The 108,029-nt window shown below is 72.7% G+C and carries 84 protein-coding genes, 4 pseudogenes and 1 riboswitch; of the genes and pseudogenes, 38 read left to right on the forward strand and 50 right to left on the reverse strand.

Annotated elements, in window-relative coordinates; translation table 11 throughout:
* The first annotated feature begins 88 nt into the window (after positions 1-88).
* The 3 genes from ABZ340_RS19485 (at position 89) to ABZ340_RS19495 (ending at position 5,136) form a co-directional block, all read left to right on the forward strand.
* Positions 89-1,375: a ribonuclease D gene (locus ABZ340_RS19485; RefSeq protein WP_358783018.1), complete on the forward strand. Its 1,287-nt coding sequence runs from the start codon at positions 89-91 to the stop codon at positions 1,373-1,375.
* Between the two features lie 417 nt (positions 1,376-1,792).
* Complete coding sequence (locus tag ABZ340_RS19490; protein WP_358783019.1) at positions 1,793-3,010, forward strand: acetyl-CoA C-acyltransferase; 1,218 nt, start codon at positions 1,793-1,795, stop codon at positions 3,008-3,010.
* The gene (locus ABZ340_RS19495; protein ID WP_358783020.1) at positions 3,007-5,136 is read left to right on the forward strand and encodes a 3-hydroxyacyl-CoA dehydrogenase NAD-binding domain-containing protein; all 2,130 of its coding nucleotides are present in this window, start codon (positions 3,007-3,009) and stop codon (positions 5,134-5,136) included. The genes ABZ340_RS19490 and ABZ340_RS19495 overlap by 4 nt, the downstream gene beginning before the upstream one ends.
* A 71-nt stretch (positions 5,137-5,207) precedes the next feature.
* Here the strand turns inward: ABZ340_RS19495 and ABZ340_RS19500 are convergent, their stop codons facing one another.
* Genes ABZ340_RS19500 through ABZ340_RS19520 form a run of 5 tightly spaced genes read right to left on the reverse strand, consistent with a single transcriptional unit; the run spans position 5,208 to position 14,356 of the window.
* Complete coding sequence (locus tag ABZ340_RS19500; RefSeq protein WP_358783021.1) at positions 5,208-7,175, reverse strand: hypothetical protein; 1,968 nt, start codon at positions 7,173-7,175, stop codon at positions 5,208-5,210.
* A 55-nt stretch (positions 7,176-7,230) separates the two neighbouring features.
* Positions 7,231-9,327 carry a glycosyltransferase family 4 protein gene (locus ABZ340_RS19505; RefSeq protein WP_358783022.1) on the reverse strand — a complete coding sequence of 699 codons (2,097 nt, stop codon included), beginning with the start codon at positions 9,325-9,327 and terminating at the stop codon, positions 7,231-7,233.
* Positions 9,324-11,087 carry a stealth family protein gene (locus tag ABZ340_RS19510; protein WP_358783023.1) on the reverse strand — a complete coding sequence of 588 codons (1,764 nt, stop codon included), beginning with the start codon at positions 11,085-11,087 and terminating at the stop codon, positions 9,324-9,326. The genes ABZ340_RS19505 and ABZ340_RS19510 overlap by 4 nt, the downstream gene beginning before the upstream one ends.
* Entirely contained in the window at positions 11,084-12,703 is a 1,620-nt protein-coding gene (locus tag ABZ340_RS19515; protein ID WP_358783024.1) for a sugar phosphotransferase, read from the reverse strand. Before ABZ340_RS19515 ends, ABZ340_RS19510 begins: the two co-directional genes overlap by 4 nt.
* 24 nt (positions 12,704-12,727) lie before the next feature.
* Positions 12,728-14,356 carry a stealth family protein gene (locus tag ABZ340_RS19520; protein WP_358783025.1) on the reverse strand — a complete coding sequence of 543 codons (1,629 nt, stop codon included), beginning with the start codon at positions 14,354-14,356 and terminating at the stop codon, positions 12,728-12,730.
* Between the two features lie 471 nt (positions 14,357-14,827).
* On the opposite strand from ABZ340_RS19520, the gene ABZ340_RS19525 reads away from it, so the two are divergent.
* Entirely contained in the window at positions 14,828-15,925 is a 1,098-nt protein-coding gene (locus ABZ340_RS19525) for an LCP family protein (protein WP_358783026.1), read from the forward strand.
* A gap of 187 nt (positions 15,926-16,112) precedes the next feature.
* On the opposite strand, the gene ABZ340_RS19530 is transcribed toward ABZ340_RS19525, so the two are convergent.
* Both ABZ340_RS19530 and ABZ340_RS19535 read right to left on the reverse strand, forming a co-directional pair.
* On the reverse strand, positions 16,113-17,234 hold the full coding sequence (locus tag ABZ340_RS19530; RefSeq protein WP_358783027.1) for a hypothetical protein: 1,122 nt from the start codon (positions 17,232-17,234) through the stop codon (positions 16,113-16,115).
* Between the two features lie 163 nt (positions 17,235-17,397).
* A complete protein-coding gene (locus ABZ340_RS19535; RefSeq protein ID WP_358783028.1) occupies positions 17,398-18,414 on the reverse strand; it encodes a hypothetical protein in 1,017 nt (338 codons plus the stop codon).
* 79 nt (positions 18,415-18,493) lie between these two features.
* Here ABZ340_RS19535 and ABZ340_RS19540 point away from each other — a divergent pair, with 79 nt between their 5' ends.
* Positions 18,494-18,868 (forward strand): NTP pyrophosphohydrolase, encoded by a 375-nt coding sequence (locus ABZ340_RS19540; RefSeq protein ID WP_358783029.1) that lies wholly within the window; start codon positions 18,494-18,496, stop codon positions 18,866-18,868.
* 43 nt (positions 18,869-18,911) lie between these two features.
* Here the strand turns inward: ABZ340_RS19540 and ABZ340_RS19545 are convergent, their stop codons facing one another.
* From ABZ340_RS19545 to ngcE, 10 genes are all read right to left on the reverse strand, one after another.
* Entirely contained in the window at positions 18,912-20,477 is a 1,566-nt protein-coding gene (locus ABZ340_RS19545; protein ID WP_358783030.1) for a glycosyltransferase family 39 protein, read from the reverse strand.
* 81 nt (positions 20,478-20,558) lie between these two features.
* Entirely contained in the window at positions 20,559-22,082 is a 1,524-nt protein-coding gene (locus ABZ340_RS19550; RefSeq protein WP_358783031.1) for an amino acid permease, read from the reverse strand.
* 158 nt (positions 22,083-22,240) lie between these two features.
* Complete coding sequence (gene dxs, locus ABZ340_RS19555) at positions 22,241-24,160, reverse strand: 1-deoxy-D-xylulose-5-phosphate synthase (protein ID WP_358783032.1); 1,920 nt, start codon at positions 24,158-24,160, stop codon at positions 22,241-22,243.
* 203 nt (positions 24,161-24,363) lie between these two features.
* Positions 24,364-25,614 carry a sugar ABC transporter permease gene (locus ABZ340_RS19560; protein WP_358783096.1) on the reverse strand — a complete coding sequence of 417 codons (1,251 nt, stop codon included), beginning with the start codon at positions 25,612-25,614 and terminating at the stop codon, positions 24,364-24,366.
* A gap of 68 nt (positions 25,615-25,682) precedes the next feature.
* Entirely contained in the window at positions 25,683-26,474 is a 792-nt protein-coding gene (locus tag ABZ340_RS19565) for an ATP-binding cassette domain-containing protein (RefSeq protein ID WP_358783033.1), read from the reverse strand.
* Positions 26,475-26,684: 210 nt separating this feature from the next.
* A complete protein-coding gene (locus tag ABZ340_RS19570) occupies positions 26,685-27,794 on the reverse strand; it encodes a substrate-binding domain-containing protein (RefSeq protein WP_358783097.1) in 1,110 nt (369 codons plus the stop codon).
* A 133-nt stretch (positions 27,795-27,927) separates the two neighbouring features.
* Positions 27,928-29,139, reverse strand: coding sequence for an ROK family transcriptional regulator (locus tag ABZ340_RS19575; RefSeq protein ID WP_358783034.1), 1,212 nt, complete (start codon positions 29,137-29,139; stop codon positions 27,928-27,930).
* Positions 29,140-29,398: 259 nt separating this feature from the next.
* Positions 29,399-30,325 carry a carbohydrate ABC transporter permease gene (locus ABZ340_RS19580; RefSeq protein ID WP_358783035.1) on the reverse strand — a complete coding sequence of 309 codons (927 nt, stop codon included), beginning with the start codon at positions 30,323-30,325 and terminating at the stop codon, positions 29,399-29,401.
* 4 nt (positions 30,326-30,329) lie between these two features.
* Positions 30,330-31,256 carry a sugar ABC transporter permease gene (locus ABZ340_RS19585; RefSeq protein ID WP_358783036.1) on the reverse strand — a complete coding sequence of 309 codons (927 nt, stop codon included), beginning with the start codon at positions 31,254-31,256 and terminating at the stop codon, positions 30,330-30,332.
* Between the two features lie 85 nt (positions 31,257-31,341).
* The gene (ngcE, locus tag ABZ340_RS19590; protein WP_358783037.1) at positions 31,342-32,805 is read right to left on the reverse strand and encodes an N-acetylglucosamine/diacetylchitobiose ABC transporter substrate-binding protein; all 1,464 of its coding nucleotides are present in this window, start codon (positions 32,803-32,805) and stop codon (positions 31,342-31,344) included.
* 425 nt (positions 32,806-33,230) lie between these two features.
* On the opposite strand from ngcE, the gene ABZ340_RS19595 reads away from it, so the two are divergent.
* On the forward strand, positions 33,231-37,100 hold the full coding sequence (locus ABZ340_RS19595) for a GH92 family glycosyl hydrolase (RefSeq protein ID WP_358783038.1): 3,870 nt from the start codon (positions 33,231-33,233) through the stop codon (positions 37,098-37,100).
* 189 nt (positions 37,101-37,289) lie between these two features.
* Positions 37,290-37,778 carry a hypothetical protein gene (locus ABZ340_RS19600; RefSeq protein ID WP_358783039.1) on the forward strand — a complete coding sequence of 163 codons (489 nt, stop codon included), beginning with the start codon at positions 37,290-37,292 and terminating at the stop codon, positions 37,776-37,778.
* A gap of 138 nt (positions 37,779-37,916) precedes the next feature.
* Here ABZ340_RS19600 and ABZ340_RS19605 read toward each other — a convergent pair whose 3' ends face one another.
* Positions 37,917-40,712, reverse strand: a complete 2,796-nt coding sequence (locus ABZ340_RS19605; protein WP_358783040.1) for an aconitate hydratase — start codon at positions 40,710-40,712, stop codon at positions 37,917-37,919.
* Positions 40,713-40,898: 186 nt separating this feature from the next.
* Here ABZ340_RS19605 and ABZ340_RS19610 point away from each other — a divergent pair.
* From ABZ340_RS19610 to ABZ340_RS19620, 3 genes and pseudogenes are all read left to right on the forward strand, one after another.
* A pseudogene (locus tag ABZ340_RS19610) lies at positions 40,899-41,162 on the forward strand (transcriptional regulator); the annotation flags it as partial.
* A 181-nt stretch (positions 41,163-41,343) separates the two neighbouring features.
* A complete protein-coding gene (locus ABZ340_RS19615; RefSeq protein ID WP_358783098.1) occupies positions 41,344-41,541 on the forward strand; it encodes a DUF4236 domain-containing protein in 198 nt (65 codons plus the stop codon).
* A gap of 64 nt (positions 41,542-41,605) precedes the next feature.
* Positions 41,606-43,135, forward strand: a complete 1,530-nt coding sequence (locus tag ABZ340_RS19620; RefSeq protein ID WP_358783041.1) for a UDP-N-acetylglucosamine 1-carboxyvinyltransferase — start codon at positions 41,606-41,608, stop codon at positions 43,133-43,135.
* Positions 43,136-43,267: 132 nt separating this feature from the next.
* Here the strand turns inward: ABZ340_RS19620 and ABZ340_RS19625 are convergent, their stop codons facing one another.
* The 10 genes and pseudogenes from ABZ340_RS19625 to ABZ340_RS19670 all read right to left on the reverse strand — a co-directional run bounded on the left by ABZ340_RS19625 (position 43,268) and on the right by ABZ340_RS19670 (position 51,272).
* On the reverse strand, positions 43,268-43,573 hold the full coding sequence (locus ABZ340_RS19625; RefSeq protein WP_358783042.1) for a hypothetical protein: 306 nt from the start codon (positions 43,571-43,573) through the stop codon (positions 43,268-43,270).
* A gap of 194 nt (positions 43,574-43,767) precedes the next feature.
* Positions 43,768-44,736, reverse strand: a pseudogene (locus ABZ340_RS19630) (2-isopropylmalate synthase); the annotation flags it as partial.
* Between the two features lie 9 nt (positions 44,737-44,745).
* On the reverse strand, positions 44,746-45,570 hold the full coding sequence (locus tag ABZ340_RS19635) for a methyltransferase domain-containing protein (RefSeq protein ID WP_358783043.1): 825 nt from the start codon (positions 45,568-45,570) through the stop codon (positions 44,746-44,748).
* Between the two features lie 51 nt (positions 45,571-45,621).
* The gene (locus ABZ340_RS19640; protein ID WP_358783044.1) at positions 45,622-46,413 is read right to left on the reverse strand and encodes a maleylpyruvate isomerase family mycothiol-dependent enzyme; all 792 of its coding nucleotides are present in this window, start codon (positions 46,411-46,413) and stop codon (positions 45,622-45,624) included.
* Positions 46,414-46,473: 60 nt separating this feature from the next.
* Positions 46,474-47,238 (reverse strand): SDR family oxidoreductase, encoded by a 765-nt coding sequence (locus ABZ340_RS19645; protein ID WP_358783045.1) that lies wholly within the window; start codon positions 47,236-47,238, stop codon positions 46,474-46,476.
* Positions 47,235-47,609: a PEP-utilizing enzyme gene (locus tag ABZ340_RS19650; protein WP_358783099.1), complete on the reverse strand. Its 375-nt coding sequence runs from the start codon at positions 47,607-47,609 to the stop codon at positions 47,235-47,237. The genes ABZ340_RS19645 and ABZ340_RS19650 overlap by 4 nt, the downstream gene beginning before the upstream one ends.
* A gap of 222 nt (positions 47,610-47,831) precedes the next feature.
* A pseudogene (locus ABZ340_RS19655) lies at positions 47,832-48,002 on the reverse strand (hypothetical protein); the annotation flags it as partial.
* 68 nt (positions 48,003-48,070) lie between these two features.
* Positions 48,071-49,075: pseudogene (locus ABZ340_RS19660) on the reverse strand (cytochrome P450); the annotation flags it as partial.
* Between the two features lie 185 nt (positions 49,076-49,260).
* Positions 49,261-50,322: an ABC transporter permease gene (locus tag ABZ340_RS19665; RefSeq protein ID WP_358783046.1), complete on the reverse strand. Its 1,062-nt coding sequence runs from the start codon at positions 50,320-50,322 to the stop codon at positions 49,261-49,263.
* On the reverse strand, positions 50,319-51,272 hold the full coding sequence (locus ABZ340_RS19670) for an ABC transporter ATP-binding protein (RefSeq protein ID WP_358783047.1): 954 nt from the start codon (positions 51,270-51,272) through the stop codon (positions 50,319-50,321). The genes ABZ340_RS19665 and ABZ340_RS19670 overlap by 4 nt, the downstream gene beginning before the upstream one ends.
* Positions 51,273-51,818: 546 nt before the next feature.
* Here ABZ340_RS19670 and ABZ340_RS19675 point away from each other — a divergent pair.
* From ABZ340_RS19675 to ABZ340_RS19690, 4 genes are read left to right on the forward strand one after another with little or no spacing between them, the layout of a single operon-like run.
* Positions 51,819-52,946, forward strand: coding sequence for a PIG-L deacetylase family protein (locus tag ABZ340_RS19675; protein ID WP_358783048.1), 1,128 nt, complete (start codon positions 51,819-51,821; stop codon positions 52,944-52,946).
* Positions 52,943-53,968 (forward strand): ATP-grasp domain-containing protein, encoded by a 1,026-nt coding sequence (locus ABZ340_RS19680; RefSeq protein WP_358783049.1) that lies wholly within the window; start codon positions 52,943-52,945, stop codon positions 53,966-53,968. Before ABZ340_RS19675 ends, ABZ340_RS19680 begins: the two co-directional genes overlap by 4 nt.
* Positions 53,965-54,747: a PHP domain-containing protein gene (locus ABZ340_RS19685; protein WP_358783050.1), complete on the forward strand. Its 783-nt coding sequence runs from the start codon at positions 53,965-53,967 to the stop codon at positions 54,745-54,747. Before ABZ340_RS19680 ends, ABZ340_RS19685 begins: the two co-directional genes overlap by 4 nt.
* Complete coding sequence (locus ABZ340_RS19690) at positions 54,744-56,486, forward strand: glycosyltransferase (RefSeq protein WP_358783051.1); 1,743 nt, start codon at positions 54,744-54,746, stop codon at positions 56,484-56,486. The genes ABZ340_RS19685 and ABZ340_RS19690 overlap by 4 nt, the downstream gene beginning before the upstream one ends.
* 83 nt (positions 56,487-56,569) lie before the next feature.
* On the opposite strand, the gene ABZ340_RS19695 is transcribed toward ABZ340_RS19690, so the two are convergent.
* Positions 56,570-57,187: a TOPRIM nucleotidyl transferase/hydrolase domain-containing protein gene (locus ABZ340_RS19695; protein ID WP_358783052.1), complete on the reverse strand. Its 618-nt coding sequence runs from the start codon at positions 57,185-57,187 to the stop codon at positions 56,570-56,572.
* Positions 57,188-57,483: 296 nt separating this feature from the next.
* Positions 57,484-58,407, reverse strand: a complete 924-nt coding sequence (locus ABZ340_RS19700) for a LysR substrate-binding domain-containing protein (RefSeq protein WP_358783053.1) — start codon at positions 58,405-58,407, stop codon at positions 57,484-57,486.
* A 100-nt stretch (positions 58,408-58,507) separates the two neighbouring features.
* On the opposite strand from ABZ340_RS19700, the gene ABZ340_RS19705 reads away from it, so the two are divergent.
* On the forward strand, positions 58,508-58,873 hold the full coding sequence (locus tag ABZ340_RS19705) for a nuclear transport factor 2 family protein (RefSeq protein WP_358783054.1): 366 nt from the start codon (positions 58,508-58,510) through the stop codon (positions 58,871-58,873).
* 107 nt (positions 58,874-58,980) lie between these two features.
* On the opposite strand, the gene ABZ340_RS19710 is transcribed toward ABZ340_RS19705, so the two are convergent.
* The 3 genes from ABZ340_RS19710 to ABZ340_RS19720 form a co-directional block, all read right to left on the reverse strand.
* A complete protein-coding gene (locus ABZ340_RS19710; protein WP_358783055.1) occupies positions 58,981-59,478 on the reverse strand; it encodes a DUF6299 family protein in 498 nt (165 codons plus the stop codon).
* Between the two features lie 158 nt (positions 59,479-59,636).
* Positions 59,637-60,035: a RidA family protein gene (locus ABZ340_RS19715; protein ID WP_358783056.1), complete on the reverse strand. Its 399-nt coding sequence runs from the start codon at positions 60,033-60,035 to the stop codon at positions 59,637-59,639.
* Positions 60,032-61,273: an acyl-CoA dehydrogenase family protein gene (locus ABZ340_RS19720; RefSeq protein WP_358783057.1), complete on the reverse strand. Its 1,242-nt coding sequence runs from the start codon at positions 61,271-61,273 to the stop codon at positions 60,032-60,034. The genes ABZ340_RS19715 and ABZ340_RS19720 overlap by 4 nt, the downstream gene beginning before the upstream one ends.
* A gap of 155 nt (positions 61,274-61,428) precedes the next feature.
* On the opposite strand from ABZ340_RS19720, the gene ABZ340_RS19725 reads away from it, so the two are divergent.
* The 3 genes from ABZ340_RS19725 (at position 61,429) to ABZ340_RS19735 (ending at position 65,403) form a co-directional block, all read left to right on the forward strand.
* Positions 61,429-63,132: an AMP-binding protein gene (locus ABZ340_RS19725; RefSeq protein WP_358783100.1), complete on the forward strand. Its 1,704-nt coding sequence runs from the start codon at positions 61,429-61,431 to the stop codon at positions 63,130-63,132.
* 37 nt (positions 63,133-63,169) lie between these two features.
* Positions 63,170-64,012: a PaaX family transcriptional regulator C-terminal domain-containing protein gene (locus ABZ340_RS19730; protein ID WP_358783058.1), complete on the forward strand. Its 843-nt coding sequence runs from the start codon at positions 63,170-63,172 to the stop codon at positions 64,010-64,012.
* Positions 64,013-64,512: 500 nt separating this feature from the next.
* Positions 64,513-65,403, forward strand: coding sequence for a sulfotransferase (locus ABZ340_RS19735; RefSeq protein ID WP_358783059.1), 891 nt, complete (start codon positions 64,513-64,515; stop codon positions 65,401-65,403).
* A 76-nt stretch (positions 65,404-65,479) separates the two neighbouring features.
* Here the strand turns inward: ABZ340_RS19735 and ABZ340_RS19740 are convergent, their stop codons facing one another.
* Both ABZ340_RS19740 and ABZ340_RS19745 read right to left on the reverse strand, forming a co-directional pair.
* Positions 65,480-67,753 carry a bifunctional salicylyl-CoA 5-hydroxylase/oxidoreductase gene (locus ABZ340_RS19740; protein ID WP_358783060.1) on the reverse strand — a complete coding sequence of 758 codons (2,274 nt, stop codon included), beginning with the start codon at positions 67,751-67,753 and terminating at the stop codon, positions 65,480-65,482.
* A 2-nt stretch (positions 67,754-67,755) separates the two neighbouring features.
* Positions 67,756-68,583 (reverse strand): enoyl-CoA hydratase family protein, encoded by an 828-nt coding sequence (locus ABZ340_RS19745; RefSeq protein ID WP_358783061.1) that lies wholly within the window; start codon positions 68,581-68,583, stop codon positions 67,756-67,758.
* Positions 68,584-68,932: 349 nt separating this feature from the next.
* Here ABZ340_RS19745 and ABZ340_RS19750 point away from each other — a divergent pair, with 349 nt between their 5' ends.
* Complete coding sequence (locus ABZ340_RS19750) at positions 68,933-69,445, forward strand: ATP-binding protein (RefSeq protein WP_358783062.1); 513 nt, start codon at positions 68,933-68,935, stop codon at positions 69,443-69,445.
* On the opposite strand, the gene ABZ340_RS19755 is transcribed toward ABZ340_RS19750, so the two are convergent.
* The 6 genes from ABZ340_RS19755 to ABZ340_RS19780 form a co-directional block, all read right to left on the reverse strand.
* Positions 69,402-70,838, reverse strand: a complete 1,437-nt coding sequence (locus ABZ340_RS19755; RefSeq protein WP_358783063.1) for an amino acid permease — start codon at positions 70,836-70,838, stop codon at positions 69,402-69,404. The two genes, ABZ340_RS19750 and ABZ340_RS19755, sit on opposite strands and share 44 nt — an antisense overlap.
* 242 nt (positions 70,839-71,080) lie before the next feature.
* Positions 71,081-72,088, reverse strand: a complete 1,008-nt coding sequence (gene argF, locus ABZ340_RS19760; RefSeq protein ID WP_358783064.1) for an ornithine carbamoyltransferase — start codon at positions 72,086-72,088, stop codon at positions 71,081-71,083.
* A gap of 100 nt (positions 72,089-72,188) precedes the next feature.
* Positions 72,189-73,412, reverse strand: coding sequence for an arginine deiminase (locus ABZ340_RS19765; RefSeq protein ID WP_358783065.1), 1,224 nt, complete (start codon positions 73,410-73,412; stop codon positions 72,189-72,191).
* A gap of 733 nt (positions 73,413-74,145) precedes the next feature.
* Positions 74,146-76,695 (reverse strand): polynucleotide kinase-phosphatase, encoded by a 2,550-nt coding sequence (locus ABZ340_RS19770; RefSeq protein WP_358783066.1) that lies wholly within the window; start codon positions 76,693-76,695, stop codon positions 74,146-74,148.
* Complete coding sequence (locus ABZ340_RS19775; protein ID WP_358783067.1) at positions 76,692-78,323, reverse strand: 3' terminal RNA ribose 2'-O-methyltransferase Hen1; 1,632 nt, start codon at positions 78,321-78,323, stop codon at positions 76,692-76,694. Before ABZ340_RS19775 ends, ABZ340_RS19770 begins: the two co-directional genes overlap by 4 nt.
* Positions 78,324-78,561: 238 nt before the next feature.
* Positions 78,562-79,485 carry an LLM class F420-dependent oxidoreductase gene (locus ABZ340_RS19780; protein WP_358783068.1) on the reverse strand — a complete coding sequence of 308 codons (924 nt, stop codon included), beginning with the start codon at positions 79,483-79,485 and terminating at the stop codon, positions 78,562-78,564.
* A gap of 255 nt (positions 79,486-79,740) precedes the next feature.
* Between ABZ340_RS19780 and ABZ340_RS19785 the strand changes: the two genes are divergently transcribed.
* Together ABZ340_RS19785 and ABZ340_RS19790 are read left to right on the forward strand one after the other, a co-directional pair.
* Complete coding sequence (locus tag ABZ340_RS19785; RefSeq protein WP_358783069.1) at positions 79,741-79,932, forward strand: hypothetical protein; 192 nt, start codon at positions 79,741-79,743, stop codon at positions 79,930-79,932.
* A gap of 269 nt (positions 79,933-80,201) precedes the next feature.
* A complete protein-coding gene (locus tag ABZ340_RS19790; protein WP_358783070.1) occupies positions 80,202-80,573 on the forward strand; it encodes a hypothetical protein in 372 nt (123 codons plus the stop codon).
* A 10-nt stretch (positions 80,574-80,583) separates the two neighbouring features.
* Here the strand turns inward: ABZ340_RS19790 and ABZ340_RS19795 are convergent, their stop codons facing one another.
* The 4 genes from ABZ340_RS19795 to ABZ340_RS19810 all read right to left on the reverse strand — a co-directional run bounded on the left by ABZ340_RS19795 (position 80,584) and on the right by ABZ340_RS19810 (position 83,432).
* The gene (locus ABZ340_RS19795; RefSeq protein WP_358783071.1) at positions 80,584-81,054 is read right to left on the reverse strand and encodes a DUF6099 family protein; all 471 of its coding nucleotides are present in this window, start codon (positions 81,052-81,054) and stop codon (positions 80,584-80,586) included.
* 225 nt (positions 81,055-81,279) lie between these two features.
* Positions 81,280-81,612 (reverse strand): nucleotide pyrophosphohydrolase, encoded by a 333-nt coding sequence (locus ABZ340_RS19800; RefSeq protein ID WP_358783101.1) that lies wholly within the window; start codon positions 81,610-81,612, stop codon positions 81,280-81,282.
* 40 nt (positions 81,613-81,652) lie between these two features.
* Entirely contained in the window at positions 81,653-82,903 is a 1,251-nt protein-coding gene (locus tag ABZ340_RS19805; protein ID WP_358783072.1) for an ATP-binding protein, read from the reverse strand.
* Between the two features lie 139 nt (positions 82,904-83,042).
* The gene (locus ABZ340_RS19810) at positions 83,043-83,432 is read right to left on the reverse strand and encodes a cell division protein SepF (protein WP_358783073.1); all 390 of its coding nucleotides are present in this window, start codon (positions 83,430-83,432) and stop codon (positions 83,043-83,045) included.
* 180 nt (positions 83,433-83,612) lie between these two features.
* A riboswitch (cobalamin riboswitch) is annotated at positions 83,613-83,798 on the forward strand.
* Positions 83,799-83,827: 29 nt separating this feature from the next.
* Between ABZ340_RS19810 and ABZ340_RS19815 the strand changes: the two genes are divergently transcribed.
* The 4 genes from ABZ340_RS19815 to ABZ340_RS19830 are packed head-to-tail and all read left to right on the forward strand — an operon-like array spanning position 83,828 to position 86,522.
* Positions 83,828-84,529 carry an energy-coupling factor ABC transporter permease gene (locus tag ABZ340_RS19815; protein ID WP_358783074.1) on the forward strand — a complete coding sequence of 234 codons (702 nt, stop codon included), beginning with the start codon at positions 83,828-83,830 and terminating at the stop codon, positions 84,527-84,529.
* The gene (locus ABZ340_RS19820; protein WP_358783075.1) at positions 84,526-84,897 is read left to right on the forward strand and encodes an energy-coupling factor ABC transporter substrate-binding protein; all 372 of its coding nucleotides are present in this window, start codon (positions 84,526-84,528) and stop codon (positions 84,895-84,897) included. The genes ABZ340_RS19815 and ABZ340_RS19820 overlap by 4 nt, the downstream gene beginning before the upstream one ends.
* 9 nt (positions 84,898-84,906) lie before the next feature.
* On the forward strand, positions 84,907-85,656 hold the full coding sequence (gene cbiQ / locus ABZ340_RS19825; RefSeq protein ID WP_358783076.1) for a cobalt ECF transporter T component CbiQ: 750 nt from the start codon (positions 84,907-84,909) through the stop codon (positions 85,654-85,656).
* Positions 85,653-86,522: an ATP-binding cassette domain-containing protein gene (locus tag ABZ340_RS19830; protein ID WP_358783077.1), complete on the forward strand. Its 870-nt coding sequence runs from the start codon at positions 85,653-85,655 to the stop codon at positions 86,520-86,522. The genes cbiQ and ABZ340_RS19830 overlap by 4 nt, the downstream gene beginning before the upstream one ends.
* 345 nt (positions 86,523-86,867) lie before the next feature.
* On the opposite strand, the gene ABZ340_RS19835 is transcribed toward ABZ340_RS19830, so the two are convergent.
* On the reverse strand, positions 86,868-87,791 hold the full coding sequence (locus ABZ340_RS19835) for a LysR family transcriptional regulator (RefSeq protein WP_358783078.1): 924 nt from the start codon (positions 87,789-87,791) through the stop codon (positions 86,868-86,870).
* Positions 87,792-87,945: 154 nt separating this feature from the next.
* Here ABZ340_RS19835 and ABZ340_RS19840 point away from each other — a divergent pair, with 154 nt between their 5' ends.
* From ABZ340_RS19840 to ABZ340_RS19895, 12 genes are all read left to right on the forward strand, one after another.
* Complete coding sequence (locus tag ABZ340_RS19840) at positions 87,946-88,947, forward strand: fumarylacetoacetate hydrolase family protein (protein WP_358783079.1); 1,002 nt, start codon at positions 87,946-87,948, stop codon at positions 88,945-88,947.
* A complete protein-coding gene (locus ABZ340_RS19845) occupies positions 88,944-89,906 on the forward strand; it encodes a cyclase family protein (RefSeq protein ID WP_358783080.1) in 963 nt (320 codons plus the stop codon). Before ABZ340_RS19840 ends, ABZ340_RS19845 begins: the two co-directional genes overlap by 4 nt.
* A 41-nt stretch (positions 89,907-89,947) precedes the next feature.
* On the forward strand, positions 89,948-91,078 hold the full coding sequence (locus ABZ340_RS19850; protein ID WP_358783081.1) for an FAD-dependent oxidoreductase: 1,131 nt from the start codon (positions 89,948-89,950) through the stop codon (positions 91,076-91,078).
* Complete coding sequence (locus tag ABZ340_RS19855; protein WP_358783082.1) at positions 91,075-92,073, forward strand: amidohydrolase family protein; 999 nt, start codon at positions 91,075-91,077, stop codon at positions 92,071-92,073. Before ABZ340_RS19850 ends, ABZ340_RS19855 begins: the two co-directional genes overlap by 4 nt.
* 5 nt (positions 92,074-92,078) lie before the next feature.
* Positions 92,079-93,011: a VOC family protein gene (locus tag ABZ340_RS19860; RefSeq protein ID WP_358783083.1), complete on the forward strand. Its 933-nt coding sequence runs from the start codon at positions 92,079-92,081 to the stop codon at positions 93,009-93,011.
* 206 nt (positions 93,012-93,217) lie between these two features.
* Positions 93,218-93,907 carry an MBL fold metallo-hydrolase gene (locus ABZ340_RS19865; protein WP_358783084.1) on the forward strand — a complete coding sequence of 230 codons (690 nt, stop codon included), beginning with the start codon at positions 93,218-93,220 and terminating at the stop codon, positions 93,905-93,907.
* Between the two features lie 69 nt (positions 93,908-93,976).
* A complete protein-coding gene (locus tag ABZ340_RS19870; RefSeq protein ID WP_358783085.1) occupies positions 93,977-94,948 on the forward strand; it encodes a fumarylacetoacetate hydrolase family protein in 972 nt (323 codons plus the stop codon).
* Positions 94,945-95,697, forward strand: a complete 753-nt coding sequence (locus ABZ340_RS19875; RefSeq protein WP_358783086.1) for an SDR family oxidoreductase — start codon at positions 94,945-94,947, stop codon at positions 95,695-95,697. The genes ABZ340_RS19870 and ABZ340_RS19875 overlap by 4 nt, the downstream gene beginning before the upstream one ends.
* A complete protein-coding gene (locus ABZ340_RS19880; RefSeq protein ID WP_358783087.1) occupies positions 95,694-96,473 on the forward strand; it encodes an SDR family NAD(P)-dependent oxidoreductase in 780 nt (259 codons plus the stop codon). The genes ABZ340_RS19875 and ABZ340_RS19880 overlap by 4 nt, the downstream gene beginning before the upstream one ends.
* A gap of 21 nt (positions 96,474-96,494) precedes the next feature.
* Positions 96,495-97,250, forward strand: coding sequence for a CoA transferase subunit A (locus ABZ340_RS19885; protein WP_358783088.1), 756 nt, complete (start codon positions 96,495-96,497; stop codon positions 97,248-97,250).
* On the forward strand, positions 97,250-97,900 hold the full coding sequence (locus tag ABZ340_RS19890; protein WP_358783089.1) for a CoA transferase subunit B: 651 nt from the start codon (positions 97,250-97,252) through the stop codon (positions 97,898-97,900). The genes ABZ340_RS19885 and ABZ340_RS19890 overlap by 1 nt, the downstream gene beginning before the upstream one ends.
* 269 nt (positions 97,901-98,169) lie before the next feature.
* Entirely contained in the window at positions 98,170-99,294 is a 1,125-nt protein-coding gene (locus ABZ340_RS19895; RefSeq protein WP_358783090.1) for an amidinotransferase, read from the forward strand.
* Positions 99,295-99,345: 51 nt separating this feature from the next.
* Here ABZ340_RS19895 and ABZ340_RS19900 read toward each other — a convergent pair whose 3' ends face one another.
* From ABZ340_RS19900 to ABZ340_RS19910, 3 genes are all read right to left on the reverse strand, one after another.
* A complete protein-coding gene (locus ABZ340_RS19900; protein ID WP_358783091.1) occupies positions 99,346-100,416 on the reverse strand; it encodes a hypothetical protein in 1,071 nt (356 codons plus the stop codon).
* A gap of 250 nt (positions 100,417-100,666) precedes the next feature.
* A complete protein-coding gene (locus ABZ340_RS19905; RefSeq protein WP_358783092.1) occupies positions 100,667-102,046 on the reverse strand; it encodes a hypothetical protein in 1,380 nt (459 codons plus the stop codon).
* Positions 102,043-106,488 carry an NACHT domain-containing protein gene (locus ABZ340_RS19910; RefSeq protein ID WP_358783093.1) on the reverse strand — a complete coding sequence of 1,482 codons (4,446 nt, stop codon included), beginning with the start codon at positions 106,486-106,488 and terminating at the stop codon, positions 102,043-102,045. The genes ABZ340_RS19905 and ABZ340_RS19910 overlap by 4 nt, the downstream gene beginning before the upstream one ends.
* Positions 106,489-106,618: 130 nt before the next feature.
* On the opposite strand from ABZ340_RS19910, the gene ABZ340_RS19915 reads away from it, so the two are divergent.
* Positions 106,619-107,641, forward strand: a complete 1,023-nt coding sequence (locus ABZ340_RS19915) for a translation initiation factor 2 (RefSeq protein ID WP_358783094.1) — start codon at positions 106,619-106,621, stop codon at positions 107,639-107,641.
* Positions 107,642-107,769: 128 nt separating this feature from the next.
* Here ABZ340_RS19915 and ABZ340_RS19920 read toward each other — a convergent pair.
* Positions 107,770-108,029: transposase (locus ABZ340_RS19920; protein ID WP_358783095.1), on the reverse strand; the 260-nt coding region annotated here is incomplete at its 5' end.

Below are 108,029 nucleotides of genomic sequence, written 5' to 3' on the forward strand. Positions count from 1 at the left end.
CCCTCCTCTCGTGTATTAGGACCCCCGGCCCCCCCCGGACGGAACGTTCCGTCGGCGGGCGCCCTCGCCGCACGGATACTCTTGACATGTGACCGACGCCCACGAGACCGCAGCAGACCGTTCACTGCGAACCACCGGAGGCGCCCCTCCGGACGACGGCGGACCGTCTGACACTCAGGCGCCGATCCCTTTGCTGGAACCGCGTGAGGGCATTCCGCCGGTGATCGCGGACGAGACCTCCCTCGCCCGCGTGACCGCCGCCTTCGCCGCCGGGTCCGGCCCTGTCGCCGTCGACGCCGAGCGCGCCTCCGGATACCGCTACGGGCAGCGCGCCTACCTGGTGCAGCTGCGCCGCCAGGGCGCCGGGACGGCGCTCATCGACCCCGTCGCCTGCCCCGACCTGTCCGGCCTGGGCGAGGCGCTGTCCGGCGCGGAGTGGGTGCTGCACGCCGCCACCCAGGACCTGCCCTGCCTGCGCGACATAGGCATGGTGCCCACCCGGCTGTTCGACACCGAGCTGGCCGGGCGGCTCGCCGGCTTCCCGCGGGTCGGCCTCGGCGCGATGGTCGAGAGCGTCCTGGGCTTCGTCCTGGAGAAGGGGCACTCCGCCGTCGACTGGTCGACGCGCCCGCTGCCCGAGCCCTGGCTGCGGTACGCCGCCCTGGACGTCGAGCTCCTCGTCGACCTGCGCGACGCGCTGGAGAAGGAGCTGGACCGGCAGGGCAAGCTGGAGTGGGCGCGGCAGGAGTTCGACGCCATCGCCGCCGCGCCGCCGCCCGAGCCCCGCAAGGACCCCTGGCGCCGGACGTCCGGCATGCACAAGGTGCGCCGCCGGCGGCAGCTGGCCGCCGTCCGGGAGCTGTGGCAGGCCCGGGACCGGATCGCGCAGCGCCGGGACGTCTCGCCGGGCAAGGTGCTCTCCGACGCGGCCATCGTCGAGGCCGCGACCGCCCTGCCGCCCAACGTGCACGCGCTCGCCGCGCTGAACGGGTTCGGGCACCGCATGGGCCGGCGGCAGCTGGAGCAGTGGCAGGCCGCGATCGACCGGGCCCGGGCGCTGCCGGAGTCCGCGCTGCCGCAGCCGGGGCAGGCCGTGACCGGACCGCCGCCGCCGCGCTCTTGGGCCGACAAGGACCCGGCCGCCGCCGCCCGCCTGTCGGCGGCCCGCGCCGCGGTGTCGGCGCTGGCCGAAGGGCTGAACATGCCGCAGGAGAACCTGATCACGCCGGACACGGTCCGCAGGGTGTGCTGGGAGCCGCCGAAGACGCTCGACGCCGAGTCGGTCGCGGCCGCGCTCGCCGGGTACGGGGCCCGGCCGTGGCAGGTGGAGCAGGTGACGCCGGTACTGGTCACCGCTCTCGCGGCACATCCCTGACGGATCGCGGGGCCCGGCCGCCGCCCTCGCGGCGCGTCCTCGACGGCCTGCACGGCTCGTACGGCTCGTACGGCCTGCACGGCTCCCGGTCGCCGCCGCTCTCTCGCCCCGCCCCGGCGGCCGGGTCGCCCGGCCCGTCCGGCCGCCCCGGCCGCCCGCGCCCGACGCTTCACCGGATCACGCCCGGCACCCCGCCGGCCCGGCCGCCCCCGGATCCGCGCCATCGAGATCACGCCAGGATCTCCGCGGCGCCGGGGGCGTTCGCGTACCCGCGCATCCCCCGAAAGGTGTGACCTTCACCGCTCCGGGCGGGGGGACTGGGCAGCTACATTACCCACAAGTAGCATGAGGGCTGAGCGCGCGCTCAGTGCATGCGTGCCGCAGCAGTGCCACCCCGCACCCTGGAGGAGAGCCATCGTGCCTCGTACCGTCAGGGACGTCGTCTTCGTCGACGGCGTCCGCACCCCGTTCGGCAAGGCGGGCCCGAAGGGCATCTACCACGAGACCCGCGCCGACGACCTCGTCGTGAAGGCGATCCGGGAGCTGCTGCGCCGCAACCCCGGCCTCGACCCGAAGACGATCGACGAGGTCGCCATCGCCGCGACCACGCAGATCGGCGACCAGGGCCTGACCATCGGCCGCACGGCCGGCATCCTCGCCGGTCTCCCCCAGTCGGTCCCGGGCTACTCGATCGACCGCATGTGCGCGGGCGCCCTGACCGCCGTGACCACCGTCTCCGGCTCCATCGCCTTCGGCGCGTACGACGTCGCTATCGCGGGCGGTGTCGAGCACATGGGCCGCCACCCGATGGGCGAGGGCGTCGACCCGAACCCGCGGTTCGTCAGCGAGAAGCTGGTCGACGAGTCGGCCCTGTTCATGGGCATGACGGCGGAGAACCTGCACGACCGCTACCCGCAGATCACCAAGCTGCGCGCCGACCAGTACGCGGTGCGTTCGCAGGAGAAGGCCGCCAAGGCGTACGCCAACGGCAAGATCCAGGCCGACCTGGTGCCGGTCTCGGTGCGCCGCACCAACCCCGAGGGCGGCGAGACCGGCTGGGGCCTGGTCACCGCCGACGAGCCGATGCGCCCGGGTACGACGCTGGAGAACCTGGCGAACCTGAAGACGCCGTTCCGCGTCCACGGCCGGGTCACCGCGGGCAACGCGGCCGGCCTGAACGACGGCGCCACCGCCTCGGTCATCGCCTCCGAGGAGTTCGCCCGCGAGCACGGCCTGCCGGTGAAGATGCGCCTGGTCTCCTACGCCTTCGCGGGCGTGGAGCCGGAGGTCATGGGCTACGGCCCGATCCCGGCGACGGAGAAGGCCCTGGCCAAGGCGGGTCTGTCCATCTCCGACATCGGCCTGTTCGAGATCAACGAGGCCTTCGCCGTGCAGGTGCTGGCCTTCCTCGACCACTACGGCATCGCCGACGACGACGAGCGCGTCAACCAGTACGGCGGCGCCATCGCCTTCGGCCACCCGCTGGCCTCCTCCGGCGTGCGTCTGATGACGCAGCTGGCCCGCCAGTTCGAGGAGCAGCCGCACGTCCGCTACGGCCTGACCACCATGTGCGTCGGCTTCGGCATGGGCGCGACGGTCATCTGGGAGAACCCGTACTTCGAGGGGGACAAGTGAGCACCACCGCAGAGCTGCTGAAGGGTGCGGCCGAGCTGTTCCCCGGCGAGGTCGTCACGCAGGCGCACGTACGCCACTTCGACCTGCCCCTCCAGGCGGGCCGTTTCGCGCTGATCACCCTGGACAACGGGCACGACCACACCAAGCCGACCACCTTCGGCCCCCAGTCGCTGGCGAACCTGAACGCCGCCGTCGACCAGGTCGAGAAGGAGGCCGCGGACGGCGAGATCGTCGGCGTCGGCATCACCGGCAAGCCGTTCGTCTTCGCCGTCGGCGCCGACCTCAAGGGCGTCGAGCTGCTGAAGGAGTGGGACCACGCCCACGCCATCGGCAAGGGCGGCCACGACGTCTTCAAGCGCCTGTCGGGCCTCGCCGTGCCGACGTTCGCCTACTACAACGGCGCCGCGATGGGCGGCGGCGTCGAGGTCGGCCTGCACTGCACCTACCGCACGGTGTCCGCGGCCGTCCCGGCGTTCTCGCTGCCCGAGGTGTTCCTCGGCCTGGTCCCCGGCTGGGGCGGCTGCACGCTGCTGCCGAACCTGATCGGCGCCGACAAGGCCGTGACGGTGATCATCGAGAACAGCCTCAACCAGAACCGGCAGCTCAAGGGCAAGCAGGTCTACGAACTCGGCATCGCGGACGCGATCTTCGAAGGCGCCGACTTCCTGGAGCAGTCGCTGGTCTGGACCGCGTCCGTCCTCAAGGGCGAGATCGCCGTCGAGCGTCCGGCGATCGACCGCGGCGAGGCCTGGGACCAGGCGGTCGCGCGCGGCCGGTTCATCGCCGACTCCAAGGTGCACGGCGCCGCCCCGGCCGCCTACCGCGCCCTGGACATCATCGCCGCCGCCAAGAGCGGCGACCTCCAGCAGGGCTACGACGCCGAGGACCAGGCGCTCGCCGACCTGATCATGAGCGGTGAGCTGCGCGCCGGCATCTACGCCTTCAACCTGGTGCAGAAGCGCGGCAAGCGCCCGGCCGGCGCGCCCGACAAGTCGCTCGCGCGCCCGGTCACCAAGGTCGGCGTCGTGGGCGCGGGCCTGATGGCCAGCCAGCTCGCGCTGCTGTTCCTGCGCCGCCTGGAGGTGCCGGTCGTGCTGACCGACATCGACCAGGAGCGGATCGACAAGGGTGTGGGCTACGTCCACGCCGAGATCGACAAGCTGCTCGGCAAGGGCCGTATCAACCAGGACAAGGCCAACCGGCTCAAGGCGCTGGTGACCGGCGTCCTGGACAAGGCCGAGGGCTTCGCGGACGCGGACTTCGTCATCGAGGCCGTGTTCGAGGAGATGGGCGTCAAGCAGCAGGTGTTCGCGGAGGTCGAGGCGGTCGCCCCGGCGCACGCGATCCTCGCCACCAACACCTCCTCGCTGTCGGTCTCCGAGATGGCGTCGCAGCTGAAGCACCCCGAGCGGGTCGTCGGCTTCCACTTCTTCAACCCGGTCGCCGTGCTGCCGCTGCTGGAGATCGTGCGCGGCGAGAAGACGGACGACGCCTCCCTGGCGACCGCATTCGCCGTCGCCAAGAAGCTGAAGAAGACCGCGGTGCTGGTCAAGGACGCCCCGGCGTTCGTCGTCAACCGCATCCTGACCCGCTTCATGGGCGAGATCCAGAACGTCATCGACGAGGGCACCCCGGTGGACGTGGCGGAGAGGGCGGTCGAGCCGCTCGGCCTGCCGATGTCGCCGCTGGTGCTGCTGGAGCTGGTCGGCCCGGCGATCGGCCTGCACGTCTCCGAGACGCTCAATCGGGCGTTCCCGGACCGCTTCACGGTCTCCCCGAACCTGAAGGCGGTCGTCGAGGCCGGCAAGCGCGGCTTCTACGTCTACGACAGCGGCAGGCCCGAGCTGGACCCGGAGGTCGCCGCGCTGCTGAAGCAGGGCGACACCGTCCTCACCGAGGAGCAGGTCCGCGCCCGTGTGCTCGACGCGGTGGCGCAGGAGATCGGGCTCATGCTCGACGAGGGTGTCGTCGCCGAGCCGCAGGACATCGACCTGTGCCTGATCACCGGCGCCGGCTGGCCCTTCCACCTGGGCGGCATCACGCCGTACCTGGACCGCGAGGGCGTCTCCGAGCGGGTGAACGGCAAGCGGTTCCTCCAGCCGGGGGTGGCGTCGGTTCCGGCGTGACGGTTCACGTGTGAAGGGGGCCTCCGCGGTGTGCGGAGGCCCCCTTTTCCGTACGCCCGTGCCGTCCGGTCTCAGCCGCGCCAGGGCCCGAGCGGGCTGCCCACCCTCGGGGACAGCTGACGGCGGACGTGCAGCCGCCCGTCCGTGCCGATGACCGCGACCACCAGCGCGCCGCTCGCGTCGTACGCCAGGGACGGGGCGTGGGCGACCATCTCGCCGGACTCGTGCCAGTGGGTGCCGGAGACGTTCTTGTCCCGGTCGGGCAGGGAGACGACGAGCCGGCCGCGGCTGCCGCGGTGGGCCAGGAACGCCTCGCGGGCGCCGCGCTCGGGTGCCCACAGCGCGGCGACCGCGCCGGTGCCGCCGTGGCCGCCCAGCCCGGCCCCGGAACCCGGCCAGCGGCCGTCGGCGTGCTGCCGGTAGGCCATGACCTGCTGGGTGCCGGCCTCGCGGAAGTACAGGCAGGTGCGGCCCTCGCCGGAGTCGACCGCGGTGATCCCGCCGGTGGCGGGCCGTCCGGTCTTGAGGGTGTCGTCGACGAGGAACGGGCCGCCCGGCTCGGTCTGGTGCCAGCGCCACACCGAGTTCTTGCCCGGGACGTACAGTTCCACGGTGCCGCGTTCGGTCGCCAGCGCGCAGCCGGCGTCCTGGACGAAGCTGCCGCCGAGGTCCTCCCACGGGCCCCAGGCGCCGGTGGTGTCCCGGCGGCGCAGGCTGACGCCCTGGTCGAAGTTGCGGACGAACACGTGCAGCCGTCCTGCGGTGTCGACGGCCGCCGACGGCACGCCCGCCTCCCGCTGGCGGCGCCCGTCGCCGTGCGCCCAGTCGGGGTTCTCCAGCGAGTGCCAGCCGGTGAAGCCCTTGCCCCCGGGGTCCTGCGCGGTGTGCACGACGTCGACGGTCACTCCGCCGCCGACGACGTACTGGCGGCGCAGGCCGACCAGTTCGGCGGGGCCGCCGGGCGGGCCGGTGACGGCGAGGGTGGGGGCGATCCAGCCGTCGCCGAGGACGTAGGGGCCCTTCCACTCGCCGCCGGCCGGGCTGGTCTCCGTCCAGAAGGCGAGCCGTCCACCCAGCACACCGAACGCGTTGAGCCGTCCGCCGGGCCCCAGGCGCAGCCAGTTCGTGGCCGGCGAGTAGCGGTAGGCGGCGCTCATCATGTGCGTGCTGCGGTAGGGGTCGCGGCCCAGCTGCCGGTCGCCGCAGGTGTGACAGGTGCCGTGCGGGCAGACGGTGGGCGCGTCGAGGCCCGCGTAGGTCGCCAGGTACTCGGCCTTCTCCGCGGCGGCGGCCGAGTCGAGGTTGTAGCCCCAGAAGCGGTTGGCGTAGGCGCGGTAGTGCTCGACGACCGGGTTGTGGCCGGCGTCGCGGTGCCGGGTGAGGGCGGCGAGGGCGAACTGGGTGGTGACCGTGTGGTCGGCGTGGTCGGAGCCGACGTACCCCTCCCGGCCTCCGTCGTGCTCGGGGTCGGGGTCCATGGTGCGTACGGTGGTGGGGCGCTCGTGGGCGAGCAGCGCGGTCAGGGCGTCGACGACCTGTTCACGGGTGACGTGCTGGACCGCGCCGATGGTGCAGCCGTGCACCGGCAGCGTGGCCTGGGTGCGGACGGCGCCCTCCCACAGATCGGTCAGCCGGGTGCGCACGCCCCGGTCGGTGGGGGCGCCCATGTGCAGCTGGAGGAAGTACAGGCGCACGTCGTCGTGTCCGTCGAGCGTGAACCGCTCCGCGGCGAAGCCGGGGACCAGGTCCACCGGCTCGCGGCGCCAGGGGTGGTCGCGGTTGCCGGTGGCCATCCGGGCGTACGCCGAGCGCAGTCCGCAGCCGCGCTCGGTGCTGTACCGGGCGAAGTCCGGCGGCACGGCGGCGCGTTGCGGCTCGTCGGTGTCGACGTTGATGCCGTCGCCCTCCCCGGCGGTGACGACGACCGTGGTGATCCGGTCGCCGTCCTGGAGGGAGCGGACCAGGTCGGGGTTCATGAAGTACAGGTCGTCGTCCTGGTGGGCGATGATGTGCAGGACGGAACGGCGCGTCGCGGTCATCGGGGCTCCGGGGTCGTGATCGGTCGTCGTCTGCTCGTCGGGTGCCCGTCGGGGGTCACCGGTCCACCACGTTCATGGCCATGGCGCCCGAGGCCGAGCAGTAGGGCCGCACCCATACCGGCCGGGCCGGGTGGACCACGACGTAGTCGGACGCCTCGTCCCCGACGAGCGGCAGGGACGGGTAGGCGTAGGCGCTCTTGACGTCGGGGAAGTCCTCGAACAGGTGGCAGACGCGCACCTTGCGCCGGTGGAACGGGTCGGGCTGGAGCCACCAGTCCCAGTCCTCCCAGCGCTCCAGCCGGTGGTCGACGACCCGGCGCACGGGCACCTCGGCCCGGAACGCCTGGCGTCCGAGGATCTGGACGGGGGCGGTGAAGTTCTTCCCGTGGCGTCCGCGGCGGCTGACGACGAGCAGCGCGCCGGGCTCGATCCGGCGCCCGCCGCACAGCACGCCTCTCAGCGTGATGGCGCCGTCGCCGACCTCGACCGCGGTGCACTCGGCGTGTTCCTCGCGCAGCACCGTGCGCAGCATCAGCCGGCCGTTGGGCTGGGCGTAGGGCAGGATCCAGCCGACCGGGCCGGCCGGCGGGCGGCGGACGAGGCGGGCGCGGGCGTCGATGAGGGCCCGGGTGTCGCGCAGGCCGGCCTTCAGGTGGACCGACGCCTCCTTGGCCGACTCCAGCCGCACCTGCCAGCGCCCGTCGCCGAGGTGGTCGAGCGCGGCGGGGCCGAGCGCGGCGGTGTAGCGGGTGCCGCCGTTGTCCAGGGCTGAGCGTGCGGTGGGCAGGGGCAGGTCGGGGCGGCGCTTGCCGTCGGAGGGCTTGTGGCGCAGGACGAACTGCCGGCGGTGGCGGCCCTCCCCGGGCCCGTCGGCGCCGAAGCGCAGCCCGCCGGCGTCGTCGGCGACGACGTCCACGGTGGTGGCGCCGAGGGTCGCCGGGGGCACGGTGGGCTGCGCGGCGGAGGACCGGCGGGGCCCGGCCGGGGCGCGGTAGCCGCGGACGGCGGCGGCGCGGCGGCGGGCGGCGTCCTCGAACAGCTCCAGGTAGCGGCCGGCGACGGCGGCCGGGTCGTAGCGGGCGGCGTTGCGCAGGGCGGCCTCGCCCATGGCGCGGCGCAGCGGTTCGTCGGCCATGAGGCGGCGCAGGCCCCAGGCGATGCCCTCCACGTCGCCGTTGGGCACGAGGAAGCCGTCCTCGCCGTCGCGGAGGATCTCGCGGGGGCCGACGGGGCAGTCGGTGGAGACCACGGGCAGCCCGCAGCGCATGGCCTCGACCAGGGTCATGCCGAAGGACTCCGCGCTGGAGGTGACGGCGGCGATGGAGCCCTTGGCCCACTCGGACTCGATCGGTGAGAAGCCGCCCATGAGCAGCGCCCGCCCGGTCAGGCCGAGTTCGGTGACCAGCGCGCGCAGCGTGCCGGCCTCGCCGCCGTCGCCGTAGATGCGCAGCTGCCAGTCGGGGAACTCCTCGGCGAGCCGGGCGAAGGCGCGGATGAGCAGGTCGTAGCGCTTGATGTGGTGCATGCGGCCGGCGCTGACCACGATCTTGCGGGTGCAGTCGGAGGGGGCCACCACGGGCTGCGGCACGCTGTTGGGGATGCCGACCACGGGGATGCCGGGGATCGGCGTGTTCTCCGTGAAGGAGCGGGCGTCGGCCTCGGTGACCGTCGTGATGGCGTCCAGCCGGGGGTAGACGCGGGCCATCTCCGCGCGGACCGCGGGCGGGATGGCCAGGTGGGTCATGTGCTCCTGGGCGACGCGCAGGGCGCCGTCGCGGGTGTGGGCGGCGACGAAGAGGTTGAGGCTGGGCCGGGTGCCGACCACCACGTCGGCGTCGGTCCTGGTCAGTTCGCGGATGATGCGCCCGTCGGTGAACCGGCTGTACTGCGCGGAGAACTCCTCCTGGCGCGGGACGACCTCGCTCGGCTCGTCGCTGCCGGCGGCGCCGCGGTCACCGGAGCCGGGGCGCAGGTCGACCAGGGCCCGGACGGTCACCCGCGGGGAGATCTCGAACTTGGTGGTGTCCGCCCGCCGGAACACCGAGACGATCTCCACCTCGTGGCGGACGGCGAGCGCCTCGGCGAGGTTGATGACGGTGCGGTTGGTGCCCCCGATGCCGTAGATGTTGTTGATCAGGAAGGAGATCTTCACCGGACCTCACGCTCCTTCCGCTCGAAGGGACTGGGCACGGGGTAGTACGCGGCGAGGAACCTGCCGAGCATCGCCGTCTGGCGGGCGGTGTCCCGGCCGTCGGAGAGGGTGTCGTTGATGCAGAACGCCTGCCGGTCGCGGCGGGCCAGCAGGATGCCCAGGCGCCGCTGGATCTCGGGCCGGGCGAGGTCGAGGTAGGCGAAGCGGATGTCGGAGGGCACGGCCCGGCCGGTGAAGTACGCGTAGTAGTGGTACAGCGAGGACGGGATCGAGATGTCGGTGGGGCTGCGGAACCGGCTGTAGGAGGTCTGCCGGTGCGCCTCGGGGTACTCGCGCTCGATCTCGTGCAGGACGCTGCGGCGCAGCGCGTAGGGGGCGTGCCGGAGTTTCTGCACGATGACCGTGCCGAAGTGCTCCAGCAGCAGCCGCCGGTTGTTCTTCCCGGCCGCGTCGACGGGGCGGTCGACGGGGGTGAGGTCCCAGCGGGGCACCTGGGAGGGGGAGAAGAAGGTCCGGGTCATGCCGTTGGACAGGAAGAAGTCCTGGGGGGTGACGGGACGGCCCAGGAACATGTCGTCGTTGAGGTAGAGGAAGTGCTCGGACAGGCCCTCGATGTGGTGCAGCCGGCTTTCGATGGCGTGCGAGTTGAAGGTGGGCAGCGCGGCCGGGTCGTCGAAGATCTCCGAGTGGTCGACGACGGTGATGCGGGGGTGGGAGTCGTTGAGCCAGGCCGGGCGCTGACGGTCCGTCACCAGGTAGACGTGGCGCACCCAGGGGGCGTTCTGTTCCAGGGCGCGCAGGGAGTAGCGCAGTTCGTCGCGGCTGATGTAGCGGGCCGCGTTGGCGGACTCGGTGTGGTAGCCGCCCTCGCCGTAGGCCCGGCGCCGCTGCTGCCAGGCGGGGTCGTTGCCGTCGACCCAGGTGTAGACGACGTCGATGGGGAAGCGGACGTCCTCGGGCAGCGGGTCGGCGCACGCCCCGACGGTGCGCACCGAGCGGGTGCGCCGGGTGTGCAGGGCGGCGAAGCCGGTGAGGCGGCTGACGGGGACGGTGACGCGCGGCTCGTCGAGGGCGACGTCCTCGGTGACGCGGTTGGGCCGGGGCGCGGCCAGGCGTCCGCCCTGGTGCTGCCAGAACTCGATGTCGCAGCTGTGCTCCAGGCCGAGGACCAGGGAGCCGGCGGGGTCGCTCCACACCATGCCGATCTGCAGCACGGCCGCCTCCCGGGCGCGCTGCCGGCCGGGCCGCGAGCCGGCCGGCACGGCCCGGCCCTGGGGTGTCTCGCCGTGGCAGGACCGCAGGTAGACGGGGCCGTGGCGGGTGCAGCGCGCCAGCGCGCGGACGACCCGGTCGCGGTCGGACTCGGCGACGGCGAGGCAGGAGCGGAAGTCGGAGGCGCCGCGGATCGCGAAGTAGTCGACGCCCTCCTCCTCCAGCGCGGTCACGACCAGTTCGAGGTTGGCCTCGCGCAGGCCGAGCGGGGAGACGGTGGGCCGCACGAGCGCGATCCGGTCGCCGGGCCCGGCGAGCGCGGCGAGCCGTTCCCCGTCGCCGAACAGGTGCGGCCAGCGGCGGCGGGCCCGCAGGCCGCGGACGAACCGCGCGAGGAGGGTGACGGCGTGCAGGCGGCGCAGCAGATGCTTGAGCGCCATGCGCAGCCGCAGGGGGACGCGGCGCGCGATACGGCGTCTGAGGCCCGTGGGAACCAGGGTGCGGTAGATCCCGACCGCGGCGGATGCCTCGGGGTTGCCCGTGCTCACGAAGGGGTGTCCGGCTCTGTAGGGGTCTGCGGGCGGTTCTGCTCGAAGACGCTGGGGACGGGGAAGTAGCGGCGCAGGAAACGCACGACGGCGTCGGTGCCGCCGCGCACGTGCGCGTCGCGGGTGCCCAGGCCGAAGAAGTGGATCTGCTGCACGTCCCGGCGGACCAGCAGCCGGTCCAGGTGGGTGTCGATGCCGGGGAGCGCCGCGTGCAGCGCCACCGATGCCTCGCCGGAGGGTTCGGCGAGGCCGGTGACGTACCCGAAGTGGTGGGCCAGGCCGTCCACGGGATGGGTGCCGGGGACGGCGGGCAGCGCCTGGTCGTCGGCGAGCGGCAGGGGCTGCACGCCCGTCTCGGCCAGCCGGGCGAGGGTCTCGGCCCGGTAGGGCTGCGGGCCGGCCGCGTAGCCGTGGCCGGTGGCCCGGCCGGTGGCGGAGTAGGCGGCCCGGGTCCAGGGGGCGAAGGACTCCCGGGCGTTCCAGGGGCCGCGCCGCGGGCGGGTGGCGCCACCGGGCGTGAAGTAGTCGAAGGGGCGCACGGGCCGGCCCAGCAGGGCTCCCGGGCGCAGCAGCAGGAAGTGGTCGGCGACGTCGGGCAGGTGGTGCAGCTGCCAGTCGGCGCCGGGCGGGGCGTGGACGATGCCGAGCCGTTCGTCCGCCCGCAGCCAGGCGGGCGGCTCGGCCTGCGCGACGACGTGGACGACGTCGATCCAGGGCGCGTACTGGTGCAGCGAGCGCAGGGCGGCGCGCAGCAGCTGCTCGCCCCAGGGGGTGGGGTGCTGCCACGTCAGGACGGCGTCCACCGGGAAGGTGATCTCCTCCAGCCGCGGGATGTCGAAGTGTTCCAGCGTGATCGTCGGTTCCAGGTCGCCGTCGATGTCGCAGTAGCCGGACAGCCGGTCCAGGCCGATCTCGATGCCGGGGGCGTCGGCGGGCACGGCCCGCTGGACGCGGTTGGGGCGGGGGCCGACGAGCCGCTCCACGGGCAGGTCGGTGTTGGCGGTCCAGAACTCGATCTCGATGCCCTGGTCGTCGCCGGCCCACAGCTGGTGCGTCGGGTCGGTGCGCAGCCAGGTCAGGCGGATCACCCGCGCCTTGCCGAAGTGCTTCCACGCCTTGACGTGGCTGCCGGGGACGTCGCGGGTGTCGTTCGCCGCCGGGGACACCGAGACGACGTAGCCGGTGTGTTCCTCCAGCAGGGCGCGCAGCACCCGGCGGACGGCCCCCTTGTGCCGCTGCTCGACGGCGAGGCAGAGCCGGCGGTCGTCCAGCGCGGGCACGGCGAACCAGGGGATGTCGGCGGCGTCCAGGGCGTGGGTGACCAGGTCGAGGTCGAGCCGGCGGGCCAGGTCGACGGTGAGTCCGGTGTGGACGTGGCCGATCCGGCCGTCGGCCGCCTTGGTACGGCGCTCGGACTGCCCGAGCCCCACCCGGCGCACCCGGCGCAGGGCACGGCGGTGCAGCCGTGCCTCGCGCCGGCTCAGGGTGCGGGCGAGCCCGCGCTTGACCTTGCGCCGTACGCCCGCGGGCAGGGTGGTGGCGGCCGAGCGCACCGGCTGGGGGACGAGTCGCTGGTAGACGTGAACCGCGGAGTTCATCGACGTCGGGTCCGGCACGTCATGAACTCCGTTTCGTGTTTCTCATCGTTCGCAAGGGCTGGGGGTGGGGAAGTAGGAGGTGAAGAAGCCGTCCAGGAGTTCCTGCTGGGCCTCGATGTCCTCGGGGGTGGAGAAGGCGTCGTTGAGGCAGAAGGAGTCCTGGTCCCGGCCGTCGAGCAGCCGTTGCAGCCGGTCCGCCAGGTCCGGCACGGCCAGCTGGAGGTAGGTGAAGGGCATGGAGCCCGGCTGGGCCCGGCCGGTCAGCGCCGCGTAGTACAGCGCGAACGACGAGGTCGGCGACAGGTCGGACATGGCCCGGAACCTGCTGGCCGACGTGCGCGCCCAGGCCTCGGGGAAGTCGCGTTCGGCCTCTTCCATCGCCGAGCGGCGCAGGGCGTAGGGGATGTGCTCCATGGGCTGGGTGATCACCCGGCCGAAACGTTCTTTCAACAGGGCGCGGTTGTTCTTGCAGGCCGCGTCGACCGGAGTGTCCGTCTCCGCGACCGGACCCTGGGGGATGCGGTTGCGGGAGGGGAAGTAGCGGGCCGTGCCGTGGGGGGTGAAGAAGGCGTGCGGGGCCACCGGGCGGCCGATGAACATGTCGTCGTTGAAGTACAGGAAGTGCTCGGCGAGCCCTTCGATGTGGTGCAGCTGGCTCTCGATCGCGTGGGAGTTGAACGTCGGCAGGTCCGCCGGGTCGCGGAAGATCTCCCGGTGGGTGGCGATCCGGATGCCGGGCACGTCCTCGCGCAGCCAGGCCGGGACCTGGTCGTCGGTGACGATGTAGATGTTCCGGATCCACGGCGCGAACAGGTACAGGGAGCGCACCGAGTAGCGCAGCTCGTCCCGGCTGATGAAGCGGGCGTCGCTCGCCGACTCCGCGTGGTACACCTCGCCCTTGGCCCGGGCCTTGCGCCGCTGCCAGGCGGGGTCGTTGCCGTCGACCCAGGTGTAGACGGCGTCGACGGGGAAGGCGATGTCGTCGGCGCAGTTCACCAGGAACTCCGGCCGGGTGGACAGGGCGGGGGCGAGGGCCTGCGGGGTCCAGTCGGAGACGAAGCGGCTGAACAGCCGGGCGGCACCGAAGACGTTGGCCCCGTCGGCGGCCACGGCCCAGGTGGCGCGGTTGGCTCGGGGGGCGACCAGGTGGGTGCCGTGGCGCTGCCAGAACTCCACCGCGCAGCCGTACTCGTGCCCGAGCAGCAGGTGCCGGCCCGGGTCGGTGCGGTACCAGCTCACCTGGAGGATCCGCGCGCCGGCCACCTCGCGCCATGCCTTGGGGTCGCGCGAGGAGACGGGCTTGGCGGGCCGGGGCGCGTCCGGGTCGACGACGGAGAGATGGCCGGGGTACCGGCTCAGCCCGCGGAACACCGCCTCCAGCACGCGCTCGCGGTCCTCCTCGGCGACGGCGACGACGGTGCCGTGGTCGACGGTGCCGCGGACGGCGAAGTGGGCGACGCCCGCCGCGTCCAGCAGGGCGACGAGCGCGGAGCGGTTGGCCTCACGGGCCGCCAGGGGGGTCAGTCCGGGCTCGACGTAGACGTCGCCGTGCTCGGCCGTGACCGTGGTCGGCGCCGCCGCGGCGGGACGCCCCCGTCCGCCGCCGCCCTGCGGAATACGGCCGGCCGCGCCCGCCGTCCCCTCGACGCGGACGTCAGATACGGCCGTCATGCCGCTGCCCCCCACGGGCCGGCGCACGCAGCAGCACAGCAAACCCCTCCCTCTCCTCACCCGGGCCAGGCCCGGGTGAGCACTCGTGGCCGCGCGCCCTCGTGCCCCCCGGCTCGAAACTGCGGCCACGTCACGCGCCGGCCCCCGGCCGACGCGGTTCTTCTCGGATCTTCTCGGAATCTTCTCGGAAGATTTAACCTTCACAGGACCGGCACATCATCATCAAGTGCCTACATACCTGTCAACAGCAATCAGTCATGACGGAAAACACACGCCATGATGACATTGCGTTGAACATTCGGGATCGGTCCGGTGTCCGGGCGCCGGCCGTCCCGCCGTGGTGATCGGTCTATAGTTCGGACACGCTGCGGCGTCCCTCGCCGCGGCAGGGGCCCGGCCTCTCCCCCACTCGTGCCCTGAGCCATGTCCGGACCACGGCAGCGAGCCGGCCGACGAGAGAGGACCGAGGTCATGACGCACGCCCCGACGGAGACGCGGCAGCGCCGGTCCAGACGTGCCCCGTCCGGCCGCCGGGCGGCACCGGCGCGTCCGCGCCGACGCGTCGGACGCTGGGTCGCCCTGGGCCTGCTGGCCGCCGTCCTGGCCGCCGGCGGCACCGGCTACTGGCTCTACAGCGACCTGAGCGGCAACATCGAGGGCGTCGACCTGGACGAGGCGATCGGCGGTGACCGCCCGGAGAAGCTGCCCACCTCGGGGCAGAACCTCCTGGTCCTGGGCTCCGACTCGCGTTCCGGCGCCAACGCCTCGCTCGGCACGGGCCGGGCGGCCGGCGCGCGCTCCGACACCGCGCTGGTGATCCACATACCCGAGGGGCGCGCGAAAGCCGTCGCCGTGAGCATCCCCCGCGACACCCTGGTGACCCGGCCCGCCTGCACCGCGCGGGACGGCTCGCGCCTCTCGGCGGCGCACCGCGTGATGTTCAACTCCGTGTACGCCCAAGCCGGTCCGGCGTGCGTGGTCAAGACGGTCGAGCAGATGTCCGGCGTGCGCATGGACCACTTCGTGGAGATCGATTTCGCGGGCTTCAAGGGGCTCGTCGACGCGATCGGCGGGGTCACCGTCACCGTGGAGCAGGACATCCACGACCCCTCCAGCGGCCTGGACCTGCCCGCGGGGACCCACCGGCTGGACGGCACCCAGGCGCTGCAGTTCGTCCGCACCCGGCACGGCGTCGGCGACGGCAGCGACCTCGGCCGCATCGGGCTCCAGCAGCAGTTCCTGATCGCCCTGCTCGGCGAGATCAAGCGGCAGGACCTGCTGGGCAGCCCCACCAAGGCGTTCAAGATCGCCGACAAGCTGACGGAGTCGCTCACCACCGACTCCGGTCTCGCCTCCCTCACCAAGCTGGCCGAGTTCGGCCGCAGCATGAACGGCGTCGACCCGGCCACAATGGAGACGATCATGCTGCCGGTGCGGTACGACACCCAGGACCCCGACCGGGTGGTGGCGGCCCAGCCGCAGGCCGGCCTGCTGTGGGAGGCGCTGCGCGAGGACCGGGACGTCCCGGAGGCGGCCCGGAAGTCCCCTGCCCAGGGCGGCGGCTCCTAGGGCGGGAGCGGGCGTGCCCGGATGGGACACAGGTCCCCCGGTGCGGCCCCGGCCGCCTTCGGCATTCCTTCGGCATTCCTTCGGCACCGACGAGACGAGGAGGACCCCGGCGACCACGCCGCCGGGGCCGGACACCGGCCGCCGGGGCCGGACACCGACCGCCGGAGTCAGACACCGGCCGCCGGAGTCAGACGCCGACCGCCGGGTCGAGCGCGAGACCCGTGCCCGCGCTCTGGCGGGCGACGCGCAGCGCGCCGTCCGGGCCGACCAGTGCCAGCACGATCCGGCCGTGGCCGTCCAGCGCCAGGGCCGGGGCGCCCAGGCACCGCTCCCCCGTCGGCGACCACCACAGGCCCGCCTGCTCGTTCTCGGTGCCGCACGCGGCGAGCATGACGTGGCCGTCCGCGTCGCGATGGGCCAGGACCGTGCAGTCGTACCCGTCGATCACCGCCCGCAGCACCGCCACCGGGTCCCCGGACGGCGTGCCGCCGAGAGGGATCACCCACTCCCCCGGCCGGTGGGCGACGAGTTGGCCGCCGTCCCGGTCGGTCCAGTAGTACGTCCCCCTGTCGGGTGCGGTCTCCAGCACCGCGGCCGTGCCGGGCGCCACCCGCACCGGGATGCCCGGCTCCTGGCGGAAGTCGCCGTCGGCCTCCTCCTGCCGCCACCACAGGGCGCTCTCGTCGCAGCCCGCGAGCACCTCGATGCGCCCGGAGGCGTGGGCCACCGCGGCCGGCCCGTCCTCCACCCCGCTGCCCTTGAGGTCCGCCCAGGGCTCCCACTTCCCGGAGGGTGCCTCACGGCGCAGCATCAGTCCGCGGCCCGCGTTGCGCACGAACACGTGCACCCGGCCCGTCGCGCCCACCACGCCCACCGGCGCCCCGAAGCGGGCAGCCTTCTCCCGGTCCTTGTGCGGATTGCCGAGCGAGCGCCATTCGGTGACGGGGCGTCCGGTCTGGTACTGGATGGCGTGCACGATGTCGACGGCGGGCGGGCCGTCGCCCGTGCGGACCTCGCGCCGGCCGAGGAAATGGACGTACGTGTCCGCGCCCTGCGCGACCGACACATGGGTCAGGTCCGGGACCGGGAAGAAGTCGGGCCCCGTCCAGCGCGGGCCGCCCGGCCGGGTCTCCGTCCAGCGCAGCAGGCCGGCACGGGTGCGGGCGTAGGCGGTCAGCCTGCCGTCCTTGCCGAGGACGAGCCACCGGCCGGCGATCGTCGCCTCGGCCGCCCGTCTTTCGGGTTCCGCCTGGCCGGTCCGGCCGGCCGCTCTCCCTCGGGCGGCGCCGCGCCCGGATCCGGTCCGCATGACGTGACCTGCCCCTCCCTGCCGCCCAGAGCAACTGACCTGCGCCTCCCGGGCATCGGTACTGCGGGAGGCTGAGCGCGGCCCATCATAGATCGAACGTTCGACGAACAGGATGTGACGATCGTGTGGACGGCCCGGTCCCCCGGCCGCGGACGTCCACCCCTCAGATCTCCCGCCACTCCTGGAACGCCAGCCCCGGCTCGTCCTTGCGCCGGGTCAGCAGGAGCCGGCCCGTCGACGGGGCGAGAGCGGCGACGACCACCCAGCCGTCCTCGTCCAGCGTCAGGGACACCTCGGTGTCCTCGGGGAGCCGGGGACCGGTCTCCGTCCACCAGGCGCCGGCCGGCTCCTGCTCGGTGGGGTAGGCGGCCAGGGCGAGGCGTCCGCTCGCCGCCCGCTGGGCGAGCAGCGTGCAGTCGTGGCCGTCGATGACGCAGCGGACGGCGGAGACCGGGCCGGGACCGGCGGCGGCGAGCAGGGACACGGGCTTGCCGCCGGGGCGCCAGGCGCGCAGGTCGCCGGCGTCGTCGGTGAAGAAGACGGTGGTGTGCCCGGCGGAGGTGGCGAGCGCCCGGAGCGTGCCCGGCCGGACCGCCGCCTCGGTCCTCTCCCCCAGGACCGGCTGCGCGCCCGCCTTCTCCTGCGCCCAGTGCAGGATGCCGCCGGGGACCGCCGCGTAAAGCTCGACCCTGCCGGACTCGCCGGTCACCGCGGCGGGCTCCTCCTGGACACCTTTGCCCTTGAGGTCCCGCCAGGGGTCCCAGCCGCCCTTCTCCTTCTGGGCCCGCATGCTGATCCCACCGCCGCCGTTGCGGACGAAGACGTGGGCGCGGCCCTGCGCGTCGACCGCGACGGCGGGCGTGCCGGTGCGGTCGCCCGTCTTGTTGGGGTGGCCGATCGGCTGCCAGTCCAGAGGCGCGAGCCGCGGCCGGAAGTGCGTGCTGTGCACGAGCCCGGACTCGCCGGGGACCGTGGGACGCCAGGCGACCAGGTGGGTGTAGCCGTCGGCGCCCTGGCCGACCGAGAGTCCCGGGTGGAGCTTCTGGTCGCCGCCGGCCCTGCGCGGTGCCTCCCAGGGCCCGCCGGGCCCGAGCTCGGCGCGGCACAGCACGGTGTCGCGCGACGGCAGATAGACGCAGAGGCGGCCGTCCCGGCCGCGAAGGAGCCACTCGCCGTTCACCCGTTCACTCTATGCGGGGCGGTGGTGCCGGTGCCGGGCGGGTCCGCCCGGCCGGGGACCGGCGTGCGACCCTGGCCGCATGGACGACAACGCCCCTCTGCTCGTGATCGTCGACGCGGCCAACGTCGTCGGGTCGGTGCCCGACGGCTGGTGGCGGGACCGGCGCGGAGCCGCGGAACGGCTGCGGGACCGGCTGGCGGCGGACGGCGTGCCGGGGCACGAGGGGCCGGTGGAGATCGTCCTCGTCGTCGAGGGCGCCGCCCGGGGCGTGGCGGCCGCGCCCGGCGTCCGGGTGGAGGCCGCGCCCGGCAGCGGTGACGACCACATGGTCGACCTGGTCGCGCGGGCGGGCGACCGGCCCGTCCTGGTGGTGACGGCCGACCGCGAGCTGCGCCGCCGGGTGACCGGGCTGGGGGCGCAGGTGACAGGACCCCGGACGGTCCGGCCGGCGTGACGCGCGGGGCGCCGTCCGCCGCCCCGGTGCCGGCCGCGCCGCCTCACCGGCCGCCGCCGCGTACGTACAGCACCGCCCCGTCCACGGTCCCCGCCGGCACGTACCCGTGCGCCAGCAGCCGCCGCAGCCCCGGCACCCGGTCCGGCCCGTAGGGCTTGCCCCGCGAGTCGTCGACGACCAGGGCGGGCGGATGCCGGGCCGTCTCCTCGCGGAAGACCGCCCAGGCTCCCGCGACGGCGTACTTCTCGCCGACCCGGGAGCCGTCCCGGCCGCCGCTGTAGTTGGTGAGCAGGCCCGCGGTGAGATAGCGGGTGGCGGGGGTCCGTCCGGCGAACCAGTACGTCTCCGGGTGCATGCCCCAGACCAGGACGCGGTCGCCGGGTGCGGTACGGGCCACGACGGCGGTGGCCAGGCGCCGGGCGTGGTCGAGTTCGGCGCGGGGCGCGCACAGGCCCCAGGCCAGGAACAGGACGCAGCAGCAGGCCGAGGTGCGCAACGCCGCCGTGCGCCGCTCGGGGGGCAGGCCGCGCAGGGCCGAGGCGGCCAGCAGGGCGAGGGGCGGGAGGAGTTGCAGGTAGTAGTGGCCGAAGAAGTGGAAGCCCACGGTGACCGCGCCGCCCGACGCGGCGAGCCACAGCCACAGGTCCGCCGTACCGCCGCGACCGCCCGCCGGCTTCCCCGCCCCGGCGCGCACACCGCGCCCATCCGCCAGTGCCCTCCCTCCTGCACGGCCACCGCGACAGCCCGTCGGCCCCCTCCCCCCTGCACGGCCGGCCCGCAGGCTCCCGGCGATCGGTGGGAGCAGGCCCGCGCAGGCGACCGCCAGGATCGCGGCGTTGACCAGCCCGCGGACCAGGGCGTGCGCCCCCGAGCTCCCGAGTGACGCGTACGTCCCCGAGCCCGTCACCGTCCAGAAGAGGAAGCCGCCGGGGTCGGTGGCCAGGGCCCCGCCCAGGACCGGGGCCGCCGCCCCGGCTCCCAGCCGCAGCAGCCCGCCCCGCCGGCCGCCCCGCGTCCACCACAGCCACAGCACCGGCACGAGGACCGCGCCACCCGTCTGCTTGGCGAGGAAGGCGCAGCCGACGGCGAGGCCGGCCGCGCCCCACAGGCGGCGGTCGGCGCACCACAGCGCGGCCGCCGTGCACGGCAGCATGAAGAGCTCGAACGTCGCGGCCTGGGCGTCCTCGGGGTTGAGGCCGACGGAGACCAGCAGGTACAGCACCCCGGCCGTGCGGCCCGCCGTGCCGCCCCAGCGGCGCCGGGCCAGCGAGGCGAGCGCCAGCGCGGTGGCGAGCTGGGCGAGGACCGCGAGGACGCGTACCGGCGTGAGCGACGCGGACCCGGCGACGGCGAACGCGCCCTGGTACAGCCACGGCACGAGCGGCGGTTTGCGGTCGACGACCGTCTGGTACAGCTCGCCGCCCTGCGCCAGCAGGCGCGCCTGGACGGCGAGATAGCCCTCGTCGGGGTTCCACAGCGGGCGGGTGAAGGACGGGATCCGGGTGACGCAGGCCAGCAGCGCGAGCAGGGGGAGCAGCCGGGTCCAGTACCCGGCACGGGTCCGCCGGGCGGACACGGTGCGTGACGAGGTGAGGGGCTGCGCGCGCATGGCTGCACGCTATCCGGCCTCACGGTCACCACCTATGGGGACATACGGGGCAGAGTCGGCTGTCGGCGCCGACGATCGCGGCTACTTGCTGTCACCGCCCGACGGCTTGAACACCTCGTCGGCCGGGGTCTCCTCCCCCCGGCCGAGGCGGCTGTGGGAGCGGCCGTAGAGGAAGTAGACGACGATGCCGATCGCCATCCAGACGGCGAACCGGACCCATGTCTCGGCGGGCAGGTTGAGCATCAGCCACAGCGAGGCGCACACCGACAGGACCGGGACGACCGGCACCCAGGGGGTGCGGAAGGCCCGGTGCAGGTCGGGGCGGGTGCGGCGGAGGATGAGCACGCTGACGGCGACGATGACGAAGGCGAACAGCGTGCCGATGTTCACCAGCTCGGCCAGCTCGCTGAGGCTGGTGAAGCCCGCGACGATCGCGATGATCACGCCGAGCAGGATGGTCGGCCGGTGCGGGGTGCGGAAGCGGGGGTGGACGTGGGAGAAGAAGCGGGGCAGCAGCCCGTCGCGGCTCATCGCGAAGAACACCCGGGTCTGGCCGAGCAGCAGGATCATGCAGACCGTGGTCAGGCCGACGGCGGCGCCGAAGCTGATCACGCCCGCGTAGAAGGGGTGCCCGGTGGCCTTGAACGCGTCGGCGAGCGGGGCGTCGACCGACAGTTTGCTGTAGTGCTGCATGCCGGTGACGACGATCGACACGGCGACGTACAGGGCGGTGCAGATGAACAGGGAGCCGAGGATGCCGCGGGGCATGTCCCGCTGCGGGTTCTTCGTCTCCTCGGCAGCCGTGGCGACGATGTCGAAGCCGATGAAGGCGAAGAAGACGACGGAGGCGGCGGTGAAGATGCCCATCACACCGAAGTTGGCCGGGGCCCAGCCGAACAGGAGCTGGATCAGCGGGGAGTGCAGGCCCCCGCCTGCCTCCTGGGGCTGTGACTTCGGGATGAAGGGGTCGTAGTTGGCCCCCTTGACGAAGAAGGCGCCCGCGACGATCACGATGAGGACGACCACCACCTTGACGGCGACGACGACCGAGGTGAGCCGCGCCGACAGTTTCATGCCGAGGACGAGGACGGCGGTCAGCACCAGGACCAGGGCGGCGGCGAGGATGTCGAAGCCGAAGCCGTCGGCGCCGTCCCGGCCGCCCAGCGCCTCGGGCATCTGCCAGCCGGCGTTGTCCAGCAGCGACCGGATGTAACCGGACCAGCCGACGGCGACCACCGCCGTGCCGAGCGCGAACTCCAGGACGAGGTCCCAGCCGATGATCCAGGCGGGCAGCTCGCCGAGGGAGGCGTAGGAGAAGGTGTACGCGGATCCGGCCACCGGGACGGTGGAGGCGAACTCGGCGTAGCACAGCGCGGCGAGCGCGCAGACGACACCGGCCACGACGAACGCCAGCGCGACGGACGGCCCGGCGTTGTTCTTGGCGACCGTGCCGGTCAGGACGAAGATGCCGGTGCCGATGATGACGCCGACGCCGAAGACGGTCAGGTCGAGCGCGGACAAGGACTTCTTGAGCGCGTGCTCTGGCTCCTCGGTATCGAGGATGGACTGCTCGATTCTCTTCGTCCGGAAGAGACTGCTGCTCATGGAATACCTCCCACGCTTGTCGTCCTCGACATGCTCGACATGATCGAGAGGGGGCGTGGTACGTATGCCCCGGGGTGGGAGGAATCACGCGGATGGGCCGGTTCCGCCACTGCAACGAGTGGCGGAACCGGTCCATCCGGAGGCGGGTGGCGCGCCCGTCAGTCGCGGGCCGCTTCCACTTCGGTCCCGGCACGGTCGTACCGGCCGTCCAGCTTGGCGACCAGTCCGGTGACCTGGCGGGCGATGTCGGGCGCGGTGAGCCCGATCTCGGCGAGGACCTCGGCGCGGGAGGCGTGGTCGAGGAAGCGCGGCGGGATGCCGAAGTCGCGCAGGGGGACGTCGACGCCCGCGTCGCGCAGGGCCTGGGCGATGGCGGAGCCGACGCCGCCGACGCGCGAGTTGTCCTCGACGGTGACGACGACGCGGTGGCGCTCGGCGAGCGGGGCCATGGCCTCGTCGACGGGCTTGACCCAGCGCGGGTCGACGACGGTGGTGGAGATGCCCTGGCTGTCGAGCAGGTCCGCCACCTCCAGGCACATCGGGGCGAGCGCGCCGACGGAGACCAGCAGCACGTCCGGGGTGCCGGTGCCGGGCTCGCGCAGCACGTCCATGGAGCCGACGCGGCCGACGGCGGGGACGGCGGGGCCGACGGCGCCCTTGGAGAAGCGGACCACGGTGGGGGCGTCCTCGACGGCGACGGCCTCGCGCAGCTGGGCGCGGACCTGGTCGGCGTCGCGCGGGGCGGCCAGGCGCAGGCCGGGGACGACCTGGAGGATCGACATGTCCCACATGCCGTTGTGGGAGGCGCCGTCGGTGCCGGTGATGCCGGCCCGGTCCAGGACGAAGGTGACGCCGCACTTGTGCAGGGCCACGTCCATCAGCACCTGGTCGAAGGCGCGGTTGAGGAAGGTGGCGTACACGGCGAAGACGGGGTGGACGCCGGCGTGGGCCAGGCCCGCCGCGGAGACGGCGCCGTGCTGCTCGGCGATGCCGACGTCGTAGACCCGCTCCGGGAAGCGCTTGGCGAACTTGTCCAGGCCCACCGGCTGGAGCATGGCGGCGGTGATGGCGACGATGTCCTCGCGCTCCTCGCCGAGCTTGACCATCTCGTCGCCGAAGACGCTCGTCCAGTCGGCGCCGGAGGTGGCGATCGGCAGGCCCGTGTCGGGGTGGATCTTGCCGACGGCGTGGAAGCGGTCGGCCTCGTCCGCCAGGGCGGGCTGGTAGCCGCGGCCCTTCTCGGTGAGGCAGTGCACGATGACGGGGCCGCCGAACCGCTTGGCGCGGGTGAGGGCGGACTCCAGGGCCTCGATGTCGTGGCCGTCGATGGGGCCGACGTACTTCAGGCCGAGGTCCTCGAACATGCCCTGCGGGGCGATGAAGTCCTTCAGGCCCTTCTTGGCGCCGTGCAGGGTGTCGTAGAGCGGGCGGCCGACGACCGGCGTGCGCTCCAGGACCTCCTTGGTGCGGGCCAGGAAGCGCTCGTAGCCGTCGGTGGTGCGCAGGGTCGCCAGGTGGTTGGCGAGGCCGCCGATGGTGGGGGCGTAGGAGCGCTCGTTGTCGTTGACGACGATGACCAGGGGGCGGTCCTTGGCGTCGGCGATGTTGTTCAGCGCCTCCCAGGCCATGCCGCCGGTGAGCGCGCCGTCGCCGATGACGGCGACGACGTGGCTGTCGCGCTTCTTGAGCTGGTTGGCCTTGGCGATGCCGTCGGCCCAGCCCAGGACGGTGGAGGCGTGGCTGTTCTCGATGACGTCGTGCTCGGACTCCGCCTGCGAGGGGTAGCCGGACAGGCCGCCCTTCATCTTCAGCTTCGAGAAGTCCTGGCGGCCGGTGAGCAGCTTGTGCACGTAGGACTGGTGGCCGGTGTCCCAGAGCACCTTGTCCCTGGGCGACTCGAAGACGCGGTGCAGGGCGATGGTGAGCTCCACCACGCCGAGGTTGGGGCCGAGGTGGCCGCCGGTCTTGGAGACCGCGTCGACGAGGAAGGTCCGGATCTCCCCGGCCAGCTGGTCCAGCTCCTCCAGGCTGAGCCGGTCCAGATCGCGCGGTCCCCTGATGCGGGTCAGCAGCGGCACCCGTGCCTCCTTGCTGTAGAGCTGTTCGAGCTTTTGCCGGGCTTGTCGAGTCTAATGTTCCGGCTCGGCGGCCGGTGTCCGGGCGGTGCGTCGTACGTCACGCGTACGGCTGTACCCAGGCGCGGCCCGGTTCACGTCCGCGGGCACGGCTGTGCCCGGCACCGCCGTTGGTGCCGGGCACAGGTCCGCGGGGCGGTCGGCGGCTAGGCGCGGCCGGCCGTCTTCTGGGTCTTGCGGGTGACCGAGTCGATGACGACGGTGGTCAGGAGCACACCGGCGGTGATCATGTACTTCACCGGTTCGGCGATGGACTCCAGCTGGAGGCCGTACTGGATGGAGACGATCACCAGGACGCCCAGCAGGGCGTTCCAGGTGCGGCCCCGGCCGCCGAAGAGGCTGGTGCCGCCGATGACGGCCGCGGCGATCGCGTTCATCAGCAGGTCGCCGGTGCCGGCGCTCTGGTTGGCCGAGGCGATCTTGGAGGCCAGGAAGAGGCCGCCGAGGGCGGCGAAGCCGCCGGAGATCGCGAAGACCGAGATCCGGATGGCGGTGACGTTGATGCCGGCGCGGCGGGACGCCTCGACGCTGCCGCCGAGCGCGAAGACCTTGCGGCCGTAGGAGGTGCGGCGCAGCAGGAAGTCCGTGCCGACCAGGAACACCAGGAAGATCACCGTGGCCAGCGGCAGGCCCTTGTACTGGTTGTACATGAACGCCGCGGCGAAGGAGACCACGGCCAGCAGCACCGTGCGCAGGACGGTGTCGCTGAGCGGGCGGGAGGGGATGCCCACCGCCTCGCGGCGGCGGTTGCCGAGGAAGGAGGTGACGAAGAAGACCGCCGTCACCAGCGTCGCCAGGCCGTAGGCGGCGGCGATGTCGGAGAAGAAGTACGTGGTCAGCTGACCGATGAGGCCGTCGCTGTCGAGGTTGATGGTGCCGTTCTCGCCCAGCGTCTGGAGCATGAAGCCCAGCCAGAAGAGCAGGCCGGCCAGGGTGACGGCGAAGGCGGGGGCGCCGAGGACGGCGAAGAAGAAGCCGTGCAGCGCGCCGATGAGGGCGCCCGCCCCGACGGCGGCGAGCACGGCCAGCCACTCGGGCCAGCCCTGGTTGACGGCGAGGACGGCGGCTATGGCGCTGGCCGCGCCGCTGACCGAGCCGACGGACAGGTCGATCTCGCCGAGCAGCAGCACGAAGACGATGCCGACGGAGATCATGCCCGTGCCGACCATCGTGACGGTGATGTCGTTGATGTTCTGCGCGGACAGGAACGCCGAGTTCAGGCTCTGGAAGACGACGCAGATGACGATCAGGCCGATGACGACCGGCAGCGAGCCGAGCTCGCCGGCCTTCATCTTGCGCTTGAACTCGCCGACGTAGCCGGCCAGGCCCTGCTCGCGGACGAGCAGGCGCGGGTCGACCGCGGTGACCGCGGCGGAGGCGGCCTCGGGGTTCTCCACGGCGGGCTTGTCCTGCTCGGCCGTGGCGGTCTTGCCCGAAGCCTTGTTCGAGGTCTTGTTCTCGGTGCTCACTTCTTGACCTCCCCACTCGTGCGCGCCGCACGGCGGGTCACGGCGTTGTCGGTGGCGCCGGTGATGGCGGAGATGATCTCCTCCTGCGAGGTCGTCTTGACCTCGAAGACGCCGTTGTTGCGGCCGAGGCGCAGCACGGCCACCTTGTCGGCGACCGCCTTCACGTCGGCCATGTTGTGGCTGATGAGGATGACCGCGAGGCCGCGTTCGCGCAGCCGCTCGACCAGGTCGAGCACCTGGGCGGTCTGCTCCACGCCGAGGGCGGCGGTGGGCTCGTCGAGGATGACCAGCTTGGGCTCGCCGAGCATGGAGCGGGCGATGGCCACGACCTGGCGCTGACCGCCGGAGAGCGAGGCGATCGGGATGCGGACGCTGGGGATGCGGATCGACAGCGTGGTCAGCAGCTCGCGGGAGCGGCGTTCCATCTCGACCTCGTCCAGGACACCGAACTTCTTCAGCTCACGGCCGAGGAAGAGGTTGCCGACGACGTCGATGTTGTCGCACAGCGCGAGGTCCTGGTAGACCGTCGCGATGCCCAGGTTCTGGGCGTCCTGCGGCTTGCCGATCGATACGGTCCTGCCTTCCCATTCGATGGCGCCCTCATCGATGGGGTGCACGCCGGCGATCGTCTTGACCAGCGTGGATTTTCCGGCGCCGTTGTCGCCCACCAGGGCGACCACTTCACCGGCGTGGATCTCGAGCTCTACGTCGGTGAGCGCCTGGACGGCACCGAACCGCTTGGAGACCCCGCGCAACGCCAGCACGGGCGTAGCGGACACGTGAACCATCTCCTTCGCCGCCTGACCCGGCGGAAGGGTTGTGCAGAAGAGTCGGGGGGAGTGTTCCGTCCGGCGCCCCGCACGAGCTTGCGGGGCTGTGGATGACGTGGGGCGCCGGAGGAGACGAGGGGCAGGGCGTCCCGTGCCAGGCCCCGGGGACGGGGTCCGGCGGGTCGTGGGACGCGCGGCTGCCTGCCGGCCCGGTGACGGGCCTGCCGCTTACTTGATGCCGAGCTTGTCGCAGGCGGCCTTGTACTTGCCGGTGCAGATCTCGTCGACCGTGTAGATGCCGTCCTTCAGGACGGTGTCCTTGATGTTGTCCTTGGTCAGCGAGACCACCGGGACCAGCACGGACGGGACGTCCTTGGCGCTGGCGCTGGAGACCTTGTCCTTGGCGATGGCGTCCAGGGACTCGCCCTTGGCCAGCGCGACGGCCATCGCGGCGGCGGCCTCGGCCTCGGGGGCGTACGGCTTGTAGACGCTCATGTACTGCTCACCGGCGATGATGCGCTGCACACCGGCGAGTTCGGCGTCCTGGCCGGTGACCGGGATGTCCGCGATGCCGGCGGCCTTCAGGGCGGTGATGATGCCGCCCGCCATGCCGTCGTTGGCGGAGTAGACGCCGACGATCTTGTCCTTGCCGAGCGCCGAGATCGCCGCCTCCATGTTGGCGTTGGCGTTGTCCGGCGACCACTCCTTGGTGTCGTACTCCTTGCCGATCTTCACCTTGCCGTCGAGGACGGAGTGGGCGCCGTCCTTGAACTGGCCGGCGTTCGGGTCGGTGGCGGAGCCGTTCATCATGACGATCTGGCCGTCCTTGGCCTTGTCGCCCAGCGCCTTCAGCAGGGCCTCGCCCTGGGTCTTGCCGACCTGCACGTTGTCGAACGAGGTGTAGGCGCTGATCGGGCCCTCGGCGAGGCGGTCGTAGGCGACGACCTTGATGCCGTTGTCGACGGCCTTCTGGACGGAGTTCTTGACGGCCTTGGCGTCCACGGCGTCCAGGATCAGCACGTCCACCTTGTTGGTGATCATCGTGTCGACCTGCTGGGCCTGGAGGCTGGCGTCCTGGCGGGCGTTGTTGTACTGGATCTCCGCCTTGTTGTCCGTCAGCTCCTTGATCTTCTTCTCGATCAAGGGGCGGTCGAACTTCTCGTAACGCGCGGTCTTGTTCTCCGGAAGGAGCAGGCCGACCTTGATGGCGTCGCCCTTCTTGGTGCTCTCCGACGACGAGGCGGGCTCGTTCTTGTCGCCGGACTCCTTCGCGCTGCCACAGGCGGCGAGCGAAACGGCCATCGCACCGGCGGCAACGGCAACGGCGGCACGACGCATACGCGTGTTCACTTCAGAAACCTCCCTGACGAGGCCGCGTCGTTGCGGCCGAGGTGGCTGGAAGTCAACTCGGCCACACGTGCGACGTCAAGAAGTAAATCCTTAACGAGATGGCAACGGTGCCATCCGTTCTCTAAGTGAAGGCAGGGGTGGCGGAGGACAGGGCTCCGGCCGCGCTCCCGTCCAAAAGGGTGGAATCACCCATCTCGCTGAGGGCCAGGGCGAGGGCGCCGAGCACCTCGGCGCGGCCGCCAAGTGCCCCGGGAAGTACGGAGAGTTGACGCGCGGCGCTGGGGATGGCGTAGCGGCCGACGGACTCCCGGATGGGTCCGAGCACCAGCTCGCCGGCCTCGGCGAGATCACCGCCGAGGACCACGCGGCTGGGGTTGAGCAGGTTGCAGAGGTTGGCGACGCCGCTGCCGATGTGGCGTCCGACGTCGGCGACGACCCGGCGGCAGCCCGGGTCGCCGTCGCGGGCCAGGCGGACGACGCCCTCCATGGTCAGGTCGGTGCCGTGGCTGGGCTGGAGCAGCGGCAGGACGTAGCGGGCGGCGGCGAAGGTCTCCAGGCAGCCCCGGTTGCCGCAGCGGCAGACCGGTCCCGCCTCGTCCAGGGTGATGTGACCGATCTCTCCGGCGGTGCCGCCCGGGCCGCGGTAGATCTTGCCGTTGATCACCAGCCCGGCGCCGACACCGCTGGCGACCTTGATGTACGCCAGGTCCCGCACGCCCCGGCCGCTGCCCCAGACCAGCTCGCCCAGGGCGCCCAGGTTGGCGTCGTTGTCCACGTGCACCGGGACGCCGAGGCGCTCCCTGAGCTCCTCGGCGGGCCGGGTGCCGCCCCAGCCGGGCAGGATGGCGGTCGAGCCCAGTGTCCCGGACTCCACGTCGATCGGGCCGGGTACGCCGAGCCCGATGCCGGCGACCTTGGAGCGGTCGACGCCGGTCGCCTCGATCAGCCGCTCGACCAGCTGCTCCGCCCGGTCGAAGCCCTGGGACGAGGACGCGTCCACGTCGAGCGGCTCGGCCTCCTCGGCCAGGACCTGGTGGGCGAGGTTCCCGACCGCGACGCGCAAATGCGTGTGCCCGAAGTCGACGCCGATGACGATGCCGGCGTCCCCGCTCAGCGAGACGCTGCGGGCCCGCCGGCCGCCGGCGGAGGTGGGCGTGACCTCGACCGTCCCGCTCTCCTTCAGCTCCCGCACGATGTTGGAGACCGTCGCCGCGGACAGGCCCGTCGTCCTCGCGATCTCCGCCTGCGTGAGCGATCCGGCCAGCCGCACGGCCCGGACGACCCTCTCCAGGTTGGCTCGGTGCAGCGACGACTGCGACCCCGGAGTCTCCACGACGACCTCCCGCGCACGGGACCGCTTCGATGAGGCCCCGTCTATGTCCAACTAGTGAACTCTAAGCTGAGCCGTTCGGGTCGCCTCCCGTCAAGAGGTTGAACCGCATCCGGGTGCCCCGCGCACACGCGCGTATGCCGCCCCCGGCCGGGCCGGAAGCGGCATACGCGCAAACTTGCGAACGGTTCCCCAGCGCGCTCGGGGCGCTACGCGGCGCTACTCCGACGCCGCTCCGGCGCGCCCGCCACGGGTGCCCGGCCTACTTCAGGGCGCCCGCCGTGAGCCCCTGGACCACCTGCCGCTGGAAGACGACGTAGGCGGCGAGGACCGGCAGCATCGCCATCACCAGACCCGCGAACAGGCCCGACCAGTCCCCCTTGTACCCCTGGCTGACCGCCAGCTGCACCAGGCCCTGGGTGAGGACGCGCTTGTCCGGGTCGGTGTTGAGCACCGTCGGCAGCATGTACTGGTTCCACTGGCCCAGGAAGTTGAAGATGCCGACGCTGATCAGGCCCGGCTTGGCCATCGGCAGCATGATCTGGAAGAACGTCCGGGTGTGCGAGGCCCCGTCGACGAACGCGGCCTCCGCCACCGAGGTCGGCAGGGTGCGGAAGAACGCGGTCAGGAAGAACACCGTGAAGGGCAGCGAGTAGGCGATGTAGACCAGGATCAGCCCGTGGATGGTGTTCAGCAGCCCCATGTTGTTCACCACGTAGAACAGCGGGACCAGCGCCAGCATGATCGGGAAGCTCATGCCGCCGATGAACAGGTAGTAGACGAACCGGTTGCCGGGGAAGTCGAAGCGGGCCAGCACGTACGCCGCCATCGAGCCGAGCACCAGCGTGCCGACGAGCGAACCCCCCACCACCAGGACCGTGTTGAGGAAGTAGTCGCTCATGTTGGCCTCGGTCCAGGCCCGCGCCCAGTTGTCGAAGTGCAGCGTGTCCGGCAGCGACCAGGGCGAGGAGAAGATGGACCGGTCGTCTTTGAAGGACGTCATCACCGCCCACACCAGCGGCAGGACGACCATGATCGCCCAGATGACCAGGATGCCGTGGGAGAAGACGTTGAGGACGGCGCCCTCCCTCTTCTCCCGTGCGGGGCCGCCGGCCGGGGCGCCGGTCTTGCGGACGGCGGGGCCGGGCTCGCCGGCCGGTACGGGGGCGGGGGTCTGGGTCGTCTTCATGTGATCAGTACTCCAGCCGCTCGCGCCGGCCCAGCCGCATCACCACGGCCGCGAAGGCCAGGGTGACGACGAGCAGGGCGACGCCGATGGTCGTGGCGTAGGCGGCCTGACCGTCCCGGAACGCCTTCTGGTACACGTACAGGACCATGACGGTGGTCGAGTAGTCGGGGCCGCCGGGGCCGGTCGTCATGATCTGCACGACCGCGAACGACTCGGCGCCCAGGGCGAGGATGCCCATGTAGATCCAGCCGGACTGCACGGTGTCCCACAGCAGCGGCAGGGTGACCCGGAAGAACGTCGTGATCCGGTTGGCGCCGTCCAGCAGGGCCGCCTCGTACAGCTCGGCCGGGATGGAGGCCATGCCCGCCGAGAAGAGGACCACGAAGAAGCCGGTGGTGGACCACACCAGGACCGCCATCACGCACCACAGCGCCAGATTCGGGTCGCCCAGCCACAGCGGCTGGACGCCGTCGAGGCCGATCCCGCGCAGCAGGGAGTTGATCGCGCCGCTGTCCGGGTTGTACGCGAACGCGAACAGCAGGGCGACGATCGCGATGGAGAGCACCTGCGGGAAGAAGTAGACGATCTTGTAGAAGGACGAGCCGCGGACCCCGGAGACCACCGGCCCGCCCCGGCGGCGCCGCCCGCCCACGTTGATCATGAAGGCGAAGAACAGTGCCAGCCCGATCGTCACCACCGGCAGCAGCAGCGCGAACAGCAGGCTGTGCTGCAAGGACTTCCAGAAGATGTCGTCGTCCAGCAGCCGTTCGTAGTTGGCGAAGCCCACCATCCCGAACTCGGGGCTCAGCCCCGTCCAGTCCGTGAACGAGTAGTAGATGGACTGGATGAACGGCCAGACGACGAAGAGCGCGTACAGCCCCAGGGGAACCGCCAGGAACCCCACGATGAACCGGTACTTGCCGTGCTGCATTGCTACCGACCCCGTTTCGCGCGCGGGCACCGCCGCCGGGGCCCGCCCGGCGCGCACACGCCGGACAGGCCCCGCCGACGGGTCCTCACTGGTGCTTGTAGTGCTTGATCGAGTCGTCCTTGGCGGCCTCGTCGGCGAAGCCCTGGATCTTCTTGATCGCCTCGGCCGGGGTGAGGCGGCCGGCCATCATCTCGCCCAGACCGGCCACGCCGATCTTCTCCTTCTGGAGCTGCACGTACCAGTCCTGCAGCCGCGGGTTCACCACGTTCTGGCCGGCCTTCTCCAGCGCCGCGACACCGGACTTCAGGCCCGGGGTGAGGGTGATGCCGTCGGTGCCGCCGTTGTAGGCGGTCAGCGACTTGACCTTGCTGGTGAAGTTCTTGGAGGACGCCTCGCTGAGCATGATGCGCAGCTGCTCCATGCCGCCCGCGCCGTTCTTCGCCTTGGCCGGGACGATGAACGGCTCGCCGCCGGAGGCCCAGATGGTGCCGAAGGGCAGCTTGTCGGAGGAGTCCAGGCCGGAGGGGGCGGAGACGGTCACCTCGAAGTCGTCCGGGATGACGTTGGCCGACTCGTTCTCCACCCAGGAGCCGTTGGGGAGGAACAGCGCCTTGCCCTGGGCCCAGGCGGTCTGCGACTGGATGTGGTCCAGGCCCGGGGTGCCCCGCAGGATGTAGCCCTTCCTGTAGAGCTCGTAGTACGCCTCGAAACACGCCTTGACCGCCGGGTGCTTCCAGGCGTTCGGCTCCAGGTTGTCGATGGCGTCGAGCACCTCGGCGCCGCCGACCTTGGCGATCATCGGGTAGAGCGAGAAGGGGATGTAGTACGGGTACTTGCCGGGGTAGGTCCAGCCGGCGATGCCCTTCTTCTTCGCCTTCTCGCACACCGCGAGCATCTGGTCCCAGGTCTCGGGGTACTCCGCGTCGAGCGCGTTCAGCGCCTTCTGCGAGTACCAGACGCCGTACACGGTGTAGGCGTAGTACAGGATCCAGACCTTCTCGCCGTCGAACTGGCCCATCTCCACGATGCCGGGGCGCAGCGTGTCGCGGACCTTCTTGGCCGGGTCGTCGTAGGACGGGGCGTCCAGCAGCGGGGTGAGGTCGGCGAGCTGGTTCTTGCCGACCAGGGTGCCCATGTCCATCTGCTCGGCGCCGGAGTTGTCGATGAGGTCCGGCGGGGTGCCCTGGTTGAAACGGGGCTGGAGGGTGGACTGGATCTTCTGGGTGGCGGAGAACTTCACCGACGCCTCGGGGAAGTTCTTCTCGTAGATCTTCACGGCGTCCTCGGCGTACTCCTTGCCGAAGCCGCCGTCGAACAGCACGAATTCCATCGGGGCGCTCTCGTTGACGCCCAGCGGGTTCTTCGCGGTCTTCTTGCCCGCCTTGGCCTTCTCCCCGTCGCCGCCGCCCCCGCCGCTCGCGCAGGCGGACAGGAAGCTCATCGTCGGTACGGAGATCAGGCCGAGCGCCGCGGAACGCTTGATCAGATCGCGACGGCCGACACCCGCGGTGCTGCCGGTGCCGTTGTTCTCGGCGGAAGTGGATCCCATGCTCAAGTCCTCGCCTTCTCCAGGACTCAGGCGGTGAACCGGATCCTCCCCGGCACCGCGATCGGGTCACGCTGGGTCGTGCAGGAAGTGCGGGTGGTACGGGATGGTGCGAGGTGGTGCGCAGTGGTGCGAAGGGTGCCGTTCGGGTGTGGTGACGGATTCCCGGATGGCCGACAGGTATAGTCCACTTTCGGTCGGCTAAGCAAGATCGAACGCACGGTCCGCCACGGGTCTTTTCCGAGTTGAGACCTCACGGACACCTGAGCGGCCTGCGTGTTCCGCGCCGGGGAAACCGGCGGCCTCGTACCCGTACGCCACACCCAACACCTTGACACCTCATACCACTTGACGCCCTACTGATGCGTGCGCCCCGAATTTGACAACGTTGTCCCATTCCCGGACGGGCGCAGGGAGGGTGCTGGCGTATGCGGCACGGAACGCGGCATGGAGCGCTGTACGGAACGCGGCGTGGAGCGCTGCGCGGAACGCGGCGCAGACGGGGCCCGGCGGTCGTGGTGGCGACCGCCTTCGCGTTGGCGGTGAGTTCGCAGGGGGCGGCGGTCGCCCTGCCCGGCGGTCCCGCCCTGCCCGGCGCTCCCGCCCGGGCCGGCGGGGAGTTCGCGTCGTCGTTCGAGGCGGAGGACCCGGCTCCGGACTGGCTGAACACCGTCGACACCGCCCCCGGCGGCGGCAGGCGGGCCTCGGGCGTGGACGGCGGGTACGGCACCGGCATCCCGGGCGACGTCACCGACCGCGTCACCGAGGTGCGGGCCAGTGGCGAGAACGCCGGTGCGGGAGAGGTGAAGGAGAACCTGGCCGACGGCGAGCCGGGCACCAAGTGGCTCACCTTCGCCGCCACCGGCTGGGTGGAGTTCGGCCTGGACGCCCCGGTGAAGGTGGCCCGGTACGCGCTGACGTCGGCCAACGACCACGGCGAACGCGACCCGGCGGAGTGGACGCTGAAGGGCTCGGCGGACGGTACCGCGTGGCAGACCCTGGACACCCGCTCCGGGGAGTCCTTCACCCGGCGGTTCCAGACGAAGACGTACGACCTCGCCGCGCCCGCCGAATTCCGGTACTTCCGGCTGGAGTTCACGAAGACCAACGGCGGCGGGATCCTCCAGCTCGCCGACGTGCGGCTGTCCACCGGGGGCGGGGAGGGCCCGGTTCCGCCGGACATGCTGTCCCTGGTCGACCGGGGGCCGAGCGGCTCGCCGACGGCGAAGGCGGGCGCCGGCTTCACCGGCAAGCGGGCCCTGCGGTACGCCGGGCGGCACACCGCCGACGGGCGGGCGTACTCGTACAACAAGGTCTTCGACGTCGATGTGAAGGTCGGCCGGAACACGCAGCTGTCGTACCGGGTCTTCCCGTCGATGGCCGACGGCGACCTGGACTACGACGCGACGAACGTCTCCGTCGACCTGGCCTTCACCGACGGCACGTACCTGAGCGAGCTGGGCGCCACCGACCAGCACGGGTTCCCGCTGACGCCACGGGGGCAGGGCGCGGCGAAGATCCTGTACGTCAACCAGTGGAACGACGTCGTCTCGCGGATCGGGGCGGTCGCGGCGGGCAGGACCGTCGACCGGATCCTGGTGGCGTACGACTCCCCCAAGGGCCCGGCGAAGTTCCGGGGCTGGCTGGACGACGTGGCGATCCGGTCCGTCGCCCCCGAGCCGCCCCGGGCCCACCTGTCGGACTACGCGCTGACCACCCGCGGCACCAACTCCAGCGGCGCCTTCTCGCGCGGCAACACCTTCCCCGCGACCGCCGTGCCGCACGGCTTCACCTTCTGGACGCCGGTGACCAACGCCGGTTCGCTGAGCTGGCTGTACGACTACGCGCGCGGCAACAACGCGGACAACCTGCCGACGATCCAGGCGTTCGCCGCGAGCCACGAGCCGAGCCCGTGGATGGGCGACCGGCAGACGTTCCAGGTGATGCCGTCGGCCGCGTCCGGCGCCCCGGACACCGGCCGTGAGGCCCGCGAGCTGGCGTTCCGGCACGAGAACGAGACCGCGCGGCCGTACTACTACGGGGTGCGGTTCGACAACGGCCTCAAGGCCGAGATGGCGCCGGCGGACCACTCGGCGGTCATGCGCTTCACCTACCCCGGCGACGACGCGAGCGTGGTCTTCGACAACGTCACCGACCAGGCGGGCCTGACCCTGGACCGGGACAGCGGCACCGTCACCGGCTACTCGGACGTGAAGTCCGGGCTGTCCACGGGGGCGACGCGGATGTTCGTGTACGGCGAGTTCGACAAGGAGGTCACCGGCGGCGCATCCAGCGGCGTCCAGGGCCATCTGCGGTTCGACGCGGGCGAGGACCGCACGGTCACGCTGCGCCTGGCGACATCGCTGATCAGCGTGGACCAGGCCGAGGACAACCTGCGCCAGGAGATCCCCGAGGGCCGGGACTTCGAGGCGGTGAAGAAGGCCGCCCAGCGGCAGTGGGACCGCGTCCTCGGCAAGGTCGAGGTCGAGGGCGCCACCCCGGACCAGCTGACCACCCTGTACTCCGGCCTGTACCGGCTGTACCTGTACCCGAACTCCGGCCACGAGAAGGTCGGCGGCACGTACAAGTACGCCTCTCCCTTCTCGAAGACGACCCGGCCCGACACCCCGACGCACACCGGCGCGAAGATCGTGGACGGCAAGGTGTACGTCAACAACGGCTTCTGGGACACCTACCGGACGACCTGGCCGGCGTACTCCTTCCTCACCCCGTCCAAGGCCGGCGAGCTGGTCGACGGGTTCGTGCAGCACTACAAGGACGGCGGCTGGACCTCGCGCTGGTCCTCCCCCGGCTACGCGGACCTGATGACCGGCACCTCCTCCGACGTGGCGTTCGCGGACGCGTACGTCAAGGGCGTCCGCTTCGACGCGAAGGCGGCGTACGAGGCGGCCGTGAAGAACGCCACCGTCGTGCCGCCGTCCCCGGGCGTGGGCCGCAAGGGCATGGCGACCTCCCCGTTCCTCGGCTACACGAGCACCGAGACCCACGAGGGCCTGTCGTGGGCGCTGGAGGGCTGCCTCAACGACTACGGCATCGCGAAGATGGGCGAGGCGCTGTACCGGAAGACCGGCGAGAAGCGCTACAAGGAGGAGTCGGCGTACTTCCTGGACCGCGCCCGGGACTACGTCAACCTCTTCGACGCGAAGGCCGGTTTCTTCCAGGGCAGGGACGCGCAGGGCGGCTGGCGCGTGGCGCCGGAGAAGTACGACCCGCGCGTGTGGGGCCACGACTACACGGAGACCAACGGCTGGGGGTACGCCTTCACCGCCCCGCAGGACAGCCGGGGCCTGGCCAACCTCTACGGCGGCCGCAAGGGCCTCGCCGACAAGCTGGACGAGTACCTCGCCACGCCCGAGACGGCCTCCCCCGAGTTCACCGGCTCCTACGGCGGCGTCATCCACGAGATGACCGAGGCGCGGGACGTGCGGATGGGCATGTACGGGCACTCCAACCAGGTCGCCCACCACGCCCTGTACATGTACGACGCGGCCGGGCAGCCGTGGAAGACCCAGCGGTACGTCCGCGAGGTGCTCGCCCGCCTCTACACCGGCAGCGGGATCGGGCAGGGCTACCACGGCGACGAGGACAACGGCGAGCAGTCGGCCTGGTACCTCTTCTCCGCGCTGGGCTTCTACCCGCTGGTCATGGGCAGCGGCGAGTACGCCGTCGGCTCCCCGCTGTTCACCAAGGCGACCGTCCACCTGGAGAACGGCCGCGAGCTGGTGGTGAAGGCCCCGGAGAACAGCCGGGAGAACGTCTACGTGCAGGGCCTGAAGGTCAACGGCAGGAAGTGGACGTCGACGTCCCTGCCCCACGCGCTCGTCGCCCGGGGCGGAGTGCTGGAGTTCGACATGGGGCCGCGGCCCTCCTCGTGGGGCACCGGCGAGAACGCGGCGCCGGTGTCCATCACGCGGGACGACGAGGTGCCGGCACCGCGCGAGGACGCCGTCGAGGGTGACGGCGCCCTGTTCGACGACACGTCGGCGACGGAGGCGGCCGTCACCTCCGTGGACCTGCCGGTGAGCGACGAGGGCGTCAAGGCGGTCCAGTACACCCTGACGTCGCCGGCGGACCGGACGAGGGCCCCGGCCGGCTGGAGGCTCCAGGGCTCCTCGGACGGCACCACGTGGCACACCCTGGACGAGCGCTCCGGCGAGTCCTTCGCCTGGGACCGGCAGACCCGCGTCTTCTCCGTGAAGTCGCCGGGGACCCACGCCCGGTACCGCCTGGTCCTCGACGGCCCGCACACGCTGGCGGAGGTGGAACTGCTGGCGTGAGCGGGCGCCGGGGGCGGCGGGTCCGGGCCCGGCCTTGCCCGGACCCGGACCCGGCCTTGGACCCGCCGTTCAAGGCCCGTCGGGCCACGCCCCTTTGGGACATCCCTTTGGGACATCCCTTTGGGACGTCCCTTTGGGACATCGGACGACAGGGGAGGCACACAAAAGGTTGCAGGGCCCGTCGCTCTGGTGGCGACCGGCACGAGCGCGGTCGCCGCCGACGACCCCGGGCGCTCACCGACGGCCGTCGCCGTCCCCGCGAAGCCGTCCGGCACCTCGAAGTTCAGCGCCACCACCGAGGCCGACGACACCGCCCCGGTGAACGCGCTGCACGGCGTGGACAAGAACGGTGACATGGGGGCCTGCCCGCCCGACGGCAGCGGCCCGGACGTCCGTCCGAACGTCGGCTACGGCTGGGAGACCTCCCGCTTCCTCACCCAGGTCGACCATGACGACGACGGCTCCTCGGACGGCCTGTGGGACGTCACCGACGGCAACCTGTACCACTGGCCGTGGGGCGAGGACGGCACGGTCGTCGGCAAGGGCTGGAACACCTGCCGCCTGATGTTCCGATCCCCGCCTTCCCGAAGGCGACGTGTCGGGCCGCTCCCCACTGGGGGCGGCCCGTTCCGCTGCTCTGGGGGATGCCCTGAGGGGATGCCCTGGGGGATGCCCTGAGGGGATGCCCTGAGGGGATGTCCTGGGGAATGCACTGGGGGAGAAACGCGCGAGGGCCGCACCCCCGTCGCCGGGGATGCGGCCCTGGACGGCTCCGGGCCGTCCTGCCGTACCGCTCGCCTGCGGATGACGCGCGGCTTACTTGCGGATCAGGCTGCGCAGCACGTACTGCATGATGCCGCCGTTGCGGTAGTAGTCCGCCTCGCCGGGGGTGTCGATGCGGACGACCGCGTCGAACTCGACGCCGGTGTCGGTGGTGACCTTCACCGTGCGCGGCGTGGTGCCGTTGTTCAGCTCGGTCACGCCGGAGATGGAGAAGGTCTCCTCGCCGGTCAGGCCGAGGGACTGAGCCGACTGGCCCTCCGGGAACTGCAGCGGCAGGACGCCCATGCCGATGAGGTTGGAGCGGTGGATGCGCTCGTAGGACTCGGCGATGACGGCCTTGACGCCGAGGAGCGCGGTGCCCTTGGCCGCCCAGTCGCGGGACGAGCCGGAGCCGTACTCCTTGCCGGCCAGGACGACCAGCGGGATGCCGGCGGCCTGGTAGTTCTGCGAGGCGTCGTAGATGAAGGAGACCGGGCCGCCCTCCTGCGTGAAGTCACGCGTGTAGCCGCCCTCGGTGCCCGGCGCGATCTGGTTGCGCAGGCGGATGTTGGCGAACGTACCGCGGATCATGACCTCGTGGTTGCCCCGGCGGGAGCCGTAGGAGTTGAAGTCACGACGCTCCACACCGTGCTCGGTGAGGTACTTGCCCGCCGGGGTGTCGGCCTTGATGGCACCGGCCGGGGAGATGTGGTCGGTGGTGACCGAGTCGCCGAGCTTGGCGAGCACGCGGGCGCCGGAGATGTCCTCGACCGGGGCCGGGTCCATCTGCATGCCCTCGAAGTACGGGGGCTTGCGGACGTAGGTCGACTCCGGGTCCCACTCGAAGGTGTCGCCGGTCGGGATCGGCAGCGACTGCCACTGGGCGTCGCCGGCGAAGACGTCCTGGTAGGACTTGGCGAACATGTCCTCGCCGATGGCGTTGGCGACGACGTCGTTGACCTCGGCCTCGGAGGGCCAGATGTCCTTCAGGTAGACCGGGTTGCCGTCCTGGTCGGTGCCCAGGGCGTCCTTGGTGATGTCCACCTTCATGGAGCCGGCGATCGCGTAGGCGACGACCAGCGGCGGGGACGCCAGGTAGTTCATCTTGACGTCGGGGTTGATGCGGCCCTCGAAGTTCCGGTTGCCGGAGAGGACCGAGGTGACGGCGAGGTCGTGGTCGTTGACGGCCTTGGAGACCTCCTCCGGCAGCGGGCCGGAGTTGCCGATGCAGGTGGTGCAGCCGTAGCCGACGAGGTTGAAGCCGACCTTGTCCAGGTACGGGGTCAGGCCCGCCTTCTCGAAGTAGTCGGTGACGACCTTGGAGCCCGGGGCGAGGGTGGTCTTGACCCACGGCTTGCGGGTCAGGCCCTTCTCGACCGCCTTCTTGGCCACCAGGGCGGCGGCGACCATGACGTACGGGTTGGAGGTGTTGGTGCAGGAGGTGATGGCCGCGACCGTCACCGCGCCGTGGTCGATCTCGTAGGACGTGCCGTCGGGGGCGGTCACGGTGACCGGGTTCGACGGGACGGCGGCACCGGTGCCCTCGGCGTGCTGCGGGGCGCCCGCGCCGTTCTCCTGGTGGCCGTAGGCCGGGGCGTCGGAGGCCGGGAAGGACTCGTCGCTCGCCTCGTCCACCGGGGAGGCGGCGGTGCCGGCCTGCGCGGTCGGGACCTCGACGTAGTTGAGGACGTCCTTGGCGAACTGCTGGGCGGCCTCGGCGAGGACGATGCGGTCCTGCGGGCGCTTCGGGCCGGCGATGGAGGGCACGACCGTGGACAGGTCGAGCTCCAGCTTCTCGGAGAAGTCCGGCTCGGCGGCCGGGTCCAGCCACAGGCCCTGCTCCTTGGCGTACGCCTCGACGAGGGCGACCTGCTGCTCGGAGCGGCCGGTCAGGCGCAGGTAGCTCAGCGTCTCGTCGTCGATCGGGAAGATCGCGGCGGTGGAGCCGAACTCCGGCGACATGTTGCCGATGGTGGCGCGGTTGGCGAGGCTGGTGGCCGCCACGCCCTCGCCGTAGAACTCGACGAACTTGCCGACGACGCCGTGCTTGCGCAGCATCTCGGTGATCGTGAGGACCAGGTCGGTGGCGGTGGTGCCGGGCTGGAGCTCACCGGTGAGCTTGAAGCCGACGACGCGCGGGATGAGCATGGAGACCGGCTGGCCGAGCATCGCGGCCTCGGCCTCGATGCCGCCGACGCCCCAGCCCAGCACACCGAGGCCGTTGACCATGGTGGTGTGCGAGTCGGTGCCGACCAGGGTGTCGGGGTACGCCTTGCCGTCGCGGACCATGACGACGCGGGCCAGGTGCTCGATGTTCACCTGGTGGACGATGCCGGTGCCCGGCGGGACGACCTTGAACTCGTCGAAGGCGGTCTGGCCCCAGCGCAGGAACTGGTAGCGCTCCTTGTTGCGGCCGTACTCCAGGTCGACGTTCACCTTGAAGGCGTCGTTGGTGCCGAACTTGTCGGCGATGACGGAGTGGTCGATGACCAGCTCGGCCGGGGCCAGCGGGTTGATCTTGGCCGGGTCTCCGCCGAGCTCCTTCACGGCCTCGCGCATGGTGGCGAGGTCCACGACGCAGGGCACACCGGTGAAGTCCTGCATGATCACGCGGGCCGGCGTGAACTGGATCTCCTGCGACGGCTGGGCCTGCGAGTCCCAGGAGCCGAGGGCACGGATGTGGTCGGCGGTGATGTTGGCGCCGTCCTCGGTGCGGAGCAGGTTCTCCAGCAGGACCTTGAGGCTGTAGGGCAGCCGGGCCGAGCCCTCCACCTTGTCCAGCCGGAAGATCTCGTACGACTCGTCGCCCACCTGCAGCGTGCTGCGGGCGTCGAAGCTGTTCGCCGACACGACAGTCTCCTTCATTTATGTACGCGTACCACCGCATCCTGCCGCCACGCGGCCCTGGCCGATCCGCTAAGGTAAGGCTTAGTTAGGTAACCCTTACCGGGGTGGCGGCTGCGGTGCGCCTCGGCAGATATCTCGATGTCGAGATAACTCTAGTACATGGGGGCGCGGCGGTCATGCCGGGGCGCGATGCGCCCTGCGCCCGCGGGGGCACACACCGGACCGAGCGCCACCTTCCACCCACCCGGCCCCCAGCTCCGCCGCCCCCTCCGGACCCCGCCGGACACCCGGCACTCCCCTGAACACCTGACACCCCCGCGTCCCGCACCCGACGCCTTGCACCCCGCCGGATACGCCGAGATCCGCAAGGGCTACGCCGGCAAGCGCCCCCGCACCCGGCTCAGGCTCAGCCCCCAGGGCCGCCGGGCCTTCGACGCGCACGTCGCCGGCCTCCAGCGGATCGTCGGCCGCTCCCTCGCCGGCACTCCCCCGCCGGAAGGCCGCCGAAGCCCGCCCCCCATGCCGGGCGGCACGGAACGAAGCGGAAGGAAGCGGGAAGGTGCGCCATCAGCGCGCGCAGCCGGGGTAACCGAAGAGGACCGGATCCTGCCCGGCCTCCCCGGAAGGAGACATGATGCCCCTCACGTTCCGCAAGAGTTTCCGCATCCTGCCCGGAGTGCGCCTGAACCTCAACAAAGGCTCCTGGTCCCTCACCATCGGCGACGGCCGAGGCCCCCGGTACACCCACAGCAGCACCGGACGTCGTACGACATCGATGGATTTGCCCGGACCTTTCGGGTGGCGTCACACCCGCACGACCAGGCGCCGCTGACGCGACGTCACCCGAACAGACCCCCCGAGAGGCGCCATCTCATATCTGAGATAGCCTCAACCTCATGGCAGACGACTACCTCGTACGCATCGGCAAGCTCATCCGTGACGCCCGGCAGCACCGTGGCTGGACGCAGGCACAGCTCGCCGAGGCGCTCGGCACCAGCCAGAGCGCGGTGAACCGCATCGAGCGCGGCAACCAGAACATCAGCCTTGAGATGATCGCCCGCATCGGTGAAGCGCTGGACAGCGAAATCGTCTCCCTGGGCTACGCGGGCCCCATGCATCTGCGGGTGGTGGGCGGCCGCCGTCTGTCCGGCGCCATCGACGTGAAGACGAGCAAGAACGCGTGTGTGGCCCTGCTGTGCGCCTCGCTGCTCAACAAGGGGCGCACGGTACTGCGCCGGGTCGCCCGCATCGAGGAGGTCTACCGCCTCCTGGAGGTGCTGAACTCCATCGGCGTGCGCACCCGCTGGATCAACGGCGGCGTCGACCTGGAGATCGTGCCGCCCAGCGAGCTGGACATGGCGGCCATCGACGCCGACGCGGCGGTGCGCACCCGCTCCATCATCATGTTCTTCGGCCCGCTGCTGCACCGCATGGACCGCTTCAAGCTGCCCTACGCCGGCGGCTGCGACCTGGGCACCCGGACCATCGAACCGCACATGATCGCGCTGCGCCGCTTCGGCCTGGACATCGCGGCGACCGAAGGCCAGTACCACGCGGTCGTCGACCGCTCGGTCAGCCCCGACCGCCCGATCGTGCTGACCGAGCGCGGGGACACGGTCACCGAGAACGCGCTGCTGGCCGCCGCCCGCCACGACGGCGTCACCGTCATCCGCAACGCCTCCTCCAACTACATGGTCCAGGACCTGTGCTTCTTCCTGGAGGCGCTCGGCGTCGAGGTCGAGGGCATCGGCACCACCACCCTCACCGTGCACGGCGTGCCGGACATCGACGTCGACGTGGACTACTCCCCCTCCGAGGACCCGGTCGAGGCGATGAGCCTGCTGGCCGCCGCCGTCGTGACCGAGTCGGAGCTGACGGTGCGCCGGGTGCCGATCGAGTTCCTGGAGATCGAGCTGGCGGTCCTGGAGGAGATGGGCCTCGACCACGACCGCACCCCGGAGTACGTCGCCGACAACGGCCGTACCCGGCTGGTGGACCTCACCGTCCGGCCCTCCAAGCTGGAGGCGCCGATCGACAAGATCCACCCGATGCCGTTCCCGGGCCTGAACATCGACAACGTCCCCTTCTTCGCGGCGATCGCGGCGGTCGCCCAGGGCAAGACCCTCATCCACGACTGGGTCTACGACAACCGGGCCATCTACCTGACCGACCTCAACCGCCTCGGCGGCCGGCTCCAGCTCCTCGACCCGCACCGCGTCCTGGTCGAGGGCCCGACCCGCTGGCGCGCCGCCGAGATGATGTGCCCGCCCGCCCTGCGCCCCGCCGTGGTCGTCCTGCTGGCGATGATGGCGGCGGAGGGGACCTCCGTCCTGCGCAACGTGTACGTCATCAACCGCGGTTACGAGGACCTGGCCGAGCGGCTGAACTCGATCGGGGCGCAGATCGAGACGTTCCGGGACATTTGATACACGGATGCCGCCGCACCCCTTCTGACCTGCTACTCAGCGGTTCAGGGAGGGGTGCGGCGGCATCTCTGGGACTGTGGGCCCGCGGCGGGCAACGGGCCACGCTCCGCGGCCTCTGCCGACCGGCCGCGGCTACGCGAAGATCGCGTCGATGGCGGCGCTGCCCCGTGCGCCGGCGCGGGGCAGGAAGTGGGAGTACTTCCGCAGCGTGAACCCGCGACCGGAGTGCCTCGGCCAACGCGCCAGGGAGATGATCGATTCGCCAGCCTCCGGTTTCCCGGAGACGAAGAAGTGGCACAGAGCGTGGAAACCGTGCTCGCGGGACGGCTCCGGCACACGGGCGCCGTCGGTGTTGCCCTCCTCCAGAGGAGCGATCACACCCGCCGTGGCCAGGTCCCTGCCGTCGGACTCCCGTCGTCGCCCGGAGGGCGGCCCCACGGCGTCAGGTATGAAATCTCCATCTCCCCCGCCCATCGGCTCATCTGTGACGTCGACCTACTGGACAGGCCCAATGACCAACCCACCCGTCTCGCGCCGCCGTTAGATGCGTCACACACGCGACTCGAAATCCGGTAAAGCCTGAGTCAATGAAAAAAGGGATGATTGATTTCTTCTTCAAGAAATCCGAAAACCGGATGCCGAGGGTCGACCTTCATCAGATTGCATCGCTCGGATATGTCACGGATCGCAGCGATGTCTGAAAATTCGATCTGCGGATCCACGCCCTGGGCGAGCAGATTCATGGCAAGGGTGATCAGATCGACGTTACCGGTGCGCTCGCCCTGCCCGAACAGGCAGCCCTCCACCCGGTCGGCGCCGGCCATCACGGCCATCTCCGCCGCCGCCACGGCCGTCCCGCGGTCGTTGTGCGGATGTGCGGACAGGCAGACGAAGTCGCGGCGGGACAGGTGACGGGACATCCACTCGAAGCGGTCCGCCTGTGCCGAGGGGGACGAACGCTCCACGGTGGCCGGCAGGTTGAGGATGATCTCCCGGTCCGCGTCCGGCTGTCACACGTCCATGACCGCTTCGCAGACCTCGAGGGCGAAGTCCGGCTCGGTGTCCGTGAACATCTCGGGGCTGTACTGGAAGCCGAACTCCATGTCGTTGTTTAGCAGCTTTTCCGCCTGCTCCACGACCGCGCGCGTACCGTCCACGGCGATCCGGCGGACGTCCTCACGGCCGGAGCGGAAGACCACCTCACGAAAGCGCGGGGCGGTCGCGTTGTAGAGGTGGACGGTGGCGCGGGGCGCGCCCCGCAGCGATTCCACCGTACGCTCGATCAGTTCTTCACGTGCCGAGGTGAGGACGGATATCGTCACGTCCTCGGGAACCGCCTCGCCCTCGATGAGGGAGCGCACGAACGCGAAGTCCGTGTCCCCGGACGACGGGAAGCCGGCCTCGATCTCCTTGTAGCCCATGCGCACCAGCAGATCGAACATCTCCCGCTTGCGGTCGGGGCTCATCGGGTCGATCAGCGCCTGGTTGCCGTCGCGCAGGTCCGTCGACAGCCACCGCGGCGCCGCGGTGATCCGGTTGCCCGGCCAGCGGCGGTCCGGCAGGGTCACCTGGTCGTACGGGCGGTAGCGGTGAAAGGGCATCGGCACGGGTCAGCTCCGCTCTGTGCCGGGTGCGGCGGCCAGCACGGCCCAGGTGCGGTGCGGCACCCGCAGCGGGTCGTCGGGGAAGTGGTCGCGCAGGATGCGCGCCAGCTCCGCGTCGAACGCGGCCACCCCCTCCGGCGGCAGGCTGGCCCCCACCCCGGCACTGGCCCGCATGCGGCCCCGCCACGCCTCCTGCGTGTAGACCACCTCCACGTCGAAGGAGAGGGTCTCGATGCCGGTGAATCCGCCCGTGGCCAGATCGGTCAGCCAGCGGGGATACAGCCCCGTGCTGCCGTACAGGGTCCAGTCCGGGTTGAGCGACCTGATGAGCCGCTCCGTCGCCTCCACCACGTTGCCCGGCAGCGGCAGCATGTCGAAGTGCGCGATGACGGCGTGGCCGCCCGGGCGCAGCAGCCGCGCGATCTCGCGGACCGCGCGGGGGGCGTCGAACCAGTGCCAGCACTGTCCGGCCGTGACCACGTCGTAGGAGGCGCCGGGCAGCCCGGTGTCCTCGGCCGCCGCCCTCCGGTAGTCGATGCGGACCCCCTCCCGGACGTCCAGCTCCGCGGCCTGCGCGAGCAGCTCTCCGGCCCGGTCGACTCCGGTGACACCGGCGCCCGCCCGCGCGAACAGGCGTGCCAGGGAACCGGTTCCGGTTCCCAGGTCGAGGACACGCTGGCCGGGCAGGCCGATGCCGTGGCCCTGCAGCCGTCGCACCAGCTCGGCGGGGAAGCCGGCCCGGTGCCTGGCGTAGTCGGCGGCCGTCAGCCCGAACTCGGGCCGCAGGTCTGGTCCCGGTGTGGGATGCGTCTGGTTGAACCTGGCTGTCACCTGGGTCCGAGTCCTTCCGTCGTCGCCGGCCCGGTCCATGGCCGGATCGCGTCACAGGTAGGCGCGGGCATGGCCCAGCGCCAGCTCCGCCAGTTCTCCGTCGGCCACCAGAGGGGCCGGCCCGGGACGTGGGCGGCGCCGGGTCACGGCACAGCACCACTGGATCAGCGGGCCCCGGATCACGTCCGTGCTGTCCTCGGGACCGAAGCGGTAACGGGTGCCGTCGGCACCCGTCAGTTCCAGGCGCAGGGTCCTCTCCCGGGGCCAGCGCTGCCGGGCGCGGCCGAGCCCGAAGCGGAGCGTGTCGAATCCGAGCCCTGCCACGTGCCGCAGGCGGGGTGTCTCCGTCAGGGCGAGGCCGAGGGCATCCGCCACGTCGAGGCCGTGCGCCCAGTGCTCCATGAGGCGCGCGGCCGCGAAGTGCCTGCCCTTCATACCGAGCCCCCACGCGACCCGCTCGTCAGGGCTGCGGGCGGCCAGGAGTTCGGCGGTGCGGTGGGCGTTCTGCGCCCACAGGGAGATGAGGCGCATCGGCGGCATCCCGAGGGTGCGCCGGCACCCGTCCGCCGTGAAATCCTCCGGCGTGCCGAATCCTTCGAGCGCCAGCGCGAACGCCCTCGGCCCGCCGTTCAGGGTGTCCGCCGCCACCTCCTCGGTGTCCGCGAGGTGCGCCACCTGGTCGCGGATCGTCCAGCCCGCCGCGGCCGAGGGCCGCTCCCAGTCGGCGTCGCGCACACAGGACAGGAGAGCGGCGAACGCCTGGTGCTCGGCCCGCAGGTCGAGCACCTCACCCGTCCAGACCGGCCGCCGGGCCGCGGGCTCGGCGGCCCCTACCTGTTCCATTGGCTGTCACTCCACTTCGAGACCGCGGAGGCGTCCGGTGCGCTGTCGGTGCGTACGCTCTCAGCGCCCGAGCAGCGTTCCTCCGTTGACGTTCAGGAACTCACCCGTGATGTAGCCCGCATCCGGTCCGGCCAGGAAGGCGACGGCCGCGGCCACGTCCTCCGGCTCGCCCACCCTGCCGACCAGCGTCTGCGAGCGCCTGCGGGCGAGTTCCTCCTCTGTCGCGGGTCCGCCGAAGAACTCGGTTCCCGCGACGTATCCGGGGACGACCACGTTGGCGGTGGCTCCCCGGCCTCCCAGCTGCTGCGCCAGCGTGTGGTTCCACGCCTGCAGCGCCGCCTTCATCGCTCCGTAGGCCCCGTTGCCGCGCAGCGCGGCGACGGATCCGATGGTGATCACACGGCCGCCTGGCGAGGCGAGCCGGGGCAGCAGCGCCTCGGTGAGCAGGACCGCGGGCAGGACGTTGTTGTCGAAGTCCCGCCGCCACCGCTCGGCGACCTCCTTCAGGCCGCCCCCGGCCGCCGGGGTACCGCGCCCGCCGGCGTTGTTCACCAGCACGTCGACGTCGTCCGGTAGTTCGGACAGTGCGGCCTCGACGTCCGCCGGGTCGGACAGGTCGACGGCCACCGTGCGCACCGGATGCGTGCCCCGGATCTCCGCGGCGGCCGCGCTCAGTGCCTCCGGCCGCCGCCCCAGGATGGTCACGTGGCCGCCCTGCCGGGCGAACCGGGCGGCGATGGCCCGGCCGATGCCGGTGCCGCCGCCGCTGACCACTACCGACCGGTCCCTGTCGTTCATCAGTTCCTCCGGGTCGTCGCCGATCACGTCACCGTCACCCTGCCATGCGTGCCGTCCACCTCGGCGACGGCATCCGGTCCGAGCCCGTCCAGGGTTTCGGGACCCACGCCCGTGACACAGGGCAGGCCCAGCTCTCGTGCCACGATGGCCGCGTGGCACAGCATGCCGCCCACGGCGGTCACCAGTGCCGCCGCCTCGGCCATCAGGGGCACCCACTCGGGTCCGGTCTCCTCGGTGACGAGCACCGATCCCGGCCGCCAGCCGGGATCGTCGACGTCCGTCATCCGCACGACCGGGCCGGTCGCCGTTCCGGGCGACGCGGCCACACCTGCCAGGACGAGGCCCTCGGGGGCGTCGTCGGGGGCGGACTCCCCGGCGCGGGTGAGGTCCCGGGTCACCGGACGGCACTGCAGCCATACGAGCCCGGAGCCCAGCACCGCGAACTCCAGGTCCGCCGCCTGCCCCAGTGACCGCTGGACGGCAAGGCAGGCGCCGCCGACCGCGTGGCCGTCCACAGCCAGGACCGCCGGGACGCCGGCCTCGGCGGGCCACTCCTCGGCGTGCGGGGTGACCCGCCCCGAGACGAGTCGCTCGCCATTGCCCTCGGTCCACTCCAGACGCCCGCCGGCGGGGCTGCGGCCCAGCCAGACACCGGACGCCGTGGGCGGCTCGTACGGCTGGAGCACAACGCCCATGCCGATCGGCGCGGCCGACGCGCCCAGGCGATCGCGGTACGCCGTGACGCCCGGCTCGTCGGCGGAGGCCCGCACCCGGTCCACGGCGAGTGCCAACTCGCCGGATGCGACATCGAGTTCGCTGCGGAAGAGACCGGCATGGGAGTGGTCGGCGCCGGGTCCCCGTTGACCGCCTGCGCGATGATCACGACCATCTGTCCCGCGCGGATCGTCCGGTCGCCCAGGGGCACGTCTTCGAGTGCGATGCGGGCGGTGGTGCGCAGCGGACCCTCGTAGCGCAGGATCTCCTCGACGACCTGCGGGGCCAGCGTGAGGTCGGCGCGCAGTCGGGCGAGAGCGTCGGGGTGGCGCAGGAGGGTGAGTACGCCGTTGCCGATGAGGTTCATCGTGGTCTCGTGACCGGCCCAGACCAACAGGGTCACGTTGGAGAGGAGTTCGTGCTCGGTGATGCCCTCCTGCTCGTCGTGCAGCTTGACGAGCTGGGTCAGGATGTCGTCCTGCGGCTCCGCGCGGCGCTTGTCGACGAGTACGCTCAGGCAGTCCCGGAACGCGAGGACCGCCGCGCGGCTGCGGTCGAGGGACTCCTCGCCCAGGTCGACGTCGAAGACCCGCGCGAGGTCGGTGGACCACTCCTTGAAGCGCCCCCGGTCGTCGGCCGGGACACCGAGGATCTCGCAGATGACGATCACGGGCAGGGTGTAGGCCAGGTCGGCGATGACGTCGAACTCCGGCTTGCCGGCGAGCTGGTCGAGGAGTTCGTCGACGAGGGACTCGATCCGCGGGCGCAGCCGCTCGACCATCCTGGGCAGGAAGGTACGGCCGAACGCCTTGCGCACCCGGGTGTGATCCGGCGGGTCAAGCTGCGACATCCAGCTGCGCAGCACCCGCACCGTCTCGCTCTCCGCCCCGCCGCGGGCGTCACCGACCTGGTCCCAGTAGTCGGACTTGCCGAACCGGGGGTCGCGCAGGACGCGGTCGGCGTCCTCGTACCGCGTCACCAGCCAGTAGCCGCCGGGAGGGAACGCGTCGCTCCAGCGGACGGGCTCCTCCTCGCGCATGCGGTGCAGCAGCGGACGGGGATCGTCCAGGAACGCGGGGGTGAACAGGTTGCGTTCCAGCGGCTGCAGAAGCTCCTGCTCTGTGCCGCCGGCAGGGCGGGCATGGGGCATGACGACACCTTTCGGGTACGGCGGGCGCGGTCGCCGGACGGTGAGCGGGCACGCCGGGACGGCGGCACGGCACAGCCCGCGACGGTGCAGGGAGGGGCGGGCGGCAGGCGTACGGAGACGGGCGGGCCCGTGGGAAGGGTCTGTGAAAGGTCAGGGACGAGGGACGGAGCGGATGCGGCCGGGGATCAGGCGTGCCGGAAGCGGTCCCAGCGCATTGCGGCCACTCCCACTCCGAAGAGCACTGCGCAGAACAGGAGGACCATGAGGCCTTCGAAGGCCATGTCCGCCGCTGCGGCACCACGCGAGGTGGCGCCCTTGAACAACTCGACCAGCCAGTACTGCGGAGTGAGCGGGGCCACTGCGCGGACCCAGGACGGCATGATGGCAAGGGGTACGAGGCTGCCGCCGAGTGTGCCGCCCACCAGGACCAACAGGTTGTTGAGCTGGGGCACTTGGGCGTCGTTGCGGCTGACGGCCGCGAGCATCGCCCCGACCCCGGCCACGCACAGCCCGGCGAGCAGGCACCCGGCGGCCAGTCCGAGCGGACTGTGCACGGGTATGCCCAGCACCAGGCAGCCGCCACCGACCAGGAGCAGCCCTTGCAGGGTGACCACGAGGACGGTCGGGATCATTTTCGCGGTCAGCAGCCAGCCCTTGCCGAGCCCCAGGGTGAGCATGCGGTTCCAGGTGCCCCAGGTGCGTTCCCGGTGCACGGACTGCGCGGCGTGCGAAGCCGCGAAGAACGCGTGGTAGATCACGAACCCGAGCAGGGTGGCGGCGTACGGGCTGGCACCCGAGCTGTACGGCTTCCCGTCGGGCCCCACCACGTCCGGGGCCTTGCCTTCGATGGCGGCGAGCATGGTGGGCAGCAGGATCCGGGTCGCCGGGTCCGCGATGAGCTGGCGCACCTCCCCGTCGTCACCCGTCACGACGGCGAAGGAGACCTCGCCCGCGCCGATCCTGCGGCGCGCCTCGTCCAGGGAGACGACGGACTCCGGCTCGCCGAGCCGTTGGGCCACGGCGGTGCTCTGCCGGCCCACCAGGACGTAGTCCGGCGGGTCGCCCAGCGCGAAGGCACCGCCGAGAGCACTGGACAGCAGCGCCACCAGCACGATCGGGAAGACGAACATCATCACCAGGAGCAGCGGGTCCCGGCGGTTGAGCAGAAGCTCCTTGTGCACGACGGCACGGGAGGCGGCCGAGGCAGGGGCGGCCTTGCGGGGCGGCGTCACGGCGGGTGAGCTCATGAGTCGTTGAGTTTCCGTCCGGTGAGGTGCAGGAACACGGCTTCGAGGCTGGGTTCCACCAGGCGTACGTCGGTGAGGGTCGCTCCCATGTCGCTCGCGGCGGCCACCGCGGCCGTCAGCGCGCGGGAGGAGTCGTGCACCTGGATCCGGAGGAACCGTGCGTCGTCGTCGGCGGGGACAAGGGGGCCGAAGCACGGGTGGGAACGCAGCCGCTCGGCGAGCGCCTCCGAGCCCGGGGTCTCGAGTCGTAGTTCGAGACAGGTGAGGGCGTACTTCCCCAGCAGCCGCTCGACCGTGCCGGTTTCGATGACCGTGCCGTGGTCGACGACCACCACATGGTGGGCGTGCTCCTGGACTTCGGCCATCAGGTGGGTGGAGTAGAGGACGGCGGTGCCCCGTGCGCACTCCTGCACCGTGAGGTCGAGCAGGGCGGCCCGGGACTGCGGGTCGACACCGACGGTGGGCTCGTCGAGGAGCAGGACGTCCGGGCCGCCGAGCGTGGCCGCCGCGAAGCCGAGCCGTCGCTTCATCCCGCCGGAGAAGCCGCCGGCCCGGTCACCGGCCCGGTCGGCGAGGCCGACCCGTTCGAGTGCCTCGCGTACGGCCGCGGCCCGGGCGGAGCGCCGCAGTCCAACGGCTGCCGCCGCGAACCCGAGGTTCTCCGCGGCCGTCAACTGCGGGTAGAGCGCATGCTCCTGCGGCATGTAACCGACCCTGCGTCCCGAGGCGAGGTGCCGTCGGCCGCCGTCGGGACGCAGGATGCCCGCCGCGATGGCCATGAGCGTCGACTTGCCGGCCCCGTTCGGGCCCAGCAGGCCGGTGATCCGCCCTGGGGCCAGGGCGATGGACACCCCCCTGAGCGCCGGTGTGTCTCCGTAGTGGTGCACGACCCGGTCGAGCACGAGTGGTGCCGGAGGACCGCCGGCCGCTGCCTCGTCGACGTCCGCCACGACAGCCGGAGGCGTCGCGCCGGATGGCCCTCGTTCGCCGAGCATAGAGACCCCCCGTGTGTTCGTCGTGCTTTCGACTACGCGTTCAGCCTCCCCCGAGTACGCCTGGAACCGCCATGCCCACCACATGCAGCAAACTGCTCTGCAGCTTGCTGCACGGTGGCTCGAAGACGAAGGGAGCCGGCCCGGTCCGCCGGGCCTCGCCGAGGTGCCGGCAGACCGGCAGCACGGGCTCGGCGAGTATCGCCGCTGACGGTGGGGACCGTGTCGTCGAAGATGACGCCGGACTTCGCGGGAGCCCGGCCGAGCGCCCACGGCCCGATAAGAGTGACGCCGGTACGACGACGAGGGCCCCCGCCGGATCGGACACTGAAGCGGTGCGGGCCCTCGTCGCGCTCCCCGCTGCCCCTGACGCCCCGTTCAAGCTGCGGGACGCCCCGGACGCGGTGACACTCGTCGAGTGGCGACCGGCACGGGGCCGAACGTTCTCGGCCACTGAGCGGTCCGGCCGGGGCCAGGCACGGGAGGCCGACGGAAGGACGTGCGGTGAAGCGAGACAAGGATGGGGCCGAGGCGGGAGCGCCGGACGTCCCGGCCGGCTCCCCCTCGCCGCAGCAGGACGGCGAGGACCTGCGGGACATCAGTGTCCTCGTCGCGGACCGTGATCCCGGGGTCACCGCGCACATCGCCGCGCAGTTGCGCGAGCGCGGCGCGCACCCCGTCGGGCAGGCCGTCGACGAGGCCGAGTTCCTCCAGGCGCTGCGGTCCCGCCCCGACGCCTGGCACGTCGCCCTCTGGCACGAGGGCCTGGAACCGGACCCGGTCCTCAGACAGGGGCTGCTCCAGACCTGGCAGCGGGAGTTCCCGGCCACCGCGACGGTGCTCACCACGGACACCCTGAACGCCTCCAGCGCCCTGCTGGCGCTGCGCGGCGGCGCGGTCGACATCGTGCGGCGGCACGCGTCCGGCGACGAGCTGGCGTCGGTGGTGCGGCGCGCCTGCGACACGCACCGCACGCGCCGCGCACCGGCCGGCCACACCGAGGCACCGCGCCTGCTGGTCGTGGGGGCGCACCCGGACGACTGCGAGATCGGCGCCGGCGGCATCATCCACCGGCGGGTCCGCGACGGGTGGCAGGTGTCGATGCTGGCGATGTCCCACGGCTCCTGGGGCGGGGAGCCCGGCCAGCGGGCGCACGAGGCGCAGGAGGCGGCGGCCTCGCTGGGCGCGGCCTCGTTCCACCTGGAGGACTTCCCCGACGGGCACATCACCGACGAGACGGAGACCGTGCAGGCCATCGAACGGGTCGTCCACGAGGTCGACCCGGACGTCGTCCTGGTGCACTCGGTGCGGGACACGCACCAGGACCACCGGGCCGTGCACCGGGCCACCCTGGTCGCGGCCCGCCGCGTCCCGCGGGTGGGCTGCTACCAGTCGCCGTCCGCCACCGCCGACTTCACCCCGAACCGGTTCATCGGGCTGCGCGAGGAGGACGTGGAGGCCAAGCTCGCGGCCATCGCCCGGCACGCCTCGCAGGCCACCACCCGGCCCTATCTCGACGTCGGCCTGATCCGCGCCACCGCGCGGTACTGGGGCCGTTTCACCAACGACAAGTTCGCCGAACCCCTGGAGATCATGCGGTACACCGCCGAGATCGAGAGGTCCCTGGTGTGAACGACCACCGACCGCCCCTTCCCGACCTGTCCGCCCCCCTGGGCCGGCGGCCCCGCGTCCTGGTCACCGGGGCCGGCGGGCCGTCCGGCGTGTGCTTCCTGCGGGCGCTCGCCGGTTCCTGCGACCTGTTCGCCGGGGACATCGACCCCAACGCGGCCGGCCTCTACCTGCTGCCCCTCCAGCGCCGCTGGCTGCTGCCGCGCGGTGACGCCCCGGAGTACACCGACGCGCTGCTGCGGCTGTGCCGGCGGCTGGAGGCCGACGTCCTGGTGCCGACGGTGGACAGCGAGCTGGTGCCCCTGGCCCGGGCCGCGGACGCCTTCGCCGAGGCGGGGGTGCGGGTGCTGGTGTCGGCCCCGCGGGCGCTGGAGCGGTGCCTGGACAAGTACGAGCTGGTGCAAACCTGCCGTGACGCCGTACGGGTCCCGCACACCGTGCTGCTGGAGGAGGGGACGGCCTCGGCCTTCGCCGCCGGACTGCCGGCCGTGGCCAAGCCCCGCCACGGCAGCGGCTCGCGCGGGATCGTGACGGTGGACACGCCGGACGCGGCGGACTCGCTGCCGCACGACGGCACCTACCTGCTCCAGGAACTGCTCCCCGGCACCGAGTACTCGGTGGACGTCCTGGTCGGCCCCGACGGGACCGCGTGCGCCGCCGTCCCGCGCTCCCGGGACAAGACCGACTCGGGCATCGTCGTGGCCTGCCACATCATGGACCGCCCCGACCTGTCCCGCCTGGCCGTCGACGTGGCCGCCGCCCTGGGGCTGCGCGGCATCTGCAACGTGCAGGTCCGCGGTGACCGGGAGGGGCGGCCTGCGCTGCTGGAGGTCAACCCCCGCCCGCCCGGCGGCATGTCGCTGACGGTCGCGGCGGGCGTCGCGATGCCGCAGTGGGCGGTGGCCGGGCTGCTGGGCGAGCGGCTGCCCCGCCACATCGCCCACCGCGAGCTGTCGGCGGTGCGCCACTGGGAGGACGTGGTGCTGGCGCCGGACGGCCTGGGGACCGTGGCGGGCCGGGCATGATCCCCGAGGCCGCGCCGCTCGCGGACGCCGCGCCGCTCGCGGAGGACTTCCACACGCACACCGCGTTCTCCGACGGGCGCGACAGCCTCGACGCCATGGTGCGGGCGGCGGCCGGCGCGGGGCTGCGCACGCTCTACGTCACCGACCACGTCCGCCGTGACACCCGCTGGCTGCCCGAGTACACCCGGGCGGTGCGCGAGGCGGCCCGGCGGGCCGCTCCCCTGCGGGTGGTGTGCGGGGTCGAGGTGAAGATCCTCGACACGGCGGGCCGCCTCGACCTGCCGCCCGACCTCACGGGCGTCCGGCACGTCGCCGTGGCCGACCACCGCTTCCCCCTGCCCGGCGGGCCCGCGGCGCCGGGGGAGGTGCGGGACCTGCTCGCCGCCGGGGAACTCGGCCCGGAGCAGGCGCTGGACGCGCTCACCGAGGCGACCGTCGCGGCCGTCCACTCCGTGCCCGCCTCCTGCACCCGCCATCTCGCCCACCTGTTCAGCGTGCTGCCCAAGGCGGGCCTGAGCGAGGACGCGGTCGGGCCGGAGCGGCTGGCCCGGATCGCCGCGGCCTGCCGTGAGACCGGCACGGCCGTCGAGGCCAACGAGAAGTGGCGCTGTCCCGGGCCCGCCGCCCTCGCCGCCCTGCGCCGGCACGGCGTGCACCTGGTCGCCGGCAGCGACGCCCACACGGCGGAGGCCGTGGGGGCGTGGTCGTACGCGGCCTCCGTGCTCGCCGGCGGGGACGGCGCGGCTCCCGGCGACCCGACCGGCCGGCCGGCGCCATGAGGGTCCTGTCGGCGATCGCCCACACCATCGCCTTCGTCTGTGTCTTCTTCGGGGCGATGCCCCTGCTGACGGCGCTCGCCCAGTTCCTGCTCGTCGGCCTCCAGCGCTACCGCGGCGTCTACCGCCGTACCGCCCTGTACCTGCCGAGGACGGCCGTCCTCATCCCGGCCCGGGACGAGGGCGCCGTACTGGCCACCACCATCGACACCCTGCTCGCGTCCGCCTACCCCGCCGACCGGCTGCGCGTCGTGGTCATCGACGACGCCAGCACCGACGACACCCCCGAGGTCCTGGCCCGCCTGGCCCGCGCCCACCCCGGCGCGGTGGTGCACCTGCGCCGGGAACAGGGCGGGCAGGGCAAGGCCCACACCCTCAACCACGGTCTGCGCCACGTCCTGTCCGACGACTGGGCCCAGGCGGTGCTCGTGATGGACGCGGACGTCGTCTTCGAACCGGACACGCTGTGGCGGATGGCCCGGCACCTCGCGGATCCTCAGGTGGGGGCGGTGACCGCCTACATCCAGGAGGGCAGCGGCCGGCGCGGCAACTACCTCACCCGGTACATCGCCTACGAGTACATCACCGCCCAGGCCGCGGCCCGCCGGACCCAGAACGTCCTGGGCGCGGTGGCCTGCCTGGCCGGAGGCGCGCAACTGCACAGCCGGGCCAACCTGGAGGCGCTGGGCGGCGCCTTCGACACCACGACCCTCGCCGAGGACACCGTCACCACGTTCGACACCCAGCTCGCCGGCCACCGCGTCGTCTTCGACGGGTACGCGCTCGTCCTGGCGGAGGAACCGGATTCCCTCACCGGGCTGTGGCGCCAGCGGCTGCGCTGGGCGCGCGGCAACTACCAGGTGACGCGGCGCTACCGGAAGCTGTGGTTCCGGGGCCGCTTCACCGGCGACAACCGGCTGGGGTCCTGGCTCTTCGGGCTGATGTGGTTCGCGGTCCTGCTGACCCCGTTCCTGATGCTGCTCAGCGCCGCCGCCCTGCTCTTCCTCTTCTTCACCGACACCGGCAGCTCGTGGTTCGCCTTCAAGGCCCTGTGGGTGGTGAACCTGCTGAGCTACCTGTTCGTCACCCTCCTCAGCTTCGTCGTCGACCCGCGCACCGCACGCCGCTGCTGGCGCGAGGCGCTCATCTTCCCCGGCCTGATCTCGTGTTTCTTCCTCGTGGTCACGGCACTGCCCACGGTGGCGCTGCCCTGGCTGGACCGCCTGGGCCTGGGACTGACCCGTGACTCGCCGCACCCGCTGATGCTGTTCGCCTACTGCTGGCTGGCCCTCTGTCTGCCCCTGGCCTGGCTCGCCAAGTGCCTGACGGGAACCCGGGCGCGCCTGCTGTCCCGTCCGCTGGTCCACCTCGTCGGCTACGGGTCGGTGCTCGCCGCCTGCTCCCTGGCGGCCTTCCTGATGCAGGTGCGGGGCGCCGACCAGACCTGGGGGCGGACCGAGAAGACCGGCAAGGTGGGGCCGGCCGTCCAGGGCGCCGGCGCGGCCGGTCCCGGGGGCGGGGACCTGGCCCGGCCGGAGCCGGCCGGGAATCCGTCCGGTCCGCAGACCCGCGCACCGGACGGAGCGATGGCTGAGACGGACGAGACGGACGAACTGTCCGCGCGCTTCGCCGAAGGCACCCGGCTCGACGCCGAACGCGACCGTCGGCTGCTGTGGTGGGAGGTCGCCGTGGTCGTGTTCCTGGCGGCACTGATGCTGGTACGGCAGATCTGGCTGGTGTGAGCGCCCCGCGGGCCGGGGCGGAGCCCCGCGCTCCCCGTGCGGGGCGGTGCCTCACGCGCCCCGTGCGGGGCGCGGCCCGGTGGTCAGAGGCCGGCGAGCAGGCCGGCGAGCGGTGCGGGGGTGCGGTGCGGGTCGAGGGCTTCCACCAGGACGCGGCCGTAGTGGATCTTGCGGCCCTTCTTCGTGCCGAGGAAGCGCCGCAACTGCTGCTGTGCGGTACGGCCCTGCTGCGCGGGCTGGCTCAGGAAGGTCTCCAGGGGGCGCTGGTCGCCCTCCGCCCGGATGAGCTCCGCCACGCGTGTCACCCCCAGGGCGCGGATGAGCTCGTCCTCCAGGTCCGCCGCGCAGACGAAGAATCCGTGCTGTGCCGCACCGGCCCGCTCCCAGCCGCGGGCGTAGTAGGGGCGCTCCCTCTCGTCGCACAGTCCCGTGAGGCGGAGGCTCAGGCCGGACGGGCCGAGGAGGCGGGCGAAGCGGCCGACGTTCATCGCGCCGCCCATCGGCAGGACGCAGACCCCTTCGTCCTCCAGGTTCCGGCCGCGGCTCGCGGCCAGCGCGTCGACCGCCGCGGCGTCGCTGGGCCCTTCGAGCAGGACGGCCACCCGGACGGGCAGCCGCGCCGCCAGCTCGCGCGCGGGGCCGTCGGGGCCACCGGCCGCCCACGCGGTGATCGTGTCCCGGAACGACGCCATGTCAGCCATGAGACGAGTCTGCGCCCTGTCCGGCCACGGCGGTAGGGAATATCCGCCGGAGCGCCGGCCGGCCCGGCTGGCACGTGCTCCGGCGGTGCCGCGGCCTGCGGCCCGCGGCCGGTACGGACGCCGCGCGGTGGCTAGGGGGCTTCTGACGGATCTCCGTGGAAGAAGGAGCGGCGTTCGGTGCGTGCTCTCGGTGTGCGGGGCGGAGGGCCAGGTGGCTCCGCCACACGACCCTCCGCCCCGTGCGGCGAGAGGGCGTGCCGGGCGTCGCGACGCCGCGGAAATCCGCCAGAAGCCCCCTAGCCGGCGGCCGCCGCGCCCGTCGGGGCCGTTCCGGTGCCGGGGCGGGGCGCGCCGAAGGACCGGCGGCAGTGCAGCAGCAGTTCGCGCAGGGCCGGGCTCTTGGCCGGTGCCGAGACCAGGGCCAGCACCCCGGGTACGTCGGCGTCGGTGACGGCCACGGTCCGCAGCTCTTCGCGCCCGGTGGCCATGGAGGGGGACAGGACGCCGACCCCGAGTCCCCGTGCGGCGAGGTCGAGCACCGCGCCGGGGGCGCTCGCCTGCAGGGCGACGGCCGGGGTCAGGCCGCGCGCGGCAGCCGACCGGTCGAGTACGGCGCGGATGCCGGTGCCCGGGGGCAGGCAGACGATCGGGTGGGCGCACAGCTCGGCGAGGGTGACCCCGTCGCGTCCGGCCAGCGGATGGCCGGCCGGCACCACGGCCACGATCGGTTCGCTGACGACCTGCCACCCGTCCAGGTCCCCGGGGGCCCGGCCGGCCGCGCCGATGAGGGCCAGGTCGACGCTCCCCTCGCGGACGCGCTCGACGAGCCGGTCGGAGTCGTCCTCCACCAGGCTGATCTCCACTCCGGGGTGGGCGAGATGGAAACCGGACAGCGCGTCGAACAGCGGGGTGACGGTGCACGCCCTGACCATGCCCACGACGACCCGGCCCCGGACCAGTCCGTTCATCTCGTCGACGGCCCGGCGCAGCACCTCCACCGCGGCCAGCACGGACCGCGCGTGGTCGCGTACGGCCTCGCCCACCGCGGTCAGTTCGGCCCGGCGGCCGGTCCGGTCGACGAGCGTCGCCCCCAGCTCGCCTTCGAGCTGACGTATCTGGGCGCTGATGCCGGGCTGGCTGATGTGGACCAGCTCGGCGGCCCGGGTGAAGTTGCGTTCCTCGGCGACGGCGAGGAAGTACTTCAGCTGCCTCAGTTCCATAACTGCAAATTATAGAGCCGATCACATCAATTGCTTGGACTTATCTTCGGGTGCGGCCGAGACTCGTCCCATCACACCCGGAAGCACAGGAAGGACGGCCGTGTCCGATCACGAGAAGGCCAGGAAGCCCGAGGACCTCACCCGCCTCTTCGTCGAGCGCGCCAACGCCGGTGACGCCGCCGGTCTCGCCGCGCTGTACGAGGAGGAGGCCGTGATGGCCTATCCGCCGGGCAGTGTCACGGTGGGCCGGGAGGCCATTCGCGGGCTGTTCGAGAAGGTGCTGGCCAGCGCCCCGCGCTTCGAGCCGGAGCAACCGCTTCCGACGCTGGTCTGCGGTGACATCGCGCTGACGTCGACTCCGCCCGGGGACGGCGCGGGCGCGCGGGCGCAGGTGGTCCGGCGCCAGCCGGACGGCAGCTGGCTGCGCCTCATCGACCAGCCGGAGTTCCGGCCGCCCGCGGGCTGACCCGCGGGCTGAGACGCCTTGGGGGCGCCGTCCGCGTGGCTGTCGTGAACTGTTGACGGCACCCCCGGGCACTCCCCGGGCAGGCGGTCCGGCGGTCGCGGAACGGGTCAGCCCGCGACGAGCGTGATGTCCTGCCCGCGGACCGCGTGGAAGTAGGGCAGCGGCAGGAAGCCCGAGGAGCGCAGTTCCGTGACGGAGGCCTGCACGTGGGCCGTGCCGGGCTTCATCAGGGCCGGGGAGAAGGACCTGCCCGTGTTGACCCAGCGGCGCTCCACGCCGTCGCACACGGCCCGGGTGCCGCCCACGCTGCGACGCACGGTCGGGAAGCCCTGCGCCACGGAGGAGCTGACGAACACCGGGCCGGTGCTGCCGGTGCAGCGGTAGGTGCCGGAGAGGGTGATGGTGCCGTCGGGGGCGATACGGCCCGTCGGGTCGACGGTGACGGTCCCGGCCGGGGCCGCGGGGGCGGCACCGGCGGCGGGGGCGGCACCGGCGGCGGGGGCGGCACCGGCGGCGGGGGCGGCACCGGCGGCGGGGGCGGCCGGCAGGAGCAGGGCGGCACCGGCGACCGCGGCGAGAACGGGGCGTACGGAGCGTACGGGCATGGCAGGACCTCCCGGTCGGTGGGGATGGGATTCCCGTGGGGGCTTCCACTCGTACCCGGCGGGCGGGCCGGAGGCCGTCATCCTCACCCCTTCGGTGGCGAGTCCGTACCGGGCCCCGCGCCCGCGGCGTGGCCCGGACTCCCCTTCTGTTCGGGGCTCTAAGCCAGTACGGCGAACCCGTCGAGTTCCACCAGCGCCTGCTCGTCCCACAGGCGCACCACCTGCACGACCGCCATGGCCGGATAGTCGCGGCCGGCCAACGTCCGCCAGACGCGGCCCAGTTCGCGGGCGTGCGCGCGGTAGGCGGCGACGTCCGTGGCGTAGACGGTGACGCGGGCGAGGTCGGCGGGGGTGCCGCCGGCCGCGCGCAGGGCGGCGAGGAGGTTGGCGAGGGCCTGGGCGAACTGGTCGGGGAGGGTGGTGCCGGTGATCTCGCCGTGGGCGTCGAGGGCGGTCTGGCCGGCCAGGAAGACGATCCGGGAGCCGGTGGCGACGACGGCGTGGGAGAAGCCGGCGGGTGGGGCGAGGTCGGGCGGATTGACGCGTTCGGCGGTCACGGGGCCTCCGGGGTGGCGTGCGGCGACGGGGCCTCCGGGGTGGCGTGCGGCGCGGCGTACAGCTCCTTGGCGATGATGCCGCGCTGGACCTCGCTCGCCCCCTCGTAGATGCGGGGGGCGCGCACCTCCCGGTAGAGGTGTTCCAGCAGGTGGCCGCGGTGCAGGGCCCGCGCGCCGTGCAGCTGGACCGCCGCGTCGACGACGTACTGCGCGGTCTCGGTGGCCAGCAGTTTCGCCATCGCGGAGCGCTTGGGGACGTCCGGGGCGCCCTCGTCGTACGCCGTCGCCGCCGCGTACACCATCAGGCGGGCGGCCTCGGTGCGCAGGGCCATCTCGGCGACCTGGTGGGAGACGGCCTGGAGGTCTCTCAGCTTGCCGCCGAAGGCGTCCCGCCGGGCCGTGTGGGCGAGCGTCGCGTCCAGGGCCGCCTGGGCCATGCCGACGGCGAAGGCGCCGACGCTGGGGCGGAACAGGTTGAGGGTGTGCATGGCGACCCGGAAGCCGCGGTCGGTCTCGCCGAGCACGTCGGCGGCGGTCACGGGGACGGCGTCGAAGGTGAGGGTTCCGACGGGGTGCGGGGAGAGCAGGTCGAGGGGGGTGCCGGTGAGGCCGGGGCGGTCGGCGGGGACCAGGAAGGCGGTGACGCCGCGGGCGCCGGCGCCGGGGGTGGTGCGGGCGAAGACGGTGTAGAGGTCGGCTTCGGGGGCGTTGGAGATCCAGCACTTCTCGCCGGTGAGCCGCCAGCGGGCGGTCCCACCCCCGGACGGGCCGTCCGGTTCCGCCCGCAGCGGCGGCCCCGCCGCGTGGGAGCCCCCGTCCCCGGGCAGGCCGTCCGGTTCCGCCCGCAGGGCCAGCGCCGCCGCGTCCGATCCGGCCCCCGGCTCGCTCAGCGCGAAGGCGGCCACCGCGCTGCCCTCGGCCACCCGGGGCAGCCAGCGGGCGCGCTGCTCCTCGGTGCCGTAGGCGTGGACGGGGTGGGCGCCCAGGCCCTGGAGGGCGAGCGCCGTCTCCGCCTCCGTGCAGACGTGGGCCAGGGACTCGCGCATCAGGCACAGGTCGAGGGCGGTGGAGGTGAACAGCCGCCGCAGCAGCCCGAGCCGGCCGAGTTCGGTGAGGAGGGGGCGGTTGACGCGGCCGGGAGGGCCCTGGTCCGCGAGGGGGCGCAGCCGTTCGGCGGCCAGGGCGCGCAGTCCGGCGCACCAGGCGGCCTGTTCCGGTTCGAGTGAGAATGCGGGCATCGCCGGTCCTCTCTCCCCGCGGCCTCACCGGGCCCCCGCCCGTCCGGCCGCCGCTCGTGTGCCTGCGGACCCGTCCGGCCGCCGCCCGTCCGCCGGTGCCGTGCGGCGGCGGCCGTGCGGCAGGCCGCACACCCGACGGTATCGCGCCCCGTTGACTGCCGTCACCAAGGCGTTACGCTCGTGGCGCGAGCCCACCACCCGGTCCGCCAGGCAAGGGGACGAACCCCGCCCAGGCAAGGGGGCGAACCGCCATGATCACTTCGGCCCACGTCGACACGTTCGCGCGCGACCACCTCCCGCCCGCCGAACAGTGGCCCGAGCTCCGCTTCGACCTGCCGGAGCTGCGCTACCCCGACCGGCTGAACTGCGCCGCCGAGCTGCTGACCGGCCCGCCCGACGGCCGCCCGGCCTTCCGCACCGCCTCCGGCGCCGTGTGGACCTACGGCGAGCTGCGCGCCCGCGTCGACCGGCTCGCCCACCTGCTCACCGGGGACCTCGGCGTCGTCCCCGGCAACCGGGTGCTGCTGCGCGGCCCCACCACGCCGTGGCTGGCCGCCTGCTGGCTGGCAGTGCTGAAGGCGGGCGCGGTCGCGGTCACCGTGCTGGCCGGGCAGCGCCCGCACGAGCTGAGCCGGATGTGCGAGATCGCGCGCGTGGAGCACGCCCTGTGCGACGTGCGGGCCGTCGACGACCTCGCCAAGGCGGAGGTCCCGGGGCTGCGGATCACGACGTACGGCGGGGACGCCCCCGGCGACCTGCTCAACCGCCCGGCGCCCGGCACCCCGTACCCGGCCCTCCCCACGGCGGCGGACGACGTGGCGCTGATCGCGTTCACCTCGGGCACCACCGGCCGCCCCAAGGGATGCGCGCACTTCCACCGGGACGTGCTGGCGATCGCCGACACGTTCTCGAAGCACGTGCTGAAGCCGCACGGTGACGACCTGTTCGCGGGCAGCCCACCGCTGGGGTTCACCTTCGGGCTCGGCGGGCTGGTGGTCTTCCCGCTGCGGGCCGGGGCGAGTGCGCTGCTGCTCGAACAGGCCACGCCCGGGCGGCTGCTGCCCGCGATCGCCGAGCACCGGGTGTCGGTGCTGTTCACCGCGCCGACCGCGTACCGCGCGATGCTCGGCGGGCTGGACGCGTACGACGTCTCGTCGCTGCGGCGCTGCGTCTCGGCGGGCGAGAACCTGCCCGCGGCCACCTGGCACGCCTGGCACGAGCGCACGGGCCTGCGCATCATCAACGGCATCGGCGCCACCGAACTGCTGCACATCTTCCTCTCCGCGGCCGACGAGGACGTCCGGCCCGGCACGACGGGCGTTCCGGTGCCGGGGTGGCACGCGCGCGTGCAGGACGAGAGCGGCGCGCCCGTGCCCGACGGGCAGCCGGGTCTGCTGGCGGTGCGCGGGCCGGTCGGCTGCCGGTACCTCGCCGATCCGCGGCAGCGGGAGTACGTGCGCGGCGGCTGGAACATCACCGGGGACACCTACGTCCGCGAGCCCGACGGGTACTTCCGGTACGTCGCCCGCGCGGACGACATGATCATCTCCGCCGGGTACAACATCGCGGGGCCGGAGGTGGAGGACGCGCTGCTGCGCCACCCGGACGTGGTGGAGGCGGCGGTGGTGGGCCGGCCCGACGAGGCGCGCGGGCAGGTCGTGGTGGCGTACGCCGTGCCGAGGGAGGGCGCCGGGCGGGACGCCGAGGCGCTGCGGGCCTTCGTCAAGTCCGAGCTGGCGCCGTACAAGTGCCCGCGCGAGATCGTCTTCCTGGACGCGCTGCCGCGCACGGCGACCGGCAAGCTCCAGCGGTTCAGGCTGCGCGCCGAGGGGGTACCGGAGGACGAACGGCCCCGGTGACACCGGAGGTGACCAGCACGGATGCCGACGACCTAAGATGATCAACGTGTCCGAGCAGCACGCGCAGCACACCCCGAGGTCCCTGATCGTCACGTTCTACGGCGCGTACGGCCGGCACGTACCGGGCCCGGTGCCCGTCGCCGAACTGATCCGGCTGCTGGCCGCGGTCGGGGTGGACGCGCCGTCGGTGCGCTCGTCGGTGTCCCGGCTCAAACGGCGCGGACTGCTGCTGCCCGCCCGCACGGAGCAAGGCGCCGCCGGGTACGAACTCTCCCCCCAGGCGCGGCAGTTGCTCGACGACGGCGACCGGCGCATCTACGCCACGGCACCGCCCGGGGACGAGGGCTGGGTGCTGGCGGTGTTCTCGGTACCGGAGTCGGAACGGCAGAAGCGGCACGTGCTGCGCTCGCGGCTGGCCGGGCTCGGCTTCGGCACCGCCGCGCCCGGGGTGTGGATCGCCCCGGCCCGCCTGTACGACGAGACGCGGCACGCGCTGGAGCGGCTGCGCCTGGACGGGTACGTGGACCTCTTCCGGGGTGAGCACCTGGGCTTCACGCCGACCGCCCGGGCGGTGGCCCGCTGGTGGGACCTCGACGCCGTCGCCGGGGAGCACGAGGCGTTCCTCGGCCGTCACGCGCGCGTGCTGGAGGAGTGGGAGCGGCGCGCGGACACCCCGCCGGAGGCGGCCTACCGCGACTACCTCCTCGCCCTGGACTCCTGGCGCCGCCTGCCCTACGCCGATCCCGGGCTGCCCGCGCGGCTGCTGCCCGACGGCTGGCCGGGCGCGCGGTCGGCGGCCGTCTTCCGGGCGCTGCACGCGCGGCTGCGCGACGCGGGTGCGGCGTACGCGGGCCTGCCGCCGGAGCGAGGCGGCGACTGACCGAGGCGGCGGATAAGCCGAGGCGGCAACTGACCGAGGCGACGGCTGACCCAAGGCGGCGACTGACCGAGGCGACGGCTGCCCCAAGGCCGCATCTGACCAAGGCGACGGCTGACCCAAGGCGGCGACTGACCGAGGCGACGGCTGCCCCAAGGCCGCATCTGACCAAGGCGACGGCTGACCCAAGGCGGCGACTGACCGAGGCGACGGCTGCCCCAAGGCCGCATCTGACCAAGGCGACGGCTGACCCAAGGCCGCATCTGACCAAGGCGACGGCTGACCCAAGGCGGCGACTGACCGAGGCGACGGCTGACCCAAGGCGGCAACTGACCGAGGCGACGGCTGACCCAAGGCGGCAACTGACCGAGGCGACGAATGAGCCGAGGCAGCAGTTGACCCAAGGCGGCGTTGACCGAGGCGGCGGCTGAGCCGTGCGGCGATAAGGCAACCCTCAAGAAGTTCCCACGGCTCTCTCAGCTTCCCTGCCTAGCCTCCGGCTCATGAGTCTCACGCGTACCCTGAACCGGGCGCTCGCCGCCACCACCGGCCTCCAGGTACGGCGGGTCCCCCGGCCCGCCCCCACCCGGCCGGGAACGGGCACCGCCCGGTCCGGGCAGCGGACCGCGCCCGCCTACCGGTGTCCGTCGCCCGAGGACCTGCCGGCCGAACGGCTGCTGCGGCAGCCGGTCTTCATCATCTCCTCCGTGCGTTCCGGCTCGACCCTGCTGCGCATGATGCTGGGCGCCCACTCCCGGCTGCACGCCCCGCACGAGCTGCACCTGCGCCATCTGCGGGTCGACCACGGCGACGCCGTCGCGCGGAACGCCATGACCGCCCTGGGCCTGGCCCGCGGCGACCTGGAGCACCTGCTGTGGGACCGCGTCCTCCACCGCGAACTGGTCAGGTCCGGCAAGGACGTCATCGTCGAGAAGACGCCCGGCAACGCCTTCGTCCACCAGCGGCTGAAGGACTGCTGGCCCGACGCCCGGTTCGTGTTCCTGCTGCGCCACCCGGAGTCCGTAGCCCGTTCCTGGCACGAGAGCGACCCGGTCAAGCGGCCCTACCCGGCGGCCGTCGCCGAGGCGCTGCGCTACCTGGAGGCCGTGGAGGCCGCCCGCACGGCCGTCCCGGGCGGGCACACCGTGCGCTACGAGGACATCACCGCCGCCCCCGAGGAGCAGATGCGCCGCCTGTGCGCGTTCCTCGGCGTCGACTACGAGCCGGGCATGCTCCGGTACGGCGGGAAGGGCGGCGGCAAGCCGGTCCGGGGCCTGGGCGACTGGCGGGAGACGATCCGCACGGGAGAGGTCCGGCCGGGCCGCCCGCTGCCGGAGCCCGGCGAGATCGCCGAGGCGCTGCGCCCCATGTGCCGCACCTGGGGCTACCTGTGACCTGTCGTCCGGGGCCGAGGGGCCGGACGCCCGCCCCCGGGGAGCCGGGGCCGCCCGCGGTCCGCCGTCGCCCGCCTCAGACGCCGCTGCCCAGCGTGAGCCGGGGCCTGGGCGCGTCCGTCCGCCCGGTCCGCGGGCGCCGGCTGCCCGCCCGGTAGGGAGCCGGCCAGACGGCTCCGGGGCCGGTGTAGCCCTGCTCGGCCGCCGCGTGCAGTGTCCAGTGCGGGTCGTACAGGTGGGGGCGGCCCAGCGCGCACAGGTCCGCGCGTCCGGCCAGGATCAGGGAGTTGACGTCGTCCCAGGAGGAGATGGCCCCGACGGCGACGACCGAGACGCCCGCCTCGTGGCGGATGCGGTCGGCGAACGGCGTCTGGTACGACCGCCCGAACCGCGGCCTCTCCTCGGCCACGACCTGCCCGGTGGACACGTCGATCGCGTCGGCGCCGTGCGCGGCGAAGGCGCGGGCGATCTCCACGGCGTCCTCGGCGCTCGTGCCGCCCTCGGCCCAGTCGGTGGCGGAGATCCGCACCGTCATCGGGCGTTCTTCGGGCCACACCGCCCGTACGGCGTCGAAGACCTCCAGCGGGAAGCGGAGCCGCCGGCCGAGGCTGCCGCCGTAGGCGTCGGTGCGGCGGTTGGTGAGCGGGGAGAGGAAGCCGGAGAGGAGGTAGCCGTGGGCGCAGTGCAGTTCGAGCAGGTCGAAACCGGCGCGGGCGGCGCGGGCGGCGGCGGAGGCGAACTGCTCCCTGATGTCGGTGAGCTGGGCCCGGCTCAGCTCGCGCGGCAGCCGGCTGGAGGGCTTGTACGGCAGCGGGGAGGCGGCCACCAGCGGCCAGTTGCCCTCGTCCAGGGGCTCGTCCATGCCCTCCCACATCACCTTGGTGGAGCCCTTGCGTCCGCTGTGGCCGAGCTGCACGCCGATCGCGGTGCCCGGCGCGCGGGTGTGCACGAAGTCGGTGATCCGCCGCCACGCCTCGGCCTGCCGGCCGGTGTAGAGGCCCGCGCAGCCGGGGGTGATGCGGCCCTCGGGGCTGACGCACACCATCTCGGTCATCACCAGCCCGGCGCCGCCCAGGGCGCGGGCGCCCAGGTGGACCAGGTGGAAGTCGCCGGGGACGCCGTCGGCGGCGGAGTACATGTCCATCGGGGACACCACGACCCGGTTGCGCAGGGTCAGGCCGCGCAGCCGGAACGGGGTGAACATCGGCGGGGTGCCGGGCGGGCAGCCGAATTCGCGTTCGACGGCCTCGGTGAAGCGGGCGTCGCGCAGCCGCAGGTTGCCGTGGGTGACGCGGCGGCTGCGGGTGAGCAGGCCGAAGGCGAACCGGCGGGGCGGCTGGTCCAGGTGGAGGGCGAGGTTCTCGAACCACTCCAGGCTGGCGTGGGCGGCGCGCTGGGTGGAGGCGACGACGGGCCGCCGTTCCTCCTCGTACGCGGCCAGGGCCTCGCCGAGGGCGGGCCGCTCCGCCAGGCAGGCGGCGAGGGCGAGGGCGTCCTCGACGGCGAGCTTGGTGCCGGAGCCGATGGAGAAGTGGGCGGTGTGGGCGGCGTCGCCGAGGAGGACGACGTTGCCGTGGGACCAGCGTTCGGTGACGACCGTGCGGAAGGTGGTCCAGGCCGAGGTGCCGGCCCGCAGCGGCCGGCCGCCGAGCGCGTCCGCGAAGATCTTGGCGCAGCGCTCGACCGACTCCCGCACCGGCAGCTCCTCGAACCCCGCGGCCCGCCACACCTCCTCGCGCATCTCGACGATCACCGTGGAGGCGTCGGCCGCGTAGGGGTAGCCGTGCAGCTGCATCACGCCGTGCTCGGTCTCGGCGATCTCGAAGCGGAAGGCGTCGAAGGGGAAGCCGGCGGCCAGCCAGATGTAGCGGCAGCGGTGGCCGGTGATCTGCGGCCGGAACACGTCGGCGTAGGCCGCGCGGGTGGTGCTGTGCACGCCGTCGGCGGCGATGACGAGGTCGTACGCCCGGGCGAGGTGGTCCGGGGGCGGTGCCGGGGAGCGGAAGCGGAGGTGGACGCCGAGGCCGCGGCAGCGCTCGTGCAGGATCTGGAGGAGCCGGTGGCGGCCCAGGGCGGCGAAGCCGTGGCCGCCGCAGGTGTGCCGGATGGAGCGGTGGACGACGTCGATGGCGTCCCAGCGCACGAACTCCCGCCGCAGGGCCTCGTACACCACCGGGTCGGCGTGCTCGATGCCGCCGAGGGTCTCGTCGGAGAGCACGACGCCGAAGCCGAAGGTGTCGTCGGGGGCGTTGCGCTCGAAGACGGTGATCTCGCGGGCGGGGTCCAGGCGCTTGAGCAGGGCGGCGGCGTACAGGCCCCCGGGCCCGCCCCCGACGACGGCGACCCTCATCGCTACCTCCCGCGCCACTTCGGCGGGCGCTTCTCGGTGAAGGCCGTGTGGGACTCGGCGTAGTCCTCGGCGTTCATCAGCAGCGCCTGGGTGGCGGCGTCCAGCTCGACGGAGGCGGCCAGCGGCATGTCCAGCTCGGCGGTGAGCAGCGCCTTGGTCTGGGCGTGGGCGAGGGCGGGACCGTCGGCCAGGCGGCGGGCGAGGGCGTGGGCGGCCTCGTCGGCGCGGCCCTTGTCGGCCGGCTCGCTGATCAGGCCGATCCGCTCGGCCTCGGGCGCCCGCACCGTCTCGCCGAGCATCAGCAGCCGGGTGGCGTGGCCGAGGCCGACGATGCGGGGCAGCAGGTAGGCGGCGCCCATGTCGCCGCCGGACAGGCCGACCCGGGTGAAGAGGAAGGCGAAGCGGGCGCTCGGGTCGGCGACGCGGAAGTCGGCGGCCAGGGCCAGGACGGCCCCGGCGCCCGCCGCGACGCCGTGCACCGCGGCGATCACCGGGAAGGGGCACTCCCGGATCGCCCGCACGACCTGCCCGGTCATCCGGTTGAAGTCGAGCAGCTCGGCGGTGTCCATCGACAGCGTGGCGCCGATGATCTCCTCGACGTCGCCGCCGGAGCAGAAGCCGCGCCCCTCGCCGGCCAGCACCAGGGCGCGCACGGACCGTGCCCGGGACAGCTCGGCGAGCAGGTCGCGCAGGTCGGCGTAGGCGCCGAAGGTGAGCGCGTTGAGCTTCTCGGGGCGGGCGAGGGTGACGGTGGCGATACCGTCGGCGAGCTCGACGCGCAGGTGCCGCCAGTGGGGGGTGGGGGCGGCGGAGCCGGTGAAGGGACTCATGACGGGCGGCCTCCTCGGGCGGGCGCGGCCTCACTGAGCACTGCCCCTCAAGCTATCACTCATCTGTGACCATCGTCACGAGGACGCGATAGCCGGCCTGGGCGGCGGACACCGCCGAGTGACCGGCTCACGCCTCTTCGGTCACATGGGACACATTCGTCACCGGACATCAAGGGCGTCACCGGACGTCGACAACGCGGTAACAACGGGAGCACCCGCGGGAGGGGGACCGTTCACCCGGGTAGGCCGCCCGGTGGCCGGGACCGAAGGTCCCGCGCGGTGCCCGTCGAACGGCTCTGCCGGGCGGCGCCGTACCATGCATACGGTTGAAAGCAGGACAGCCTGCTCCATGAACGGACTCGCCGTGCACGATCGATCCCCCGCCCGCCCGTCGCCCGACCACCGCTCCCCATGGAGGCACGCCGTGCCGCCTCACCACCCGTCGGCCTCTTGGCGCATCGCGCTGCCGCACACCACCGCGGCCGTGCCCGTGGCCCGTGCGCTGGTGCGTTCGGCGCTGGCCGAACAGGAGCACGCCGCCGACTGCGACACCGCGGAGCTGCTCACGGCCGAGCTGGTCGCCAACGCCGTGGAGCACACCTCCGGCGGCGCCCCGATCGAGCTGGTCGTGGAGCTGATGCCGAACGCCTGCCAGGTCGAGGTGCACGACCCGGACCCCGCACCGCCCGGCGACCTGACCCGTCCGGTGGACATCACCCCCGACCCCTGGCAGGAGCACGGGCGCGGTCTGCTGCTGATCCGCGCCCTGAGCTCCTCCTGCGGCCACCGCCCCACCGACTCCGGCAAGGCGGTCTGGTTCAGACTGCCTGTGGTACCCGCTCAGCGGCGTCGTCCGGCGTGACGGGGGCCTGGGCGAGCCGGGAGTTGCGGCGCCCGTAGACCAGGTACAGGGCGAGCCCCGCCGCCAGGAACACGGCGAACTGGATCCAGGTCGTCACGCCCGTCTCGTACATCAGGTACAGGCAGAAGCCGACGCCGAGCAGCGGCAGCACCGGGTAGAGCGGCACGCGGAAGGTGCGCTCCAGGTCCGGCTCGCGGCGGCGCAGCGCGATCACCGCGACGTTCACGGCCGCCATGGTGGCCAGGGTGCCGATGGTGCACAGGTTGACCACCGCGTCCAGCGAGGCGAACGCCGCCGGGAGCGCGAAGACGATCCCGACGATCAGGGTCCCGGCGACCGGCGTGGCGGTGCGCGGGGAGACCTTCTCGAACACGCGCGGGACGAGCCCGTCGCGGGACATCGACATCAGGATGCGGGTCTGGCCGTACATCACGGCGAGCACCACCGAGGCGATGGCGACGACCGCGCCGAAGGCGACGATCGCGCCGCCGACCGAGGAGCCGGTGACCTCGTCGACGACGTAGCTCAGCGCGGCGGGCCGGCCGCCGACCTCGTCGCCGCCGATGGCGCCGATCGCGGCGAGGGCGACCGCGCAGTACAGCAGGGTGACCAGGCCGATGCAGACCAGGATGGCGACCGGGATGTCCCGGCGCGGGTTCTTCGCCTCCTCGCCGGCCGTGGTGATCGCGTCGAAGCCGATGTAGGAGAAGAAGGCGGCCGTGGTGCCGGCGCCGATGCCGCCGAGGCCGGCCGGGGAGAACGGGGTGAGGTTGCCGTCCTTGAAGGCGGTGTAGCCGATCGCGCAGAAGGCGACGAGGACGGCGAGCTTGAGGACGGCCATGGCGGCCGTGGCCCGGGCGCTCTCGCGCACCCCGCGCACCAGCAGGACGCAGGCCAGGGCGATGACGATCACCGCGGGCAGGTTGACCACGCCGCCGTCGCCGGGTCCCGCGGAGAGCGCGTGCGGGAGCGTCAGGCCGACGATGCTGTCCAGCAGCTCGTTGACGTACTGGCTCCAGCCGACCGCGACCGCGGACACCGACACGCCGTATTCGAGGAGCAGGCACCAGCCGACCAGGAAGGCGGTGGTCTCGCCGAGTCCGGCGTAGGCGAAGGAGTACGACGATCCGGAGACCGGGATGGCGCTGCCCAGCTCGGCGAAGGCGAACGCGGTGAAGACGCAGGTGATCGCGGCCAGCACGAAGGAGATCACGACGGCCGGGCCGGCCTCGCCGACCGAGTCGGACAGGCCGACGAAGATGCCGGTGCCGACGATGGCGCCGACGCCGAAGCAGATGAGCTGGAACAGGCCCATCGTCCGCTTGAGGCCGTGTCCTTCGCGGTCGGCGCCGGATTCGGCCACCAGGAGGTGGGGCGACTTGATGCGGGGCATGCGGGTGGTGCTCGTTTCTGGTGGTGCGGGTGCGACGGGGTGGTCGCGGACGGCGGCCGCGGAAGGGGTGGCTCCGAGCCGCCGGTCAGCTTAAGCCCTGCTCAGGCGGGTCCTGCTCGGGCAGGCCGTCTCGGGCAGGCCGTCTCGGGCAGGCCGTCTCGGGCAGGCCGTCTCAGACAGGCCGTCTCAGACAGGCCGTCTCAGACAGGCCGTCTCGGGCAGGCCGTCTCGGGCAGGCCGTCTCAGGCGAGGGTGGCGACCATGACCGCCTTGATGGTGTGCAGCCGGTTCTCCGCCTCGTCGAAGACGACCGAGTGCGCCGACTCGAACACCTCGTCCGTGACCTCCAGGCTGTCCAGGCCGTGGGCGTCGAAGATCTCCTGGCCGACCTTGGTGCCCAGGTCGTGGAAGGCGGGCAGGCAGTGCAGGAACTTCACGTCCGGGTTGCCGGTGGCGCGCAGGACGTCCATGGTCACGGCGTACGGGGCGAGGGCGGCGATCCGCTCGGCCCAGACCTCCTTGGGCTCGCCCATGGAGACCCATACGTCGGTGGCGACGAAGTCGGCGCCCCGCACGCCCTCCGCGACGGACTCGGTGAGGGTGACGCGGGCGCCGCTCGCCTCGGCCAGCTCCTGGGCCCGGTCGACGATCTCCCGCGCGGGCCAGTAGGTCTTCGGGGCGACGATCCGCACGTCCATGCCGAGCAGGGCGCCGGTGACCAGGTAGGAGTTGCCCATGTTGAAGCGGGCGTCGCCGAGGTAGGCGAAGGCGGTCCGCTCCAGGGGCTTGGCGCTGTGCTCGGTCATCGTCAGCACGTCGGCGAGCATCTGGGTGGGGTGCCAGTCGTCGGTGAGGCCGTTGTAGACGGGCACCCCGGCCCAGGCCGCGAGCTCCTCCACCTTGGCCTGGCTGTCCCCGCGGTACTCGATCGCGTCGAACATGCGGCCGAGCACGCGGGCGGTGTCCTTCACGGACTCCTTGTGGCCGATCTGCGACCCGGACGGGTCCAGGTACGTCGTCGAGGCGCCCTGGTCGGCGGCGGCGACCTCGAAGGCGCAGCGGGTGCGCGTGGAGGTCTTCTCGAAGACCAGCGCGATGTTCTTCCCGCTCAGGTACCGCTGCTCGGTCCCGGCCTTCTTGGCGGCCTTCAGCTCGGCGGCCAGCTCGATCAGGGAGCGGAACTCCTCCGCGGTGAAGTCGAGCTCCTTGAGGAAGGGGCGGCCGGCGAGGGCGGTCGGGACTGTCGCCATGGGGCGCTCCAGAGGGACGGGAACAGGACAACTGAAATACTATACGACGCTCGGCATTCTTATACAGAATGCCGCAGGGGCGTCCGTCACACGGCCTCCGTCACACGGCGTCCCGCACCACCGGGCAGCTCATGCAGCGCGGCCCGCCCCGGCCCCGCCCCAGCTCGCTGCCCGGGATCTCGATCACCTCGATGCCCTGCTTGCGCAGGTGCGTGTTGGTGGTGGAGTTCCGCTCGTAGGCGACGACGACGCCCGGTTCGACGGCGAGCACGTTGCAGCCGTCGTCCCACTGCTCCCGTTCCGCCGCGTGGACGTCCTGGGTGGCGGTCAGCACGCGGATCTCGCTCAGGCCGAGCGCGGCGGCGATCGCCCGGTGCATGTGCTCCGGCGGATGGTCGGTGACCTTCAGCTCCTTCTCCCCCACGCCCGGTTCGATGGTGTACGAGCGGAGCATGCCGAGCCCCGCGTACTGGGTGAAGGTGTCGCCGTCGACCATCGTCATCACCGTGTCGAGGTGCATCAGGGCGCGGCGCTTGGGCATGTCCAGGGCCACGATCGTCTGCGCGGAGCCCGCGGCGAACAGCTTGTGGGCGAGCATCTCCACGGCCTGCGGCGTGGTCCGCTCGCTCATGCCGATGAGGACCGCGCCGTTGCCGATGACCAGTACGTCGCCGCCCTCGATGGTCGACGGGTAGTCGGCCAGCCCCTCGGACCAGACATGGAACGGCTCGTCCCGGAAGAGGGGGTGGTGCCGGTAGATCGCCTCGAAGTGCACGGTCTCGCGCTGCCGGGCCGGCCAGCGCATCGCGTTGATCGAGACCCCGTCGTATATCCAGGCGGAGGTGTCACGGGTGAAGAGGTGGTTGGGCAGCGGGCCGAGCAGGAAGTCGTCCAGCTCCATCACGTGGAAGCGCACCGAGATCGGCTCCGGGTGCGCGTCCAGGAACTCCCGCTTGGTCATGCCGCCCACCAGGGCCTCGGCGAGCTCGCGGGAGGGCAGCGCCTCGAAGGCGGCCCGCAGGTGGTCGGTGGCGAGCGGGCCGTACTCCTTCTCGTCGAAGACCTGGTCCAGGATCAGCTCCCTGGCCCGCGGGACGTCGAGGGTCTCGGTGAGCAGGTCGCCGAAGAGGTGGACGGCGACCCCGCGGTCGCGCAGCACGTCGGCGAAACCGTCGTGCTCGGCGCGCGCCCGGCGCACCCAGAGCACGTCGTCGAAGAGGAGCGCGTCCTTGTTGCTGGGGGTGAGCCTTTTGAGCTCGAGATCCGGCCGGTGCAGGATGACGCGGCGCAGCCGCCCGGCCTCGGAGTCGACGTGGAATCCCATGTCTTCATCCTGACCAGTCGGGCGGGTGTTCACCCCCGCTCGCGTGGACGGCCGCGCCGCCGTGCGCGAACGCGTGCCACACGGGTGCGGAACGGGTGGACACGTGCGGGGCGCGGGACGGGGGTATGGGGCGGGCCGAGCGCTCCGCGAGCGCACGGAAGCCTGCCGGGGGACGGCCGGCCCCGTGGGGGCGGACGGCCTTCCTCCGCGTGCGCCCGTGCCCCTGTCCGTGGCGCGCGTACGCCCTGCGGTGCGACGCCGGGCGGCGCCTAGCCTACGGGCGTGGGATCCGGACGGACGGCGCTCGGCCCCGCCCTGACACGACGGCCCGCCGGCCCGCAGGACGGAGCGCCGGCGGTCCCGGCCGGGGACACGGGATGAGACGCCCGCTCCGCCCGCCGGGAATCGGCCGGCGGGCGGAGCGGGACCACGACGGAGCGGGGCCACCGCGGGCGGGGGCCGTACGGGCGGGGGCCGTGCGAACGAGGGCCGGCGCGGGTGGGAGCCGTGCGGGTGGGAGCCGTGCGGGCGGGAGCCGTGCGGGCGGGAGCCGTGCGGGCGGGAGCCGTGCGGGCGGGAGCCGTGCGGGCGGGAGCCGTGCGGGCGGGAGCCGTGCGGGCGGTCACCGCCGCCCGCACAGGCCCCAGCCCTGGCCCCGGTCCCGACCCCCAGCCCCGCTCCCAGCCCCGGCCCCGCTCCCGGCCCCGGTGCCGCGCGCCCGGAGCGCACCGCGTCACAGGCGCGGGTCCACCGGCTCCGACTCCAGGGCCAGGACGCCGAAGACGGCCTCGTGCACCCGCCACAGCGGCTCGCCCTCCGCCAGCCGGTCCAGGGCCTCCAGGCCGAGGGCGTACTCGCGCAGCGCCAGCGACCGCTTGTGGTTCAGGAACCGCTGCCGCAGCCGGGCGAGGTGGTCCGGGCGCGTGTACTCGGGACCGTAGATGATCCGCAGGTACTCGCGGCCCCGGCACTTGATGCCGGGCTGCACCAGGCGCCCGTTCCCGTCCCGCACCAGCGCCCCGGCCGGCTTGACGACCATGCCCTCACCGCCGCGGCCGGTCATCTCCAGCCACCAGTCGGTGCCGGCCCGCACCGACTCGGGGTCGCCGGTGTCGACGTACAGCCGCCGGGTGGTCTGGAGCAGGCCGCTGCCGTCGTGCTCGACGAGCCGGTCGAGCAGCGCGAGCTGCTCGTCGTGGGGCAGGCCGGCGAGGCTGCGGCCCTGGACGGCGAGGATCTGGAACGGGGCCAGGCGGACGCCGTCCAGGCCGTCGGTGGTCCAGCAGTAGCGCCGGTAGGCGGCGGTGAACGCGGCGGCGTCGGCGGCCCGCTCCCGCTGGCGCGCGAGCAGCTCCGTGACGTCGACGCCGCGGGCCGCCGCGCCCTCCAGGGCGGCCAGCGCGCCGGGGAACACCGCGCCGGCGGCGGCGCCCACGGCGGCGTACTGCGACCGCAGCAGCCCGGACGCCTTCAGGGACCACGGCATCAGCTCGGCGTCCAGCAGCAGCCAGTCCGTCTCCAGCGTGTCCCACAGGCCGGCCTCGCCGATCGCCGCGCGCAGCCGGCCGAGGATCTCCTCGGTGACGGACGCGTCGTCGAAGAACGGGCGGCCGGTGCGGGTGTACAGGGACCCGGTGGGCCCGCCGTCGGTCCCGAACCGCACGCGCGCCGCCTCCGCGTCCCGGCACACCAGCGCCACCGCCCGCGAGCCCATGTGCTTCTCCTCGCACACGACCCGGGCGACGCCGTCCGCGGCGTACTGCGCGAACGCCTCCGCCGGGTGCTCCAGGTAGCCGTCGATCCGCGAGGTGGCCGTGGGCGCCATGGTCGGCGGGAGGTACGGCAGCAGCCGCGGGTCGATCGCGAAGCGGCTCATGACCTCCAGGGCCGCCGCCGCGTTCTCCTCCCGGACGGTGACCCGGCCCGCGTGCCGGGTCTCCACGACCCGCCGCCCGTGCACGTCGGCCAGGTCCAGCGGCCGGCCCTGGTGCCCGCCGGGCGCCTCGGCGCGCAGCGGCCTGACCGGCTCGTACCAGACCCGCTCGGCCGGTACGTCGACCAGTTCGCGCTCCGGCCAGCGCAGCGCGGTCAGCCTGCCGCCGAAGACGGCGCCGGTGTCCAGGCAGATGGTGTTGTTCAGCCAGGTGGCCTCCGGGACGGGGGTGTGGCCGTAGACGACGGCGGCCCGGCCCCGGTAGTCCTCCGCCCACGGGTAGCGCACCGGCAGCCCGAACTCGTCGGTCTCCCCGGTGGTGTCGCCGTACAGGGCGTGGCTGCGGACCCGGCCGGAGGTGCGGCCGTGGTACTTCTCCGGCAGCCCGGCGTGGCAGACCACCAGCCGGCCGCCGTCGAGGACGTAGTGGCTGACCAGCCCGTCGACGAACTCCCGCACCTCGGCGCGGAACTCCTCGCTCTCGCCCTCCATCTGCGCGATGGTCTCGGCCAGGCCGTGGGTGTGCTGGACCTTGCGGCCCTTGAGGTACCGGCCGAACTTGTTCTCGTGGTTGCCGGGCACGCACAGCGCGTTGCCCGACTTCACCATCGCCATCACGCGGCGCAGCACGCCCGGGCTGTCGGGGCCGCGGTCGACGAGGTCGCCGACGAAGACGGCGGTGCGGCCCTCGGGGTGCACGCCGTCGGCGTAGCCCAGCTTGCCGAGCAGCGCCTCCAGTTCGGCGGAGCAGCCGTGGACGTCGCCGATGATGTCGAACGGGCCGGTGAGGTGGGTGAGGTCGTTGAACCGCTTCTCGGTGACGACGCCGGCGTGCTCGATCTCGTCGGTGCCGCGCAGGACGTGGACCTTGCGGAAGCCCTCGCGCTCCAGGTGGCGCAGGGAGCGGCGGAGTTCGCGGATGTGGCGCCCGATCACCCGGCGCGGCATGCCGGCGCGGTCGGCGCGGGCGGCGTTGCGCGCGGCGCACACCTCCTCCGGCACGTCGAGCACGATCGCGATGGGCAGCACGTCGTACCGCCGGGCCAGCTCGATCAGCTGCCGCCGGGCCTCGGACTGGACGCTGGTGGCGTCGACGACGGTGCGCCGGCCGGCGGCGAGCCGCTTGCCCGCGATGTAGTGCAGGACGTCGAAGGCGTCCCCGCTCGCGCTCTGGTCGTTCTCGTCGTCGGCGACCAGTCCCCGGCAGAAGTCGGAGGAGATGACCTCGGTGGGCTTGAAGTGGCGGCGGGCGAAGGTGGACTTGCCGGAGCCGGAGGCGCCGATCAGCACGACGAGGGAGAGGTCGGTGACCGGCAGGGTGCGGCCCTTCACGGGCGTCTCGGCGGTCATGCGGCCTTCGCCTCCTTCTCGGCCGGGGCCTTCTCGGCCGGGTCCTTCTCGGCCGGGTCCTTCTCGGTCGGGTCCTTCTCGGTCGGGGCCGTGGCCCTCATCGTGAACACGGCCATCTGGGTGGGCGGTCCCACCTCGGGGTCGTCGGGGCCGACGGGCCGGAACTCCACGCCGTACCCGTGGCGTGCGGCGACCGTCTCCGCCCAGGCGCGGAACTCGGCGCGGGTCCACTCGAAGCGGTGGTCGCGGTGGCGGACGTGCCCGGCCGGGAGGCTCTCCCAGCGGACGTTGTACTCGACGTTCGGCGTGGTCACGACGACCGTGCGGGGGCGGGCCGCGCCGAACACCGCGTACTCCAGGGCGGGCAGCCGGGGCGGGTCGAGGTGCTCGATCACCTCGCTCAGCACGGCGGCGTCGTACCCCTTGAGCCGCTGGTCGGTGTAGGCGAGGGAGCCCTGGAGGAGCTTCACGCGCGCGGCCTGCCGCTCCCCCATGCGGTCCAGCCTCAGCCGCCGGGAGGCGACGGTGAGCGCGCGCACCGACACGTCGACGCCGAGGATCTCGGTGAAGCGCGCCTCCTTGAGCAGCGCCTGGACCAGGTGGCCCTCCCCGCAGCCGAGGTCGAGGACGCGGACGGCGGCGGCCTCGCGGAGGGCGGCGAGGATCGCCTCCCTGCGCCGCACGGCGAGCGGCACCGGCTTCTCCCCGGCCCCGGCCTCGGTCCCGGCCTCCGCCGCTCCCTCGGTCCCGGCCTCGGTCCCGGACCCCGCCACGCCCTCGGCCCCGGCCTCGATCCCGGACCCGGACCCGGCCTCCTCCGCGACCGCGTTGTCGAGCTCCTCGGGCTCGCTGTCGTCCGCCTCGGCCAGCCGCGCCAGCTCCAGCCGCTCCTGCGCCTGCCGCGCCAGCGACCAGCGGCGCGACAGGTAACGGCTGGTGATCAGCTTCTGCTCGGGGTGCGCGGGCAGCCAGCCCTCGCCCGCCCGCAGCAGCTTGTCGACCTCGTCGGGGGCGACCCAGTAGTGCTTGGCGTCGTCGAGGACGGGGAGCAGGACGTACAGGTGGCGCAGGGCCTCGGCGAGGGTCAGCGCCCCGGACTCCAGGACCAGCCGCACGTACCGCGAGTCGCCCCACTCGGGGAACGCGGTGTCCAGCGGGACGGGGTCCGCCGTCACCGCCCAGCCGAGCGGCTCGAACAGCCGCCGTACGAGGTCGGGGCCGCCGCGGGCGGGCAGCGCGGGCACCTCGATGCGCAGCGGCAGGGGCTGGGCGGGAAGGCCGGGCCTGGCCTTGCACACGCCGCGCAGCGTGCTGGAGAAGACGCCGCTCAGCGCGACGGCGAGCAGCGAGGAGGCGGCGTAGGGACGGTCGTTGACGTACTGCGCGAGCGCCGAGTCGGGTGCGCCGCCCCGGCCCTTGCCCTTGCCGCGCCGGACCAGCGCCACCGGATCGACCTCCAGCAGCAGCGCCGCCGTGCAGCGCTGGTCCTCGGCCTCGGGGTAGAGGACGTGGGCCGTGCCGTAGGAGGTGGAGAACGCCTGCGCCTTGCCGGGATGCTTGTGCAGCAGGAAGCCGAGGTCGGTGGCGGGGCGTTCGGGGGTACCGGTGGTGGTGATGGTCAGGAACATGCGGAGGGCCTCTCCGGCCGGTCGACGTGGTGGGATGCCGTGCGTGCGAGAGCCCCCAGAAGGGTGATCCCGGGGGCTCTGCAGGACGACGGTCACACCATCGCACAACGGGCCGGACCGGCGCCTTCGTTTATCCGGCCACTTGTCCGCCCTGTCTGCCGTGCGCGCCTCGCGCGCCTCGTGCGTTCTGTGCGCCCCGTGCGTCTTGTTCCTGCTGTTCCTGTGCCGTCGGACGCGGTCAGGACAGCTGCGTCTGGACCTGCGAGGAGATCAGCTCCAGGTGGTCCAGGTCGTCGAGGTCGAGGATCTGGAGGTAGATCCGCTGCGAGCCGACCTCGGCGTAGCGGCCGATCTTGTCGACGACCTCGGCCGGGGAGCCCGCGAGCCCGTTCAGCTTCAGCTCGTCGACCTCGCGGCCGATCGCGGCGGCGCGGCGGGCGACCTCGGCGTCGTCCCGGCCGACGCAGACGATGAGGGCGTTGGAGTACGTCAGGTCGCCGGCCTTGCGCCCGGCCTGCTCGGCGGCGGCGCGGACCCGGCCGAACTGGCGCTCGGTGTCCTCGACGGAGGCGAAGGGGATGTTGAACTCGTCGGCGTACTTCGCGGCCAGGCGCGGGGTACGGGTCGCGCCGTGGCCGCCGATGAGCACGGGGACCTTCTTCTGCGCGGGCTTGGGCAGCGCGGGCGAGTCGGTGAGGTCGTAGTACGCGCCGTGGAAGTCGTACGTCTTGCCGACCTCGGTCGCCCACAGGCCGGTGACGATCTCCAGCTGCTCCTCCAGGCGCGCGAACTTCTCCTTCGGGAAGGGGATGCCGTACGCCTTGTGCTCCTCCTCGAACCAGCCGGCGCCCAGGCCCAGTTCGACGCGGCCGCCGGACATCTGGTCGACCTGCGCGACCTGGATGGCGAGCACGCCGGGCAGCCGGAAGGTTCCGGCGGTCATCAGCGTGCCGAGCCGGATGCGCTTGGTCTCGCGGGCGAGGCCGGCGAGGGTGATCCAGGCGTCGGTGGGGCCGGGGAGGCCGTCCACGGAGCCCATCTTCAGATAGTGGTCGGAGCGGAAGAAGGCGTCGAAGCCCAGGTCCTCGGTGGCCTTCGCCACGGTGAGCAAGGTGTCGTAGGTGGCCCCCTGCTGGGGCTCGGTGAAGATGCGCAGATCCATGTATCCATCCTGCATGCTCGGGCGGGCGTTCTTCCCGCCGGTCCCCGGTCCCGGCGGCCGTCGGCCGGTCCCGGTGCTCCCCGGTCGGGTGAAATCGCGTCAACCCCGCGTCCGGGACACGACCGTGCCAGTGACCGGCCCGCGAGGTGATCGTTGGCACGGGCGGTGCCGGACCGCCCGGTACCCGTGCCGGCGGGCGACGCCGGGGCGTCACCGAGTCGGCCTCCCCGGGGGCCAGGGGCCGAGGAGGCCGTCATGTCCGAAGAGACCGTGCCGCAGCAGGGCGGGGCCGCTGCCCGGCCGAAGGGGCTGCTGGAGCAGATGGAGGAGCTGATGGCGGCGCTCAACGCGGACCTGTCGGCCCTGGACGCGGATCTGCAGTCGGCCGCGGGGGCGGGACGCGTGCCGGAGGGCGACGGGAAGAGAACGCCGGCCGAGCCCGCGTGAACCGCCGGCCGGGGCTCCCCGGCCGGCGCACCCCGCGCGGGAGGGGCGTCCCCGGCCGCGCGGGGTGGCGCGGGAGGGTTCCCGATGCCCGCGCAGCCCCCGTGCCTCGTGTCCTGCCTCCCCTCCACTCTTCCCCTCTTCCCTCCTTTCCCTCTTACCCCTCCCCCGGGCGTGCGCCCGGTCGCCCCTCTCCCCACCAGGGTGTACCGAGAGAGGATCTTCGCCGGGGTTCCCTCCGGTTGCCCGCGGGCCCCATACAATCGGCTCCCATGTCGCATCCTGACGAATTGCTCGTCGGCATCGCCACCATGGTGGAGGCCGAGCACAGCAATCAGATGTCGCTGACGGTCGTCGTGGGCGGTGCCGTCATCACCGGCCGGCTGGCTCCCCAAGCCGTGTGGAGGCAGCGCGTGGCGGAGGTCCTGCGCAGCTCCGACCGGCTGCGGGCGTTCTCCCCCGTCTTCGACGGCGCCGGAGCCGCCGAGGCCGACGGCGACGAGCCGCCCACCCATCTGCACTTCCATCTGGCGCGCATCCTCCAGGGCAGTACGGGCATTCCGGAGACCGGCGGCATGTACCGCGTCGCGATCAAGGACGTCACCGCGTGGAGCGTGGGCGACTTCCGCTACAGCGATCAGTGATCCCGGCCGGTCAGCCCGCCTCCCGCTCCGGTAACGCCTCTTCCCGGTCCGCCAGTCTGCGCAGCATCTCCAGGACGCGGTCCCGGGACTCGTCCGCCGCGTCGATGGCCTCCATGCACTGCCAGTAGGTGCCTTCGTCGTCCGCGGCGCAGGCGATGCCGACGAGGGCGATGCCGATCTCGCCGAGGAGGCCGTCGAGGCGGGCCAGCGCCTGGCGGGCGTCGCCCAGTTCGGTGAGCTGGGCGGCGCGCAGCTCACCGGGGCCGAGCCGCGGCCTGTGCAGCACGCCGCAGCCGCGGCCGGCGAGCTCGGTGAGCCCGAGCGCCTCGCCCCGCAGTTCGGGCGGGCCGAAGACCGCCAGGCGGCTGCCGATCGCCTGCGCCAGGGCCTGCGCCTGCCACACCTCCCCCAGGATCTGAGGCACGTCGCCGCTCGCGGCCAGTGCGCGCCTGCTCGTCACGATGAGCCGCACCGCGTCCATGGGCCGCCCCCGTCTGTCCGACGTGCTCCGCGCACGTCCGCCCGAACTCCGCTGTCCACTACCCAGAGTGAAGGCTTCGAGGGCGAAAAGCCAGAGGAAGACGGAAATCTATGGACAACAATTCGGTTTCGGGCGGGATTTCGGCTGCGGAGAGTAATAACGGACGGGGTTGCTCCTCGGTGCGGCGGGGAGTTCCGGCCCGTTCTCCAGGCGTCCTCCCGGCCGTCACGTTCCGTCGGCCGCACCGTCCCCCGGCACCGGGAACCTCCGCTCGTTCCGCTCGATCTTCGCCGCCAGCGCGGCCAGCGGATCGATGCCGAGCACCTCGCACAGCTGGAGCAGGTAGGCGAGGACGTCGGCGACCTCGTCGGTGACGCGGTGCGCGGTGCCGGGGTCGTCCATGACGCGGGCCGACTGCTCCGGCGTCAGCCACTGGAAGATCTCGACCAGTTCGGACGCCTCGACGCTGAGCGCGGAGACGAGGTTCTTCGGGGTGTGGTACGGCTGCCAGTTCCGGGCGGCGGCGAACTCGGCGAGCCTGCGTTGCAGTTCCGCCAGGCCGGGGGGTCCGGAGCCGAGGGGGCCGGGTGCAGGGGGTTCAGACTCGTGTGTCACGGCCCAGGTGTACCACCTTCAACCCGTCCACCCCGTCCACTCCCTCCTGCCTGCCCGCCCCGTCCGGCCCGCCCGCCGCGTCCGCCCCGGTGGCCCACGACGCGTCACTGGTCGTGCCGACGAGCCGGACGTGCCCGCGGTCGCACATCCGGGCCGCCAGCCGCAGCAGGCCCTCCCGCTGCCGGGCGTCCAGGCCCCGGTCGAGTCCGTCGGCGAGGACGGTGAGCGTCTGCAGGGCGGCGGGGACCTCGCCGGCCACGTCGACCTCCAGCACCCCGGGCCCGGTGAGCAGGACCAGCGCGAGCGCGAGATAGCGCAGCTCGCCGTAGCCCAGGCGCGCGAGGCCGGTGCGGGTGCCGCCGCCCCGGTCGAGCAGCGCGCGGACCGCTCCGCCGGTCACCGGCTCGGCCAGCACGTCGGCGACCGGCCCGGCGCATCCGGCGCGCGCCGCCTCGACGAACCGGGCGTGCCGCCGTCCGCACTCGGTGCGGGTGCGCCACAGCACGTCGGCGATGTTGCCGCAGCCGCCGAGCAGCCGTCCCGAACCGGCCGGCGCCGGCTCCCGCATCCGCGCGGGCCGCGGATCGCAGGCGAAGACGGAGCGCAGGGCGACCAGCATCTGCTCGGCGGCGGCGAGCACCCTGCGCTGCCCGTCCGTCTTGCCCGCCACCCGCAGCGGCAGCAGGGCGGTGCCCAGCCGGTCGTCGGGCAGCGGGGCGCGGGTCACCGGCGCCGGTCCGGCCGTGTGCCAGGCGGCCTGCACGGCGCGGCGGCCGGGGTCGCGCAGGGCGGTCTGGAGCAGCACGAGTCCGTCGGCCGTCAGCCGCTCGCCCACGATCCGCAGGTCGGGTTCCGCCTGGACGGCGACGTCGAGCCGGACCGGTCCCTCGGGGCCGTCGGCCGTGCAGCCGATGCGGAAGCCGCGGCGCCGCTGGGCGTCGGGCCGGGCCCGCTCGGGCACGCAGGCGCCCGGGTCGGGGAAGACCGTGCCGAGTTCGGCACCGGAACCGAGCCGGGCGAGGGCCTCGTACGCCCGCAGCGCGCTGGTCTTGCCGCTGCCGCTCGGCCCGGCCAGGAGGGTGAGCGGCGCGAGCGGGACGGTGACGCGCCGGTGCGCGGCGAAGGCGGACAGCCGCAGTTCGGTGACGCACGGCCGGTCGGGGCGCCCCTTGTCGCCGTCGCGCGGCACCGCGGACGGCGGCGCGGGAGCGGCCGGCGGGGTCGGCAAGGTCATGTCCGGACCGTAGGGCTCCGCCGCCGGGCGAACCGTTTTGCCGTCGGCCCCTTCCTACGATCGGGGGACCGGGCGCGTCAGGGCGGGCCCGCCCCTCACCCGCCGGGGCCGTCCCGCCTCGCCGCCCCCGGGAGAGCCGTCAGACGCCGGGAACTCCCGCGCCCTCCATGAGCCCGGTCACCTCGGTGCCGGCCGGCGTGAGCAGGAACACGTTCCGGTCGACCCGGTGCATCCCGCTGGCCAGGCCGAAGACGACGCCCGTGCTGAAGTCCAGGACCCGCTTGGCGACCTCGGTCTCCGCGCCGGTCAGATCGAGCAGGACCGGGATGCCCGCCATGAGGGTCTCGGCGACCTCGCGGGCGTCGGCGAACACGTTGACCCGCAGGACGACGAAGCGGCGCCGGGCCTCCGTCTCCGCCTCCGGCAGCGCGCGGTGGCCCACCGAGGAGGGCCAGGCGTCGCGGCCCCGCAACGGCACGACCTGGGCGAGCCCTTCCCACTGTTCATCGGTGACGTCGTGGCTGTTCACCGGCTCCCCCGCTTCGACTCGCCTTGTTGCCTGCACCAGCCAATTCTTACGCCATGTCACCCGATCGGCCCAACAGCGACACGGTGCCGGCCGGCCGAGCCGTACGGTCTCGCGGCCGGGCGCGTTCCCGTGGGCCGCTCGCCCCGTTCGGTCCGGCTTGTCACCACCCCCGCGGGAGCACTACTGTCGCCACGCCTTGGTGAACGGGAAATCCGGTGTGATGCCGGTGCGGCCCTCGCCACTGTGATCGGGAAGTCCGGCTCCGGCCCTCACGGGCGGCCACTGGGTCCTTCGGGACCTGGGAAGGCGGAGCACGGGCGGTGGTACCCGTCAGCCAGGAGACCGGCCAAGGCGCGTCGTCCATCCACGAGGTGCTGGAGAGGGTCTGCCGAGCCATGCACATAGCCGAGGGCTTTCTGCCTCCGGCGCACGCGATCGCCTGGGGTGTCGCGTCCGCGCCGTTCGTCGTCCACGGAGTCCGGTCGCTCACCCGTGAGGTGAGGGAGCATCCCGAGAGCACGTTGCTGCTCGGCGCGTCCGGGGCGTTCACGTTCGTCCTGTCGGCGCTCAAATTGCCGTCCGTCACCGGGAGTTGCTCCCATCCCACCGGGACGGGACTGGGCGCGATCCTGTTCCGGCCGCCGGTCATGGCGGTGCTCGGCACCATCACCCTGCTCTTCCAGGCGCTGCTGCTCGCGCACGGCGGGCTGACCACGCTCGGCGCCAACGTGTTCTCCATGGCGATCGTGGGGCCGTGGGCCGGGTACGGCGTGTACCGGCTGCTGCGGCGGTGCGGCGTGCCGCTGATGGTCGCGGTGTTCGCCGCCGCGTTCGCCGCCGACCTGTCCACCTACTGCGTCACCAGCGTGCAGCTGGCGCTCGCCTTCCCCGACCCGGGCAGCGGGTTCTGGGGCGCGCTCGGCACGTTCGGCTCCGTCTTCGCCGTCACCCAGATCCCGCTGGCGGTGAGCGAGGGGCTGCTCACCGTGCTCGTGATGCGGCTGCTGACGCAGTCCAGCAAGGGGGAACTGGCCCGGCTCGGTGTGGTGGCGGACGGGCCGAAGGCCCGGAAGGCACAGGAGGCGGTGGCCCGGTGAAGCGGAACACGAAGATCAACGCGCTGTTGCTGCTGGCGGTGGCCGCACTGGCCGTCCTGCCCCTGGCGCTCGGGCTCGGCGACCACAAGGAGGAGCCGTTCGCGGGGGCCGACGCCGAGGCGGAGACGGCGATCACCGAGATCGACCCGGACTACGAGCCGTGGTTCTCGCCCCTGTACGAACCGCCGTCCGGGGAGGTCGAGTCGGCGCTGTTCGCGGTGCAGGCGGCGATCGGCGCGGGCGTGCTGGCGTACTACTTCGGACTGCGCCGGGGGCGGCGGCAGGGCGAGGAACGGGCCCTGGCGGCGCCGCGGGACGGTGACGGCCCGCACGGGGGCGCCGCGGCGCCCGCCGGCGACCGGGACTGAGGCCGCGCCGTGCTGCCGATCGACGCGGCGGCGCACGCCGGCCGCTGGCGCCGCCGCCATCCCGTGGACAAGGCCGTGCTCGGGCTCGGCCTCACCGCGCTCGCCGTCTGCCTGCCGCCCTGGCCGGGCGCGGCGCTGGTGCTGGTCACGGCCCTCGCCGTGCTGCTGGGCCCGGCGGGCGTGCCGGGGCGGCGGCTGTGGCGGGCCTGCCGGGTGCCGCTGGGGTTCTGTGTGACCGGGGCGCTGCCGCTGCTGGTGCGGGTCGGCGGCGCGGACGGGTTCGTGGCGCTCGCCGACGGGGGGTGGGTGCGGGCCGGGGAGCTGCTGCTGCGGTCCTGCGCGGCCTCGCTCGGGGTGCTGCTGTTCGCGTTCACCACGCCGATGTCGGATCTGCTGCCGCGCCTGGTGCGGGCCGGGGTGCCCGCGCCGGTGGTCGACGTGGCGCTGGTGACGTACCGCATGAGTTTCCTGCTGCTGGACTCCGTGCGCCGGGTGCGCGACGCGCAGGCGGCCCGGCTCGGGCACACCACCCGGGCCGCCGCCTGGCGGTCCCTGGGCGGGCTCGGCGCCACCGCGTTCGTGCGGGCCTTCGGCCGGGCGGCGCGGTTGCAGGCGGGGCTGGCCGGGCGCGGCTACGACGGCACCCTGCGCGTCCTGGTGCCCGAGGCCCGCGTCTCCGTCCCCTTCACGGCGGCGAGCGCCGCGCTGCTGGCGGCGCTGGCCGCCCTGACCTTCGTACTGAAAGGGCCCCTGACATGAGCGACGCGACCGCGGTGGCCGCCCTGCGGGGCGTGTCCTTCGGGTACGAGGACGGGCCGGAGGTGCTCGGCGGGCTCGACTTCGCGGTGCGCGAGGGGCGGGCGCTGGCGCTGCTGGGCCGCAACGGCAGCGGCAAGACGACGCTGATGCGGCTGCTCAGCGGTGGACTCCGGCCGCGGGCGGGGCGGTTGCTGGTGGACGGGGAGCCGGTGACGTACGACCGGAAGGGGCTGACGCGGCTGCGGACGACCGTGCAGCTGGTGGTGCAGGACCCGGACGACCAGCTGTTCGCAGCGTCGGTCGCGCAGGACGTGTCGTTCGGGCCGCTGAACCTCGGCCTGCCCGACGCGCAGGTGCGGGCGAGGGTGGCGGAGGCGCTGGACGCGCTGGACATCGGGGCGCTGGCCGACCGGCCCACCCATCTGCTGTCGTACGGGCAGCGCAAGCGGACCGCGATCGCCGGGGCGGTCGCGATGCGGCCCCGGGTGCTGATCCTGGACGAGCCGACCGCCGGGCTCGACCCGGACGGGCAGGAGCGGCTGCTCGCCACGCTGGACGGGCTGCGCGCGGGCGGGACGACCGTGGTGATGGCCACGCACGACGTCGACCTCGCCCTGCGCTGGGCCGACGACGCCGCGCTGCTCACCCCGGGGGGCGGGGTGCACACCGGCCCGGCGGCCGGTCTGCTGGCCCGCGCGGACCTGCTGCGGGAGGCGGGGCTGCGGCTGCCGTGGGGGGTGGCGGTGGCCCGGCTGCTGTGCGCGCGGGGGGCGTTGGCGCAGGGGGAGGCGGGTCCGCGCACGCCGGAGGAGCTGGCGGCGCTGGTGGCGGCGGGGGCCGGCCCGCGCTCCGGTGGTGGCGGGTGAGCGGGCCGGGCTTTGGCGGGGCGGTCGGAGAACCGGGGCGCCGGTTGCCGGGGCGCCCGGACCCGTCGCCGTACGGGTAAGCGCCGGCCGGGTTCGGCCGTCGGCGGCGTCGGCGGTGTCGGTGGTGTCGGCGGTGTCGGCGGTGTCGGCGCGCGGGCACGGCCCGGAGTGAGCCCGTTGGCGGCCGCCGCGAACGCCATGGATGTCGGCGCGCGGGCACGGGGCCGGGCGCGGTGATGTGCCGCGGCCATGCGGGCCGGACGTCTTCCCGCCCAGTCCTCGCGCGGGCCGAGTTCCCGGTGCCTCCGATCCACGGCGTGGATGCCCCGGGGGCTCTCCGGCTGCCTACGGGCCCTCCGGTCCCGTCCCCGCCAGGCGCTCCCCGACCCGTGCCGCCGTCTCGCGCAGCCAGATGTGGGCCGCGTCGTGCGTGTGCACCGGATGCCACCACAGGGCCTCCCGCAGCGGCACCGCCTCGTAGGGCGGTTCCACCACGCGCACGGCGGCGACCGGCGCGAGCAGCCGGGCGAGGCGGGCCTGCACCAGGGCGATCCGCCGGGTGCCCGCCACCAGGTGCGGCAGAAGCTGGAAGCTGTCGACGGAGACCTCGACGCGGGGCTCGACGCCGAGCATGCCGAGCTGGCGTACGGCGGGGGCGTCGTAGGTCCGCTGGTAGGTGACCCAGGGCAGCCGGGCCAGGTCCCGCCGGGTGAGCCGGTCGGTGACGGTCGGATGGCCGTCCGCGACGAGGAAGACCCAGCGGTCCTCGTACAGGTCGGTGGCGGGGAAGCCGCTGATGACGCCGTGCGGCATGAGCAGGCCGTCGGTGGCGCTCAGCAGCGCGGCGGTGTCGTCGGCCACGGTGGGCGGGGTCTGGGTGAAGCGCAGCCGGATGCCGGGGGCCTCCTCGTGCACGACGCGGGCGAGTTCGGCGCCGAAGACGGAGACGGCGTAGTCGGACGCCAGGAGCCTGAACTCGCGGCTCTCCTCGGCCGGGTCGAAGTCGGCCTGGCTGGCGAAGAGGCGTTCCAGCAGGTCGCAGGCGGTGGAGGTGCGGTCGAGGAGGACCTGCCCGAGCGCGGTGAGTTCGTAGTGGCCGCCGACCCGGGCGAGCAGGTCGTCGTCGAAGTGGCGGCGCAGGCGGGCGAGCGCGGCGCTCATGGCGGGCTGGCTGAGGCCGACGCGCTGCCCGGCCCGGGTGACGTTGCGCTCCTCCAGCAGCGCGCGCAGGGCGACGACGAGGTTGAGGTCGAGGCTGGCCAGGTTCACGGGACTTCCCCTTGCGGTACGGCGCCGGACAGCGGCGGGCACATGCCACACCCTCGCACAGGGCATCAACGCGGTGGATGCTTGTCATCCACGGAATCTATTTCCCTGATCACGGGTGGCGGGTCCAGATTAGTCACATCGCCATCAGGAGGACATGTCCGTGAAACCTGAATCCGCGTCCGCGCTCTTCGCCGGACCGTTCGCCCTCGCCACCCTGTCGGCTCCCGACGAGCCGGCCTTCCCCGCTCTCGTCACCCCCGACGGCCGGGCGCTCGACCTCAGAGCCGCTTTCGGCGAGGGGCGGTTGACGGTCCGGGAGCTGCTGGAGCGCTGGGAGTCCGCCCTGCCGCGGCTGCGCGCGCTGGCGGCGGAACCGGGTGCGGGCGGCAGGCCGCTCGCGGACCTCCGGGTGCACGCGCCCGTCGAGCCGCGCCAGGTCTTCCAGTCCGGCGCCAACTACCGCCGGCACGTCATCGACCTGCACGTGGCCCACCGCGCCCCGGGCGACGACCGGCCCGAGGAGGAGCGGCGCGCCGAGGCCGCGGAGATCATGGACCGCCGGGCGGCGGAGGACCTGCCGTACGTGTTCATCGGCCTGCCCAGCGCCGTCACCGGCCCGTACGACGACGTGGTGCTGCCCGCGTGGGCGAAGAAGCCCGACTGGGAGCTGGAGCTGGCGGCCGTGATCGGCCGGCCCGCCCATCGGGTGTCCGTCGAGGAGGCCCTGGAGTACGTCGCCGGGTACACGATCGCCAACGACCTCACCGACCGCGCCACCGTCTTCCGCCGGGACATGCCGCAGATCGGCACCGACTGGCTGCGCAGCAAGAACGCCCCCGGCTTCACCCCGCTCGGCCCCTGGATCGTGCCGGCGGAGTCGGTCGCCGACCCCGGCGACCTGCGGCTGACGCTGAAGCTGAACGGCGAGACGATGCAGGACGAGTCCACCAAGGACATGATCTTCAGCGTGGCGCGCATGGTGTCCTACGCCTCGCAGAGCGCCCGTCTCCTCCCCGGCGACCTGGTGCTGACCGGCAGCCCGGCCGGCAACGGCATGCACTGGGGCCGGCTGCTGCGCGACGGCGACGTCATGGAGTCCACCATCACCGGCCTCGGCGTCCAGCGCACCCGCTGTGTGGCGGAGGTGACGTCGTGACCCTCGACCGCGACGACCCCGAGGGCGCCATCGCCGAGGCCGCCGAGGCGTGCTCCAACTGGGGCCGCTGGGGCGAGGACGACCGGCTCGGCACCCTCAACTTCCTCGACGAGGGCAAGCGGCGCGAGGGCGCGGCCCTGATCCGGCGGGGCGTCAGCTTCTCCCTCTCCCAGCGCTTCGACATGAACGGCCCGCAGAAGGGCTGGCGGCGGCGGACCAACCCGGTCCACACCATGCTGGACACCGGCACCGACGCCGCCCTCGGCAACCAGGGCTTCCCGCACGGCATCGGCGGCGCCGACGACGTGATCGCGATGCCGTTGCAGTGCTCCACCCAGTGGGACGGCCTCGGGCACATCTTCGACCACGGCAAGGCGTGGAACGGGCGCCCGGCGGAGAAGGTCGTCACCTCCGACGGCGACCTGGTCACCGGCATCGAGCACATGGCCCCGCACGTCGCCGGACGCGGTGTCCTGCTGGACGTCGGCCGCGTGATCGGCACCGACGGGGAGCTGCCCGACGGTTTCGCGATCACGGAGGAGCACCTGACGGCGACCGCCGAGGCGCACGGCGTGACCGTGGGACGCGGCGACATCGTCCTCGTACGGACCGGGCAGCTCGCCCGGGCCCGCCGCGACGGCTGGGGCGACTACGCCGGCGGCCCGGCGCCCGGCCTGTCCTTCACCACGGCCGGCTGGCTGCACCGCACCGAGATCGCCGCGATCGCCACCGACACCTGGGGCTTCGAGGTGCGGCCCAACGAGTTCGCGCACGCCTTCCAGCCGCTGCACCAGGTCGCCATCCCCCACATCGGCCTGCTCATCGGCGAGATGTGGGACCTGGACGCGCTGGCACAGGACTGCGCGGCCGACGGCCGTCACGCGTTCTGGCTCACCGCCGCTCCCCTGCCCATCACCGGCGCGGTCGGCTCGCCCGTCAACCCGATCGCCGTCAAGTAGGACGCGGAGCGCAACCAGCCCGCGGAACAAGGGAGTTCCCCATGACTCAACCCCGCACGGTCCTCGTCGTCGGCGGCGGCGCGGCCGGCAACGCCGTGACGATCCTGCTGCGCCGGGCCGGTCTGTCCGTGGACCTCGTCGAGGCCAAGGACGACTGGAACGCCACCGCCGGCTCCGGCATCACCCTCCAGGGCAACGCCCTGCGCGTGCTGCGCGAACTCGGGGTGTGGGAGCAGGTCGAGGCGTCCGGTTACGCCTTCGGCTCGGTCGGCATCACCGCCCCCGACGGCACCGTCCTGCACGTCCAGGACGACCTGCGCACCGGCGGCGACGACCTGCCCGCCACCGTCGGCATGCAGCGGCCCCGGCTCCAGCGCATCCTCATCGACGCCGTCCGCGCGAGCGGCGCCTCGGTGCGGCTCGGCACCCGCGCCGTCTCCCTGGACCAGGACGCCGAGGGCGTCACCGTCCGGTTCACCGACGGCACCGAGGGCCGCTACGACCTGGTGATCGCCGCCGACGGCCTGAGCTCGGCCACCCGTGCCGCCATCGGCATCACGGACCGGCCCGAGCCGACCGGCATGGCCATCTGGCGGGTCGCCGCGCCGCGCCCGGCCGGTGTCGTGCGCACCGACCTCGCCTACGGCGGCCCGGCCTACATCGCCGGCTACTGCCCCACCGGCGAGGACACGATCTACGCGTACGTCGTCGAGGCCAACCGCGACCGCGCCTCGATCCCGCCGGAGTCGTACGCCGAGGAGATGCGGCGCCTGGCCTCGGCGTACGGCGGCTTCTGGCCGGAGATCACCGAGCACATCACCGACCCGGCGAAGGTCAACTACACCTGGTTCGACCGCATGCTGGTCGAGGGCTCCTGGCACCGGGGCCGCGTCGTCCTCGTCGGCGACGCCGCCCACTGCTGCCCGCCCACCCTGGCCCAGGGCGCCGCGCTGTCCCTGGAGGACGCGCTCGTGCTCGCGCAGATGCTGACCGCGACCGGCACCTGGGACGACGCCCTCTTCCAGGCGTACCACGAGCGCCGCGTGCGGCGTGTGCGCCCGGTCGTGGAGGCGTCCGTGCAGATCGGGCGGTGGCAGCTCGACGGCGTCCGCGACGCCGACGTCGCCGGCCTGATGGGCCGCACCATGACGATGCTGAGGGAGCTGCCGTGACCACGCCCACGATCGACGTGCACGCCCACGTCCTGCTGCCCGGGATCGACGCGCTCGTGGCCGGTCTGCCCGGCCACGCCGAGGCCAGGGAGCTCGACGCCCGCCGCAACGGTCCCGCGGCCCTCGCCGTGAGCGGCCCCATGGTGGGCGAGCGCATCCCGAAGCTGACCGACCCGGCCGTGCGGCTGGCCGCGATGGACGCCCAGGGCGTGGACGTGCAGCTGGTGAGCCCCTCGCCCTCGCACTACCACTACTGGGCGGACGAGGAGACCGCCGAGAAGGTGTACCGGCTCGCCAACGAGGCGACGGCGGCACACTGTTCGGCCGCCCCGGACCGGCTGCGCGGCCTGGGCCTGGTCCCGCTCCAGCACCCGGAACTCGCGGTGCGGGCCCTCGAGCACGCCCTGGAGCAGGGCCTGTCCGGCGTGGAGATCTCCAGCCACGCGCCGGGCCGCGAGCTGTCCGACCCGGCCTACGAGCCGCTGTGGTCGCGGGCCGAGGAGACCGGCGCCCTCGTCTTCCTGCACCCCTTCGGATGCACCCTGGACGAGCGGCTCGACCGGTGGTACCTGTCCAACACCGTCGGCCAGCCCACCGAGAACGCCGTCGCGCTGTCGCACCTGATCTTCTCCGGCGTGCTGGACCGCCACCCCGGGCTGAAGCTGATCGCCGCGCACGGCGGCGGCTATCTGCCCACCCACATCGGCCGGTCCGACCACGCCTGGTCGGCCCGCTCCGACGCGGGCGCCGGCTGCGCCCACCCGCCCAGCAGCTACCTGAAGCGGCTGTACTTCGACTCCCTCGTCCACGATCCGCACGTCCTGCGGGAACTGGTCCGCGTCGCCGGAGCGGACCGGGTGCTGCTCGGCTCCGACTTCCCCTTCGACATGGGCACCGAGGACCCGGTCGGCGCCCTGCGCGCCGCGCACCTGCCCGACGCCGACTTCGACGCCGTACGCGGCCGGAACGCCGCGGCCCTGCTCTCCCTGGAGTGATTCCCATGCGTCTGCTCACCCATCTGCGGCACGTCGACCTCGCCGTGCCCGACTACGACAAGCAGCTCGACTTCTACGCCGGCGTCTGGGGCCTGACCAAGGTCGCCGAGGACTCCGGCATCGCCTTCCTGGCCGCCGAGGGCTCCCCGGAACAGTACGTCGTGCGGCTGCGCAAGGCCGAGGAGAAGCGCCTCGACCTCGTCTCCTACGGGGCCGCCGACGCGGCCGACGTGGACACGCTCGCCGAACAGCTCCTCGCGGGCGGCGTCCGGCTGATCTCCCGGCCCGGCACGATCGACACCCCCGGCGGCGGCTACGGCTTCCGCTTCTTCGACGTCGACGGCCGCACCATCGAGGTGTCGGCGGACGTGGCGGTGCGGCAGCACCGCAAGATCGAGGAGAAGGAGTCGATCCCGGTCAAGCTCTCCCACGTCGTCCTCAACTCCCCCGACCTGAACCGCACCCGGGAGTGGTACGAGCGCCACCTCGGCTTCCGCCTCTCCGACACGCTGAGCTCGCCGCACATGGGCGAGGTCATGCACTTCATGCGGATCAGCAACCAGCACCACTCCATGGCCCTGGCCAAGGGGCCGCACACGTCGCTGCACCACATCTCCTTCGAGATGCGCGGCATCGACGAGTACATGCGCGGCTCCGGCCGCGTCATCCGGGCCGGCTACAAGAAGATCTGGGGCCCGGGCCGGCACATGGCGGGCGACAACACCTTCACGTACTTCCTCGACCCGCACGGCAACACCGTCGAGTACACCACCGAGCTGGAGCTGCTCGACGAGGACACCTGGCACCCCCACGTCTACGACTTCTCCCAGCCCGAGGTCACCGACCAGTGGGGCACCGCCAACCCGATGAACGAGCTGGTGGCCAAGGAGTCCTTCAACGACCCGGACCGCGGCGTGTTCGTCGCCCCGCCGGTCTGACCGGCCCCCCTCCGCTCCGGGGACGCGGCGGCGCAGGCCGACGCCCTGACGCCGCGCCGCCCCGTCCCCGGCCCCGGCCCCGGCCCCGGTCCCGGTCCCGGTCCCCCGCCCGATCCCCGGCCGTCCGGTCCCCGGCCCTCGGCGGCACCTCCGCTCGCCCCCCTTCGCACGGCTCCCGCATCAACGACGATCGAAGGAACCGCCCGATGAGCACACCCACGCCCCGCCTCACCCGTCGCGGCCTGCCGGCCGGCGGCGCCGCCGCGATCGCGCCGGCGGTTGCCCCGCAGGCCGGCGCGGCACCCCTCGCCGCCGCGGCGGAGACCGGAGGGCGGTCCCGGAGCCGTACCGTGGTCCACCTGCTGGGCACGGCGGGCGGCCCGCCGCCGTACGGCGGGCGCATGGGCATCGCCTCCGCCGTCACCGTCGGCACCGACACCTACCTGGTGGACTGCGGCCGGGGCGCCGTCACCCAGTACCTGAAGGCGGGGCTGTCCATGCCGTCGCTCAAGGGCGTCTTCCTCACCCACCTGCACGCCGACCACATCGTCGGCTACTTCGTCTTCCCGCTGCTGTGCGCCGGGGTGATGCCCCCGCAGCCCGGCTTCGGCGGCACCGTGCGCGTGTGGGGGCCGGGGCCGGGCGACACCACCTGGTTCGAGCGGCAGGGCATGCCCGCCGGCCTCGTCGAGCACATGCGCCACGTCCACACCGGGATCGGCGGGATCGCCGCCACCGCACGGGCCCGGCGGGTGGTCCTCAGCCACCTGGCCCCGGCCGACCCGGCGCGGCTCCCGGACGCCGAGTGGGCCGCCGCCCGCGCCTCCGCCCGGAAGGCCGGCTACCGGGGCCGCGTCACCGTGGGCCACGACCTCATGCGCATTCCCCTCGGCTGACCCCTCTTCCCTCCCCCCTCTCCCCTCCCCCTTCCCCTTTCTCCTCCCTCCTTTCCCAGGAGCCGCACCATGCGTTTCGCCACGTATGAGCACCGCCACCGCCCCCGGGTGGCCGTCGTCGAAGAGGACGGCACCCTCCACCCGCTGCCCGGCGTGACCTCCCTGTCCGGCCTGCTCGCCGAGACCGGCGGCCTGCCCGGACTGCTCGCCGCCGGCGCGGCGGCCCTCGACGTGCCGCCCGGCCCGCACGTCTCCCAGGTGAAACTGCTGCCTCCCCTGCGGCCCGCCTCCGTACGGGACTTCGTCACCTTCGAGGAGCACGTCGAGGGCGTACGGCGGTCCGTGGACGGCGCCTCCGGCGTGCCCGAGCAGTGGTACGCGGCGCCCACCTTCTACTTCACCAACCCGCACGCGATCTACGGCCCCGGCGACGACGTCCCGGTGCCGCCCGGCTCGGCCGTGCTCGACTTCGAACTCGAAGTGGGCGCCGTCATCGGCCGCGAGGGCCGCGACCTCACCCCCGCCCAGGCCCGCGACCACATCGCCGGCTACACCGTCTTCAACGACTGGTCCGCCCGCGACCTGCAGTCGGCGGAGATGAAGGTCGGCCTCGGCCCGTGCAAGGGCAAGGACACGGCCACCACCCTCGGTCCGTACTTCGTCACCGCCGACGAGCTGGAGCCCCACCGCGACGCCGACGGGTTCCTGCGCCTCGCCCTGACCGCGCGGGTCAACGGCGAGGTGGTCGGCGAGGACCTGCTGTCCAACATGAGCTGGACCTTCGAGGAGATGGTGGCCTACGCCTCCCGCGGCACCCGCGTCGTGCCGGGCGACGTGCTCGGCTCGGGCACCTGCGGCAACGGCGGCTGCCTCGCCGAGCTGTGGGGCCGGCGCGGCGAGCGGACCCCGCCGCCGCTGAAGCCCGGCGACACCGTCAGCCTCACCGTGGAGGGCATCGGCACGCTCACCAACACCGTCGTCCCCGGCGCCGAGCCCGTGCCGCTGCCGGCCGGCCGCCGCCGCAGCCGGGAGCGGCCGTGAGCGACCTGCACCCCAAGAAGCTGCTGGGCAAGGTGGTGGTCGTCACCGGCGCGGCCCGCGGCCAGGGCGCCGCGGAAGCGGAAGCGCTCACCCGCGAGGGCGCCCGCGTCATCGCCACCGACGTGACCGAGGCGCCCGGCTGCCGCCGTCTCGACGTCACCAGCGAGGACGGCTGGGCCGCGCTCGCCGCCGAGCTGAAGGAGTCGTACGGGCAGATCCACGGCCTGGTCAACAACGCGGGCATCACCTGGCGGGCCCGCGTCGGCGACGCGCGCCCCGAGGACATGGCCCGCGTCCACGCGGTCAACGTCACCGGCCCCCTGCTCGGCATCCAGCACCTCGCCCCGCTCATGCCGCCCGGCTCCTCCATCGTGAACGTCGGCTCCTCGGCGGCCCTCACCGCCCACTACCCGGTCGCCTACACGACCAGCAAGTGGGCGCTGCGGGGCCTGTCGAAGACCGCCGCCCTGGAGCTGGGCCCGCGCGGCATCCGCGTCAACACCGTCCACCCCGGTTACATCGAGACCGAGATGACCGCCTCCGCCGCCCCGGCGTTCCGCGCGGCGAACATCCGCGAGACGCCGCTGGGCCGCACCGGGACGGCCGCCGAGGTCGCCCCGCTGGTCGTCTTCCTGCTGTCCGACGACGCCTCCTTCATCACCGGCGCCGAGATCCCCGTGGACGGCGGGCTGACCGCGCACGGCGGGGTCAAGTCCGTCTCCGACGCCCTGCGCGAGGGGGCGTCGTGAAACGGCTCGACGGCAAGGTGGCCCTGATCTCCGGCACCGCCCGCGGCCAGGGCCGGGCGGCGGCCCTGCGGTTCGCCGCCGAGGGCGCCCTCGTCGTCGGCGGGGACCTGCTGCACGAGGAGGCCGTGGAGGCCCAGCGTCTCATCGCCCGCGAGGGCGGCACCGCCCTCGTCCCCGGCCCCCTGGACGTCACCGACGAGGACTCCGTGCGGGCCTGGGTGGAGGAGGCCGCCGACGCGTTCGGCGGCGTCGACATCGTCTACGCCAACGCCGGTGCCGTCCGCTTCGGGGCGATCGACGGCCGGCCGTACGAGGACTTCGCGTTCACGCTGCGCGCCGAGCTGGACTCGGTGTGGCTGACCGTCCGGGCCGCCTGGCCGCACCTGGTGCGCAGCCGCGGCTGCGTCCTCACCGTCGGCTCGACGGCCGGCCTCACCGGCTCCCTCGCCAACCGGCGCACCGCGCACTCCGCCTCCAAGGGCGCGGTGATCGCGCTCACCCGCCGGCTCGCCGCCGAGGGCGCCCCGCACGGCGTCCGCGCCAACTGCGTGAGCCCCGGAATGATCGACACGGAGGGCTCCCGCGGCGATCTGCTCGCCGAGGACCACCCGATGCGCCGCATCGCCCGCCACATCCCCCTCGGCCGGACCGGCCGGCCCGACGACGTGGTGAACGCGGCCGTCTTCCTCGCCTCGGACGAGGCCGCGTACATCACCGGCGCCCACCTCGTCGTGGACGGCGGCCGGTCCGCCGTCCTGCCCGGCGCGGCGCACTGAACCGAAAGGAACACGCACACCGTGGACAAAGTCATCGGCAGCGCCGCCGAGGCGGTCGCCGACATCCCCGACGGCGCCTCGCTCGCCGTCGGCGGCTTCGGCCTCAGCGGCGTCCCCGACGTCCTCATCCGCGCCCTGTACGAGCAGGGGGCGGGCGGCCTGGAGGTCGTCTCCAACAACTGCGGCGTCGACGGCCGCGGCCTCGGCGTCCTCCTCGCCGCCGGCCGCATCGCCCGCGTCACCGGCTCCTACGTCGGCGAGAACAAGGAGTTCGCCCGCCAGTACCTGTCCGGGGAGCTGGAGGTGGAGCTCGTCCCGCAGGGCACCCTCGCCGAACGCCTGCGCGCGGGCGGCGCGGGCATCCCCGCCTTCTACACCCCGGCGGGCGTGGGCACCCAGGTGGCGCAAGGCGGCCTGCCCTGGCGGTACGCGGCCGACGGAACAGTCGCCGTCGCCTCCCCGCCCAAGGAGACCCGCGACTTCGCGGGCCGTCCGCACGTCCTGGAGCACGGCATCACCACCGACTACGCCCTGGTGCGGGCCTGGCGCGGCGACCGCCACGGCAACCTGGTCTTCCGCAAGGCCGCCGCCAACTTCAACCCCCTCGCCGCCATGGCCGGCCGCGTCACCGTCGCCGAGGTCGAGGAACTGGCCGAGCCGGGCGAGCTGCGCCCCGACGAGGTGCACCTGCCGGGCGTCTTCGTCCAGCGGGTCGTCCGCCTGAGCCCCCGGGAGGCCGCCGACAAGCAGATCGAGAAGAGGACGGTACGTTCCTGATGGCCTGGACCCGCGACCAGATGGCCGCCCGCGCCGCCGCCGAGCTCGCCGACGGCTCCTACGTCAACCTGGGCATCGGCCTGCCCACCCTCATCCCCGGCCACCTCCCGCCCGGCGTGCACGTCGTCCTGCACTCCGAGAACGGCATCCTCGGCACCGGCCCCTACCCCACCGAGGACGAGGTCGACCCCGACCTGATCAACGCGGGCAAGGAGACGGTCACCGTCCTGCCCGGAGCCTCCTTCTTCGACTCGGCCCTCTCCTTCGGCATGATCCGCGGCGGCCACATCGACACGGCCGTCCTCGGCGCCATGCAGGTCTCCGCCCGCGGCGACCTCGCCAACTGGATGATCCCCGGCAAGATGGTCAAGGGCATGGGCGGCGCGATGGACCTGGTCCACGGCGCCCGCCGCGTCGTCGTCCTGATGGAGCACACCGCCAAGGACGGCAGCCCGAAGATCCTCGACGAGTGCACCCTGCCCCTCACCGGCGAGCGGTGCGTCCACCGCGTCATCACGGACCTCGGCGTCCTGGACGTCACCGCCGAGGGCCTCGCCCTCGTCGAGACCGCCCCGGACGTCACCGTCGAGGACATCACGGCCCGCACCGGCGCCCCGCTGCTCCTGTACGGCCTCACGGCCGCCTGCTGACCCCGCGCGTCGGCCGCCGTCCGGAGCCCGTCCCCGGCCGGCGGCCGACGCCCGGCCGACGCCCGACCGACGCCCGACCGACGGCCGCCCGGTTGACGGACACCCCATCGTCGCGCCACGGTGAGTAACGCACCCGGTGTGGGACGTTGTCGGCACGGCGATCGAAAGCGGTTGAGCATGGCGGTGACGCGGAGGACCGACCTTCCGACGGCGACGGCGTCGGCGGGCACGCATGGTGGCGTCCCGGCGCGGACCCCGGCCCACGCCCGATGACGGCGCCCTCGACCACGGCCGGGACCAGCGCGGCGGAATCCCTGGTCTCGCCGGTGAACTCGCACAACGAGTGGGACCCGCTGGAGGAGATCGTCGTCGGCCGCCTCGACGGCGCGACCATCCCCTCCAGCCACCCGGTGGTCTCCTGCAACATCCCGCCGTGGGCGGCACGGCTCCAGGGGCTCGCCGCCGGGTTCAAGTACCCGCGCGTGCTGGTGGAGCGGGCCCAGCAGGAGCTCGACGGGTTCGTCGCCCTCCTGCGCTCCCTGGGCGTCACCGTCACCCGCCCGGACGCCGTCGACCACAGGAAACGCTTCGGCACCCCCGACTGGACGTCACGCGGCTTCTGCAACACCTGCCCGCGCGACAGCATGCTCGTGATCGGCGACGAGATCATCGAGACCCCGATGGCCTGGCCGTGCCGGTACTTCGAGACCCACTCCTACCGCACGATCCTCAAGGACTACTTCCGGCGCGGCGCACGCTGGACGTCCGCCCCGAAGCCGCAGCTCACCGACGACCTCTTCGAAGCGGACTTCCGCGTCCCCGGGCCCGGCGAGCCCATGCGCTACATCCTCACCGAGTTCGAGCCGGTGTTCGACGCGGCGGACTTCGTCCGCGCCGGACGCGACCTGTTCGTCACCCGGAGCAACGTCACCAACCGCATGGGCATCGAGTGGCTGCGCCGCCACCTCGGCCCCGGCTACCGCATCCACGAGATCGAGAGCCGCTGCCGCACCCCCATGCACATCGACACGACCTTCGTCCTGCTCGCCCCCGGCAAAGCTCTGGTCAACCCCGAGTACATCGACGTCGACCGCCTCCCCGACGTCCTGCGCTCCTGGGACATCCTCGTCGCCCCCGAGCCGGACCCCCTCGACGACCACCTGCTCAAGATCACGTCCATGTGCGGCAAGTGGCTGAGCATGAACGTCCTCATGGTCGACGACAAACGGGTGATCGCGGAACGCCACCACACCGGCATGCTGCGCGCCCTGGAGAAGTGGGGCTTCGAACCGATCCCGTGCGACCTGCTCCACTACGCCCCGTTCGGCGGCTCCTTCCACTGCGCGACACTGGACGTGCGCCGGCGCGGGGAGCTGGAGTCGTACTTCGACTGAGCGGGCGGCCGGGTCGCTCGGCGTCGGTACCCCTGTCGCTGAGCCCCGGCCTCAGCCCGCCGTCCACAGTCCTCTCATCAGACGTCGCCTGCGATCCGGGGCCGGTACCCGCTGGAAGACCCCCGGGGAGACCCGGTGAATGCAGTCGATTCCGTACCGGTGGAGCAGGGACAGTTCCCGCTCGTCGAGCGGGGCGGGCACCAGTACGGCGAGCCGGTCGGCGGGAAGCGGGCTGTGCGGGGCGTAGTCCAGCAATTGGGAGAGGGCTTCCCGCACATACGCGTGCGCGGTGCGGCTCTTCGCCTCGATCACCTCGACGCCGTCGGGCCCCTCCAGATAGATGTCGCACACACCTGCAGGGCAGCGGAAACGCCCGGCAGCGATGGTGAGTGTGGCGCAGAATTCCCTCACCAGCGGCTGTTCCTCACGCCGGTAAAGCGTCGTCGCCGCCGCGCGCTCGAAGCCGACGGTCGAGGTGTGCTGTCGTTCCAACTCTGCTCGCCGGGACGGCACCGGGCCGGGGGCGGGCGGTTCCGCGAGGCCGAGCTGTTCCATGGCCGTCCGGGTGGTGATGCGCAGCCCGTCGATGACGGCCCGTGCCTTGTCACCCTCCAGCACCAGCTGGCCGGGGAACTTGTGGTTGTCCGAATACCCGATCAGCCGTGTCAGCACCTTGTACGGAACGTCGGCCGGAACGAAATCGCGCAGGCTGTACACCGTGCGCCAGCTCTTGCCCCCGGGCCGGGGCGGCCACAGCGCGTCGGCGAACTCCTCGTTGGCGAACACGGCGCCGACCTCGCCCACGGCCAGTACTTTGTTCTTCCCGGTGAACAGGGCCACATCGCCGGTGCGCACCTTCGCCATCGCCTTGTCGTGGGTCGGCGTGGCACCCCAGAAACGGGCCGCTCCCTCGGGGTGGAGGGAGGCGAGACGGTCGAGCTGGCGGGGCGTCAGGTGCCGCGCCAGCCCTTCCTCCGCGAAGGCGACTTCCTGTTCGAGAGTGTCATGCCAGTGCTTGCGCGACTCGCTGCTCCCGTACGCCGGGCACACCAGCACGCGTGCCTCCGGTTCGGCCTGCGATACGGGTTCCGCCGCGGTCTGGGTGAGATCGGATATGCCCACCCATCGATCCTAACCATTCATCATTTTATATACATCAACTCCCGAACCAGCTGGGCAGATTGGCGGCACGGTCTCACCGGCCGTACCCGATTGCCGGGCCCGCCGCCTCGGCGGGTCGGTGCAGAACGCCTCCAGACCGCTGCTGAGCAGGGCGCCTCAGTCGTACGACGGTGGCTGCACGCCGAGGCCGAGGAACGACAGCGCGGTGAGTGCGCCGGTGCCGAGCCGGCGTGCGCCGTTACGGCAGTTCTCACACCACCAGCAACACGTCACGGCACACGTACTCGAGAGGCCGCGAGTAGACCTCCAGGGTCCATCGCCCGGGCTCCGCCCGCAGCTGGGCGCGGAAGCTTCCGTCTCCGCAGGGTGCCATCGCTTCGTCCGCGACACATCTGCCGTCCTCGTCGAGACGGCGCACCCGGAGCCTCATCGCGCTGTCGGCGTTCGTCGCCCAGACCTCGAAGGGCTCCTTGGCGGATGCGACGTCGGGGAGTTCGACACCGACGGGGTGCTCACCGCTCAGCGCCTTGGCCAGTTCGAGATCATTGCAGATCCGCCGCAACTGCCGTAGGGCGTGCGGCGCGTTGATGAGGTCGGCATGTCTGCTGTCCAGCCATACCGTTTCACCGGTGGAATCCCACTCGGGCGGAACCTGTGCGATATCCGCCACCGTGCCGTCACCGAAGAGTCTCAGCGCGTGGTCCTCGGGGACACCCGACCGTGAGAAGTCCTGATGGAATCGGGGTCTGGCGCCCGGGGCGAAGGAGACCGACTGATCGGTCCGGTGTCTGTCACCGCCGAACGCCACCAGTCTGTAGCGCTTGTCACCGTGCAAGGCGTCATTCTCCACGATGGCGTCCTGAACGGCCGAGAAGAAGCTGAAACAGTCATCTACCATCCAGGTGCCGATCCCCTCGACCGGCCGTCTTCCCAGACGGGACCTGCCGAACTCGGTGCCGACCACCACGCGGTAGGTGGGGAGGAGCTGGCCGAGCGAGGGATAGGTCGAGCAGATTTCATGGACCCATTCCCTGAGCGGGCCGGGCACCCATCGCATACACCCGGCCAAGAACCTCAGTGCCTTGACGCTCCCCGAGAAGGGTGTGCCCAGCGTGGCGACCGACCTGGTCTGTTCCCACCCGCCGAGGACCTCGGTGTAGTACCGCACCACCAGTCCGCCCATGGAGCGGCACAGGAAGACGACCTTGGCGTCCCTGGCTCCCGGGAAGCGCTTCGGATCAGCGGTCTCCCTCCACCGTGACAGCCGCTCCTCGACGAAGCGGGCCAGTTTTCGGGCTGAATTGCGGTTGCTGAGGCGCCAGTCGTACTGGAACACCGCAAACCGTTCCTTTTCGACACCGAGTCTCTTGTGGAGCCCTGGGTGTTCCACGGTGGAGAGAAGTCCCGGGAGGAGGCGGCGGCCGTGGACCACACCGTTCAGCCGCAGGGCGTGAGGGGGCTCCGGATCGCCGTCCCCGATCCCTTCCTGCAGTTTGAGCATCTCCCTTGTGGCGCCGGTCCGGAAAATGCCGCCGACGGCCTGCGGCGTCAGATCCCAGACATCAATGCCGTCCCGGGTCAGGGCCGTGCCCATGATGCCCGGAACCAGCACGACAAGGTCGTCTTTCACAACACGTTCCTCCCGCTCCTCCGGACGGCTCTCTCCGTCCGTTGTCCGACAACCTTCACCACCGACGGATGCTGACCGGCTTGCCCCGGCAGGAAGACCTGGTCGCAGCGGAGGCTGCTCTGCGCGATGCCCTGGACCATGAGGGTGATGCCGCGTCCGTCGAAGACGGAATCGACACCCGTCACGTCGAACCCCCGGGATGCGATGGGCTTCAGCGCCTGTTCCCCTCGGATGTCCCAGAGCCGGAGACGGCCGGATTTCCAGCTCCACCCCACGAGGAGGGGCCGCTGCGCCGGTCCTGCCAGCGCGAGTCCGTCGACCGGTCCGCCGGGCTGCCGCGGCAGGACGGTCCACACCGGGTGGCCCCCGTCGCACTCGGCGAACTTCACCGTGTCTCCCGCCGCGAGCGCGACGAACGGAACCGGTGTGGCCGCTCGTCTCAGCACGCCGGTGGCGATCGCGCGGGCTCTGGGAGCCTGCACCCCCTCGGGCTTCCCTTCGGCCTCGCCGAGATTCCAGAGCCGGACCGCGTTGCCGCCCCAGGCGGACAGCCAGGACGGGCCGCCGGGCACCTCCACGACCTCGATCTGCTGTACGGCGCCCGCGGCTCGCATCCAGAAGATCCTCCCCTTGCGCCACGGAGCTCGTTCCGGGCCCGGTCGTTCCCAGGTGACCACGCTCTGCCCGGACGGCCACAGCAGGCAGAGACCGCCACTGCCGGTGACGCGAAGGGCGACGGAGGACACCGGCTGTTCGGCCGCACCAGGCAGATCGAACTCCTCCGTGTCCAGCAGTTCCAGTCCCGGTCCGAACGTGCGGAGCAGAACGTGTCTGCGCCCGACGGCGGCCGTCAGCCAACGGTCACCGACTCTGGCGGTGGTCAGCGCGCTCACCTCGGCCGGGTGCGAGAGCCGGACCCCTTCGACGACGCTGCCGGCGGGGGAATGCAGGCTCAGCGAGACCTCGGCCCCCTGGGAGCGGGCCAGGAGGAACATGTCGTCCGGCCCTCCCCCGGCGACCCGCAGCCGATGTCTGTCGACCGCCCTCCCGCCGACGCGGCCGACACCGGTCGCCCCGCCCTCCTCCTCGGGATCGTGCGGCTCCCAGATACGGACCCGGGTGTCGTCCGCCACCACCAGCCGCCCCGTGCCGGCGGGGTCGAAGGCCACGGACTGATGGTGGTGCTGGCACGGCAGCGGGACGCGCTCGGTGCCCGATCCGTCCCACACCCGGACCGTGGCGCCTTCGCGCACGGCGGTGAGCCGTCCGCGCGGTCCCCGCCCGAGCGCCACGGCGCGTCCCGCGCTCGATGCGCTGAACAGCAGGTGTGCCTCTCCCCGGAAGAGGTCGTCCATCCGCCAGACTCGGAGGGTGTGGCCGTCCAGGTACGCGATGGTTGTGGAGCCGTCCCCGTCCTGCGGTCCCAGGGCCGACACCGCCCTGATGCTCTCGACGCCTTCTCCCAGAGTCCTGACCGGCCTCAACGAAGCCGTCTTCGTCTTGGGTCCGGGTACCTCCCAGACCGTCACCCCACCAGGGCCTCCCGTGACCGCGGCGACCCTGTCGTCCGACACCAGCAGGCAGACACACTGCACCGGCACCGGCACGCGCAAGGGATGCAGATGGAGTCCGTCCCGGGTGTACTCGGTGGTGCCGTCCCACCGCCACAGCCACAGACGGTCGCCGTCCGCCACGGCCAGAAAGACCTCCCCGTCCTGCCCCACCACGGAGTCGATGACAGCGGGGGTCCCTCCCCAGTACAGCTCTTCCGTCGGATTCCGGTCGCTGCCGTGCCAGATGCGCACGCACTGACCGTCATGCGTGGCGATCACCCGGCTCCCGCCGCGGCCGGTAGCCGTCACACCGCGCTGCCGCGGCTGGGCCGTCCAGGTGGCCGGCCCGGTGTCCCTTCCCCGGACGTGACGCCCGTCCGCGGTCCACGTCCATACCTCGCCGGCACCCGAGACATGGATGAAGCCGTCACCCTGCGCCTCCCAGTGCACGGCGAGCGCCCCGCCGGTGGGAGCGGGCCAGCTCCGTTGCAAGGGGAGCCGCTCGGCGCTGCTCCACACGTCGTCCCAGAACAGGAAGGACGGCTTCGGCACGGATGCGAGGAAGTCCCGGGAGAACATCGCCAAAGCGGTGGCACGCAGCATCGCCCACCGGGACTCCTCCGCGGGGTGCCTGCGGAAATGGTCGGCCACACGCAGGTAGAGCGCGCTCTCGCGGGTGGCGGCCAGTCGCGCGGCCACCAGCGGTTCGAGGATGTCGGGCGAGGCGGCCACCAGGAAATGCCAGTCGCTCACCAGGCCCTCGAGAACGTCGTCTCCGGCCAAGGCGGCGTGCGCGGCGAGGTGGCACTTCACGTAGTGATCAGCGTGGCGCCACTCCTCACCGCCGGCCGGTGTGAGCGCACGGCAGACCGCACGATGCCGCTCCCTCACCTGCTGCTCGCCGCCCAGCAGATGCGCGCCGAAACTGGGATGGTGGAGACAGTAGACGTCTTCACCGGACTCGCCGGCTCTCGCGATCGTCACCCCGGTGGCCGTGCTGAGCACGTGCCGCAGGTCTTTCTCGGCGTACTCCCTGCTCCCCGGAGCGCGCACCGCGTTGGTGACGGCCAGCCACGTCCGGGGCTGCGGAAGCCCGGCTCCCTGTGCCAGCGCGAGCGCCCTCATGAAGTCCCGCATACGCGCGGGCTCCAGCGGATCGAGACTCTCCAGTTCGTCCGCCAGCAAGGCGTCCAGGACGGACGTCCCCTTCCGCAGCTCCCGTCCGAGTTGCTTCTCGTCCGCCAGCGCGGGGATCTTGGCGAGGCGACGGGCCCACAGGGTGGCCACCAGGAACAGGCCGTTGCTGGCGGCGGCGATGTGCCGGGCGACCCTCTCGCGCGTGTGTGCTTGTTCCGGCAGCCGGTAGGGAGAGCTCTCCTCGCTCAGCAGCCGTTCGACGTGCCGGGCGATGTCCTGCTCGACCTCGGGCAACCGGTCGAGTTCCACCGTGTTCGTGCTGTGCAGGACTTCGAGCAGGGTCTCGGCGTGCGCGTCACCCGGCAGGTTGCGGCGGGCGTTCGGCCGGGTGGCGACCACCACCCGCACCCTCGGCTGGGCCGCCAGGGGGTTGAGCAGCCTCCTGGCGATGTCGAAGGAGTGCCCTGCGGCTGCTTCGTCGAGTCCGTCGAACATCAGAGTGAGGCTGCCCTTGAGCTGTGCCAGTTCCGCGATCCGCGCCACGTGACCGTGCGGCGCCCCCTGCGTGATGTCCGCTCTTCGCAGGCCGAGTGGCTCCAGGCTGCGCGCCAGTTGTTCGCACAGCTCCGAAAGGGTCCTGCCGCGGCAGTGGAGCGCGGCGTTCACCGACCGGAGTTCGGGCAGTGTCCCCGGGCGGCGATCAGCCGGGAGAGCGGCCACGAAATGCGCGACGGTCAGGTGAGCGACATACGTCAGAAGCGTCGATTTTCCCGCCCCGGACGCACCCGTCACCGTGAACATCCCGGACTCGTGGACACGCAGCCAGTCGACCAGATCGGTGACCACTCGGTGGCGGGGTGCGAAGTCCCGCAGATGCCAGCTCTCCCCCGAGTCCGAGAAAACGGGCAGTTCCTCGTCGGCGAGCTCCTTGCCGATCCAGGACCGGTCGTCCTCCGGTCGCAGGGCGGCCCGGGCCCGTGGCGACCAGTAAGGGTTGGACAAGAACCAGGTGTGCAGCGGCCGCGGTTCCTGCCAGAAGGGGACGTGGTCCCGGGCCCGGGCCCTGACCGCGCGCATCAAGTGCTGGAAGGGAACGGCCTCCTGCTCCCGATGGAAGATCCTCGCGCTGTCGTCGACGGTCAGGTCGGGGGCCGAGAGGACCTGTTCCAGGCAGTCGACCCAGTGTCCCTCCCATGCCTCCTGCCGCGACCCTGCCGTGGCGACGACGGCGAAGCCGGCGTCGGCATCGGGCACCCTGGCTCTCTTCCGTGCCTCCTTGACGTGTTCGCTGACCTCTTCCACCGCCTCTCCCGAGAAGCAGGCGTCCAGCACGAGCAGGGTGTCGGTGGCGTCCTCGGCCAGCCAGGAGACCAGTTCCTCGGCCGCGACCGCGCGGTGCGGATCGAACTCCCCCTCTTCGTAGCTGTCCTCACAGGCGAGGTGGAAGGAGCCGTTGACCACCTCGCCATGCCCCGTCCAGTAAAGGATCTTCCTGTCCACGGACTGCCGCCGGAGCCGCATCACAAGATCAAGAATTTGTTCCCGGCCCGCGGACAGTTGTCTGCCGCCTTCCGTTCCCGAACTCTCGACTCCCAGCGAAGGCAGGTGAAATCCCAGCCGCCTGGCCTGCCCGACGAACCGCGAGGCCGTCCTCCTCAGCCGGGGGCGGTCCCTGACCCCCCGAGCGTCCCCTCGGTACCGGTCCACCACGACGGTGGCCACCACACCGTCGTGCTGCTGCCTGCGATCCACCCGAACTCCCCCTCCCAAGAGTTCAGCCGTTCATTCATGCCCCAGGGAAGAACCCTTTATGGAAGCCTGACGTCACGCACAGGAGAAGTGTGCCGCTCACGCTACTCGTCATGAGGCCAGGGAGGGATTTGTGGCGCTGCGCGACCGCATGGTCATCGGCAGACTGACGACCGACTGCCATATCTTCGAGGGGGACGGCACCCGTCCGATCCACGAGGACAACGTGCAGATCATCTATGAGCCGGGGCTTCGCCGAGTGGATCTTCCCGTCGAAGTCCAGCGGTGGCGCCAGGACATCGAGGCGGAGCAGCAGCGCAGGCAGGCGGCCGGCGAGCGCTACGCCTGGAACAACCCCCGTTTCGCGGTCGAGAGCGTCATCGTCTCGCGCACCGACGAGGCCGAGGAACCCCTGGTGCGGATCAGCCTGTGTGACGCCGACTACTACGACTTCCTCGCCACGTCGATCAATCTCGACAGGCCGCTGCGCGAGGGAGAACCCGCCACCCTGCGCTCGCAGTACCTGGACCACGCAGACCCTGTGACCGCCCCGGCGTTCCTCTCCTGCAGCTTCGGCGTCAACGTCGCCGTGGAGACCGGCCCGGACCACAAGATGGTCTTCGCCCGGCGCAGCGTCACCGTGGAGGGCCGCAACAAGGAACGCTGGAACTCGTCGGTCAACGAGGGCCTCGCCGCCATCCACGACGTCCCCGAGGACGGCTCCCCGATCAGTCTCCACGCGGTGGCGCGTCGCGCGCTGCGGGAGGAACTCGCGGTACAGGACGAAGACGACGTCGAGCTGGAACTGCTCGCCTTCGCCCTCGACCTGCGCAACCACCAATGGGCCGCCTTCTACCGCGCCGTCCTCACCGAGCTGACCGCCGACGACATCATCGCCCGGCGCAGCCGTGGCATCGAGGACAAGTGGGAGCACGACCGGTTCGAGTTCGTCCCGGCCGATCCCGACAGCGTGCTCGACTTCGTCCTGGAGAAGAAGCCGGAAGCCTGGACCCCGTGCGGACCGGCTCTTTTCTATCTGGCTCTCGTGCGCGCGGCCGTCATCGCCCGCGGCGGCGACCGGTCGGGCCGGCTGGATGTCGAGGCCGCCGAACGCCGGGCGCTGAAACGGCTCGAAGGACCTGGGCGCCGGGGCTAGGGGGCTTCGTTAGGTTCTGGGCTGTCTGCGGTTGCTTCGAGGGCTGAGCAGGGGGCGCCCGCAGGTGGTGCAGGTACCGGTCCAGCACCTCAGCAGGTCCTGAAGAACATCGAGGACCTGGTAGAGGGTCAGGCCGGTGTGCGGACTTTTGGGTCGAGCCGCCGGAGGGTGAGGAAGGCCTGGGCGGCGGTGACGAGGGTGACGTGGTGGTGCCGGCCGCGCCAGGTGCGGCCCTCGAAGTGGTCGAGTCCGAGGCCGTGCTTGAGCTCGCGGTAGTCGTGCTCGATCCGCCAGCGCATCTTCGCCCACCGCACCAGGTCCGCGACCGGGGTGGTGGCGGGCAGGTTCGATATCCAGTAGCCCGTCGGAGCGTCCTGGCCCTCGGGCC

It is taken from the genome of Streptomyces sp. NPDC006134 (assembly GCF_040628835.1).
Taxonomy (GTDB): Bacteria; Actinomycetota; Actinomycetes; order Streptomycetales; family Streptomycetaceae; genus Streptomyces.

What these genes read in the sequence shown, in the direction of transcription:
- ABZ340_RS19500 (WP_358783021.1), bottom strand. Translation starts at nt 7,175, where the DNA reads ATGACCGCGACGCGCCGTTCCGTCCTGCACATCATCGCCCACCAGGAC.
- ABZ340_RS19520 (WP_358783025.1), bottom strand. Translation starts at nt 14,356, where the DNA reads ATGACGGCCGTATCTGACGTCCGCGTCGAGGGGACGGCGGGCGCGGCC.
- ABZ340_RS19525 (WP_358783026.1), top strand. Translation starts at nt 14,828, where the DNA reads ATGACGCACGCCCCGACGGAGACGCGGCAGCGCCGGTCCAGACGTGCC.
- ABZ340_RS19530 (WP_358783027.1), bottom strand. Translation starts at nt 17,234, where the DNA reads ATGCGGACCGGATCCGGGCGCGGCGCCGCCCGAGGGAGAGCGGCCGGC.
- ABZ340_RS19540 (WP_358783029.1), top strand. Translation starts at nt 18,494, where the DNA reads ATGGACGACAACGCCCCTCTGCTCGTGATCGTCGACGCGGCCAACGTC.
- ABZ340_RS19545 (WP_358783030.1), bottom strand. Translation starts at nt 20,477, where the DNA reads ATGCGCGCGCAGCCCCTCACCTCGTCACGCACCGTGTCCGCCCGGCGG.
- ABZ340_RS19550 (WP_358783031.1), bottom strand. Translation starts at nt 22,082, where the DNA reads ATGAGCAGCAGTCTCTTCCGGACGAAGAGAATCGAGCAGTCCATCCTC.
- ABZ340_RS19565 (WP_358783033.1), bottom strand. Translation starts at nt 26,474, where the DNA reads ATGGTTCACGTGTCCGCTACGCCCGTGCTGGCGTTGCGCGGGGTCTCC.
- ABZ340_RS19570 (WP_358783097.1), bottom strand. Translation starts at nt 27,794, where the DNA reads ATGCGTCGTGCCGCCGTTGCCGTTGCCGCCGGTGCGATGGCCGTTTCG.
- ABZ340_RS19580 (WP_358783035.1), bottom strand. Translation starts at nt 30,325, where the DNA reads ATGAAGACGACCCAGACCCCCGCCCCCGTACCGGCCGGCGAGCCCGGC.
- ABZ340_RS19585 (WP_358783036.1), bottom strand. Translation starts at nt 31,256, where the DNA reads ATGCAGCACGGCAAGTACCGGTTCATCGTGGGGTTCCTGGCGGTTCCC.
- ngcE (WP_358783037.1), bottom strand. Translation starts at nt 32,805, where the DNA reads ATGGGATCCACTTCCGCCGAGAACAACGGCACCGGCAGCACCGCGGGT.
- ABZ340_RS19595 (WP_358783038.1), top strand. Translation starts at nt 33,231, where the DNA reads ATGCGGCACGGAACGCGGCATGGAGCGCTGTACGGAACGCGGCGTGGA.
- ABZ340_RS19615 (WP_358783098.1), top strand. Translation starts at nt 41,344, where the DNA reads ATGCCCCTCACGTTCCGCAAGAGTTTCCGCATCCTGCCCGGAGTGCGC.
- ABZ340_RS19620 (WP_358783041.1), top strand. Translation starts at nt 41,606, where the DNA reads ATGGCAGACGACTACCTCGTACGCATCGGCAAGCTCATCCGTGACGCC.
- ABZ340_RS19640 (WP_358783044.1), bottom strand. Translation starts at nt 46,413, where the DNA reads ATGGAACAGGTAGGGGCCGCCGAGCCCGCGGCCCGGCGGCCGGTCTGG.
- ABZ340_RS19665 (WP_358783046.1), bottom strand. Translation starts at nt 50,322, where the DNA reads ATGAGCTCACCCGCCGTGACGCCGCCCCGCAAGGCCGCCCCTGCCTCG.
- ABZ340_RS19685 (WP_358783050.1), top strand. Translation starts at nt 53,965, where the DNA reads ATGATCCCCGAGGCCGCGCCGCTCGCGGACGCCGCGCCGCTCGCGGAG.
- ABZ340_RS19690 (WP_358783051.1), top strand. Translation starts at nt 54,744, where the DNA reads ATGAGGGTCCTGTCGGCGATCGCCCACACCATCGCCTTCGTCTGTGTC.
- ABZ340_RS19695 (WP_358783052.1), bottom strand. Translation starts at nt 57,187, where the DNA reads ATGGCTGACATGGCGTCGTTCCGGGACACGATCACCGCGTGGGCGGCC.
- ABZ340_RS19700 (WP_358783053.1), bottom strand. Translation starts at nt 58,407, where the DNA reads ATGGAACTGAGGCAGCTGAAGTACTTCCTCGCCGTCGCCGAGGAACGC.
- ABZ340_RS19710 (WP_358783055.1), bottom strand. Translation starts at nt 59,478, where the DNA reads ATGCCCGTACGCTCCGTACGCCCCGTTCTCGCCGCGGTCGCCGGTGCC.
- ABZ340_RS19720 (WP_358783057.1), bottom strand. Translation starts at nt 61,273, where the DNA reads ATGCCCGCATTCTCACTCGAACCGGAACAGGCCGCCTGGTGCGCCGGA.
- ABZ340_RS19730 (WP_358783058.1), top strand. Translation starts at nt 63,170, where the DNA reads ATGATCAACGTGTCCGAGCAGCACGCGCAGCACACCCCGAGGTCCCTG.
- ABZ340_RS19735 (WP_358783059.1), top strand. Translation starts at nt 64,513, where the DNA reads ATGAGTCTCACGCGTACCCTGAACCGGGCGCTCGCCGCCACCACCGGC.
- ABZ340_RS19740 (WP_358783060.1), bottom strand. Translation starts at nt 67,753, where the DNA reads ATGAGGGTCGCCGTCGTCGGGGGCGGGCCCGGGGGCCTGTACGCCGCC.
- ABZ340_RS19745 (WP_358783061.1), bottom strand. Translation starts at nt 68,583, where the DNA reads ATGAGTCCCTTCACCGGCTCCGCCGCCCCCACCCCCCACTGGCGGCAC.
- ABZ340_RS19750 (WP_358783062.1), top strand. Translation starts at nt 68,933, where the DNA reads ATGAACGGACTCGCCGTGCACGATCGATCCCCCGCCCGCCCGTCGCCC.
- ABZ340_RS19755 (WP_358783063.1), bottom strand. Translation starts at nt 70,838, where the DNA reads ATGCCCCGCATCAAGTCGCCCCACCTCCTGGTGGCCGAATCCGGCGCC.
- argF (WP_358783064.1), bottom strand. Translation starts at nt 72,088, where the DNA reads ATGGCGACAGTCCCGACCGCCCTCGCCGGCCGCCCCTTCCTCAAGGAG.
- ABZ340_RS19765 (WP_358783065.1), bottom strand. Translation starts at nt 73,412, where the DNA reads ATGGGATTCCACGTCGACTCCGAGGCCGGGCGGCTGCGCCGCGTCATC.
- ABZ340_RS19770 (WP_358783066.1), bottom strand. Translation starts at nt 76,695, where the DNA reads ATGACCGCCGAGACGCCCGTGAAGGGCCGCACCCTGCCGGTCACCGAC.
- ABZ340_RS19775 (WP_358783067.1), bottom strand. Translation starts at nt 78,323, where the DNA reads ATGTTCCTGACCATCACCACCACCGGTACCCCCGAACGCCCCGCCACC.
- ABZ340_RS19780 (WP_358783068.1), bottom strand. Translation starts at nt 79,485, where the DNA reads ATGGATCTGCGCATCTTCACCGAGCCCCAGCAGGGGGCCACCTACGAC.
- ABZ340_RS19785 (WP_358783069.1), top strand. Translation starts at nt 79,741, where the DNA reads ATGTCCGAAGAGACCGTGCCGCAGCAGGGCGGGGCCGCTGCCCGGCCG.
- ABZ340_RS19790 (WP_358783070.1), top strand. Translation starts at nt 80,202, where the DNA reads ATGTCGCATCCTGACGAATTGCTCGTCGGCATCGCCACCATGGTGGAG.
- ABZ340_RS19795 (WP_358783071.1), bottom strand. Translation starts at nt 81,054, where the DNA reads ATGGACGCGGTGCGGCTCATCGTGACGAGCAGGCGCGCACTGGCCGCG.
- ABZ340_RS19805 (WP_358783072.1), bottom strand. Translation starts at nt 82,903, where the DNA reads ATGACCTTGCCGACCCCGCCGGCCGCTCCCGCGCCGCCGTCCGCGGTG.
- ABZ340_RS19815 (WP_358783074.1), top strand. Translation starts at nt 83,828, where the DNA reads ATGCACATAGCCGAGGGCTTTCTGCCTCCGGCGCACGCGATCGCCTGG.
- ABZ340_RS19830 (WP_358783077.1), top strand. Translation starts at nt 85,653, where the DNA reads ATGAGCGACGCGACCGCGGTGGCCGCCCTGCGGGGCGTGTCCTTCGGG.
- ABZ340_RS19840 (WP_358783079.1), top strand. Translation starts at nt 87,946, where the DNA reads ATGTCCGTGAAACCTGAATCCGCGTCCGCGCTCTTCGCCGGACCGTTC.
- ABZ340_RS19850 (WP_358783081.1), top strand. Translation starts at nt 89,948, where the DNA reads ATGACTCAACCCCGCACGGTCCTCGTCGTCGGCGGCGGCGCGGCCGGC.
- ABZ340_RS19860 (WP_358783083.1), top strand. Translation starts at nt 92,079, where the DNA reads ATGCGTCTGCTCACCCATCTGCGGCACGTCGACCTCGCCGTGCCCGAC.
- ABZ340_RS19865 (WP_358783084.1), top strand. Translation starts at nt 93,218, where the DNA reads ATGAGCACACCCACGCCCCGCCTCACCCGTCGCGGCCTGCCGGCCGGC.
- ABZ340_RS19870 (WP_358783085.1), top strand. Translation starts at nt 93,977, where the DNA reads ATGCGTTTCGCCACGTATGAGCACCGCCACCGCCCCCGGGTGGCCGTC.
- ABZ340_RS19890 (WP_358783089.1), top strand. Translation starts at nt 97,250, where the DNA reads ATGGCCTGGACCCGCGACCAGATGGCCGCCCGCGCCGCCGCCGAGCTC.
- ABZ340_RS19895 (WP_358783090.1), top strand. Translation starts at nt 98,170, where the DNA reads ATGACGGCGCCCTCGACCACGGCCGGGACCAGCGCGGCGGAATCCCTG.